This window comes from Streptomyces sp. NPDC085524 (genome assembly GCF_044541755.1).
Classification (GTDB): Bacteria; Actinomycetota; Actinomycetes; order Streptomycetales; family Streptomycetaceae; genus Streptomyces.
In genome coordinates, this window is the sequence record NZ_JBITTH010000022.1 from 1 (window position 1) to 110,759 (window position 110,759).

Consider the following 110,759-nt stretch of genomic DNA (forward strand, 5'->3'; position numbering starts at 1 on the left):
GGAAGCTAAGCCTTTCAGCGCCGATGGTACTGCAGGGGGGACCCTGTGGGAGAGTAGGACGCCGCCGAACAATCATTGTGGGAAAGCCCCGCACCTTCTGGTGCGGGGCTTTTCTGCGTTTGGGGCGCGTCCGATGCACATCGGGCAGCTCGACGTCATCCACACGATCGACCTCGACCACCCGGCCGCGCTTGGCGTGGCGCAGTTGTGCCGGGACGGCGTACCTGCCGGGATCGCCGCGGCGGTGCACGCCGTGCGGCACCTGCCCGACTGGGAAGAGGGTGCGCTGGTGGCGACGGTAGAGCCCGAGGCGTACCAGGGCCGGGGCGTGGCCGTGTTCGACCTGAACCGCTGAGCGTGGCCGGCTGCGGATTTTCCGATGTTCGTCCGTTCACCAGCATGCGGCTGCCGTGGACCCGAGCTGACGGCTCGTAGGCTGGGGGTATGGGCTACGACCTCGTCATCTTCGACAACGACGGCGTGCTGGTGGACAGCGAGCCGCTCGCCAACAGTGTTCTCGCCGAGTACCTGACCGAGCTGGGGCACCCGACCACGTACGAGGACTCGCTCCGCGACTACATGGGCGCGGCCGTGCACCGGATCCACGATCTCGTCCAGGAGCGGACCGGTGAGCCGCTGCCCGAGGACTTCGACCGGACGCTGGCCGCGCGGACCTCGGCCGCCTTCGAGCGGGAGCTGAAGCCGGTCGCCGGCATCGAGGACGTGCTCGGGGCGCTGACCGCGAGCGGGGTCGGGTACTGCCTGGCGTCGTCCGGCAGTCACGAGCGGATCCGGGTCGGGCACCTGGCGGCCGGGCTCGACGGGTGGTTCGAGGAGGAGTGGATCTTCAGCTCGGACGACGTGGGCGAGGGCAAGCCGTCTCCGGAGCTGTTCCTGCACGCCGCCCGGCAGATGGGGGTCGAGCCCTCGCGGTGCGTCGTCATCGAGGACAGCCCCCGCGGCATCGAGGCCGCCCGCGCGGCGGGCATGGACGTGTACGCCTACACCGCCATGCTGCCCGCCGACCAGCTGCCGGGCGCGACCGGGTACTTCGGGGACATGATGCAGCTCCCGGTGCTCCTCCAACTGCCTGTGTGATCTCTCTACCCACGAGTAGCCGCGGGGCCTACGCTGTGCCGCCATGACGGCAATGGCAGACGTGCGGCTGCGGCGCGGGCGCGGTGCGCTGGGGTTCAGCTTCTTCGCGCAAGGGGTCACCTTCGCGCTGCTCGTGACCCGTATCCCGGCCATCCAGGACCAGTACGGGATATCCGACGGGCTGCTGCCCGCGTTCCTGGCCGCCGTGCCGGTCCTGGCGGGCGCGTCGAGCGTCGCCACCGAGTACCTCGTGAAGCGGGTCGCGCCCAGCGTGGTGCTGCGGTGGGCGCAGCCGCTGGTGCTGCTGGCGCTGCTGGGGGTCGGGGCCGGCAGCCAGATGTGGCACGTGGCCGTGGCGCTGGGGGCGTTCGGGCTGTCGGTGGGTGCGCTGGACGCCTCCATGAACATGCTCGGGGTGAGCCTCCAGCGGGCGTACGGGCGCAGCATCATGCTCGGCTTCCACGCCGCCTACAGCCTGGGCGGGATCGTCGGGGCGTCGGCCGCCTGGGCGGGGGCGCACTGGCACCTGGGGCTGTTCGTGAGCTACTTGCCGGCCGTGGTCGTGCTCGTGCCGCTCGTGGCGGTGGGGAGCCGGTCCTACGTCGACCAGAGCGACCGCGGCGGTGACGCGGTGGCGGAGAAGGCGGCGGGATCCGGCGCGTTCAAGCTGCTGCTTCCGCTGTGCCTGGTGATGGCGTGCGCGTACATCGGGGACTCGACGGTCGCGAACTGGAGTGCCAAGTACCTCCAGGACGTGCTGGGGAGCTCGGAGCAGCTGGCCACCGTCCCCTACAACGTCTACATGGTGACCACGCTCCTCGGGCGGGCCGTCGGCGACCTGGGGGTGCGCAGGTTCGGGGCCGTGACGGTCGTGCGGTGCGGGACGGTGGTGGCCGCGGGCGGGTTCGCCGTCGTGGCGGTGGCGCCGGGGGCGTGGGTGGGGATGCTCGGTTTCACGCTGCTGGGGATCGGGCTGTGCGTGATCGTGCCGCAGACCTTCGCCGCGGCGGGCAGGCTGTTCCCGGGGGCGGCTTCCGACACGGCGATCGCCCGGCTGAACATTTTCAACTACGTGGGCTTCCTGATCGGGTCGCCGCTCGTCGGCGGGATCGGGGACGCCTGGAGCTACCGGGGCGCGATGCTCGTGCCGATGGTCCTGGTCCTGTTCACGCTGATCCACGCCCGCTCGTTCGGACCTGCGGAGGCCCGATACCGTGTCGGGCATGAGCGGGCGCGGGTTGTTGATGTGGGACGAGGCGGTAACGAAGTATGACTTCGGGCCCAGCCATCCGATGGATCCGGTGCGGCTGGCCCTGACCATGGGGCTGGTGCGCGCCTTCGGGCTGGACCGGGCGATGGAGGTACGGGCCGCCCGCGCGGCCGGGGACTCGACGCTGCGGCTCGTCCACCGGGAGGACTACGTCGCCGCGGTGCGCGAGGTGTCCGCGGACCCGGGGATCGCGGACGGGTCGTACGGGCTGGGGACCGTGGACGATCCGGCCTTCCACGGGATGCACGAGGCGTCCGCGCTGATCGCCGGGCAGTCCGTGGCGGGCGCGGAGGCGATCTGGCGGGGCGAGACCGAGCACGCCGTGAACTTCGCGGGCGGGCTGCACCACGCCATGCCGGGCGGGGCGGCCGGTTTCTGCGTCTACAACGACGCGTCGCTGGCCATCGCGCGGCTGCTGGAGCTCGGGGCCGAGCGGGTCGCGTACGTGGACGTCGACGTCCACCACGGGGACGGGGTGCAGGCGGCGTTCTGGGACGACCCGCGCGTGCTGACCGTCTCGATGCACGAGCACCCGCGGACCCTGTTCCCGCAGACCGGCTGGCCGGAGGAGACGGGCGGCGACGGGGCGGAGGGCAGCGCGGTGAACATCGCCCTGCCCGCGGGGACCGGCGACGAGGGGTGGCTGCGGGCCTTCCACGCGGTCGTACCGGAGCTGCTGGCGGACTTCCGGCCCCAGGTGCTGGTGACGCAGCACGGGGCCGACACGCACTTCGAGGACCCGCTCGCCCATCTCGCGGTGTCGCTGGACGCCCAGCGGGCCGTGCAGGAGGCCTGCCACGCCCTGGCGCACGAGTACGCCGACGGGCGGTGGCTGGCCCTGGGCGGCGGCGGGTACGCGGTGGTGGACGTCGTACCGCGGTCGTGGACGCACCTGGTGGGGATCGCCGCGCACCGTCCGGTGGATCCGGAGGCGGCGGTGCCGGCCTCCTGGCGGGACGAGGTGTACGCGCGGACGCGGCAGCTCGCGCCGGCCCGGATGACGGACGGCCGGGTCCCCGACTGGCGGGAATGGGAGGCCGGTTACGACCCGGCGGACCGTACGGATCAGGCCGTTCTGGCGACGCGGCGGGCGGTGTTCCCGCTGCGCGGGATGCTGACCTGATCCCGTCCGGCGCCGAGGGGCACAGGTGATGCATCGTTACGCCAACTGTGGGGCCATGACACGGAATTGATGCCCCGACAGCTGCGTTGGAGGCAGCATCGGAGGGTGTTGAGCACCGGCGCGCTGCGAGCGCATCTGCTGGCCGCCCGGTTGGCCGGGCCCGTCGCCACCTCCCGGGAGGAGAGCCTGCGCAGTTACCGGCTGTTCGCCGCGCGCGATCCGCGGGTGCTGCTGGGGCTGGATCCGGAGTGGGGCTGGGGCGAGGGCGATCTGCTGCGGCTGATGGCGGACAGGTGCGGGGTGTCGGCGGACCCCGCGCACGTCAGCGGCCCGGACGTGATCGATCCGGAGCTCACGGTGGCCGCGCTGGACGCCTTCGCGGAGCGGCTGCGGGCCGTCGCCGGGGCCGGGGCACCCGTGTTGTTCGGGACGGGTCACCCGCACCGTCTCCTGGGGTTCTACGCCTGTTTGGCGGAGGCGATGTCGGCGGCGGGATGTGTTGTCCTCACCCCGGCGCAGGGGGCGGGCGTCGACATCGCGTCCCGGTTCGGCGTACGCACGTACCACCTCGATTACGTACGGGGGGTCGCACTGGTGCGGGAACCCGGCGTGCGGCCGCCGGGGAGTGCGACCGGCGCGCACACGCATTCGCCGCTGCCGGTTCGGATGGCTCTGGGGGCCCTGGCGGAGGCCGGGGGGCCGCTGCCGGAGCTGGTGGTCGGCGATCACGGGTGGGTCTGCGGTGCAGGTCAGCTCGGTGTGGAGGCGATCGGGCTGGCTGACACGGATGATCCGGCGCTGTTCGTGGGGGAAGCGGAGGGGCAGGTGTCGGTGGCCGTTCCACTTGATGACGCGGTGCGTGCGGACTACTACCGGCCGCTTACTCGCTATGTGCTCAATCGGGCGGGTCTGCCGGTCCGGCAGGAGTGGCCGTAGCTCCTCTTCCCCACTCGTCACGCACGCCCCTACTCTGGGGAGTGAGCGTGCGACGACGAGGAGTAACCGGAGGGGAAGCCGGTGCCCGTCATGCGCGGAAGGTCAAAGGTGTGTCATGGCTGCTGGCGAGAGGCCTCTCAGTGAGGTTCAGTTCCTGACCGTGGCGGAGGTCGCCTCGGTGATGCGAGTGTCGAAGATGACCGTGTACCGCCTGGTGCACAACGGTCATCTGCCCGCGATCCGGGTGGGCCGGTCCTTCCGGGTCCCCGAGAACGCGGTCCACGAGTACCTCCGAGAGTCCTATGTGGGGGTGGAGTCGGCCTGATAGTGACGTCCCTTCGGATGCCCTCGTAACTCCTGGGAGCCACTCGGATTACAGGCTCAGAGCTCGGGCGGGTAGGCTAGGCCGACGTAGGTCGTGTGGGCCCAGACGCCCCGCACCAGTGAAGAAGAAGTGAGCGAGGGTAGTCGTGGGCTCTGTTATCAAGAAGCGGCGCAAGCGGATGGCGAAGAAGAAGCACCGCAAGCTGCTCAAGCGCACCCGCGTCCAGCGCCGTAACAAGAAGTAAACGGCAGCTGTACGTGTTCTCCGCAGCCCCTCCACCATTCTGGTGGGGGGGCTGCGGTGCAGCCGGAGACGGGTGTTCCGATCTAGGGAGGCGCTGAGCTCGTGGGGAAGGTCGTGCTCGTCACCGGGGCTGCCCGGCAGCTGGGGGGCCGCTTCGTGCGCCGCATCCAGCGTGACCCGGACGTCGAGCGGGTGATCGCCGTGGACGCCGTGGTGCCGCCGCACCGGCTCGGATCGGCCGAGTTCGTCCGTACGGACATCAGACAGTCCGCGATCGCCCGCGTGCTGGCCGAGCACGCCGTGGACACCGTCGTGCACCTCGCGGTCACCGGAGGCGGCGGGGGCAGTGGCGGCGGGCACAGCGCCGTCAAGGAAACGAACGTCATCGGGACGATGCAGCTCCTCGGGGCCTGCCAGAAGTCCCCGACGGTGCGGCGGCTCGTCGTGAAGTCCAGTACGAGCGTGTACGGGGGCACCTCCCGGGATCCCGCCGTCTTCACCGAGACCACGCAGCCCAAGTCGCTGCCGGCGGGCGGCTTCGCCAAGGACGCCACCGAGGTCGAGGGATACGTACGGGGCTTCGCGCGCAGGCGGCCGGACGTCGCGGTGTGCGTGCTGCGGTTCGCGAACATCCTGGGGCCGTTCGCCGATTCGGCGCTCGCCGAGTACTTCTCGATGCCGGTCATGCCGACCGTGCTGGGCTACGACCCGAGGCTGCAGTTCGTCCACGAGGACGACGTCCTCGACGTGCTGCGGCTGGCGGCCCAGGAGCCGCGGCGCGGCACGCTGAACAGCGGGACGTTCAACATCGCGGGCGACGGCGTGCTGCTGCTGTCGCAGTGCTCGCGGAGACTGGGGCGGCCGACGCTGCCGCTGCTGCTGCCCGCGGTGACCTGGGTCGGGCAGGCGCTGCGGGCGGTCGGGGTCACCGACTTCTCGCCGGAGCAGATCAGGCTCCTCACGCACGGCCGGGTCGTGGAGACCGCGCAGATGCGGGAGGTGCTCGGCTTCGAGCCGATGTACACGACCGCGGAGACCTTCGCGGACTTCGCGCGCAGCCGGGGCAGCGGGCTGCTGCCGCCGGAGCGGGTCGGCCGCGCCGTGGACCGGGTGGCGGCCATGCTGGATGCAGACGTCGAAGCGGTTGAAGGAGCGAAGCGATAGTGGCGGACGCCAAGGTCATCCCGTTCGACGAGGACAGGCCGCGCCGGCGGACCCCGGGCCGGCGGGTCCGGGCCGTGCCCGAGCCCGCGCACGAGCCCGAGGCGGTCCCCGTGGGCGAGCCTGCCGCTCCCGCGGCGGCCCCGGCGGGCGACGGCTGGGACAAGCGGATCGCCGGGGGGCTGGCGTTCCTGCGGCGCCGGATCACCGGGGACTACGAGGTCGACGAGTTCGGCTACGACAAGGAGCTCACGGACCAGGTCCTGATGTCCCTGATCCGGCCTCTGTACGACAAGTACTTCCGGGTCGAGGTCAAGGGCATCGAGAACATCCCCAAGGAGGGTGGTGCGCTGATCGTGGCGAACCACTCGGGGACCCTGCCGCTGGACGGGCTGATGATGCAGGTGGCCGTCCACGACCACCACCCGGCGCAGCGGCACCTGCGGCTGCTGGCGGCGGACCTGGTGTTCATGCTGCCGGTCGTGAACGAGCTGGCGCGGAAGGCCGGGCACACCCTGGCGTGCGCGGAGGACGCGCAGCGGCTGCTGGAGGCCGGGGAACTGGTCGGGGTCATGCCGGAGGGCTTCAAGGGGATAGGGAAGCCGTTCGGGGAGCGGTACAAGCTCCAGCGCTTCGGGCGCGGCGGGTTCGTGTCGACGGCGCTGCGGGCGGGCACGCCGATCGTGCCCTGCTCGATCGTGGGCGCGGAGGAGATCTACCCGATGGTCGGCAACGCGAAGACGCTCGCGCGGCTGCTGGGGATCCCGTACTTCCCGATCACTCCGACGTTCCCGTGGCTGGGGCCGCTGGGGGCGGTGCCGTTGCCGACGAAGTGGACGATCCAGTTCGGGGAGCCGATTCCCACTGCGGGTTATGCCGCCGAGGCCGCTGATGATCCGATGCTGATGTTCAATCTGACGGATCAGGTGCGGGAGCAGATCCAGCACACGTTGTACAAGCTGCTGGTGCAGCGGCGGTCTGTGTTCTTCTGACCGTCGAGTGCCGGGGCTCTGCCCCGGACCCCCGCGCCTCGAACGCCGGCGGGGCTGGATGCGCCCCGGCGGGGGCTGGGAGTGCCGAAGGCGGGGCCGCGGTTGCGGCCCCGCCTTTCTTGCTACTTCACGTCCTCCCCGGTGATCCCCAGGCCCGGGAGGATGCCCGGGAGGAGGGGCGGGAGGGTGATGTCCGGGTTCGTCTCGGACGGGGTGCCCGAGGAGGGGGGTGCGGACTGGCCCTGCGGCGGGTTGAGCAGGTTGCCCGTACCACCCAGCAGACCGCCGGCCGGGGGCGTGCTGCTGCCCGACGGGGACGGCGCGGGGCTGCCCGAAGGCGTGCCCGCCGCGGGGGCGGACTGCTGCTTCCCGCCGGGCGTGCCCTGTTTGGCGGGCGCACCGGACGGACCGGTGCCGCGCGTCTGCTCCGGGGGCTTGGGGAGCAGGCCCTGGAACGGCGCCACGTCTTCGTCTATGGCCTGGAAGACCGACTCGACGTCGCTGCCCACGTCGCCCAGCTGCGGCGGGAGCTTCTCCCGCAGCTTGCCCCACGCGTCGCGGTGGGCGCGGGAGAAGGACGACAGCGCCTGGATCGGGCCGAGCGAGCCGTCCCGGTCGTGGGCGGCCTGGAGGAGCCGGTGGCCCTCCTCCGCGTCGTGCTTCATGCCTGCGAGGGCCCGGCGGATCGCGCCCAGGGACTCGTGGTCCAGTACGCCCGTGCGGCCGCGCTCCATCAGCCTGCGGGCTTCCGACAGACGGCTCGAGGCCTGGTCGAGATAGAGCTCGCCCCGGTCCGAATCGTCGTCGGCCATCCCCAGCTTCAGGTCCTCCATGCCCCGCTTCACGGGGTACAGGTGGTCACCGGGCAGGGCGTCGGAACTCGCAGCGGCCACTCCGCTGAAGGCCCCTGCGGCCACACCCACGGTGAGGCCGCCCGCTGCGATGCCCTTGGACCAGCGGGAGCGGGGCCGCAATTTCCGGAGCGGGGTCGCCCGGTGGGCGCCGCGGCCGGTCCGCTGCTCGGGCAGTTGAGGGTCGGCGGCACCCCCTCCGGCCCTCTCCTCCAGCACCATTGCCTCCATGGCGGCAACGAGCTGGGCCCGCTGCACCACTTTGACCTCGGGGTCCAGCACCGGGCGCGGCATTCGTTCGCCGAGCACGCTCGCCAGGGCCAACAACCGGTCGTGGTCGGCAGGTTCGGCAGGCGCCTCGGACTGCTCGGCCGCCGGGTCCGGTTCCGAAAGGTCGGACGGGGTCCGCTCCTCAAGGGCCTGGGCGAAGGCGTTCGCCCGCCGGTGCGGAGTGACGTTCGCGATCACTGGCGGCACCTCCTCTCGTCATGACGATCGACTCCCCAAGGTGTCCGGAAGGTTGCCTTCCTTGAGCACATCCACACTTTCGAGTGAGCGGCTTCGGGCAGGGCGTGTCCACAGGGAGCCTGCATTCCGCACAACGAGCGTCGCGGCACTTGGGTTACGGACGAAGGATGATCGGACCACAGCGTCATCGAGGGGTCACCGAATGTGTTGTCAGTAAGAGTGTGAGAGTCAGCGGGCGTCGTCCGGGAGGAGGCGGGCCAGGGTGCGGACCGCCCGGTACTGGAGCGTCTTGATGGCGCCCTCGTTCTTCCCCATCACCCGGGCCGTTTCGGCTACCGAGAGGCCCTGCAGGAAGCGCAGTGTCACGCATTCCTGCTGCTGCGGATTGAGTTTCCGTACGGCCTCCAGCAGGGCCGCGTTGGAGAGGGACTCCAGGACGGAGTCCTCGGGACTGCGCTCGACCTCGTTCGCGTCGAGCATTTCGCCGGTGGTGACCTCAAGCCGGAACCGGCTGGACTTGAAGTGGTCGGCCACCAGGTTGCGCGCGATCGTCACGAGCCACGCACCGAAGTCGCGGCCCTGCCAGGTGAAGGTGGAGATGCGGCGCAGCGCGCGCAGGAAGGTCTCGCTGGTGAGATCCTCCGCGGTCGCCTTGCCGCCGACGCGGTAGTAGATGTAGCGGTACACCGTGTCGCTGTACTGGTCGTACAGGCGGCCGAAGGCCTCGGCCTCGCCCGCCTGGGCGCGCTCGACCAGGTCCATCATGCGGGCCTGGTCGCTGTCCGCGGTGGGGCGGCGGGGTGTGGGGGTGGTCTGGGTGCTCGTGGCGGCGGAGCCGCTCGCCCCTCCGGTCGCGCGGCCTCGTCTGCCCACCGTCGCTCCGCCGTCGGTCAGGGCGTAGCAAGGGCCGGCCGGGCCGAAGCCGGCAGGGACCGCGGCGGCGAAGGCGGGGACGGCGTACGCGGTGGGGACGAAGCCACGCAGGTGGTCGAGGACCGTTGCGCGCAGCGTAGCCAGGCCCGAGGCGTCAACCCCGACAGGTGGGTACACGGGACTCCCAGAGGCAGAGCTTCCATCACGTGCAGTGCGGGACCGTTCACCCGTCGTGGCGACAGATGGCCGGTGGCATGCGTTTGAGGAGAATAACGCTTCGTACAGGCAGCACTACACCCAGTTGCTCAAATCATCGATTCCGACACTTCCGTTGCGTGTCGAGGGCATATTCAGGCGCAGTTGGTGATCGATTCTTGATCACTTGCATGCGCGGAATGGGCGCTTCCAGGGGGTCCGCGACCGAGTCGGGCAGGCCGGAGTTCCCCGCCGGGGCCGGGGGTAGGGCTGGGGGAATGCCCGGGCCCGGCGGGCCCGAAACACGACGGAAGCCGCCCCGCGGGCGGCGGGACGGCTCCGTTGCTGGTGGCGGCCGGTTTCGGGCTGCCGGAGCGGTGGCGCGAGGGGCGCCGGGGCTACTTGCGGCGGCGGTGCAGGGCGATCGCGGCGGCCGCGCCACCGGCGATCGCGCCGACTCCCGCGGCTGCCGGGACGCCGACCTTCACGGCCTTGCGACCGGTCCGATAGTCGCGCAGCCGCCAGTCGTTGGTCCGGGCATGCTTGCGCAGTTTTGTGTCGGGATTGATCGCGTACGGATGTCCGACCAGCGACAGCATCGGGATGTCGTTGTGCGAATCGCTGTACGCGGCGCAGCGCGAGAGGTCCAGCCCCTCGGCGGCGGCCAGCGCGCGGACCGCCTCGGCCTTGGCGGGGCCGTGCAGCGGTTCGCCGACCAGGCGGCCGGTGTAGACGCCGTCGACGGACTCGGCGACGGTGCCCAGTGCCCCGGTCAGGCCGAGGCGGCGGGCGATGATCGTGGCCGTCTCCACGGGGGCGGCGGTGACCAGCCAGACCTTCTGGCCGGCGTCGAGGTGGGCCTGGGCGAGGGCGCGGGTGCCCGGCCAGATCCGCTCGGCCATGTACTCGTCGTAGATCTCCTCGCCGATGGACATCAGCTCGGAGACCTGGTGGCCCTTGACGATGGACAGGGCGCTGTCGCGGGCGTCCTGCATGTGCTCGGGGTCCTCGACGCCGGCGAGCCTGAACCAGGCCTGCTGCCAGGCGAAGCGGGCGAGCTCGCGGCGGCGGAAGAACTCGCGCTTGTAGAGGCCGCGGCCGAAGTGGAAGATCGCGGCGCCCTGCATGACGGTGTTGTCGAGGTCGAAGAAGGCGGCGGCGAGGTCGTCGCCGGCGACGGGGAACTCCGCCTCTTCCTCTTCTTCTCCGAGGGCTTCGAGATCGGTGTCGAGATCGAGGTCGGATTCCGTGAGGTGCGGGGATTCGCCGAGTGCGGACTTGCGGGCGGCCTCGGCCGAGGCCTCGCCTGCCAGCACGCTCCGCGCGGTTGCGGAGCGTCTACGGGGTGTGAGCCATCCGAGAGCGGCCATGTGGCGAGCATAGCCACTGTGTTCGGGGGTTCCCGAACCGATGGGAAACGGAGGCGTTAACAGTTCGCTTCGCGGCGGCCGAGAATGGGGGCATGAGCCCTTTGTTGCGCCGTAAAGAGAAGAAGCGTCCCGAGGAGCGGATGGTGACGCTCATCGGGAAGCCGGGGTGCCACCTGTGCGACGACGCCGAGGTGGTCGTGGCGAAGGTGTGTGCCGAGACGGGCGCGCAGTGGGAGAAGAAGGACATCTCGCAGGACGAGGAGCTCTACCGGCTGCACTGGGAGCAGATTCCGGTGGTTCTGGTGGACGGTGAGCAGCACACCTTCTGGCGGGTGAACCCGGACCGGCTGCGGCGGGCGTTGGGGGGCTGACGCCGTTCCCGGTTACCATCATGGGCGATTTGCGGGGTCTGGGGGCGTCTGTGTGAGGAGTGTGTACGGCTTTGCCCCCCTTTGTTTTTGAACGGGTTCGGCGCGCCTTTGACGCCACTCCTGTGCGCCGCGGTTGCGTGACCCCGGTCACTTTGGTCGGACAAATTGGACACAATCTTTGTGCACGCGTTCACAAAGGCATAGCCTGCTGTCGACGGGGCGGTCCTGGGACAAGTGACCGCCTGCAGCCCCGCTCATCCCGCAGGAGCATCGTGGCAACTGGCCGAACTCACCGACCGGCGACCCGCAGCCGAGGTATTCCCGAGGCCACTGTCGCCCGGCTTCCGCTGTACTTGCGTGCCCTCACCGCGCTCTCCGAGCGATCGGTGCCCACGGTGTCCTCCGAAGAGCTCGCGGCCGCCGCCGGAGTCAACTCCGCCAAGCTCCGCAAGGACTTCTCCTACCTGGGTTCCTACGGCACCCGCGGCGTCGGCTACGACGTCGAGTACCTCGTCTACCAGATCTCCCGCGAACTGGGCCTGACCCAGGACTGGCCGGTAGTGATCGTCGGCATCGGCAACCTCGGCGCCGCACTCGCCAACTACGGCGGCTTCTCCGCGCGCGGGTTCCGCGTGGCCGCCCTGATCGACGCCGACCCGGCGATGGCCGGCAAGCCGGTCGCCGGCATGTCCGTCCAGCACACCGACGACCTCGAGAAGATCATCGAGGAGAACGGCGTCTCGATCGGCGTCATCGCGACGCCGGCCGGTGCCGCCCAGCAGGTCAGCGAGCGGCTGATCGCCGCCGGCGTGACCTCCATCCTGAACTTCGCGCCCACCGTCCTGCAGGTGCCGGACGGCGTGGACGTGCGCAAGGTCGACCTCTCCATCGAGCTCCAGATCCTGGCGTTCCACGAGCAGCGCAAGGCCGGAGAGGAAGCGGCGGCCGCCGCGTCCACCGGCGGCTCCTCCGTGGGCGGCGCCGCACCCGCCGCGGCCGTGGTGCCGCCGGCCGGCCGGGCCGCCGCCGAGGCGCGCAAGGGCAACCCCGAGGGTGACGTCCCGGCGGTGATGCCGGCATGAGTCTGCTCGTCGTAGGGCTGAGCCACCGCAGCGCGCCCGTGAGCGTGCTGGAGCGCGCCTCCCTGTCTGCCGACGCCAAGGTGAAGCTGCTGCACGACACGCTGGCCGCGGAGCCGGCGGCGGAGGCGACGGTGCTCGCCACGTGCAACCGGATCGAGCTGTACGCCGACGTGGACAAGTTCCACGCCGGTGTCGCCGAGCTGTCCACGCTGCTGGCACAGCACAGCGGGGTCGCGCTGGAGGAGCTCACTCCGTACCTCTACGTGCACTACGAGGACCGGGCCGTCCACCACCTCTTCTCGGTGGCGTGCGGGCTGGACTCGATGGTCGTGGGCGAGGGGCAGATCCTCGGCCAGATCAAGGACGCACTGGCGCTCGGCCAGGAGCAGCACACCGCCGGGCGGCTGATCAACGACCTGTTCCAGCAGGCGCTGAGGGTCGGCAAGCGGGCGCACTCGGAGACCGGGATCGACCGGGCCGGGCAGTCGCTGGTCACCTTCGGGCTGGAGCAGCTCGCGGTGCACCTCCCGGTGGGGGAGTGGGCCGCGGGCAAGCGTGCGCTGGTGATCGGCGCCGGGTCGATGTCCTCGCTGGCGGCGGCGACGCTGGCGCGGGTGGGCGTCGCCGAGGTCGTGGTGGCGAACCGGACCGCCGAGCGGGCGGAGCGGCTGGCGGAGATTCTGGTTGCCTCGGGCACCGGGGTCGCGGCGCGGGCCATTCCGATGGCGGGTGTCACCGATGAGCTGACACGAGTCGACGTCGTGGTGTCCTGCACCGGGGCGACGGGGCTGGTGCTGACCGCCGATGACGTGCTGGCCGCCGTGTCCCGTGCGGGGCTGGATGTGGCCGATGCCGCCGGTTCGGTGCGGGTCACCGAACGGGGCTCCGCCCCGGACCCCGCTCCTCGAATGCCGGAGGGGCTGGGTTCGGCCCCCGCCGTCGGTTCCGTGGACCCCGAGGTCGTGGCGCGGCTCGTGGCTGCCGCCGAGGCCGGGGGGCGGATCGCCGATGCCGGGGCCGCGCGGACCATCGCCGCTGCGCCGGAGGCCGACGGGTGCCCCGTGGGACCCGACGGGCGGGCTGCTCTGACCGGGGTCGACGCCAGCTCCCTCGAGCTGCACGGGACCTGGGCCGACCAGGGTGAGGCCGCCGCGCAGCGCCAGCCGCGCAAGAGCGCGCGGAGCCAGACCGACGGGGCGGCGCCCGTACGGCTCGCGCTGCTCGACCTCGCCATGCCCAGGGACATCGACGCCGCCGTGCACCGGATCCCCGGCGTGCGGCTCGTCGACATCGAGAGCCTCGCCGAGGCGTCCGCCGACGCGCCCATGGCCGCCGACGTCGACGCCGTACGCGGCATCGTCGCCGAGGAAGTCGCCGCCTTCGGGGCGGCGCAGCGGGCCGCACACATCACGCCCACCGTCGTCGCCCTGCGCGCCATGGCGGCCGAAGTCGTCGCCATGGAAGTGGCACGGCTCGACGGGCGGCTCCCCGATCTCGACGAGCGGCAGCGGGCCGAGGTCACCCAGACCGTGCGCCGCGTGGTCGACAAGCTCCTCCACGCGCCGACCGTGCGCGTCAAGCAGCTCGCGAGCGAACCGGGCGGCGCCGGCTACGCCGACGCACTGCGCGAACTCTTCGACCTCGACCCTCAGACGGTGGCATCCGTCAGCCGGGCGGACGCGGCCGATCCGAAGAACGACGACGACCCAGGACGGGCATCATGAACACAAGTCCCGACCGGCCGCTGCGGCTCGGTACGCGGCGGAGCAAGCTGGCCATGTCGCAGTCGGGCCACGTCGCCGACGCGGTACGGGCGATCACCGGCCGTCCCGTGGAGCTCGTGGAGATCACGACGTACGGTGACGTGTCGCGCGAGCACCTCGCCCAGATCGGCGGGACCGGCGTGTTCGTCACCGCCCTGCGCGACGCGCTCCTGCGCGGCGAGGTCGACTTCGCCGTGCACTCGCTGAAGGACCTGCCGACCGCCCAGCCCGACGACCTCGTCATCGCGGCCATGCCGCTGCGCGAGGACCCCCGGGACGCGCTCGTCGCCCGCGACGGCCTGACCTTCGAGCAGCTGCCCGACGGAGCCCGGATCGGTACCGGTTCGCCGCGCCGCACGGCGCAGCTCAACGCCCTGGCGCTGTCGATGGGCAAGCGGATCGAGACGGTGCCGATCCGCGGCAACGTCGACACCCGCATCGGGTTCGTGCAGGCCGGCGAGCTCGACGCCGTCGTCCTCGCCGCCGCCGGGCTGAACCGGATCGGGCGCGGCGCCGAAGCGACCGACCTGCTGTCCGTCGACAGCATCCTGCCCGCCCCCGGCCAGGGAGCCCTGGCCGTGGAGTGCCCTGCGTCCGACACGGACCTCATCGCGGCGCTCGGCAAGCTCGACGACCCCCACACCCGGGCCGCCGTGACCGCCGAGCGTTCCCTGCTCGCCGCCCTGGAGGCCGGCTGCAGCGCGCCCGTGGGCGCGTACGCCGATCTGCTGGCCGACGGCCGGAATGTCAATGAAATGCGCCTGCGCGGCGTCGTCGGCACCCTCGACGGCTCGACGCTGGTGCAGCTGTCCACCACCGGTCCCGTGCCCCAGTCGTACGACGAGGCCATGGCGCTCGGCCGCGAACTCGCGGACGAGATGCTGGCCAAGGGCGCGGCCGGTCTGATGGGGGAGCGAGCGTGAGCCCCACAAGTCCGAACACCTCCGCCTTTCCGGCCTTCGCCGCACACGGGCACGTCACCTTCCTCGGTGCCGGCCCCGGCGACCCGGGTCTGCTGACGCTGCGCGCCGTGGAGGCGCTCGCGGCAGCGGACGTACTGATCGCGGAACCAGAGGTGCTCGACGTCGTACGGACGCATGCGCGCGCGGGAGTCGACACGCCGCAGCTGACGGTCGCTGACGAGGCGTCAGCAGCCGCCGGGCTCCCGGTGATCCGCGATGCCGCCAATCTTGTCATGGAGGCCGCGCGCTCCGGCAGGCGGGTCGTCCGTGCCGTCACGGGCGACCCCGGGCTCGACGGGAGCGCGGCCGAGGAGATGCTCGCCTGCGCCACCGAGGGCATCCCCTTCGAGGTGGTCCCGGGCGTCGCGACCGCGGTCGGCGTGCCCGCCTACGCGGGTGTGCCGCTGAGCGACAAGCAGGGCGCGGACGTCCGCTTCGTCGACGCCCGCAGCGCCTCGGCGCGCTGCTGGAGCGAGGTCGGCGCGAGCGACGGCATCCTCGTCGTCTCCGCGACCCTGGAGACGGTCTCCGCGGCCGCCGCGGAACTGGTGAGCGCCGGGCGCAAGCCCGACACCCCGCTGACCGTGACCGTCGCCGGTACGACCACGCGCCAGCGCACCTGGCGCGCGACCCTCGGCACGATCGCCCAGGTGTTCAAGCAGGGGAAGATCCTCCCCTCGCCCGAGGGCGCCCGGCCCGTCATAGCCGTGGTCGGTGAGCACGGCGCCGCCGCGCGGCGCGAGGAACTGGCCTGGTTCGAGTCGAAGCCGCTGTTCGGCTGGCGGGTCCTCGTACCGCGCACCAAGGAGCAGGCCGCCTCGCTCTCCGACCAGTTGCGTTCGTACGGCGCGGTGCCGCACGAGGTGCCGACCATCGCCGTGGAGCCGCCGCGCACCCCGCAGCAGATGGAGCGCGCGGTCAAGGGCCTGGTGACGGGCCGCTACGAGTGGATCGCCTTCACCTCGGTCAACGCCGTCAAGGCCGTCCGGGAGAAGTTCGAGGAGTACGGGCTCGACGCCCGCGCCTTCGCGGGCATCAAGGTCGCCGCGGTGGGCGAGCAGACCGCGGCCGCGCTCGTGGAGTTCGGCGTGAAGCCGGACCTGGTCCCGAGCGGCGAGCAGTCCGCGGCCGGACTGCTGGACGACTGGCCGCCGTACGACCCGGTCTTCGACCCGATCGACCGCGTGTTCCTGCCGCGCGCCGACATCGCGACGGAGACGCTGGTCGCGGGCCTCATCGAGCTGGGCTGGGAGGTCGACGACGTCACCGCCTACCGGACCGTGCGCGCGTCGCCGCCGCCGGCGGACACGCGCGAGGCGATCAAGGGCGGCGGCTTCGACGCCGTTCTCTTCACGTCCTCCTCGACCGTGCGCAACCTCGTCGGCATCGCCGGCAAGCCGCACAACGTCACCGTGATCGCGTGCATCGGCCCGGCGACGGCGAAGACGGCGGAGGAGCACGGCCTGCGGGTGGACGTCCTCTCCCCGGAGCCGAGCGTGAGCAAGCTCGCGGAGGCCCTCGCCGAGTACGGCGCGGCACGCCGCGAGGCGGCCAAGGAGGCCGGCGAAACGGTCTTCCGGCCGAGCGAGCGCAGGCCGGGCGCGCGGAGGCGTCGTACGACCTAGCGAGTGGTGCATGCCGAACGCCCGGCCGGGGCTCTCCCCGGCCGGGCGTTCGGCATGGGCGACTGGTGCTTCACCCGCTCACGACGTCGTTGCAGGGCGGGGCCGCGGGCGCGGCCGCGTGCTGCGCTTCCTGCCAGTGCGCGGCCTCACCGTCCACACCGCGCTTGGCCGGGACGACGTACCCGACCCATGGGCCCTGGCCGTCGCTGTCCATCGTCTCGACACCCACGACGTACCGGTGCCCGGGTTCGAGGACGGCGTACAGCTCGTCGTTCTCCGTCGAATACCGGCCCGGAGCGAACCCGTTCCCGATGCCCTGGGTGACCGTGAGCGTTTCGGGCAGGGTGCCCTTCAGGTCCTTGAGGACACGGACCCGACTGGACAGGAACGAGCTTCCGCCCGCCGTCCACGCCCGTGTGTTCTTCACCGTCTCGACCACGGCCATCGCCATGAACTCGTCGGCGACGACGGGATCCTTCGTCAGGTCCGGCCCGCAGACGGCGTGACTCGTGCTGTCGGCCGTTCCGGCGATCGTGTACCAGCTGCCCCCGGCAAGCAGGAGCCCTCCGGCCAGACCCGCCGCAGTCCACATCCGTGTGCCCATGATCAGCCCCACAGCTTCTTGTAGTTGGCCTTGTCCACGGCCTGCGGCACGTCGTGGTCCTCCTGGACCTGGGGCCACATCAGAGAGTCGGTCGTCGCGAAGTCCTTGTGGCACAGGCCGAGCGCGTGTCCCAGCTCGTGTGCGGCAACACTCCGGCGCCTCTTCGGCGAGTACGTCTTCATCTTCGCCTGGTTGAAGCGGATGTAGTCCGTCCATCCCGGCTCCGCGTTGTACTTCCACATGCCGGCCGCCGAGCTGTTGGCGTCGTTGAAGTCCTCGAAGTCGAGATCGTTGACCGTGGTCGCGGTGTCCCCGAGGATCTTGATCTTCGCGCCGGAGTACCGCCAGGCGGCGATGGCGTGCTTGATCTCGGCGTCGTACTGAGATGAGTCCGTGTACCGGATCTCGCCCTCGTCCACAGAGCTCCGGGACTTCGATTCGGACTCGCCCTTGACGCAGGGCGCCGGATCCACGGCGTGCGCGGGGGCGGGGGCGAGGAGCAGGAGGGCGGCGGCAGCCGATAAGGCCGCAAGGAGCCTGTTCATCCCCTTTACGGTAGGGCCCCGCCGCTCGGGGACGATCGTTTCCGCGCTCTCAGGGGATGAGTATCTGCGCGGATTCCCCGGTCGGGGCGGGCGCGGTTGAGTGTCCCCATGACTGATCACGACCGCGACCGCGACCGCGACCTTGACCGGGACCGGCAGGCATTCATCGCCCCGCTGGTCTCCACCCTGCTGACGCTGCCGCTGGCGTTGGCGTCGCTGTTCTTCGCGGGCATCTCGCCGATGGCGTGCGATTCCTGCGGGGAGCAGGCCGCCGACGCCTTTGACGCCAGCTTCGGCATCGCGTGGCCGGTGTTCATGGCGGGGCTGGTGATCGTGGCGGCCCTGCTGGTGTGGTGCTGGGCCCTCCCGTGGCGCAAGGCCAACGCCGCCCGCCGCGCCGGCATCGCGATCGCCGCGCCGGCGGTGGTGGTGCTGAACACGGTGGTGTTCTGGGCACTGCTGGACCTGCCGTAGGGGTCCTGGACGGGCGCAGGTGACGGGGATGCGGCGGATACTGGATCCATGTGCATCGCGCGGCGCTCCCCGGCCCGGTGGAGAACAGCCCTGGCGGTCGTCACGGCTGTCGCGGCCGTCGCCTGCGCCGCTCCGGCGGCGACGGCGGACGATACCGGCGACGAGGGGCGTACGGTCCCCCTCCCGGGAGGCCGCGTCGTCCATCTGGAATGCCGCGGGACCGGCTCCCCGACCGTGGTGCTGGTGTCCGGCACGGGAGGCGCGGCGGACGAGTGGACGCACGTGGCCGTACCGGGTGCCCCGGCGGGGACCCTGAAGCCGAGCGCGTCGGCGGTGCTGCCGAGGGTCGCCGGGTACACGCGGGTGTGCGCCTACGACCGGCCCGGCACGACCAGGGCCGACGACACGCCCACCACCTCGACTCCGGTGCCGCAGCCGACGTCGGCGCGGGACGGCGCGGACGACCTGGGGGCGGTGCTCGCCGCCGCCGGTGAGAAGGGGCCGTACGTGCTGGTCGGCGCCTCGTGGGGGGCGATGATCACCGGCCTGTACGCGCGCACCCACCCCGCGCAGGTCGCCGGGCTGGTCACGGTCGACGGCGCATCGCCTCACCTGCGCGACACCCTGACCACCGAGCAGTGGTCGGACTGGACGCGCGCGGTCGGGGCGATGACGAAGGAGAAGGGGCGGGAGGTCCCGGACTACACGGCGAGCATCGCCGAATTCCGCGCCGCGTCCCCGCTGGGGGCGCCCGTACCGGCGGTGGTCCTCACGTCCGACCACCCGTGGGACCTGAAGGTCGGCACGACCGGATCGACCTGGCCGGCCTGGCTCGCGGCGCAGCGGCGGCTGGCGGACGAACTCCACGCGCGGCACGTCACCCGTACCGACAGCGGTCACGGGATCGCGGTCGAGCAGCCGAGGCTGGTCTCGGACGCGATCCGCGAGGTCGTGGACCAGGCCCCGGCCGGGGTCCGGGCCCGGTAGCCTCCGACGGCCTCAGGCGGCGACCCAGGCGGTGAGACCGGTCCAGGCGGTGGGGGTGAGGGTGAGCTGGGGGCTGTCGGTGACCTTGGAGTCCCGGACGTGGACCTGGTCGGCGGGGCAGGTGGCGACCTCGACGCAGGCGTCGCCTTCGTCGGTGCTGTAAGAGGATTTCCGCCAAGTGATGGTTGCCTCCAGGCACTGGTCGCCCTGGTCGCTGCGGTAGCCGGACTTGAACCACTTCAGTGTGGTGCTCATGAGTCTCCTAGCAGTCGGTCCAACAGGGCTTTTGTATCAGTGATATTGAGGGCTTGAGATCGCAGCATCGAGTATTTCTGAGCGAGGATGCTGACCTCCTCGGGCGCATGAACGAGGATGCTGACGCGCTGGTTCTCCGAGTACGCGAGACGCTGGTGATCGGTCATTTCCAGCAGCACGAATGAACCTGTGAGACCTGCGTGAGCGGTGAGGCCAAGCGGGAGGACCTGGAGTGAGATCGCGGGACGGTCAGCGCAAGCGCGCAGGTGGCGCAGCTGCTCCTGCCGGACGTCGTCGCCGCCGAGACGGTCGCGTAGTGCTGCTTCCGAAATGACGAATCCCATGGTGGGCGGAATGCGGCGGTGCAGGATGCGCTGGCGTTTGAGGCGGCGTGCTGTCTGGTGCTCGATCTTCTCCTCGCCCGTATATGGGACGCGGCAGCTGAACACAGCTCGGGCGTACTCCTCGGTCTGGAGCAGGCCGGGCACGAGCGCGGCCTCGAAGCAGGACATGGCAACAGCCTCGGCCTCACTGGCGAAGTACTCCTCTGCCCACGGTGGGATCACGTCGACCACAGGCATGTTGTTCGCCGCGACGGTCAGCAGGCCCGGCAGGCCGAGGATCTGGTCCATCCCTTCGGCGACATCGGGCATGAGCGTCCGTCGACCCTGTTCGATCGAGGCGATGGACTGGACGTCCATGTGCAGTGCCTCTGCGAATTCGCGTTGGGTCAGTCCGATGGCGATGCGGGCGGCGGCGACCTGAGCGCCGACCATCCTCATCACGGTTTGGTTGGGTCGGGCCTTCTTACGTGGTGGCATACCTGTGAACTCCCCGAACGCCCCTGAGAGGTACCACTGTCGACCAGTACTCATGGAGGAGTACGAGTCACCGGTATGGCCCACGTTAGTAACACAGGGCAACGATCAACCCGTGAACGTGGAAATCCAACCCGCCCTGCTGCGCGAGCGGTTCTACCCCCGCAGCCGCCAAAGCGTCGCCTCTGCCAGGAAGTTCGCGCGCATGACACTGCACGCGTGGGATGTCACATCCCGCCACGACGACGTGTCGCTCTGCGTGAGCGAGCTGGCGACCAACGCCCTCCTGCACGGCGTGCCGCCCGGCCGCGGCTACCGGCTGCGGATGCTGCGCTTCGAGGGGGTCGTACGGGTCGAGGTGCACGACAGCGGCGGCGGGCGGCCCCGGATCGAGGACCGGGACACGGGAGCGGAGGGCGGCCGTGGGCTGCTGTTGGTCGCCGCGGTCGCGGACCGGTGGGGCGTCGGGGTGCGGGTGCCGGGGAAGGTGGTGTGGTGCGAGTTCGCCACGGACACGGGGCCTACGCTTGACCCGACTGCTGTCGAAGCTCGAAGAGGCGACTGAAGATGAGCGCGTACGGATCCTTCCCCGGCTCGCGGCCCCGCCGGCTGCGCACCACCCCTGCCATGCGGCGGATGGTCGCGGAGTACCGGCTGCACCCCTCCGACCTGATCCTCCCGGCCTTCGTACGGGAAGGCATCAGCGAGCCCCTGCCGATCTCGGCCATGCCGGGCGTCGTCCAGCACACGCGGGACACGCTGCGGAAGGCGGCCGTGGAGGCGGTCGAGGCGGGCGTCGCGGGGATCATGCTCTTCGGCGTCCCGGCGGACGAGAACAAGGACGCGCTGGGCACGGCGGGCACGGAGCCGGACGGCATCCTCCAGGTCGCCATCCGTGACGTGAAGGCCGAGGTCGGGGACGACCTGGTGATCATGTCCGACCTGTGTCTGGACGAGTACACCGACCACGGCCACTGTGGTGTCCTCGACGAGAACGGCCGCGTCGACAACGACGCGACGCTGGAGCGGTACGCCGAGATGGCGCAGGTCCAGGCCGACGCGGGTGTCCACGTGGTGGGCCCGAGCGGAATGATGGACGGCCAGGTCGGTGTCATCCGTGACGCGCTCGACGAGACCGGGCACGAGGACGTCTCGATCCTCGCGTACACGGCGAAGTACTCCTCCGCCTTCTACGGTCCCTTCCGCGAGGCCGTCGCCTCCTCCCTCCAGGGTGACCGCAAGACCTACCAGCAGGACCCGGCGAACGCGCGGGAGTCCCTGCGGGAGCTGGCCCTCGACCTGGAGGAGGGCGCCGACATGGTGATGGTCAAGCCGGCCGGGCCGTACCTCGACATCCTCTACCGGGTCGCGGAGTCCGTGGACGTGCCGGTGGCGGCGTACCAGATCAGCGGCGAGTTCGCGATGATCGAGGCGGCTGCGGAGAAGGGCTGGATCGAGCGCGACCGGGCGATCATGGAGACCCTCCTCGGCATCAAGCGGGCCGGCGCGGACACGATCCTCACGTACTGGGCGACCGAGGTCGCCCAGTGGCTGCGCGCGGAGCGGTGACGCCTCGCGGCTAGCCCGTGGCGGTGACGCGGTGACGCGGACTGGAGCGGGGTTCCGGGGGCGGGACCCGTACCGGGCGGAATCAGAGAGGTCTTGGGGGGTTCCCGGCTGTCCCATCGTCCTTCCGGTTCGGGCCGCCCTGTCAAGGGCGCTCCTTTGTCGCGTCGCTTCGCGATCGCCTTCGGCGACCCTTGACAGGCCGTCCCGCCCCGGAAAGACAAAGGACAGCCGGGAACCCCCCAAAAGGACGGGCCGGGCGGAAGACGGACAACCAGCCGTGTCAGCGCTGCACGGCCCGGCTTCGGCAGGGGCGCGTCAGATCGCTACGCGCTTCTCGATGACGGCGTCTGCGACCCGTCCGGGGCTGGTCCCGCCCCAGATCGCTACGCGCTTCTCGATGACGGCGTCCGCGGCCCGCCTGGGGCTGATCGGGCCGGTGGAGAGGTGACGGGGACGGAAACGGTCTGCCGGAGAGGCTGGAAGGCACGGAACCTCGGCCTATCCGAGCTGTATCCGGGTCAGAGCGAAAGCCTCACCACAAACCCACCCCCATATCCCCCTCATTAGGGCAATTCGACTCTCCTTTTCGGCTCCTCTGCTGCCTGACGTGAGTACAGCTCGATATAGCCGCTGTATGAAGCCCTTTTCCCCTCGCGACGACCGTCAGACGCGGTCATGGAGGAGAACTTGGGAGCCTGGGCGGCTTTTGACCAGCCCCGGACGGCCGTCGGACGCCGAGAGGGAGAAGCGCGTAGCGATCTGGGGCGGGACCAGCCCCGGACGGGCTGCAGACGCCGAGATCTGAGGAGCGCGTAGCGATTTGGTGCGCCCGACCTGCCCCGAGGGTCTTGTGGTCGAGGTGTGGGGGTGGCTGGCCGCCTGCCCGGTGCGGATGGCGGCCTGAAGGGCCCGGGGGCTGGCCCGGCCCCTGCCGGAGCGGGGCCGTGCATCGCTGATACGGCTGGTTGTTTGTCTTCCGCCCGGCCCGTTCTTTTGGGGGTTTCCCGGCAGTCCTTGTCTTTCCGTGGCGGGACGGTCTGTCAAGGGCGGCCGAAGGCCGTCGCGAAGCGACGCGACGACGAAGGAGGAGCGCCCTTGACAGGCCGGCCCGACACGGAAGGACCATGGGACTGACGGGAAATCCCCAAGACTTCTCTGATTCCGGGCGGCGCAACTCCCGCCAACCGCCCCACCCCGCCCGTCCGGGAAAGGGGTTCGCGGTCACGCCCCGGAGCGGGGCCCGAAAGGGCGAAGGCCCCTCCCGTCAAGGCGCCCGCCACACTCCACCCGCACCCAGGGGGTCGGTGGGCAAACACCGCCCCGGAGCAGGGCCCGAGGGGGTGAAGGCCCCGCCCCCCGCCCCCTCAGGCCCGACCCCGCCGCACAGGACCGTCCCGGCCCCGCGGACGCAACCGCTCACCCGTAGCGGGCCGTCATGGCCGCGAGGGTGGCCTTGATGCGGGCCCGCAGGCGCTGCGGGGACAGGACTTCGGCCTCCGCCGCCAGGGCCAGGAACTGGGCCTCCGCCTGGGACTCCGACTCGATCGGGAGCACCGCCCGCGTCCACCCCTCCAGCTCGGGGTCCGGCTCGCCCGTGGCTGCCAGGGCGCGGGCCTGGGGGCCCGTCAGCAGGCTTGCCGCGCGCGCGGAGAGGCGTACGACCGCCTCCTCCGGGTGGAGCCGCTCGTGGAAGTCGGCCTGGGCGCGGCGCCAGTGTTCGGCCAGGTCGAAGCCCTCCGGCAGCTCCGCCACCTCCTCGGTCTCCGCGACCCGGAGGATCTGGTCGACGCGGTAAGTGCGGGGACGCGAGTGCTCGACCGCCCCTGCCTGCTTCGCCCCCTCGGCCCTCTCCGCCCCCTCGGCCCCCTCCGCCCCCTCGGCCCCCTCCGCCCCCTCGACCGCCCCCGCCACCAGGTACCAGCGCCCCGCCTTGAGGACCAGCCCGTACGGGGCCAGGCGGCGGTCGACCTCGCGGGGTTCCTTCCAGCGCCGGTAGCGGACCTCGACGACCCGGCCCCGCCACACCGCGTCGGCCACCTGCGCCAGGTACGGGGTCTCCTCGTGCTCCGCGTACCAGCCCGGCGCGTCCAGGTGGAAGCGCAGCCGCATCCGGTCGGCCTGGGCGCGCAGTTCGGGCGGCAGGGCCGCGCGGAGTTTGAGCTGGGCCGCCGACAGGGCGCGGCCGAGGCCGAGTTCGGCCGCCGGGCCCGGCATGCCGGTCAGGAACAGGGCCTCCGCCTCGCCCGAGCTGAGGCCGGTGAGCCGGGTGCGGTAGCCGGCGAGCAGCTGGTAGCCCCCGCTGTGCCCGGCGTCGCCGTAGAGCGGTACGCCCGCGGCGGCCAGCGACTCGGCGTCGCGGTAGACGGTGCGGACGGACACCTCCAGCTCCTGGGCGAGCTCGGCGGCGGTCATCCGGCCGCGGGTCTGGAGGAGGAGCAGGATCGACAGCAGGCGGCTGGACTTCACTGACACATGATGTCAGTGAAGTCCTCCTACGGTCCTCGCATGAACGAATTCGACTTCCTGGTCGGCAGCTGGGACGTGACCAACCGCTGGCGCACCGACTTCCTCGATCCGGAGAGCGGGTGGGAGGAGTTCCCGGGCGTCTCCCGCGTCTCGCGGCACTTCGACGGCGGCTCCAGCTTCGACGAGATCGACTTCCCGACGAAGGGCTTCGGCGGTCTCACGCTGCGGCTGTTCGACCGGGAGCGCGAGGAGTGGTCGCTGTACTGGTCGAGCCGGCGGACGGGGACGCTGTTCCCGCCCGTGGTGGGGCGGTTCACCGACGGTCACGGCATCTTCGAGGGCGAGGACGCGTACGGCGGGAAGCCGGTGCGGGTGCGGTTCGTGTGGAGCGGCACGCGGTCCGGGTCCCCGCGCTGGGAGCAGTTCTTCTCGGTCGACGGCGGCGAGAGCTGGCTCCTCAACTGGACGATGGATTTCACGGGTCGGCCGTGAAACCGGAGAGGGCCCGCAGGCGTCCCTGAATCAGTACGCCCGCCCGGCCGGTTACGGGGGTCCGGCCGGACGGGCGTACGCAGTTGCCGCCGAGGACCCTCGCCCCGGGTCCTCGCCGACCGCTCTAGCCGAGCGGCAGGTCCAGGTACGACGGGGTCGCCTCGGGCGAGGTGAAGGCGAGGGTCGCGCGCGGCAGGTTGGCGTCGCCGTAGAAGGGGTCGCGGGCGTCGATCACCAGCAGCAGCCGGTGGTCGCGCGGCACGTCGTACGCCGTGGCCTGGAGGTCGATGTCCGCGCTGACCAGGCTGTCGGGCGCCGAGCCGAGGTCGGTGTACGGGGCGTGGGTGACGATGTGGGCCGTGCCGTCGGGGGCCGTGTCGAGCAGGTACGCGACGAAGGTGGACCCCGGGTTCGGGGCCCGGTACGTCACGCGCAGGCGCGGGGTGCCGCGCAGCCGGGTGGTCTCGCGGACGGGTTCGGAGGCCCAGACGGCCGCGACGGAACGGTCGATGGCCCCGGTCGGGTAGACCTTCGGGCGCCCGGCGATCTCCGCGTACCCGGACTCGACGACCTTGTCGGCGACGGTGGCGGGGGTGTCGACCCCGCACAGCACGGTCGCCGTCCAGCCGGCCTCGGGCTCCTCCGCGAGTTCCCCGCTGCCCGCCAGGTGCAGCCGGTGGACCCGCTCGGTGAGGGAGTGCCAGGTGGGGCGCGGTTCGAGGGTCTTGTTCCACATGACCTCGCTGATCACCTGGCCCTCGTCGGCGACGCCGTTGTCGATGTCCCTGAGGTGGTGGTCGAACCAGCGGTGGGCGTCCGTCCAGATCCGGTTGGGCAGGCCGAGCATGCCCGTCATCTCGGGCCCCGAGTGGTCTCCGATGGACAGGACGAGACGCTTGGGGCCGCTGAGTTCGTTGAACATCTTCAGCGTCTGGTTGGCCGGGAACAGCGTCTCGTGCCAGGCGTGCGCGAAGAAGACGGGCACCTGGCGGCGGTTGAGCTCCTTGATGTGGGTGAACGGCGAGCGCTGCTCCGCCCAGCGCAGGGTGCCCTCGATGTCCCGGTGGGCGAGGACGTTGTCGAAGACGCTCTGCGTCTGCGGGCTCAGCCGCGCCTTCGAGGCCGCGCCGAGCAGGGCCCGTACGGCCGCGACGTGGCGGGTGGAGTTCTCGTAGAACGCCTCCCCGAGATCGCCCCAGGTGCTGAGCGCGACCACGGCGCTCACGCGGGTGTCGTGGGCGGCGACGAGCTGGCTGATGCCGGAGCCGTACGAGTCCCCGAGGAAGCCGATCTTCGCGACGGGGCCGGTGGTGCGCTCGATCAGGTGGTCCAGGGCGCGGCTGCCGTCGGCGACGTCGAGGGGGCCCGCCACCTCGACCCGGCCCTCGGAGGCGGCGAAGCCGCGGGTGGTGTAGGCGAGGACGTTGTAGCCGCGGGCCGCGAAGAGGGTGGCCTGGACGGCGTAGAGGATCCAGCCGTGGCTCGTCCACGGCGACGGCATCACGATCAGCGGGCGCGGCAGGCTGCCGGTGTGCCGCCAGAGCCCGGCGTCGAGGAGGTCGCCGTCGGCGCCGGTCACCTTGGTGCGGGTGAAGACGGCGACGGAGCGCGCTTCGGCGACCTCGGCGGCGCGGGCGGGGGGAAGGCCGGTGACGTCGCCGCTCTCCAGGGCGGCGACGAAGGAGGCGAGGGCGGCGGCGTCGAGTTCGGGATAGAGGGAGCCGGGGGTGTCGGGGGTGCTGGAGGTGCCGGGTGCGTCGGGTGATCCGTGTGCGTCGGGCAGGCCGGGGGAATGGGCGGGTGGGGTCACGGCAGTACGTCCTTCTTCGTCGGGGTGTTCGGCGAGTGAGATGAACGTGGTGCGTGGATCGCCCGGGCCCGGGGCGGAACGTCCAGTATCGACGGGACATCCGTGACGTTTCGCGAGTTTCCGGATTGCGGCCGGAAGCCTCCCCCCGGTTGTGTGCTGCTAGCCGCTTCGTGGCCGGTGGGCAACGCGCCTTCGTTCGGCGGGGTTTGGGGCAGCTGGCGGGAAGGTGTCGGCACGTCCGAAAAACATGCAAGCATGCTTGATTGTTTTGATGAAGGCTGCCAGTCTTCCCCTCACGCCGAGAGGGGAGCACATCGTGCCCGAGCCGTCCGCCGACGCGGTTGCCGCCGTTTACGCCGATCTGCGCGAGGAGGGTCGTGAACTCGACGCTCTGGTAGGGGAGTTGAGTCCGGCCGAGTGGGCCCGGCCCACCCCCGCGCCCGGCTGGAGCATCGGCCACCAGATCGCCCACCTGCACTGGACCGACCGGGCCGCACTGCTCTCCCTCACCGACGCCGCGGCCTTCGGGCTCATGGTCGAGGAGGCGGTGAAGGCCCCCGACTCCTTCGTCGACGAGGGCGCGGAAGAGGGCGCGAAGCTGCCGCCCGGCGAGTTGCTGGCCCGCTGGCGCAGCACCCGTACCGCTCTCGACGAGGCGCTCGCCGCCGCATCGCCCGACACCCGCTTCCCCTGGTACGGGCCGCCGATGAAGGCCGCCTCGATGGCGAGCGCGCGGCTGATGGAGACCTGGGCGCACGGTCAGGACGTGGCGGACGCGCTCGGGGCGCGCCGCACCCCGACCGCGCGGCTGCGGCACGTGGCGCGGATCGGGGTACGGGCCCGCGACTACGCCCATGCCGTACGCGGACTGCCTGCGCCCGCCGAGGAGTTCCGGGTCGAACTGGAGGCCCCCGACGGCTCCGGGGTGTGGTCGTACGGGCCTGCGGACGCCGCGCAGCGGATCACGGGGCCGGCGCTCGACTTCTGCCTGCTCGTGACCCAGCGGGCCCACCGCGCCGACCTCGCGCTGACCGCCACCGGCTCCGACGCGGACCGCTGGCTGGACATCGCCCAGGCCTTCGCGGGGCCGGCGGGCGCCGGGCGCGAGCCGGGGGCCTCGCGATGACGGGCGGGGCAGAGCTCGGGCGGTCCGACCGAGGGCGGCCGGAGCGGTGGCGGCCGGAGCGGTGGCGGGCGGACCGGGGCCGGAGGCCGCTGCGGATCGGCAATGCCTCCGGCTTCTACGGGGACCGCTTCGAGGCCCTGCGCGAGATGCTGACCGGCGGCCCGCTCGACGTGCTGACCGGGGACTACCTGGCCGAGCTGACCATGCTGATCCTCGGCCGCGACCGGCTGAAGAACCCGGACCACGGCTACGCCAAGACCTTCCTGCGCCAGCTGGAGGAGGGGCTCGGCCTCGCGCACGAGCGGGGCGTACGGATCGTCGCGAACGCGGGCGGGCTCAACCCGGCCGGACTGGCCGAGGCGGTAAGGGCCCTGGCGGCCAAGGTGGGGGTGCCGGTGTCCGTGGCCCACGTCGAGGGCGACGACCTGATGCCTTACGCGGGGAGTGCGGAGGGGGCGCTCACCGCCAACGCGTACCTCGGCGGCGCCGGGATCACGGCCTGCCTGCGGGCCGGCGCGGACGTGGTCGTCACCGGCCGGGTCACGGACGCGGCGCTGGTCAGCGGCCCGGCGGCCTGGTGGTTCGGCTGGGCCCCGGACGACTACGACCGGCTGGCGGGGGCGGTGGTCGCGGGCCACGTCCTGGAGTGCGGAACCCAGGCCACCGGCGGCAACTACTCCTTCTTCACCGCGCACGACGTCCGCCGGCCCGGGTTCCCGCTGGCGGAGATCGCCGAGGACGGCTCCTCGGTCATCACCAAGCATCCGGGCACGGGCGGGGTTGTTTCGGCCGGCACCGTCACCGCGCAACTCCTGTACGAGACCCAGGGCGTGCGGTACCTGGGCCCGGACGTCACGGCCCGCCTGGACACGGTCCGGCTGAGCGGGGACGGCGACGACCGCGTGCGGATCTCGGGGGTGCGGGGGGAGGCGCCGCCGGCCTCGCTCAAGGTGGGCGTGACCCGGATCGGCGGCTGGCGCAACGAGGTGGTCTTCGTGCTGACCGGCCTCGACATCGAGGCCAAGGCGGCGCTGGTGCGGGCGCAGCTGTCCGAGGCGCTGGAGGGGGTGGCCGAAGCGGCCTGGACCCTGTCCCGCACGGACCACGAGGACGCGGCGACGGAGGAGACGGCGAGCGCGCTGCTGCGGCTGGTGGTGCGGGATCCTTCGGCGGAGCGGGTGGGGCGGGGGCTGACGTCGGCCGCCGTCGAGCTGGCGCTGGGCAGCTACCCGGGGTTCCACGTCACGGCTCCGCCGGGGGCTGCGCAGCCGTACGGGGTGTTCGCCTCTTCGCTGGTGCCGGTGGATTCGGTGCCGCACGTGGCGGTGCTGGCGGACGGCACCCGCCTGCCGGTGTCCGCTGCGCGGGGCCATTCCCCCACCCCGCCCCTTCCCGGAACCGGGGCTTGCGACCCCGGGCGCCGCTCCGGGGGCTCCGCCCCGGACCCGGGGGGGGCTCCGCCCCCGGACCCCCGCGCCTCGAACGCCGGCGAGGCTGAAGGTGGCCCCGGCAGGGCTGAATCTGCCGTGCGGGCAGACCGGCCGCGCCTGGCGACCGCCCGCGCACCCCTGGGGGCGGTGGCCGGGGCCCGGAGCGGGGACAAGGGGGGTGACGCCAACGTCGGGGTGTGGGTGGAGAGCGACGCCGCCTGGGAGTGGCTCGAGCGGACCCTGACCGTTGAGACGCTCCGCGGGCTGCTCCCCGAGGCCGCCGGCCTCCCCGTCACCCGGCACGTTCTGCCGAACCTCCGCGCACTGAACTTCACCATCGAGCGGATCCTCGGCGACGGCGTCGCCTCCGGGTACCGCTTCGACCCCCAGGCCAAGGCCCTCGGCGAATGGCTACGGGCCCGGCACCTCGACATCCCGACCCATCTCCTGCAGACACCCGCCCCGGAGGGGACCGGCTCATGACCCGCCTCGGTACCACCGTCGACCCGCACGCCCCCGAGCACGCACAGGCCCGTAACGCCGCCCTCGAACGGCTGGCCGCGCTCGACGCCGAGCACGCCAAGGCGCTCGCCGGCGGCGGGGAGAAGTACACCGCCCGCCACAAGGACCGCGGCAAGCTCCTGGCCCGCGAGCGCATCGAGCTGCTCCTCGACCCGGACACGCCGTTCCTGGAGCTGTCCCCGCTCGCCGCGTGGGGCAGCGACTACCCGGTGGGCGCGTCCATGGTGACCGGCATCGGCACCGTCGAGGGCGTCGAATGCCTCGTCACCGCCAACGACCCGACCGTCCGCGGCGGGGCCAGCAACCCCTGGACGCTGAAGAAGGCCCTGCGGGCCAACGAGATCGCCCTGCAGAACCGGCTGCCCGTCATCAGCCTCGTCGAGTCCGGCGGCGCCGATCTCCCCTCCCAGAAGGAGATCTTCATTCCCGGGGGTGCGATCTTCCGCGATCTGACCCGGCTCTCGGCCGCCGGTATCCCCACCGTCGCCGTGGTGTTCGGCAATTCCACCGCCGGAGGCGCGTACATCCCCGGGATGTCCGACCACACCGTCATGATCAAGGACCGCTCGAAGGTGTTCCTCGGGGGGCCGCCGCTGGTGAAGATGGCCACCGGCGAGGAGAGCGACGACGAGTCCCTCGGCGGCGCCGACATGCACGCCCGCACCTCCGGCCTCGCCGACTACTACGCCCTCGACGAGCAGGACGCGATCCGCCAGGCCCGCCGGGTCGTGGCCCGCCTCAACCACCGCAAGCCGCAGGCCGATCCGCCGCGGGCCGAGGAGCCGAAGTACGACCCGGAGGAGCTCCTCGGGATCGTCCCGGCCGACCTGAAGACCCCCTTCGACCCGCGCGAGGTCATCGCCCGGATCGTGGACGCCTCGGACTTCGACGAGTTCAAGCCGCTGTACGGGCCGAGCCTGGTCACCGGCTGGGCCACCCTCCACGGCTATCCGGTGGGCATCCTCGCCAACGCGCAGGGGGTGCTGTTCAGCGCCGAATCCCAGAAGGCCGCCCAGTTCATCCAGCTGGCCAACCAGCGCGACATCCCCCTCCTCTTCCTCCACAACACCACCGGCTACATGGTCGGCAAGGAGTACGAGCAGGGCGGCATCATCAAGCACGGCTCGATGATGATCAACGCGGTCTCCAACTCCCGCGTGCCGCACCTGTCCGTCCTCATCGGGGCCTCCTACGGCGCCGGGCACTACGGCATGTGCGGGCGGGCCTACGAGCCCCGGTTCCTCTTCGCCTGGCCGAGCGCCAAGTCCGCCGTCATGGGCCCGCAGCAGCTCGCCGGGGTGCTCTCCATCGTGTCCCGGCAGTCCGCCGCCGCGAAGGGACTGCCCTACGACGAGGAGGCCGACGCCGGGATGCGCGCCTTCGTGGAGGCGCAGATCGAGTCCGAGTCCCTCCCGATGTTCCTGTCCGGGCGGTTGTACGACGACGGGGTCATCGACCCGCGCGACACCCGCACCGTCCTCGGCCTGTGCCTGTCCGCCGTACACAACGCCCCCGTCGAGGGCGCCCGCGGCGGCTTCGGCGTCTTCCGGATGTGAGCCCGCAGATGACCACCACCACCGCCATCACCTCCCTCCTGGTCGCCAACCGGGGCGAGATCGCCGTACGGATCTTCCGCACGGCCCGCGCCCTCGGCCTGGACACCGTCGCCGTGCACTCCGACCCGGACGCCGACGCCCTGCACGTGCGCAGCGCGGACTCCGCCGTACGCCTGCCGGGCGCCGCTCCGGCCGAGACGTACCTGCGCGGCGACCTGATCATCAAGGCCGCCCTCGCCGCCGGCGCCGACGCCGTCCACCCCGGCTACGGCTTCCTCTCCGAGAACGCCGGCTTCGCCCGCGAGGTCCAGGCCGCCGGCCTGGTCTGGATCGGCCCGCCCCCCGAGGCCATCGAGGCCATGGCCTCCAAGACGCGGGCCAAGGAACTGATGCGCGCCGCCGGGGTCCCGCTCCTCGACCCCGTCGACCCGGCCGCCGCCACCCACACCGACCTGCCGCTCCTGCTCAAGGCCGCCGCGGGCGGCGGCGGACGCGGGATGCGCGTGGTCCGCGACCTCGACCAGCTCAAGGCCGAGCTGGACGCGGCATCCGCCGAGGCCCGCTCCGCCTTCGGGGACGGCGAGGTCTTCGCCGAGCCGTACGTCGAGCGCGGCCGCCACGTCGAGGTGCAGATCCTCGCCGACGCCCACGGCACCGTCTGGCCGCTCGGCACCCGCGACTGCTCCCTCCAGCGGCGCCACCAGAAGGTCATCGAGGAAGCCCCGGCGCCCGGGCTGCCCGAAGCCCTGCGCGAGAGCCTCCACCAGGCCGCCGTCGCCGCCGCCCGCGCCGTCTCCTACCGGGGCGCCGGCACGGTCGAGTTCCTGGTCACCGCCGACGGCCGCCCGTACTTCCTGGAGATGAACACCCGCCTCCAGGTGGAACACCCCGTCACCGAAGCCGTGTACGGGCTCGACCTCGTGGCCCTGCAATTGCGCGTCGCCGAAGGGGCGGCGCTGCCGCTGACACCGCCGGCGCCCGGCGGCCACGCCGTCGAGGCCCGCCTCTACGCCGAGGACCCCGCCCGGGACTGGCGCCCGCAGACCGGTGTCCTGCACACCCTCGCCGTGCCCGGCGAGGTCCGCGTGGACACCGGATTCGCCGACGGGGACACGGTCGGCATCCACTACGACCCCATGCTCGCCAAGGTCGTCGCCCACGCCCCCACCCGCGCCGAGGCCGTCCGCATCCTCGCCCACGCCCTGTCCCGGGCCCGGATCCACGGGCTCACCACCAACCGGGAGCTCCTCGTACGCTCCCTGCGCCACCCGGAGTTCGCCGCCGGACGGCTCGACACCGGGTTCTACGACCGCCACCTCACCGCCCTCACCGAGGAAGCCCCCGACGCCACCCTGGCCGCCCTCGCCGCCGCCCTCGCCGAGGCGGCCCCCGCCCCGGGAGCCTCGCTCGCCGCGCGCCTGGGCGGCTGGCGCAACGTCCGCTCGCAGCCGGGGACCCGCCGCTACACCTCGGCCGGCACCGAGTACGAGGTCGGCTACCGGCCGGTGAACCACCCCGGAGTACGGGTCCTGTCCGCCACCCCGGAGCTCGTCACGCTCGAAGTCGACGGAATCCGCCGCCTGTTCCACGTGAAACAAAATTCGAACAAGACGGAGGTCTACGTCGACTCCGCCCTCACCGGCGCCCACACCCTCACCCCCGTCCCCCGGTTCGCCGATCCCCAGGACCGCACCGAACCGGGCTCCCTGCTCGCCCCCATGCCCGGCACCGTCGTCCGCGTCGCCGAGGGCCTCGCCCCCGGCCAGGCCGTCACCACCGGGCAGCCCCTGCTCTGGCTGGAGGCCATGAAGATGGAGCACCGCATCCTCGCCCCCGCCTCCGGCACGCTCACCGCGCTCCACGCCGCCACCGGCCAACAGGTCGAGTTCGGCGCCCTGCTCGCCGTAGTCCAGGAGGAACCGCAAGCATGAGCCACACCATCGAATCCGAGGAGCACAAGGCCCTGCGCACGGCGGTCGCCGCGCTCGGGCAGAAGTACGGCCGCGAGTACCTCGCCCGCGTCGCCCGGGAAGGCGGCCACCCCGACGAGCTGTGGGCCGACGCCGCAAAGCTCGGCTACCTGGGCGTGAACCTCCCCGAGGAGTACGGCGGCGGAGGCGGCGGCATCGCCGAGCTCTCCATCGTCCTCGAGGAACTCGGGGCCGCCGGCAGTCCGCTGCTCATGATGGTCGTCTCGCCGGCCATCTGCGGCACGGTCATCTCCCGCTTCGGCACCGAGGAGCAGAAGCAGGCCTGGCTCCCCGGCCTCGCCGACGGCACCCGCACCATGGCCTTCGGCATCACCGAACCGGACGCCGGCTCCAACTCCCACCGCATCACCACCACGGCCCGGCGCGACGGCGACGACTGGATCCTGAGCGGGCGCAAGGTCTTCATCTCCGGCGTGGACATCGCCGACGCCACCCTCATCGTCGGCCGCACCGAGGACGCCCGCACCGGACGGCTCAAGCCCTGCCTGTTCATCGTGCCGCGCGAGGCCCCGGGCTTCACCCGGTCCGTGATCGACATGGAACTCCAGGCGGCGGAGAAGCAGTTCGAGCTGGTGCTGGACGAGGTGCGGCTGCCGTCCTCCGCGCTGGTCGGCGACGAGGACGCGGGCCTGCTGCAGCTCTTCGCCGGGCTCAACCCCGAGCGCATCATGACCGCCGCCTTCGCGATCGGCATGGGGCGGTACGCGCTGGCCAAGGGCGTGGACTACGCGAAGACCCGCCAGGTGTGGAAGGAACCCATCGGCGCCCACCAGGCCGTGTCCCACCCCCTCGCGGCGGCCCACATCGAGCTGGAACTGGCCCGCCTGATGATGCAGAAGGCGGCCGCGCTGTACGACGCGGGGGACGACATGGGCGCGGGCGAGGCCGCGAACATGGCGAAGTACGCGGCGGGGGAGGCGTGCGTGCGGGCGGTGGACCAGGCCGTGCACACCCTCGGCGGGAACGGGCTCACCCGTGAGTACGGGCTGGCCTCGCTGATCACGGCGGCGCGGGTGGCGCGGATCGCGCCGGTCAGCCGGGAGATGATCCTGAACTTCGTGTCCCACCAGACGCTGGGGCTGCCGAAGTCTTACTAGCGGGTGGGCGGGGGCGGGCGCGGTTGCCGCTCCGCGGAGCCCCTCCCCCGGACCCGCGCCTCAAAGATCGGGGCTCCGCCCCGGACCCAGGTCCTCAAACGCCGGACCGGCTGGATTTGCCCTGGCCGGCCCGGATGCCTGGGACGGGGTGGGGTGTCGTCCGGGACGCAGAACGTGATGTGTGGCGCACTCGCTGCTCGTACAGTCTGATCCGGCCGGGGCGCCATGAATCATGGGTCCCGGACGACACCCCACCCCGGCACCGGCCCCGCCGGACCACGCCAAGCCCCTGCCCGACCCGCCCGACCCGACGAGCCCCGCCAGACCCGACGAACCCCGCCGAACCCCCGGCAGGGAACCGACGAGCCCCCGGCAGGGAACCGCCGACCCCTCCGGAGGAGACATGACACCCGTCCACGCCGCGCGAGCGACCGGCGTCGCCACCATCACCCTCGACTCCCCGGCCAACCGCAACGCGCTCTCCGCCGACCTCGTCGCCGCCCTCCGCGCCGCGCTCGCCGACGCCGGGGCGGACCCGGCGGTGCGGGCCGTCGTGCTGACGCACACCGGCACCACCTTCTGCGCCGGCGCCGACCTCAAGTCGCCCTGCGACCCCGCCGACTTCCTCGCCCTGCTCCGCGAGATCGCCGAACTCCCCAAGCCGGTCGTGGCCCGCGTCACCGGCCACGTCCGCGCCGGCGGGCTCGGGCTGCTCGGCGTCTGCGACATCGCCGCCGCCGGACCGCAGTCCTCGTACGCCTTCACCGAGACCCACCTCGGCCTCGCCCCCGCCGTGATCTCCATCCCGCTGCTGCCGCGCCTCGACCCCCGCGCCGCCTCCCGCTACTTCCTCACCGCAGAGGCCTTCGACGCCGCCGAGGCGACCAGGATCGGGCTGCTCACCCTGCACGCGGACCCCGAGGGGGACGTCGATGCCGTGCTCGCACCCGTCCTCGACGGCCTGCGCAAGGCCTCCCCGCAGGGCCTCGCCGCCACCAAGTCGCTGACCGCCGCCGCCGTGCGCGAGGCCGTCGCCCGCGACGGCGCCCGGCTGACCGAGCTGTCCGCAGGACTCTTCGCCTCCGACGAGGCCCGCGAAGGCATCACCGCCCGCTTCGAACGCCGGAACCCGACGTGGGCCCTGTGAGCGTGATCCAGGGCCCCAAGCAGGCGCGCAGCCGCGTCACCCGCCGCCACCTCCTGGAGGCGGCCGTCTCCTGCCTCGCGGAACACGGCTGGGCCGGCTCCACCGTCTCCGTCGTCGCCGAGCGCGCCGGGGTCTCGCGGGGCGCCGCCCAGCACCACTTCCCGACCCGCGAGGACCTGTTCACCGCCGCGGTCGAGTACGTCGCCGAGGAACGCTCCACCGCCCTGCGCGAGCTCTTCCGGGCGGGCCCGGTCGCCCGCCCGGCGGCCGTCGAAGCCATCGTGGACCTGTACACCGGCACCCTCTTCCGGGCCGCCCTCCAGCTGTGGGTCGCCGCCTCCAACGAGGAGCAGCTGCGCCCCCGGGTCACCGAGCTGGAGGCCCGCGTCGGCCGCGAGACCCACCGCATCGCGGTCGGGCTCCTCGGCGCCGACGAGTCCGTCCCCGGCGTACGGGAGACCGTGCAGGGCCTCCTCGACATGGCCCGCGGCCTCGGCCTGGCCAACGTCCTCACCGACGACACGGCCCGCCGGGCCCGGGTCGTGACCCAGTGGTCCCGCATCATCGACGCCGCCCTGACGGAAACGGGATGAGAAACGCGAGGGCGCCGCACCCCGTTGCGGGGGGTGCGGCGCCCTGACGGCGAAGGGGCGGGTCAGGCCGTCTCGGCCATGTCCGCGTACCCCGAGATCTCCCGCGGGTCGCGGCGGCTCGGGCCGGTGTAGCGGGCCGACGGGCGGACCAGGCGGCCCGTGCGCTTCTGCTCGAGGATGTGCGCCGACCAGCCGGCGGTACGGGCGCACGTGAACATCGACGTGAACATGTGCGCCGGGACCTCCGCGAAGTCCAGCATGATCGCGGCCCAGAACTCCACGTTCGTGGCGAGCACCCGGTCGGGGCGGCGCGCGTGCAGCTCCTCCAGCGCGGCCTTCTCCAGCGCCGCGGCGATCTCGTAGCGCGGGGCGTCCAGCTCCTTGGCCGTACGGCGCAGCACGCGGGCGCGCGGGTCCTCGGCGCGGTAGACGCGGTGCCCGAAGCCCATCAGGCGCTCGCCCTTGTCCAGGGCCTTCTTCACGTACGCCACGGCGTCGCCGGTGCGCTCGATCTCCTCGATCATGCCGAGGACGCGGGACGGCGCACCGCCGTGCAGCGGACCGGACATCGCGCCGACCGCACCCGACAGCGCGGCCGCGACGTCGGCGCCGGTCGAGGCGATCACCCGCGCGGTGAACGTGGAGGCGTTCATGCCGTGCTCGGCGGCGGAGGTCCAGTACGCGTCGACGGCCTTGACGTGCTTCGGGTCGGGCTCGCCCCGCCAGCGGATCATGAACCGCTCGACCACGGACTCGGCCTTGTCGATCTCCTTCTGCGGCACCATCGGCAGGCCCTGGCCGCGCGCGGACTGGGCGACGTACGACAGGGCCATGACGGCGGCGCGCGCGAGGTCGTCGCGGGCGGTCTGCTCGTCGATGTCCAGCAGCGGTTTCAGACCCCACACGGGGGCGAGCATGGCGAGCGCGGACTGCACGTCGACACGGATGTCACCGGAGTGGACCGGGATGGGGAAGGGCTCGGCGGCGGGCAGGCCCGGGTTGAACGCACCGTCGACCAGCAGGCCCCAGACGTTCCCGAAGGAGACGTGGCCCACGAGGTCTTCGATGTCGACACCGCGGTAGCGGAGCGCACCGCCTTCCTTATCCGGTTCGGCGATCTCCGTTTCGAACGCGATGACTCCCTCGAGACCGGGTACGAAGTCGGACATCAGGCGGCTCCTCAGATAGTGCGAACACGCGCGGCTCCCGGCGTGATTCGCGGTCCGGCGCGGTCATCCCCGTTGATGCCCGGCACGGCCGATGGTCACCCGTGTGGGACCGTCGGACCGGCCCCAAGATTTTGTCCGCTCGCGATGCAGTGCGGAAGCGTGACATACGGCACACCGGTGACGGTCCCACTGCGGCAGGATGGCCGGGTGACCGACCAGGACCTTGATCCCGCCACCATGCGCAAGCAGTACCGCTCGGAGATCGTCGAGGAGGAGAGCCTCGCCGAGGACCCGATGCGGCAGTTCGCCCGGTGGTTCCAGCAGGCCGCCGACGCCCACGTCTTCGAACCGAACGCGATGGTCGTCTCGACGGCGACGGCCGACGGCCGCCCCAGCTCCCGCACGGTGCTGCTGAAGCAGTTCGACGACCGGGGCTTCGTCTTCTTCACCAACTACGCGTCGCGCAAGGGCCGGGAGATCGCCGAGAACCCGCACGTGGCGCTGCTCTTCCCCTGGCACCCCATCGCCCGCCAGGTCGTCGTCACCGGCACCGCGGCCCGTATCGGGCGGGACGAGACGGCGGCGTACTTCCGCTCCCGCCCGCACGGCTCGCAGCTGGGCGCCTGGGCGAGCGAGCAGTCCAGCGTGATCGGCTCCCGCGCGGAACTGGACCGCCGCTACGAGGAGCTCGCCGCCCGCTACCCGGAGGGCGAGCAGGTCCCGGTGCCGACGGAATGGGGCGGTTTCCGGGTGGTCCCGGAAGAGGTGGAGTTCTGGCAGGGCCACGAGAACCGGCTGCACGACCGGCTGCGGTACGTGCTGGAAGCGGACAAGTGGCGCATCGAACGGCTCTGCCCGTAGCCGTGCGGCGCTGACCGGGGCCGTGCCGCGCGGCCGTACGGCCCGGCGGCCGCCTGGATGCCGTCCACTCCGACGGGGCTCCGGCAGGCGCTCCGGCCACCGGCCGGGCCTGGACCGGGCCCCTCCGGCAGGCCCGTGCAGGCCACCGGCCCGGCCTCGGCGACCACGGCCTGCCCGGGCTCTTCGGCGGGCCGCGCCGGCCACCGGCCGGGGCCCTGGCCGACGGGCCCGGTCTCGTCGCCCCCGAGCGGGAGCGGAAAACGCAGACGACCCGCGGGCTCGGGTCTCTCCCCTGCAGTGGGAGAAGCCGGCCGGACGTACCGGCGAGCCCGCGGGTCGGGTGACTGCTGTGGATTGGCGCTCGGCGATCCCGCCGGGCACCGCACTGGGTGCGTGCGACGACGGGCGCTTAGCCCGCAGCCACCTCACGCGTCCGGTTTCCGTACATTTCGGGAACCACCTCCCTTCTCGTGTACGTCAGAGCCTAGGCAGGCGTCCCCGCGGCCACAACCGTTTATTTCCCGCAGCGTGGGGAGGGCGGCGCCGTCACGGAGCGCTGGTCGGAGGGGGAGAGATGCAAGAAGGTGCATTGCCGCGCGAGTACCGACACGGGCGGAGCGGTTCGGCCCTGGTCTGGGTCGCCCTGGGCGGGGGCGCCGTGACGCTGCTCGTCCCGCTCTGGACCTCGTCCTTCCCGGGCCAGGTGAAGGTGCTGGGCACCGGCCTGGTGCTGGTCCTCGGCGGCTGGGCCCTGGCGGCCAGGCGGCGGCAGTTCACGCGCGTCGACCTCAAAGGCATATCCCGGGCCAACGGGCTGCGCTCGCGCCGGCTCGCCTGGAACGACCTCCATGACATCCGCACCATGGCCGTCCCGCAAGGCGGTCCCGGACCCACGACTGTCACGTACGCCTACCGCACCGACGGCAGTCGGCTGCTGCTGCCGTGTGTGGACGATGTCGAGCTGCCGGCCGTCGAGCAGGAGGTACTCGTCCTCCGGTCGCTCCTCGTAGAGCTGCGCGGGACCGACTGGACGCCGGATCCGCGGGCGGGTCGGCGGATCGCCGGACAGGAGGCACGGTGGGAAGCGATCAGCCGGTGGTCGTCGGGGTGGCGGTTGTTCTTGGTGAGCGGCGGCATCACCGTCGTCATCCTGGCGGGGATCGTCGGCGGTGCGCTCCTCTTCGGCAGTCCCTGACCGGGTTTCCCGCACCCAATCCGCGGAAAGCCGTGTGTGCTGCGTCACGTTCGCGTTCAATGATCTGACGTGCCGCACACGCGAACACCTGCAGGGGGTGCCAGGTGAGTGCTTCCGGACGTAACGAGACCGCCGACGATCTGCTCGCAGCGCTGCTGGACGGGATGGACGCCGCCCTGTGCGCGTTCGACTCCGACGGCGTGATCACCCACTGGAACCGCGAAGCCGAGCGGATCCTGGGCTGGTCGGCGGCCGAGGCCGTGGGGCGCAAGGGGTTCGAGGGGTGGGCGGTACGGCCCGCCGACGCCCAGGACGTGCACGACAGACTCATGTCCGCCCAGGACGCGCCCGGCCGGCAGGTGCACGAGTTCGCCCTGCTGACCAAGGACGGCGGACGGGTCCTCGTACGGACCCAGTCCGCCGGGGTGCCGGGCGCGGACGGGAAACCCGCCGGGGTGTACTGCGCCTTCAGCGAGGTGCACGCGCAGATCGACCTGGAACGGTCCATCGCGCTCAGCGAGGCCCTGATGGAGGACGCGTCCTGGGGCGTCGTCCTCGTGGACGTCGACCTGCGGCCCGCCGTGGTCAACGCGCACGCCGCCCGCGCCTTCGGTACCGGCCGGACCGTGCTGCTCGGCAGGCCCCTCGGGGAGCTGCTGGCGCAGGGCGTGGAGGAGCTGGAGGGCGCCCTCCAGCACGTGCTCGCCGAGGGGGCGCCGCCCGCGCCCGTGGAGCTGTGGGTCGCGGTGCGCACGCCCGAGGGGGTGCGGCGCCGGTGCTGGCGGTGCGGGTTCCTGCGGCTCGCCTCGCCGCTCGCCGAGGAGCCGGTGCCGCTGGGGGTCGGCTGGCTGTTCCAGGACGTCACCGAGGCCCGGCAGGCGCAGCTCGACACCGCGCAGCTGCGTTTCCGATCCCACCAGCTGCACCGTGCGGGGCGGGCCGCCGCCGAGTGCGAGGACCCGGCGGAGGCGGCCGCCGTACGCCTGGACTTCGCCCTCGCGGGCTTCGCCGAGCACGCGCTGCTGGACGTGCTGGACGCCTCGGCCGGTCTGGAGCGGCGCAGGCTCGTACGGTCGGCGGCGGCGCCGCCCGAGCTGCCGGGGCCCGGATCGATCCCCGTGCGGTACGTGGCCGGTCACCCGGCGTTGCAGGCGCTGGACCGGATCGGGTCGGTGCGGGCCGGCTCCCCCCGCGGGGAGGCGGACCCGGAGTGGGCGAGGGCCCGCCAGTGGCCGGAGGGTGCGGCGCACGGGCTGTGCACGGTGCTGCGCAGCCGGGGGCGGACCCTGGGGGTGCTGACCTTCCTGCGGGGGCCTTCGCGGCCGGCGTTCGAGCGCGCGGACGCGTCGTACGCGGAGGAGGTGGCGGCCCGGGTCGCGGCGGACCTGGACCTGGCGGGGCGTGACCGGGGTTAGGGGGTGTCCGGCGGATCATGGCCGGGCCCTGATCCGCCGGACACCCCCTAGTGGGGCCCTCGCGGCGGCCTCGGCGCGACCTGGTTGCGGGCTCGCGGCGGCCTCAGACTTGTTTCGTGATGACGCACAGTCGATCTTGAGGTGGTGCAGGACGGCGACGGCGCGGGCGGGCAACCCCAGATGAGCCGCGCCCTGCGCGCGACCACGCTGGAGCGCCCGGCACCCGAACGGCGTGCAGTCCGCAGCTCACCCCCTGGTGAATTACGGGTCTCAGTGGCGGAAGAAGATCCGGTCGCCGTACTCCTGCATGACGCGGCCGTTCCACTCGTGGCCGCCGTCCACGTTGCCCGAGCGCAGCAGCGGCGGCTCCATGCCGCGGGCGACGAGTTCGCCGGCCGCCGCGGCCATGACCGCCTGCATGATCGCGCTGGTGACGACCGTGGAGGCGGGGGCGAAGGGGGCGTCGATGCCGTCGAGGCTCAGCTCGGCGTCGCCGACGGCGATCTTGCTGTCCAGGACGACGTCGCAGTGGTCCTTCAGGAAGGTGCCGGAGACGTGCCGCGACTTGGTCCCCGTCGCGTACGCCACCGAGGTCACGCCGATGACCTTGAGGCCGAGGGCGCGCGCGTTCATGGCCATCTCGACCGGCAGGGCGTTGCGCCCGGAGAGGGAGATGATCACGAGGACGTCGCCCTCGGAGGCGGGGCTGCTGTCCAGGACGGCGCCGGCCAGGCCGTCGACCCGTTCCAGGGCGCTGCCGAGGGTGGCGGGCATGACGTCGACGCCCGCGGTGCCCGGGACGGCGAGGAAGTTCATCAGGGCCAGGCCGCCGGCCCGGTAGACCACGTCCTGGGCGGGCAGCGAGGAGTGCCCGGCGCCGAAGGCGAAGAGCCGGTTCCCGGCGGCGACGGCGTCGGCGACGAGCGTGCCGGCCTCGGCGATGCGCGGTCCCTCCTCGTCCCGCACCCGCTCCAGCAGGCCGATGGCGGCGTCGAAGAACTGACCGGCCAGCTTGCTCTCGCTCATACGCCGATGGCCCTTCCGAGAGGTGGGTGGAGGTGGGTGCATCCGTGTTCGCCGCTCACCGTGCGGTCTGGACCAAGGGCGTGTCAATACGAACGTCAATCCGGGGCCCGGTATGTCGGGGACATGTCCGGGACGGGTCTTGACGCTCGATACGGGACGGTTGTCGGCCCGATGCGTCAGAATTGGGGGCAGGGCCAGCGCACGCAATCCGAGGGGCACGAATGTCCGGACTGATCGACACCACGGAGATGTATCTCCGCACCATCCTTGAGCTGGAAGAGGAAGGTGTGGTCCCCATGCGCGCCCGGATCGCCGAGCGGCTCGACCAGAGCGGACCGACGGTGAGCCAGACGGTGGCGCGGATGGAGCGCGACGGCCTGGTGGCCGTGGCCAGCGACCGGCACCTGGAGCTGACCGACGAGGGCCGGCGGCTGGCGACGCGCGTGATGCGCAAGCACCGGCTCGCCGAGTGCCTGCTGGTCGACGTGATCGGGCTGGAGTGGGAGCAGGTGCACGCCGAGGCCTGCCGCTGGGAGCACGTGATGAGCGAGGCGGTGGAGCGGCGGGTGCTGGAGCTGCTGCGCCACCCGACCGAGTCGCCGTACGGGAACCCGATCCCCGGGCTGGAGGAGCTGGGGGAGAAGGCCGAGGCGGACCCCTTCCTGGAGGACGGCATGGTGAGCCTGTCGGAGCTCGACCCGGGTACCGAGGGCAAGACCGTGGTCGTGCGCCGGATCGGCGAGCCGATCCAGACGGACGCCCAGCTGATGTACACGCTGCGGCGCGCGGGCGTGCAGCCCGGCTCGGTGGTCAGCGTGACGGCGTCCCCGGGCGGGGTGCTGGTCGGCAGTGGTGGCGAGGCCGCCGAGCTGGAGGCGGAGGTCGCCTCGCACGTGTTCGTGGCGAAGCGCTGACGCCCGTGCCGGGCGCTGCGTGCCGGGCGATGTGCACCGGCACTGCGCGCCGGGCCGGCGTCCACCGTGGCTGACGCCGATGTGGTGATGCCGAAGCGCTGACGCCGGCGGCTGGTGCATGGTGTGGTGTGCTGTGTGTGGACGGTCCCGGCGCCTCGCGGCGCCGGGACCGATCCTCCCCTGGTGACCTGGAGCCCCGAGCTCTCAAGGTCTTCCCCTTCGGACCGTCTTCCCCGAGCGGCCCGCCTCCCTGTTGAAAGGATCTCCATCGGCAGCGGCGGCCAATCCTTGAGCAAGGTCACTCGAAAGAGCGGTGTTGTCGGCGAGAAGTCCGTTTTCGAATGCGGGTTCGATAGTCTGGCCGGGAGCGAAGGGGGTGCATCTGCGGTGGTACAGCGCATCGATGTGACAGGGGCCGATGGCGTGCGCCTGGCCGCCTGGGAGTTCCGCGAACCGGCCGCCGAGGCTGACCCCCGGCCGGGCGTGCTGTTACTGCACGGCCTGATGGGCCGCGCCTTCCACTGGGCCTCCACCGCCCGCTGGCTCGGCGAACGCCGCCGCGTCGTGGCGCTGGACCAGCGGGGGCACGGCCAGAGCGAGCGCCCGCGCAGCGGCCCCGCGCCGCACACCTCCCTGGGGCGCGAGGCCTTCGTGGCCGACGCCGAGGCCGCCGTCGAGCAGCTCGGACTCGCGCCCGTCACCCTGATCGGCCACTCCATGGGCGCCCTCACCGCCTGGCAGCTCGCCGCCCGCCGCCCGGACCTGGTCGAAGCCCTGGTCATCTGCGACATGCGCGCCTCGGCCCTCGGCGAAGCCTCGCAGCGGGAGTGGGAGGACTGGTTCACCCGCTGGCCCCTGCCCTTCCCCACGCAGGATGCGGCCCGCCGCTGGTTCGGCGAGGACGACCCCCGAGTGGAACGCCCCGACCCCGGCCGCGGCGCCTTCTTCGCCGAGGTGATGCACGAGGCCCCGGACGGCTGGCGCCCCCTGTTCTCCCGCAGCCAGATGCTGACGGCCCGTGAGACGTGGGTCCACGACGCGCACTGGGAGGAGCTGGCCCAGGTCCGCTGCCCGACCCTGGTGGTCCGCGGCCTCGACGGCGAGCTCGGCCGCGCGGAGGCCCAGGAAATGGTCCGTGTCCTCCCGGCCGGCCAGTACGCCGAGATCCCCGACGCGGGCCACTACCTCCACTACGACCAGCCGGCCGCCTGGCGCGCTGCCCTGGAGCCCTTCCTGGAGGGAATCAGGGCCGACGCCTCCTGACGGAGCGCGAAGGGCCGGTCTCCGTTCCCCGGGGGGAGCGGAGACCGGCCCTGAGCGTCGTCGGGCGGCGGGTCAGCCCTTGCTGACCGCCTGGAGGATCTCCGGAAGCTTCCGGGCCACCGTCGGGGCCGAGATGCGCAGGCCCGCCCAGGTGGCCAGGGTGCCCCAGGCGACGCCCACCGGGAGCAGGAGCCAGCCGAGGGACTGCTGGTCCGTGACGGCGGCCCAGACCGTCAGGGCGATCACCGGGGAGCTGATCAGCGCCGAGGCGAGCAGTCCGCCGAAGATGCCGCTCCAGGCGAGTCCCGCCTGGCCCGGGGCGACGTTCTTGAAGGCGCCGTCCGACGGGATCGAGTACGGGAAGCGCGCCGAGGCCAGGGCGCCCGTGCAGAGCATCGAGCCCAGCAGGCCCAGGGACAGGCCGAGCGCGGCCGGGAAGCCGGCCCAGTTGCCGACCAGGGCGGCCGTGACCGCCGCGACCACGATCGTGTAGGGGACGGTGACCAGGGCCATCGCGCCGGCGCGGGCGCGCAGCTCCACGTACGCGTCGCGCGGGGTGGAGATGGTCTGGGCGACCATCCAGAACGCGGAGGTGTCCTGCCCGAACTGGTTGTACATCTGCACGCCCAGCATGCCCGCGCCGAAGCAGGAGAGGTAGACGGAGCCGGTGCCCTGGAGGGCGTTGAAGACCGGGACGATCACGCCGATCGCCAGTGCCGTCACCCAGGCCGACTTCGTCTTGGGGTCGCGTACGACGTAGCGCAGCGTGCGCTGCATCGCCGCACCCGTGCGCCCGCCCGGGAGGAGGGACCAGAACCCGCGGCCGGTGCCGCGGTCCTTCTCGGGCTTGGCGGCCGCGATGGTCGAGCCGTCCGGGGTGACCATCAGCTTGGTCAGGCTGCGCTCCCAGAACCACAGCAGCCCGGCGAGCGCCGCCAGGGTCAGGGCGAGCTGGGCCGCGGCGATGCCGTACGAGCCCTCGCTCGCGGAGTCCACCATGCCGACGGCCGTCGCGGGAGGCAGCCACCGCACGACCGCCTCCGCCGGCTCCAGCTGGACGAGCCCGCCCGACTGGAACAGGCGCTGGCTGGCGAAGTTGACCAGCTGCCCGCCCAGCGCGATGAGCAGACCGCTGAGCAGGGCCAGGTCGCGCCCCTTGCGGCTGGTCAGCAGCCGCACGTTCGCCGTGGCCACCGCGCGGGCCAGGGCCACGCAGCCGAGGATCAGGAGGGGGACGGCGAGGACGGCGGCGGCGAATCCCGCGCCGCCCCGTGCGACCGCCGCGACCGAGCCGATGGCCAGGCACAGCGTGAACAGGGGGCCGATACCGATCAGGGAGGAGGCGAGGAGGGCCCGTACGAGCGGCCGCGGGCGCAGCGGCAGCATGACCAACCGGCTCGGGTCGAGGGTCTCGTCGCCGGTCGGGAAGAACAGCGGCATGAAGGCCCAGCCGAGCGCGATGATCGCGGAGAGCAGGACCACGACCGTGCCCGCGTGGGCGTTGCCGCGCAGCAGGGCCAGGCCGAGGGTGACGAAGAAGCCGACCACGAGGGTGAAGGCCAGGGTGCCGAACCAGGCGGCCTTGCGCTTCGAGTTGCCCTTCAGGCCGTTGCGCAGCAGGGACAGCTTGATCCGGATGAAGATCGGCGTCAGCGGTACCGGTGCGCTGGGAGAGCCGGGAGTCCCGGGAGAGGCGGATGTGGCGGATGCGGTGGCGGCGGTCATCGCGAGGCCGTCCCCGAGCCGGAGGCCGATCCGGAGCCCGCCCCCGAGCCGGAGCCGGGAGCCAGGCCGGAGCCGACGGCCGGGCCCGCGCCGCCGCCGAGCCAGTCCAGCGCATCCCCGGCCGCGTCGCGCCCGTGCGCGCCGACCAGTTCGAGGAACGCGGCCTGCAGGGAGGGCGCGGAGCCCCGTACGTCGGCCAGCGTGCCCGAGGCGCGGATCCGGCCGGCGGCCATCACGGCCACCCAGTCGCACAGCGACTCGACGAGCTCCATCACGTGGGAGGAGAAGACGACGGTGGCGCCGGACGAGGTGTAACGTTCCAGCACCCCGCGGATGGTCTGCGCGGACACCGGGTCCACGCCCTCGAACGGCTCGTCCAGGAACAGCACTTCGGGGTTGTGCAGCAGCGCGGCCGCCAGGCCGATCTTCTTGCGCATGCCCGTCGAGTAGTCCACGACCAGCTTGTGCTGCGAGCCCGCGAGGTCGAGGACCTCCAGCAGCTGCGTCGCCCGCTTGTCGGTCTCCTCGCCCGGCAGCCCCCGCAGCCGGCCCATGTAGCCGAGCAGTTCCCACCCCGACAGCCGCTCGAAGAGGCGCAGCCCCTCCGGCAGGACGCCGATCCGCGACTTCACCTCGGCCGGGTCCGCCCACACGTCGTGGCCGGCGACGAAGACCCGCCCCATGTCCGGGCGCAGCAGGCCCGTCACCATCGACAGCGTCGTCGTCTTGCCCGCGCCGTTGGGGCCGACGAGGCCGATGAACTTGCCTGCGGGCAGCTCCAGGTCGATGCCGGAGACGGCCACCTGGTCCCCGAAGCGCTTCCACAGACCTTCCACCCGCACGGCGGACGGCGCGGATCGCGCACCGTCCGTCCCGTACGTCCCGCCCGTCGCATCTGCCTGGTCCGGCATGTGCGCCTGCCTCTCTCCGCGTCCCCGTTTGGTCGTACTGGTCGTACTGGTCGTTCGTTCCTCACCATAGGAGGAGGGGGAGGGGGCTGAGCAGTTACTTATGTCATGAGTTCCCCGGGCGGAATCGCAGGTGCTGCGCCGCCGGGAGACGTCACCCCTGGCGGCGCCTGCGCTCCGCGGCCGCCTCGCTGCCGCAGGCGTACGCCAGCGCGTCGATCAGCTCCTCGGTGTCCGGCAGCCACCGGTTCGCCGGCGTGGGCCGCCGCGCCCACTGCACCGAGCCCCGGCCGCCGAAGCGGGTGGGCGGCGCGGCCACGTACTCGCCCTCGCCCCGTGCGACCAGGTCCAGCCCGGACGGCGACCAGCCCGACTTGCGCACCAGGTCGGCGACCTTCGCCCCGGCCCCCGGCAGCACGAAGAACAGCATCCGGTGGTCGGGCGTCAGGGTGACCGGCCCGATCGTGCGCTGCATCCGCTCCAGCCGTGCCAGCGCCAGGAACCCGGCCGAGTCCGGCACGTCCAGCGCGTCGAAGGTGCGGCCGGTCGGCATCAGGATCGAGGCCTCCGGCTGCCGCGCCCAGATCCGCCGGACCTGCACCGCGCTTCCGGTGGCGTGCGACGCCCAGTCCTTCACCGCGGGGTGCGCGCCGGGCGCCTCGCAGTCCGCCGCCCCGCAGGAGCACAGCTCCCGGCCGTCCGCGGGCTCCAGCCAGGTGCCGGCGAAGACGTCCCAGTGCCGTTCTTCCGCGTACCGCACGGCATGGTCCAGCAGCAGTTCGCCCCGCTGCTTGGGGATGGGCGCGGTCTCCGTGACTCCGATGGTCTCTTCCACGCCCATCACAACTCCCCGGGTCACCCGGGGTTACGGGCGTAAACCGGCCTGCGGGCGGAGCATCGATCCTGCATGCGGGGCGCATCGGTGCACGCGTGGGGGCGCGTAGGAGCCCGGGGCGCCGGAGTTGGGTAGCGACACGACGCAGAGCGGAAGATTCTCCGCACATCAGGCGGGAAGTGATCATTCCAACGATCACCCGCGGCCTCAGGGGGTTTTCATGGCAGCCAGGCCTCTCGTCGCCCGCCAGCCGAACGAACGGCTGCAGGCGCTCATCCAGGAAGCCGGGTGCTCGAACGCCGGGCTCGCCCGGCGCGTCAACATGTGCGGGGCCGAACACGGTCTCGACCTCCGCTACGACAAGACCTCCGTGGCCCGCTGGCTGCGCGGCCAGCAGCCGCGCGGCCGGGCCCCCGGGATCATCGCCGAGGCCCTCGGGCGCAAACTCGGCCGCACCGTCACCATCGACGAGATCGGCATGGCCAACGGCAAGAACCTCGCCTCGGGCGTCGGCCTGCAGTTCTCCCCGACCGTCATCGGAGCGATCGAGCAGGTCTGCGAGCTGTGGCGCAGCGACGTCGGCCGCCGCGACTTCCTCGCCGGCTCCAGCGTGGCCGCCTCCGCACTGGTCGAGCCCAGCCGCGACTGGCTGATCACCGGCGCCGATTCGCAGGTGGCCCGCAGCGGCGGCTCGCGCGTCGGGATGTCCGACGTCGAGGCCGTACGGGCGACCACCGAGGCCCTCAAGGACCTCGACCACCGCTTCGGCAGCGGGCACGTGCGGCCGGTGGTGGTGCACTACCTGAACTCGGTGGTGTCCGGGCTGATCGGCGGCTCCTACCGGGAGCCGGTGGGCCGGGCGCTGTTCGCGGCGGTGGCCCGGCTGACGGAGCTGGCCGGCTACATGGCGGTCGACACCGGCCAGCCGGGGCTCGCGCAGCGCTACTACATCCAGGCGCTGCGCCTCGCCCAGGCCGCCGGGGACCGCGCGTACGGGGGCTACGTACTGGCGGCGTCGATGAGCCACCTCGCCGCCGAACTGGGCAACCCGCGGGAGATCGCACAGCTCGCGCGGGCCGCGCAGGAGGGGACGCGCGGGCAGGTCACCCCGCGGGTGGAGGCCATGTTCTACGCCGCCGAGGCGCGCGGGCACGCGCTGCTGGGGGACTCCCGGGCGACCGCCGTGCTGTCCTCGCGGGCGGTGACCGCGCTGGAGCGGGCCGAGCCGGAGTCGGGCGACGACCCGCTGTGGATCGGCCACTTCGACCAGGCGTACCTCGCGGACGAGCTCGCGCACTGCCACCGGGACCTGGGGCACGGGGACGCGGCGGCCAAGCGCGCCGAGGAGGCGCTGCGGGGGCTCCCCGCGGGCAAGGCGCGGCGCCGGGCCATCGGGATGCTGCTGCTGGCGGCGGCGCGGGTGCAGCAGCGCGAGGTGGAGCAGGCCTGCCAGACGGCCGCGCAGGCGGCGGAGCTGCTGGCGGGGCTCCGCTCGAACCGCGGCGCGGAGTACCTGGAGGACTTCCGGATGCGGGTGGACCCCTACCGGGACGAGGCGGCGGTACGGGAGTTCACGGCGCGGCTGGACTCCGCGGCGCGGGTTGCCTAGGGGTGCCAGGCGGGCCGGGCCCGGCCATGATCCGCCGGGCACCCCCTAGGGGCAGACGGGAGTTTGACGACAGGCCCGAGGCGCCGCCCGGGCGCCACGGCACGCGCGGCAGGTGCCCACAGGATGTATGGACCACGCATATCCGGGCGGCCATGACTCCTGTGGGCCGGCCCGTTGGAAATTATGATCAAGCAATGTCTGACATGACTGAAACCGCGTCCGGCTGGCTGTCCGCGGACGAGCTGGAAACAGCCAGGGCCCGGATGCCGATCCTGTACGTCGAGGCCGTACCCGTGCGCGTGGACGCCAGCGGCGAAGTCACCGATATCGGGCTGTTGCTGCGCATCGGCCCGGACGGAACGGTCAGCCGGACCCTGGTGTCCGGCCGCGTCCTGCACCACGAGCGGATCCGTGACGCGCTGCTGCGCAACCTGGAGAAGGACCTCGGACCGGTGGCGCTGCCGCGCGTCCCGGCCTCCCTCCAGCCCTTCACGGTCGCCGAGTACTTCCCCACGGCGGGCATCACCCAGTACCACGACCCGCGCCAGCACGCCGTGTCCCTGGCCTACATCGTGCCGGTGACCGGGGACTGCCGCCCCCGGCAGGACGCGCTGGACCTGGTCTGGTTCAGCCCGCAGGAGGCCGGCTCCGCGGCCCTGCAGGGCGAGATGCCGGGCGGGCAGGGGGTGCTGCTCAAGCAGGCGCTCGCACACGTGGGCCACGTGTACTGATCCCCGCCCGCCGCGGCCTCCCCTCACGGACCCGAGGCCCCGCCGGTGACCCGGCCGCCGACGGCCCGGTCACCGGCGGGCTCGTCCAGGGGCGGGTCCAGGGCGTCGACCGTGCTCTGCAGACCGGTCGGCGAGCTGCCACCCGTGGCGTACACGCACGTGGCGCCCTGCCCGGGCGGACACTGCATGGCCGCGGCCGCCAGGTGCGAACGCGCCGTCGGAAGCGCGGGCAGCGTCGTCCAGGCGTTGGTGACGGGGTTGTACGACTCCACCGCGCCCGTGGTGTTGAAGCCGGGGCCGCTCCGGCCGCCGACCGTGTACACACACGTGCCGGTCTGGCCCGGCGGGCAGGGCGCGGCCGCCGCCGCGAGCAGGTACCGGCCGGTGGGCAGGGGCTCCACCGGACTCCACGCGTTGGTGGCCGGGTTGTAGGAGCGGACGGTCGCCTGGATGGTGCCGGTGCCGTCGACCCCGCCCATGGCGTACACGCAGAAGCCGGTCTGGCCCGGCGGGCACGTCGAGGCCGCCGCGGCGAGGCCGAGCCGGGGGGTGGGCAGCGGAGCGGGCTGGCTCCAGGCGTTGGTGACGGGGTTGTACGAGTGGACCTGCCCCAGCGGGGTGCCGGTGCCGTCGGCGCCGCCCACGGCGTACACGCAGGTGCCGGTCTGGCCCGGCGGGCAGGGTGCGGCCGCCGCCGCGAGCGATCCCCGCGGTGCGGGCAGCGCGGCGACCGTGCTCCAGGCGTTGGTGACGGGGTTGTACGACTCCACTGTGGCGACGGGGACGTCCGGCCCCGTGAGGGCGAAGGCCGTGTATCCGCCGACGGTGTACACGCAGGTGCCCGTCTGGCCCGGCGGACAGGGAGCGCTCGCCGTCCCGAAGCCCCAGCGGGGCGTGGGCATCGGGCGGACGGTCGACCATGCATTGGTGAGCCGGTTGAACGACTCCGCCCTGCCCGAGACCGAGCTGGGGGTCGTGGCGTTGCCGAGGGCATCACGGCCGCCCATGGCGTAGACGCAGGTGCCGGTCTGGCCCGGCGGGCAGGGTGCGGCCGCCGCCCCCAGGAAGTCCCGGGCCGCGGGCAGCGGAGCCAGGGTCGTCCACACCGTCCCGTTGGTGGCCGCCGCCGGAAGTACGCAGGTCAGGACGGCTGTGACGGCCGGCAGGAGTGCCTGTCGCAGGCGGTTCCACGGGTTCCGTCGCCTCCTGCGGCTGCTCGTGCTCAGCGGTCCTTCACTGACTCGTGGTCGTGACAACGCGGCCTCCTTGCCGGACGGGTACGGGCGATGTCTGCCCGGCCCGCCGCGGGCCGCACGGGGAATGGGCCGGACGGCCTTCCGCTTCGACCGTGCCGGATGACGTGCCGTCCCCCGACCGGGCCCGTCGGGCACGTGTGGCCGGATGGGGCTGCCGGGGGTGAGGGGGGACCGGGTAGCGTGGGCGGCCGGTTGATCGGGTTCGGGCGAGTCGGAGAAGGAGTCCCCGTGACGCAGAACGGACAGGGGGGTGCCCCCCAGTCGGGTGCCCCGTGGGGTCCGGACCAGGCGTCCGGTCATCCGGCCTACCCGCCGCAGGAGCCGGGCGGGCCGGCGTACGGCTATCCGCAGGCCTACCCCGAGCCGCAGGCAGCGGCGCCCGGCCACGTCGTGGGGCCCGGGTACGAGGGGCCGGGCGACCCGCACGGCTACGGCTATCCGCCGCTGCCGGAGGCCCAGACCCAGTACATCCCGCCCGTACCGGGGGCCCCGGCGGCTGCCGCTGCCCCCGGGCATCACGAGGCGGCGACGCAGTACATGGCTCCGGTGCCGGGAGGCGGCCCGGGGCCCGGTGGGGCGGCGGCGCCGTACGTCCCGCCGGTGCCGGGGGCCCCGGCGGCTCCCGCGGCCCCGGCGGCTCCCGGGCATCACGAGGCGGCGACGCAGTACATGGCTCCGGTGCCGGGAGGCGGCCCGGGGCCCGGTGGGGCGGCCGCGCCGGCGCCCGCGCATCACGAGGCCGCCACGCAGTACGTGGCTCCGGTGCCGACAGGGCCCGGCCCCGTCCCGCCCGCGCACGACGAAGCCGCGACGCAGTACATCCCGCCCGTGCCGGCCGGCCCCGTGGGGCCCGGCCCCGTCGCGCCCGCGCACGACGAGGCCGCCACCCAGTACATCCCGCCCGTGCCCGCCGGCCCCGCCGACGGGTTCGACGGGCTGTTCCGCGGCGAGGAGGCCGGGAACACCCAGCAGCTCCCGCCCATCCAGGAGCCGGTGCTGCGCCGGCCGCCGCCGCGGCCCCACCCGCCGCGTGCGCAGGGCCCCGTGCCGCCGCACGCGCATCAGCAGCAGTACCAGTACCAGCCGCAGCAGCAGTACGCCCCGCCCCCGCAGGAGGAGCCGGCCCGCAGGATCTCGCCCGGGATCATCGCCGCGGTGGTCATCGGCCTGGTCGTCGTCGGGCTCGGCGTCGGCTCGCTGCTCGGCGACGGCAAGCCGCAGAACAACGACCCCGGCGCGGTGGCGCCGGCGCCCACCGCCTCCGGCGGCAAGGCGGGGGCCGCCGAGGCCCCCGTCGACCCGGGCAAGCCGCAGGCGATCCAGCTGGACAAGCTCCTCGCGGACAGCAACGACAGCAGGGCCTCGGTGATCAAGGCCGTGGACGACATCAAGGGCTGCAAGAACCTCGACCAGGCCGCCTCCGACCTGCGCGACGCGGCCCGCCAGCGCGAGGAGCTGATCACCCGCCTCCAGGAGCTGAAGGTGGACCAGCTCCCGGACAACGCCCGCCTGACCGCCGCCCTCACCAAGGCCTGGCAGGCCTCCGCCGACGCCGACAACAGCTACGCCGCCTGGGCGGACGACGTCGACGACGACAAGTGCAAGGACGGCAAGGCCAAGAACTCGTCCCACGCCTCCGACGGCAACAAGTCGAGCGGCGAGGCGACGAAGGCCAAGGAACAGGCCGCGACCCTGTGGAACAACATCGCGGCCAAGTACGGACTCACCAAGCGGGACAAGTCGCAGCTGTGAGCCGGATATCGCTGTGGCACCGGCTGTTCGGCGGCAAACCGCAGCAGCCGGCCACGGAGGACGGCCCGGCGCCGCTCACCGTCGCGGAGATCACCGGGACCCTGAGCCGGAACATGGAGGCCGTCGAGGGCGACTTCAGCATGGAGGGCATCCAGAAGCTGGAGAACCCCGTCCCGATGCCGGTCCTGAACAGCGGGACGGAGCTCCTGGAACTCTGGCTGGAGCCGTTCGGCCAGGACTACTGGCTGCAGCCCGGCGAGAGCTTCGTCGTGACCTCGTACGGCTCCTGGAGCGGCCACCCCTTCGAGGTGGCCCACGAACCCGGCCGCATCGAGATCTGGGCCACCTCGTGGTTCGCCACGGTCACCTTCCCCGACGGCACCGAGGTGCCCGGCGGGCACCAGCGGCCGGACGGGACGTACTAGAGGCGGCCCGAGGGGACGTACTACGCGACCCGGGGTGCCTGTTCCAGGGTCGGGGTCATGTCCAGGGACTGCTCGCCCGGCTGCGCCACGAGGCGGCCGGACTGGACGAGCTGGAAGGTGACCCGGCCGTTGACGATGCGGGGGAAGCCGGCGACGGCGCGCATGTCCTGGTAGCGCCAGCTCAGGTCGGGGGTGAGGCCGCCGGTCTTGACCGCCTGTGCCTGGTTCAGCGCGCGGGCGACCTTGCGGGCGTTGACGTCCTCGTCCTTCTTGAAGCCCTTGATGATCTCCTCCAGGACCGTGTACGCGATCCAGGTGGTCTGCGCACCGCTGTCGTCGGCGTCGACGGTGTCGTCGCCGAAGGCGAAGTCGGCGATGACCTTCTTCATCGGCGCCCAGAGCGGATCGGCGGCCACCGGGTACCAGCTGGTGATGTACGCGCCCTCGAAGGGGCTCTCCTTGCCGCCGGTGCGGTCGACCAGGGACTGGCTGACGCTGCCCAGGACCGAGGCGATCTGCGGCTTCTTGCGCTGCGGTTCGGTGCGGCGGAAGGCGTCGAAGAAGGTCTCGGTGCGCTCGCCGAGGACCGCCGTGACGCAGCCGTTGTTCTTGTCCTTGTCCTTGGCACCGCCGCCCCCGGCGGTGTTGGCGAGGGCCTCGCGGGCCTGCGGGGTGAAGTCGGCGGAGTCCTCGGCGGCCCGGATGTCGGAGGCGTCGGCCATCTGGTTGGCCCGCAGGCCGGCGTTGAGCAGCACCGGCAGGGTGTCGCCGACGAGGGTGTCGGGCCGGACCAGCGCGACCTTCTCGCAGGCGCGGCCCAGCTGGTGCCCGGCCCCGGCGATGAGGACGGGCTGGCCGCCGTTGACGGGGTAGGAGAGGGTGGACTGGAACTCCTCGGAGGAGACCCCGTATCCGCCGATGAAGGGGATGCCCTCCACCTCCAGCGGCGCCATGAAGGCGCGCCCGTGCTGGCTGTAGGAGCCGACTACGGCCACGACCTTTTCCGCGATGGCCTTGCGGGCGCACTCGGCGGCGCCGTTGGCGGTGTTCTTCTCGTTGCAGGTCAGGACGCGGAGCTTGCGCCCGTTGATGCCGCCCTTGGAGTTCACCCAGCGTTCGTACGCCTTGGCCATGCCGGTCATTCCGGGCATGTTGGTCGCGTTCGTGCCTTCCGGCGCGAAGGTCATGACGGTGAGGGTGTCCCCGGAGCCCCCCGAGCCCCCGGGGAGCGTCCCGCATCCCGCGACGAGCCAGGCAACCGTCGCCATGGCCACCAAGGTGCGGGAGAAGGATCCAGCGCGTCGAGAGTTGGTCATGTCCATGCACCATTCCGCCCCGGAGGTAACTCACGAGTGAGATGGACACAACACCGGGTGACACCAAGGTGAATTACAGGGGTGTGGTCCCGTATGGGCGCTTCAAGATCGCGCTTTACAGGAACGTACGATCGAAAGCGTGACATTCGCCCAAGGTCCGAAGACCCCTTCCCGCCGGGGCAGCCGCTCCTCCACCATGGGCGGCATGCCCCTCAACGACATGCCGTGGTGGCGCTGGCGCAGCAACGTGCGCTCGGCGCTGCACATGCTCTCCGATCCGGCCTTCCACGAGGACACCTGGCTGGTCGGCGCCGAAGGGTACGGGGACGTCACCGACGCCGTGTACCGGCTCGTCGAGGACACCTGGCTCGACAGCTGGTCCGCCGAGAAGTACGTCGGCACGATCTTCCGCGACTCGCAGGAGGCGACCCTGGTCGACCTCGCCGTGCTGCGCGTGCTCCGGATCATGCACCAGGTCGGCCCCGACGCACCCGTCTCCGCCTACCTCGAGCACCACGCGTGGCCCGAGGCCGTGCGCGCCGCGCGCGAGGCCCACGTACGCATGGCCACGGCGGACGGGGACGAGCCGGACGTGCGCCCGACCTCGCTCGAAGTACTGAGGATCCTCACGCGCGCGGTGTGACAGCGCGGTGTGAAAGGCTGTGCGGTCATGAGCGACCCGCACACCGAGCACCAGGCCCAGGCCGCAGCCGAGCCCCTGCCCCAGTACGTTCTGACCGTGTCCTGCCCCGACAAGCAGGGCATCGTGCACGCCGTGTCCAGCTACCTGTTCATGACCGGCTGCAACATCGTGGACAGCCAGCAGTTCGGAGACCGGGAGACCGGCCTCTTCTTCATGCGGGTGCACTTCGAGGCCGAGCCCGAGGTGACGGTCGAGAAGCTGCGCGCGAGCTTCGCCGCGATCGGCGACTCGTTCCGGATGGACTGGCAGATCCACCGCGCCGACGAGCGCATGCGGATCATCCTCATGGTCTCGAAGTTCGGCCACTGCCTGAACGACCTGCTCTTCCGTGCGCGGATCGGGGCGCTCCCGGTCGAGATCGCGGCCGTGGTCTCCAACCACACCGACTTCGCCGAGCTGGTGGGCTCGTACGACGTGCCGTTCGTGCACATCCCGGTGACCAAGGACACGAAGGCGGCGGCGGAGGCGGAGCTGCTGGAACTCGTCCGCGCCGAGAACGTGCAGCTGGTGGTGCTCGCGCGGTACATGCAGGTGCTGTCGGACACCCTGTGCAAGGAACTGAGCGGGCGGATCATCAACATCCACCACTCGTTCCTGCCGAGCTTCAAGGGCGCGAAGCCGTACCACCAGGCACACGCGCGGGGCGTGAAGCTGATCGGCGCGACCGCGCACTACGTGACGGCCGACCTCGACGAGGGGCCGATCATCGAGCAGGAGGTCGAGCGGGTGGGCCACGAGGTGACCCCGGACCAGCTGGTGGCGGTCGGGCGCGACGTGGAGTGCCAGGCGCTCGCGCGCGCGGTGAAGTGGCACAGCGAGCACCGCGTCCTGCTGAACGGCGCCCGCACGGTGGTCTTCGCGTAGCGGTTGCCGGGGGTGGGCGCGGTGGCCCCTACGGGGCCGGCTGCCGGGGCACTGCCCCGGCAGCCGCGCCTCGGCGATCCAGCCCCTCCGGCGTTTGAGGAGCGGGTCTGGGCGGAGCCCAGGGTGCCGCGCAGCGGCAGCTTCGGCTTCCGCCCCCCGTCGGCGCGCAAGCCGCGGCGGAGCCCCCGCCCAGCCCCGACCCGCCGTCAGGCGTCCGGCGCTTCCACGCCGCAGTACGCCGCGAACGCCGTCAGGACGTCGTCCTCCGCGAGGCGGCCGTCGCCGTCCGGGTCCAGGGCCGCGGCCACCTGGGCCGCCAGGTCCGGCGCGGTGCCGAGCACGCGCAGCACCCGCGCGGCCGCAGCCGGCGTCGCGCCCGCACCGTCTTCGTCCGCCACCGCGATCACCGCCCGCAGGAACGGCCGCGCGATCTCCGCGAACCGCTGCGGGTTGTCCCGCAGCCGCTTCGCCGCGCCGGTGATGAACTCCTCGCGGGACACCCGCTGGTCCCCGTCGACGTCGGCGATCCCGGCCATTCCCTGCCAGAACGCCTCGGCGCCCGCGAAGACGGCCTGGCCCTTGTCCGACCGGGCGGTGGTACCGAATTCGGCCAGGACGGCCTTCGCGGCAGTGCTGAAGTCCTCCCGGTCGATATAGCCGGACCCATCCTGGTCGAAGGTGGCGAATCGGGCGGCGATCTTGCGCTCGTATTCTGCGCTGTCCATATTCGGCGTTCCGCCTTCACATGTGCGGTGGGGTACAGATCAAGACAGGACAGGAGCGTAAGGCCTATGTGGCCTGCGCGTTAAGCGAAGCGGTCAAGCAGGTGGCCGCATCGAACCCGCGCACGGGGAGCGCGGTGGGGCGCGTACATCTGTGCCATGTGCCGCCGCCCGCAACACCGTTCGCACCACCGCTCACACAGGTGCACACGGGTTCGCTCCGCGCTCACAACGAGCCACGGCTCTATCACGGAGGGCGTCCTTCCAGGGTGAGCTTCTCCCAAAACGGGCACGGGACGCTCCGTGCCCACTACATTCGATGAGTCGACACACGGCCCACGGCTGGGGGCACTTATGGCGAAGGACGTACCACCGCGCTGGGACCGCCGCATGCAGCAGCGCCTCGCGCGCGGCGAGGCGGCCGCACTCGGTGAGCTCTACGACCGTTTCGCCTCGCTCGTGCACAGCCTGGCGCACCGCGTCCTGGGCGACGAGAAGGCGGCGGACCGGATCACCCGCGAGGTGTTCGGCTACATCTGGGAGAACCCGGACGCCTACGACCCCAAGCAGGGCTCGATGCGTTCCTGGGTCGCCAGGATCACCCAGGGACAGGCCGTGGCCCGGCTGCGCCAGGCCGAACTGGGCCGGGGATCGCGCGAGGAGCTGGAGCAGAAGGTGCGCAGTGCCAACGCCGCCGCCCGCGCGGACTACATCGTGACCTCCATGCCCGCACCGCTGCGCGCCGCGCTCGAACTCGCCTACTTCAAGCGGCGCGACTACCGGCAGGCCGCCGCCGACCTCCAGATCAGCGAGGACGAGGCGCGCCGCCGGCTGCGGCTCGGCCTCCAGCTGCTGTCGACCGCCAACGCCCTCCCGCAGGAGGACACGGCCCGGCCGCCCGGATACGGCCCGAGCGAATATGGAACGTCCCGATGAACGGCCCCGCCGAATCGCCCGACGACGGATACGACGGCTACGTCGGCCCTGGCGGCCACGGAGGCCGTGACGGTCACGGGGGCCGCGGTGGCCATGACCGCCCGGGCGGCCCCGGCGGCCCGGGCGGGGATTCCGGATCGCCGCGCCCCGCCGGGGGTTCGCGCATACCGGGTCCCCGCGGAGCCGCCGACGACCTCGACCCACGGCACGCGCCCGAGCCCCTGCCCCAGCCGCCGCCCTCGCACGCCGTACTGAAGTCCCTGCTCGGCGCGTGGGCGCTGGCCGCGTGTTCCTCCGAGGAGACGCAGGCCGTCGAGGACCACCTCACCGAATGCGCGGCCTGCGCGGACGAGGCGCTGCGGCTGCGCGACGCGGTCGGGCTGCTGCACCCGGAGGAGAGCCTCGACCTCAAGCCGCTGCTGCGCTCGCGGGTGCTGGAGGACTGCCTGGGCAAACGGCCGGCCCGCATCCCGGTGCCGGTGTGGGCGAGCCCGTACGACACCGAGACCGCCCGGCTCGACGCCCTGCTCCAGGACTTCGGCGAGTCGGAATGGCACACCCCGGTACGGCTCAAGTGGTTCGAGGAGGAGCGCCGCCGGACCCGCCGCACCACCGTGGCCGGGGTCATCGGGCACCTGATGACGGACGACGGGCTGGTCGCGGGCGCGCTGGGTCTCGACGACCCGCTCGGGCCGGACGCGCCGAAGGGCGACCCGGCCGCCCGCACGGAGCACTTCTGGAGCGCGTCGTCGTACCCGACGACGCGGCAGGTCCGCGAGCCGTGGCGGGACCAGGGGCACACCCTGGTGCGCACCGTGTCGTTCGCGGGGAGGGGCGTGGCCGAACTGTCCGTGGACTACGGGCCCTTCGCGCTGCCCCTCGGGGACGCGTTCCTGGAGCGGGCCTTCGAGTGCTGGGTGCACGCGTGGGACATCGCGGAGGCCGTGGACTACCCGTACGAGCCGCCGTCCGGCCCCCACCTGCACCGCATGATCGACCTGGCGGCGCGCCTGCTCCCCGCGGCCCTGGCCCAGCGCCGCCGCGCGGGCCTGGCGGCCCCGGCGCGGGGCCTGGTCGCGGCGGGCGCACCGGGCCGCACGCTGCACCTGGAGATCGAGGGCGCGGGCGGAGGCGGCTGGGATATCGCCCTGGACTCGCCGGGCGCGAAGCCGTCGGCGGAGCGGACGGTGGCGGAGATCGCGCTGGACGGCATGGAGTTCTGCCAGCTGGCCGCGGGCCACATCTCCCCGGAGGAGGCGGCGGTAGGCCAGCACGGCGACCGCGAGGCCATCAGGGACGTCCTGTTCGCGGCGGCGTCGCTGAGCCGGTTGTAGGGGTGGGGTGCGGGGGACTTCTCCCCCTGCAACCCCCGCCCGCATGCCGCGTTCGCCCACCCACCGCGAGCGGGGGTGACGGCGGGCCGGAGCGGTCCTGTAGGGCGGGGTGGGGGTGATGGCGGGGTCCGAGCCGGCCGGCATCAGAGAGGGGTTGGGGCTTTCCCGTCAGTCCCATAGTCCTTCCGTGTCGAAACGGCCTGTCAAGGGCGCTCCTACGTCGCGTCGCTTCGCGATGGCCTTCGGCCACCCTTGACAGGCCGTCCCGCCACGGAAAGACAAGGACTGCCGGGAAACCCCCAAAAGAACGGGCCGGGGGAGACATTCAAGGATGGGCCCATCAGCGATGTCCGACCCCGCTCCGGCAGGAGCCGCGCCCGCCCTCGGGCCCTCCCGGGCAGCGGCCCGTCTGGGGCTGGTCTCGCCCCAGATCGCTACGCGCTTCTCCGTCTCGGCGTCTGCGGCCCGTCTGGGGCTGGTCATAAGCCGCCATCGATCGCTACGCGCTCCTCGATCATGGCGGCTGACCCCCGTCCGGGGCTGAGAGACCGCGAAATGGCGCCGATCAGGGGCCCAAAGGGGCACATGCTCGCCCTGGCCGAGGTGTAGTCGTGTCAGGACGAGACCGTCCCCACCAACCCACACCCATAACAGCCCAATTAGGGCATAGCGCCAGCTGTTTTGGTCGCCGACCGGCTCTGACGTGAGTACACCTCGGCATAGCCGCTGTCTGGTCGCTTTTCTCCTCTCGACGGCCGTCGGACGCGGTCATGGAGAAGGAAACCGGGCCCTTGGGCGGCCTATGACCAGCCCCGGACGGCCGTCGGACGCCGTCATCGAGGAGCGCGTAGCGATCTGGGGCGATACCAGCCCCGGACGGGCCGCAGACGCCGAGAAATGAGGAGCGCGTAGCGATTTGACGCGCCCGATCTCCCCCGACGGTCTTGTGGTCGAGGTTTGGGGGTGGGTGGCCGACTGCCCGGTGCGGATGGCGGCCTGTGAGGGCCCGAGGGGAGGGTGGGGGCCGAAGCGGGGCCGGACATCGCTGATCGACCCGGTTTTCCTTCTTCCGCCCGGCCCGTTCTTTTGGGGGTTTCCCGGCAGTCCTTGTCTTTCCGGGGCGGGACGGCCTGTCAAGGGTCGCCGTAGGCGATCGCGAAGCGACGCGACGAAGGAGCGCCCTTGACAGGCCGGCCCGACACGGAAGGACTATGGGACTGACGGGAAATCCCCAAGACCTCTCTGATTCCGGCCAGCCGACGTCCCGCCACCACCCCCACCCCGCCCATCAGGGAAAGGGGTTCATGGCAACCGCCCCAGAGCAGCGCCCGAAAAGGCGAAGCCCCCTCCCTCCAGGCCGCCGGCCCCCACCCCCACCCCCACCCCCACCCACCCGCACCCAGCGGGCGGGTGGGCAAACGCCGCCCCGGAGCGGGGGCCGCGGGGGGAGAAGTCCCGCGCGCGTGAGCCCGTACCCCCGCCCCTCAGGCGAACCGCTCGCGCAGTTGGTACTTCAGGACCTTGCGCAAGGCGTCGTTGCGGGGGAGGGAGTCCAGGAGTTCCAGTTGCTCGGGGAGTTTGTGGGGGGACAGGCCCTGGGCGCGGAGGTAGGACGTGAGCCGGGGGAGGGTCAGGGGGGTGGCGCCCGGGGGTTGTTCGACGACGGCGCAGACGCGTTCGCCGCGGGTGGGGTCGGGGAGGCCGATGACGGCCACGTCCGCCACCTCCGGGAGCTGGTGGAGGAGGTCCTCGATCTCCTTCGCCGAGATGTTCTCGCCCTTGCGGATGATGACGTCCTTGCTGCGGCCGGTGAGGACCAGGTAGCCGTCCTGGGTGAGGTGGCCCAGGTCGCCCGTGATCAGGTAGCCGTCCTGGTCGAAGACCTCCGCGGACCGGTCGGTGTTCAGGTAGCCCCGGCAGACCGCTTCGCCGCGCAGCCGCACCTCCCCGTCCGTGTTCGGGGGGAGCGGCGTGCCGTCCGGGGTGGTGATGCGGATGGACATGCCCTCCGGGGGGCGGCCCTCGGTGGTGGCGAGGTTTTCGGGGGTGTCGTCCGGGGCGCCCATGGTGATCATCGGGACCTCGGTCATGCCGTAGCCGTGGGTGAGCTGGCAGCCCAGTTCGCGTACGACGGCGTGGTAGATCTCCGGCGGTTTGGGGGCGCCGCCGCCCGCAAGGAGGCGGAGGGTGGGGATGAGGGGGGCGGAGGGGGCTTTGCGCTGTTCCGCGAGGAACATCGAGTAGAAGGCCGTGGAGCCGCCCGCGACGGTGACGCCATGGCGGCGGTAGCCGTCCAGGGCGTCCGGCATGGCGAACTTCTCGAAGAGGACGGCCGGGAAGCCGTACAGCAGGAGCATCACGGTGTAGTCCGGCCCGGCTATGTGCGCGAAGGGGAAGGCCATCGAGCCGACGTCCGACGGGGTCAGGTGCAGGGCGTGGGCCAGGCAGGAGCCGCCGGCGATCAGGGAGCGGTCGGTGTGCAGTACGCCCTTGGGGTCGGAGGTGGTGCCGGAGGTCCAGTAGATCCACCGGACGTCGGTGCCGGAGGTGGGCGGCGGGGGGAGTAGGTCCGGGTCGCCGTCCGGGAGGCTCTCGTACGCCTCGAAGACGCCGCGGGCGCCGAGCCGGGCGGCCATCGCGGTGTGGTCGTACCCCCGCCAGGTGCCGGGTACGGCGAAGAACTCGGCCTTGGACTCGCGCAGCGCGAAGCCGACCTCCCGGTCCCGGTAGAAGGGGATGACGGGGGACTGGACGGCGCCGATGCGGGCGAGGGCGATCGAGAGGAGCACCGTTTCGATGCGGGTGGGCAGCTGCCAGGCGACGACGGTGCCGCGGCGTACGCCCATGTCGTAGAGGCCGGCGGCGACGCGTTCGGCGCGGTCGCGGAGCTCGCCGAAGGTGAGCGTGCGGTCGGCGGCGGGGTCCTCGGCGGCCTCGATGAGGACGGTGGTGTCGGGGCTCAGCGCGGCCCGGCGGGCGACGAGCTCCCAGAGGGTGGCGCTGCGGCTCAGTTCCGTCGCGGTGGCCGTGTCGCCGGTGACTGCCGCAGTGACTCCTCCGGCGACCGCCTCGGTGATCGCGGTGCCGGTGGTCGTACCCCCCGCGCCCGTCCGCCCCGTCGTCTCCGTCATCCCAGACCTCCCCATAGCTGACGGATAGTCAGATCAAGCGCAGAGCGTAGAGCGCTGGCGCTTGTCGGTCCAGGGGTGGCGGGGCTAGCTTGTTTCTGACGATCCATCAGATTGATGGGATGCGTGTACGGGAATGGGGAGACGGCCAATGGGACTGGAACTGCCTCGGATCATCAGCGTCGACGACCACGTGATCGAACCCGCCCACCTCTTCGACGTCTGGCTGCCGGCCAAGTACCGCGACCGAGGCCCCAAGGCGCTCACCGCCGGCATCGGCGAGCTGGAGTACACCGGCGGCAAGTACGTGATCACCATGGACCCCGACGGCCCGCCGACCGACTGGTGGATCTACGAGGACCTGAAGTTCCCGTACAAGCGCAACATCGCCGCCGTCGGCTTCGACCGCGACGACATGACGCTGGAGGGGATCACCCGCGAGGAGATGCGGCGCGGCTGCTGGGACCCCAAGGCCCGGCTCGCCGACATGGACCTCAACCACGTGGAGGCCTCCCTGTGCTTCCCGACCTTCCCGCGCTTCTGCGGGCAGACCTTCGCCGAGGCCCACGACAAGGAGGTCGCGCTCGCCTGCGTGCGCGCGTACAACGACTGGATGGTCGAGGAGTGGTGCGGTGACAGCGGCGGCCGGCTGATCCCGCTCTGCATCATCCCGCTGTGGGACATCGACCTCGCGGTCGCGGAGATCCGGCGCAACGCCGCCCGCGGCGTGCGCGCGGTGACCTTCTCCGAGATCCCGACGTACCTCGGACTGCCGTCCATCCACTCCGGCTACTGGGACCCCTTCTTCGCCGTCTGCCAGGAGACCGGCACGGTGGTCAACATGCACATCGGGTCCAGCTCCCAGATGCCCGCCGCCTCCCCCGACGCGCCGCCCGCCGTGCAGGCCTCGCTCAGCTTCAACAACGCCATGGCCTCGATGATGGACTTCCTGTTCAGCGGGGTGCTGGTGAAGTTCCCGACGCTGAAGCTGGCGTACAGCGAGGGCCAGATGGGCTGGATCCCGTACGCCCTGGAGCGCGCGGACGACGTCTGGCAGGAGCACCGGGCGTGGGGCGGGGTGCGGGACCTGATCCCCGAGCCGCCGTCCACGTACTACTACCGGCAGATGTTCTGCTGCTTCTTCCGCGACAAGCACGGCATCGCCTCGCTGGACGTGGTGGGCCGCGACAACGCCACCTTCGAGACCGACTACCCGCACGTGGACTCGACCTTCCCGCACACCAAGGACGTCGCCCTCGACCACGTGAAGGGCCTCGACGACGAGACGGTCTACAAGCTGATGCGCGGCAACGCCATCCGCATGCTCGGCCTCGACCTCGACAAGGACCGGCGGCGGGACGCCTAGTGGACCTGACCTACACGGAGGAGGAGCAGGAGTTCCGGGCGCGGCTGCGCGAATGGCTCGCCAAGGTGCTGCCCGAGCTGCCCCCCAAGCCGTCCCCCGACGACTGGCCGGGCCGGCGCGAGTACGACATGGGCTGGCAGCGCAGGCTGTACGAGGCCGGGTACGCGGGACTGCACTGGCCCGTGGACGCGGGCGGCCGCGGGGCCACCCCCACCCAGCACCTGATCTACCTGGAGGAGACCGAGCGCGCGGGAGCCCCGTACGTCGGCGCGAACTTCGTCGGGCTGCTGCACGCCGGCCCGACCATCGCCGCCGAGGGCACGGCGGAGCAGCGGGCGCGCTGGCTGCCGCCCGTGCTGCGCGGCGACGAGGTGTGGTGCCAGGGCTTCAGCGAGCCGGACGCGGGCTCGGACCTGGCCTCGCTGCGCACCCGCGCGGTCCGCGACGGCGACGAGTACGTGATCACGGGGTCGAAGATCTGGACCTCGCACGCGGAGGTCGCCGACTGGTGCGAGCTGCTCGTGCGGACCGATCCGGCGGCCCCGAAGCACCGGGGGATCTCCTGGCTGGCCATGCCGATGGACGCGCCGGGGGTGACGGTGCGGCCGCTGCGCACGCTCGCCGGGTCGACGGAGTTCGCGGAGGTGTTCCTGGACGAGGTACGGGTCCCGGTCGCGAACCGCGTCGGCGCGGAGAACGACGGCTGGCGGGTCACCATGGTGACGCTGTCCTTCGAGCGGGGCACCGCCTTCGTCGGCGAGGTCGTCGCCTGCCGCCGCACGCTCGGCGAACTGGCCCGCACGGCCAGGGCGAACGGCCGCTGGGACGATCCGGTGCTGCGGCGCAGGCTGGGGCGGCTGTACGGGGAGTTCGGCGCGCTGTGGCGGCTCACGCAGTGGAACGTGAGCGAGGCGCAGCGGGCCGGTGGGGTCCCCGGGATCGGCGGGTCGGTCTTCAAGCTGGCGTACTCGCACGCGCGGCAGGAGCTGTACGAGGTGGCGGCGGAGGTGCTGGGGGCGTCGTCCCTGGTGCTGGAGGAGGAGTGGACCCTGGACCGGCTCTCCTCCCTCTCCTACACGATCGCGGCAGGCACGTCGCAGATCCAGCAGAACATCGTCGCCGAGCGGATCCTCGGCCTCCCGAAGGGCCGGTGAGGGGCGTGGACTTCCAGCCGACGGAGGAGCAGAGGGATCTGCGGGCGGGCGTACGGGACCTGCTGGAGGGCCGGTACGGGCGGGAGGCGCTGCGGGGGTCGGTGGACGGCGCGGGCGGCGGCGCCCCTGTCGTCGACCGTGCCCTGTGGCGGGAGCTGGGCGAGGCGGGCTTCTTCGCGCTGCGGCTCCCGGAGTCCGCGGGAGGTGTCGGCCTCGGGCTCGCGGAGGCGGTGCTGGTCTTCGAGGAGGCCGGGCGGGTCCTGCTGCCGGGGCCGCTGGTGGCCACGCACCTGGCCGCCGGGGTGGTCCCGGGGGCGGCCGAGGGGACCGCGGTGGTGACGGCCTGCGACCTGGGCGGGGGCCTGGTGGCGTACCTGGGGGAGGCGGACGCGGTGCTGGCGGCTCCGGGGCCGCCAGCCGGCTCTCCCGTGCGCTCGGCGGACCCGCTGACACCGCTGCACCGCATCTCTTCGTCCGCGGACGTGTCGTCGTACCGCTCCGAAGGAGCCCTGCTCACGGCGGCGCTCCAGGTCGGCAGCGCGCTGCGGACGGTGGAGCTGGCGGTGCGGTACGCGGGGGAACGCGAGCAGTTCGGGCAGCCGATCGGGGCGTTCCAGGCGGTGAAGCACCTGTGCGCGCAGATGCTGGTGCGGGCGGAGGTGGCCCGTACGGCGGTCTACGCGGCGGCGGTGACGGCCGACGGCGGTGAGATCGCGGCGGCGAAGCTGCTGGCGGACGAGGCGGCGGTACTGGGCGCCCGGGACTGCCTGCAGGTGCACGGCGGCATGGGCTTCACGTGGGAGGCGGACGTGCACCTGCACCTGAAGCGGGCGTGGGTGCGGGCGGAGCAGTGGCGGACGGCGGGGGAGGCGGAGGAGCTCCTGGCCGCCGAACTCCTGCTGTCCGCCTCCTCTTCGTCACCGTCGTAGCTGGCTGTCACGGAAGGCACGGGTGGGACGGCGGGGGACGCATGTCCGATTACGGAGAGTTGATATCGGTTTGTGTCCTTCGCCCGCCCGCCAACGGCCCGGAGATGCCGGTCTGCCACGGTACGCTCCCACGATGCGGGCGGTTGAGCGGCGCGGGAGCCGCACAGTATGCACCACATCCACTCCATCGCGCGGGAATATGCCCGAAGCGCTTGTTGTGGTGACTGTATGTCAACCATGCTGCTCGACAAGGGGATCACGCTGGGTGATTCCATCTCGTCGCGAGGCGAAGTGTCCGCCGGTTCGGATGGTGTGAGCGGTGCAGGTGCTTCAGGTTCAGCTGGAGGTAGGACCGGACCCCGCCGAGGTCGGCCGGGCCCGCCGGTGGGCGCGCTCGCGGCTGGCGGGGTCGGACATAGGGGACGACGAGCCGCTCGCCGAGACGCTGATCCTGCTGATCTCCGAGCTGGTCACGAACGCGGTGGTGCACACGGGCTGTCCGGCCGTGCTGCGGATGCTGTTCCGGGGGCCGGGCGTACGGGTGGAGGTCGCGGACGCCAGCGACCGCGCGCCGAGCCGCCGACAGGCCGCGGGGGACGACACCAACGGCCGCGGCCTGGAGCTGGTCGACGGCCTGGCGGACCGCTGGGGCTGGCAGCGCGAGGGCGCGGGCAAGCGGATCTGGTGCGAGGTCGACCGCGCGGAGAAGGCGGCGTCGGACGGGGCCACCAGCAGCCCGTCGGGTTCGTCGAAAATTCACCCTTCCGGTCGGGAACCACACGTGTACCTCTAACGAGATATTGACGATCCGTCACATCTTGATCACCCTGGTGTGGAGCGATTCGACGCGAGGGGACGCCAAGGGCCTGCCTTGACGAGTGCGGGTCGCGGGGTGGCGGCCGCCGTGCCGCGCTCGGGGCGTGCATGCGCGCCGCCGCCACCCGCAGTAGCTCTGTTGGGGCCTGGGTCGCGGGCGCGAGGGGCTCGGCTCGGCCGCTGTGGTGAATCGCGGCGGACTTGGGTGGCTCACCAGTGGGGCTGTTCTTCCCATCCTTCGAACTGTCCCGCGAGGGTGGAGGCGAAGTTCCTGTCGCAGGACAGGACGACGGAGAGTTTCGTGAGCGTCACGCCTTCAGGGTGCTTGGTGTAGGACCACCGTCTGCCGGCGCGCCACAGCGATTCGAACAGGAGCCTGCGGGCGTCGCTGTCCTCGGCAAGGGCGCTTTCGGCGGATTCGATGATCAGGATGCGGTTCTCCGCCGAGAGCCACTCGAGATCGCGCACGCAGTCATAGAAGGCGTGCCAGTTCCATCCGAAGTAATCGGGGAACTTGAGCACTTCCGAGAAGTGCTGGAACGCCGAGACCTCGTCCGGCATTTCCCGGCCGTTGAGGCGCGCCACGTACACGCTGCCCGACGCGGGCAGGAGTTCGTCCAGTGGCAGGCCGCCGCCCGGTGTGATGACGTGCATCCACGGAGCGACGCGGATCGTCGGCCTCTCATCCTCCATTGACCCGCCCAACTGCCCTTCTTCAGGTTTCCTTTTGCCGCTCTCCAGTGTTTCACCCAGGGTGGATGCCGGGCAGGCTGCCGGCCCCATGGGGGGGCGAGCCACTCGGCCGGTTCCGGTGCGGCGGGGGATTGGGCAACACGTCGCAAGTAGGACAGGTCCTGGCCTAGTCGGTGGCTACAGTCGGGATCGGCCGCGGTGAGGGTGTGCGGTCGGGAACCGGGTTTCGTGGCGGCGGAGGAGTGGGCGGACGTGTTGCGAGGGCTTACGACGGTCAGCTTCTGGGCCGATGATCTGGACGCGGCCAAGCGCTGGTATTCCGAACTGCTCGGGGTCGAGCCGTACTTCGAGCGACCCGGGTACGCCGAATTCCGGCTGGGGGACTACCAGCACGAGCTGGGGCTGATCGACCGGCGGTACGCGCCCGGCGGGGCGGCGGGCGGGGTCGGCGGGGCCGTCGTGTACTGGCACGTCGATGACGTGCAGGTTGCCTTCGAGAGGCTGCTGGCCATGGGGGCGACGGAGTACGAGGGCCCGGTGGAGCGCGGGCCGGGGTTCGTCACGGCTTCGGTGACCGACCCCTTCGGGAACGTCCTGGGGATCATGTACAACGCGCACTATCTGGAAATGCTCGGCGAGACGGGCGCGGCGGACGCGTAGGCGTCCGGTGGTCGGTGGTAGGTGGTCGGTGTGGATGTGGAGGGCGGCGTGGACGGTTCGCGGGACGGCTTTCGCCTCGAGAAGGGGGCGACGGGATTCTGGCACGTGAGCGAGGCGCCGCTGCGCGAGGTCGAGGTCGGGAGGTGCCGAGCCGCCTGGTACGCCGTCGCTCTCGCCGCCGACGGGCGGCCGGGGGATTTCGCGGAGCGGGTGTACCCGTACAACTTCCACAGTGCGACGGTCGTCGACGGGGACGGCGGGCAGCACGTGGTGCTGTTCCATGCCCATCAGCCGCTGGTGGCCTTCGTCGCCGAGCGGCGGTACGGGTACGCCGACGAGTTCCTGGAGCCCCCGGCCTGGGCCGTTGCCGCACTTGGTGACGCGGGGTTCGTGGTGCTGAGCGCGGCGCAGCTCCTGTCGTCGGCCGGGGAGTGGGACGCCTCGGTGCTGTCGCCTTCCGAGCACAAGCAGATCTCGTACTGGGAGCCGGAGACTCTAGGAGCCATGCTGTTCAATGCCTGGGATTGACGGTCGGGGCGAGAACAATGGTCCTCGTGGAGCTTTTCGAGGAGGCCGTGGCCGCACTGTCCGCCGAGCATCCCGGCGACGAGCGGGGCCGCATGCTGCGCTCGATGGGGGTGAAGACGGGCGGGAAGTTCTACACCTTCGCCACCGAGGCGGACGTCGTGATCGCGGCCGCCGCACGCCGCCCCGGCAATCCGGTGCGGCGCGCGGTGGGCGCGGCGCCGGCGGGGTCTAGCCCTCCGCGCAGATGACGTCGTACGGGCGGCCGACCGCCATCGTGAGCTGCATCGGCTCCGTGGTTCCCGACGGGCACTCGCTCTTCGTCTTGACGAGGCCGAGGACCTTGTACGTGCCCTTGGCGGCGCCCGCGCAGGGGACTTCCTGGGCCTGGTCGGTCACGCAGTCGCCCTTCACCAGCTGGCCGCCGCCGGCGCCCGCGTCGCCGGGGTGGTCGCCGGAGAGGTTGCGGCCGCAGACGGTGTTGGTGGGGATGCCGCTGCTCTTGCCGCCGTTGTAGGAGATGCTCACCTCGATCATCAGGTCGGTGCCGGCCGGGCACTGGATCGCCCCGGGGAGGATGCTGGCTTCCTTGATGTCGATGGCCTTGAAGGTGGCGCCGGCGGCGCTGCACTTCTGGGGCCGGTAGCCGTCGGGCTTGTTGGCCGGGTCCGGGCCACCGCAGTCGCCGACCTTCCAGGAGCTGGAGGTGTCCGAGGAAGACTCCGGGTTGCCGGGGTCGGAGGACTTGGCGGGGGAGCCCGGGGTGGAGGCCGAAGACGAGGGCTTGCCATCGGTCTTGGAGCCGTCCGCGAGCAGCACTCGGGAGACGCCGTAGAGGGCGGCGATGACGACGAACACGACCACGAGGATCGCGGCGGTGTTGTTCTGGCGGCGCGGCGGGGGCGGGGGCGGCGGTACCTGGTACGGGTTTGCCATCGCTCTTCCTGGGGGTTGTGGTGGGGTACGGGGTGTGACGCGCGAACGGTGACGCGTCATGGACACCTCATGGTTCCAGGTGCGGGCCCCCGCCTGATCGGTGGCTCCTGAACGCATGGCGTACGTCCCGGATGTGCGGCCGACCGGCCGGCCTGGCCGGCCGCACGGCCGGGATGATCCATTTCCGTGCGCATCGGGTGGATGCACCCGGAATAAGTCCTACTACCACCGTTTTCAGCCGCTTCGGAGGCTCGCTCCTGGCTGCCCCGACAGGTGCGTGGTTACGGTCGGCAGCCTGCCGCCACACCTCGGGCGCACGGCTCGTAGCGACTAGCGGCAGGCATAGAGGTGAACTTTGTTCAAGCGCATCTCGATCGCGGCCGGGGCGCTCGCCCTGGCCGGTGTCTCGCTGGCGGGAGTGGCATCGCTCGCGTCGGCGTCGCCCACTGCGGGGCAGGGGGCGGTGGCGGGAAAGCCCGCGCCGGTCTGGCCCGAGTACCTGCCCAAATCCCAGCAGCCGATGAACATCAACCCGGAAAAGTCACCGGACTTGACCCCGCCGAAGGGCGGGGAGCGGCGGGCCGCGGCGGCCCGGCCCTCGGAGGCGCAGAAGCTCGCAGACGCGCAGGCGTTCGCGGCGAAGCATCCGAACGAGGCGGTGGTCTGCTTCAAGGACGACGGCACCGTCGCGGGGGTCGCCGTGGCCGACCGCGTGAACAAGGACCAGCCGATCAGCGAGGCCGAAAAGGCGTCGATCTGCACGGTCGGCAAAGCCGGCAAGCCCGGCGGTAAGGGGGCCGGCCGGTGAGGATCCGCAGCATCCGCAAGGCCATGGCCCTGCCCGCCGTGGTCATGGCGCTGTTCACGGCCCTGGTGACGACCGCTCCGGCAGCTCAGGCCGGGCCACTGCTCGGGGGGCACTGGTCCCGGGACGGCACGGCGCGGGCCCAGATCTACTTCGTGGACCACACGGGGTCCTTCTGGCCGGTCGGGTCCACGGTCAGCCAGTGGAACAAGGCGAGCGGGGTCGACTCGTACTACGTCACCTCGTGCCCGGGGTCGTGGCTGCACTGCGTCGATGTCAACGAGTACAACACCGCCGACGGCAACTACGGCGTGACCTACTACAACATCGGCTCCGACGGCCACTTCACCTCCGCGGACGTGTGGTTGAACAACAACACGGTGCGGAACTCCACGCAGGCCCGCAAGACGTCGTGCCACGAGGAGGGGCACGTGCTGGGGCTGGACCACCAGTTCACGCCGTCCAGCTGCATGATGTCGGGCAATGCCGTGACCAACGGCATCTCGACGTATCCGAGCCAGGACGATCTGAACACCCTGCACAACCTCTACGACCACTGACCGGTCCCGGCAGTCGCAGGCCTCCGCACCCCTCCGGTACCGGTCGGGTGCGGGGGCCTTCGTGGCGTGGAACCGGATGGGGCCGGGCCGCGTCGGACCGTCGCGCGACACACCGGACCAGGGGAGCCGAGATGCGACGTTGCACGACAGTACTGATGGCGGGAATGGCGGCGGCGGTGCTCGCCGGGTGCGGTTCGGCGCCGGGTGCGGGGGGCGGGGCCGGGGGCGCGGGGCCGACACCGTCGGCCCCGCCCTCCCTGTCCTCGGCGTCACCCGGCGGGCAGCCGACCGCAGCCGCGACCGGGGACACCGAGAAGATCACCTGCTACGCGAAGGACGGTTCGGTGGCCGGTCACGTGCAGCTCGACCGGGCCGATCCGGGTGCGCCGGTGGCCGACGCCGAGAAGCAGAAGCTGTGCGCGGCGAAGGGGTGGAGCGCCACCCGCTGACGGGCGGCGCTGCTCAGAGGACGGCCACCGGGGCGACCGGGGTGCCCACCGCGCCGACGAAGGGTTCCGGCATCGCCGAGAGGAGGAAGGCGTAGCGGCCTTCTTCTGCACAGGCTGTGGACAACTTTTCGAGGTTCCAGTTCTGGCCCTGGTGCATGCCCATCTCGACGAGGTCGAGGGCGTGCACCGGGAGCCAGAGGTTCTCGATCTCCGGCGGGAAGATCTCGAAGGTGAGGGTGTCGTTGGCGACCGCCGCGACGTCCCGGGCGTGGAACCACTCGGGGGTGCGCACGGAGAGGCCGGGGGACGGGAAGCCGTAGCCGTGCTTGTCGCCCGCCAGGTAGACCTGGATCTGGCCGGTGCGTACCAGGACGATGTCGCCCGCGCGGACCGTGACCCCGCCGAACTCCTCGGCCTCCGCCAGGTCCTCGGGGGTGACGGCGTGGCCGCCCGGGAGGCGGTCGAGGCCCTTGGCGCGGGCCACGTCGAGGAGGACCCCGCGCGAGACGATGTGGCCGGCCTTGTCGATGCCGCTGAACTCGGCGCGGCCGTGCGCCGTGATCGTGGACGCCGGGCGGCCGTTGTAGATCCGGCCCGAGTGCGAGACGTGGGTCAGGGCGTCCCAGTGGGTGGCGGCCTGGAGCCCCATCGTCACGGCGTCGTCGCTGCACGCCACCGTGCCCGGGCCGAAGAGCTCCTGGTTGATCTGCACCATCGTGTGCAGCGGGTTGATCCGGCCGGGGATCATGCCGGCCTGGACCCCGTCCTCCTTCAGGGGCAGGGCGAGCGGTATCCGGCGGCCGCTGCGGATCTCCGCCGCGGCGGCGCGGACGACCTCGTCGGTGACGAGGTTGAGGGTGCCGATCTCGTCTTCGGCTCCCCAGCGTCCCCAGTTGTTGACGCGCTTGGCGATGTCGTGGAACTCGGCGGGCATGGTCATGGGCGTCGACAGCTCCTTGCGTGGAGAACGTGGAGAACGTGGCGGACGTGTCGGACGTGGCGGACGGAGAGAAGGCAACGGGGGCTTGTGCTCCGGCATCGGCGTGCCCATAGAATCTAACGGTCCGTCAGAAAACGTGGGAAGGGGCCGGACGTGGGGAACTTCTTGGCAGGCAAAGTCGTCGCCGTCACCGGCGCCGGCCGGGGCATCGGGCGGGCCGTGGCACTCGCCGCGGCCGCCGAGGGGGCCAAGGTCGTCGTCAACGACTACGGGGTGGGGATCGAGGGCGGCGAGCCGACGAGCGAGATCGCCGAAGGCGTGGTGAAGGAGATCCTCGCCGCGGGCGGCGAGGCCGTCGCCGTCGCGGACGACATCTCCACCATGGCGGGCGGCCAGCGCATCGTCGACACCGCGCTCGCGCAGTACGGACGCATCGACGGGGTCGTGTGCGTCGCCGGCATCCTGCGCGAGCGGATGCTGTTCAACATGTCCGAGGAGGAGTGGGACCCCGTCGTCGCCACCCACCTCAAGGGCACGTTCACCGTGTTCCGCGCCGCCTCCGCCGTCATGCGCAAGCAGGGCACCGGCACGCTCATCGGCTTCACCAGCGGCAACCACCAGGGCTCCGTCGCCCAGGCCAACTACAGCGCCGCCAAGGGCGGGATCATCTCGCTGGTACGGAGCGCCGCCCTCGGGCTCGCCAAGTACGGGGTCACCGCCAACGCCGTCGCACCCGTCGCCCGCACCCGCATGTCGGCCAACGTCCCCATGGAGCTCAAGGAGATCGGCGAGCCCGAGGACGTGGCCGCGCTCGTCACCTACCTGCTCAGCGACCGCGCCAGGGCCGAGGACATCACCGGTCAGGTCTACACGATCGCCGGCCCCAAGATCGCCGTCTGGGCGCAGCCGCGCGAACTGCGCGCCGGGTACGCAGAGGGCACCTGGACCCCGGAGAAGATCGCCGACTTCCTCCCCGGGACCGTCGGCAAGGACCCGATGCCGATGCTGGCCCAGCTGGAGGCCATGGCCAAGGCGGCGGCCGCCAAGGACCGCCCCAACGCCTGACGGGGGGAGCGGCGTGGATTTCGGCTTCGGGGCCGAGGACGAGGAGCTGCGCGGCCGCGCCCGGGCGTGGCTGGCGGAGCACCTCGTGGGCCCGTACGCGCAGGCGGTCGGCCTCGGCGGACCGGGCAGCGAGCACGAGGAGGTCGACGCCCGGCGTGCGTGGGAGCGCGAGCTGGGCCGCGGGGGCTGGATCGGGCAGGGCTGGGACGTGCCGGAGGGGGTGTACGGGCAGCGGCGGCTCTCGCTGACCGGGCAGGTGGTGTGGGCCGAGGAGTACGCGGCGCTGCGCGCGCCCGGCCGGGTCGGCCACATCGGGGAGAACCTCCTCGCGCCGACGCTCATCGCCTACGGGTCCCCCGAGCAGCAGGGCCGCTTCCTCCCCGGGATCGCCGCGGGCGAGGAGTTGTGGTGCCAGGGCTACAGCGAGCCCGGCGCCGGCTCCGACCTCGCCGCGATCCGTACGGCGGCGGTCCGGGACCCGGCGGACGGGCTGTACCGGGTCACCGGCCAGAAGATCTGGACCTCGCTCGCCCGGGACGCCGACTGGTGCTTCGTCCTGGCCCGCACCGAGCCGGGCTCGCGCCGCCACCGGGGGCTGTCCTTCCTCCTCGTACGGATGGACCAGCCGGGGCGGGTCGAGGTCCGGCCCATCCGCCAGATGTCGGGCACCTCCGAGTTCAACGAGGTGTTCTTCGACGGGGCGGTCGCGGCGGAGGCCGTCGGCGCCGAGGGCGAGGGCTGGACCGTGGCCATGGGGCTGCTCGCCCTGGAGCGGGGCGTCTCGACGCTGGTCCAGCAGATCGGCTTCGCGGCGGAGATGGAGCGCGTACTGGCCTCGTACGCCGCTTCCGGTACGGCGGCGGGCGCGGACGATCCCGTGCTGCGGGAGCGGCTCGTGCGCCAGTGGGCGGAGCTGCGCACCATGCGGTGGAACGCCCTGCGCACCCTGGGCGGCGAGGGGGATCCGGGGGCTCCGAGCGTGGCCAAGCTGCTGTGGGGCGGCTGGCACAAGCGGCTCGGCGAGCTCGCGGTCGAGGTCCGCGGCGCCGCGGCGACGGCCGGGCCGGCTGCGACGGCCTGGGCGCCCGGGCTCCCGTACGAGCTCGGGCTCGACGAGGCGCAGCGGCTGTTCCTGTTCACCCGTGCCGACACGATCTACGGCGGTTCGGACGAGATCCAGCGGAACATCATCGCCGAGCGCGTGCTCGGCCTGCCTAAGGAGTCGCGGTGAGAGGCGTCGTATTCGACGGCAAGCAGGCGCAGGTGGTCGACGACCTGGAGATCCGGGACCCGGGGCCGGGGGAGGTGCTGGTCGCGATAGCGGCGGCCGGGCTGTGCCACAGCGACCTCTCGGTGATCGACGGGACGATCCCCTTCCCGCCGCCGGTCGTACTGGGTCACGAGGGCGCTGGGGTCGTCGAGGCGGTCGGCTCGGGCGTCACGCACGTGGCGCCGGGGGACCACGTGGCCCTGTCCACGCTGGCCAACTGCGGGGCGTGCGCGGACTGCGACCGGGGGCGGCCCACGATGTGCCGCAAGGCGATCGGGATGCCGGGGCAGCCCTTCTCGCGGGGCGGGAAGCCGCTGTTCCAGTTCGCGTCGAACTCGGCGTTCGCGGAGCGCACGATCGTCAAGGCCGTGCAGGCGGTGAAGATCCCGGCGGACATCCCGCTGACCTCGGCGGCGCTGATCGGCTGCGGGGTGCTGACGGGGGTGGGCGCGGTCCTGAACCGGGCCCGGGTGGACCGGGGCGAGTCGGTGGTCGTCATCGGCACCGGCGGCATCGGGCTGAACGTGCTCCAGGGCGCGCGGATCGCTGGCGCCACCACCATCGTGGCGGTCGACGCGAACCCGGCGAAGGAGGCGGTGGCCCGCCGGTTCGGGGCCACGCACTTCATCGACGCGTCCGCGGTCCCGGACTCCTCGGCCGCGGTGAAGGAGATCCTTCCGACGGGCGCGGACCACGCCTTCGAGTGCGTGGGCAACGTCAAGCTGATCCGCCAGGCCGTCGACCTCCTGGACCGGCACGGGCAGGCGATCCTGCTCGGGGTGCCCGGCTTCAAGGAGGAGGCGTCGTTCCAGGTCTCCTCGATGTACCTCGACAAGACGATCATGGGCTGCCGGTACGGCTCCTCGCGCCCCCAGCGCGACATCGCCCTGTACGCCGAGCTCTACCGGCAGGGCGGGCTGCTGCTGGACGAGCTGGTCACGGAGGTCTACCCGGTCGAGGACTTCGCGAAGGCCGTCGACGACGCCCACCACGGGCGGGTGGCGCGGGGCGTGCTCACCTTCTGACCGGAGCGGAGTGGGCCGGACCGGGCCGCACTGGGCCGGGCCGGGCCGCACTGGGCCGGGCCGGGCCGCACTGGGCCGGGCCGGGCCGGAAACGACGAGGCTCCTCCGCCGGCGGGTGGTCGTTCCCGCCGGCGGAGGAGCCGTGGCCGTGCCCGCGGACTACGCGGACGTCAGCGTCAGTCGAGGACGTCGGGGATCGGCTCGGTGTTGCTGCGCTGCAGCGCAGCCCCGGAGCCGGCGCTCGCGCCGAGCGCCCAGTCCATGAGCTTCATCGCGTCCGCGTAGCGCTCCTCGTCGTTCAGCACGACGCCGATGACGGTCTTGCCGTTGCGGGTCGCGGAGAAGACGAGGCACTTGCCCGCGGCGGTGCCGGTGCCGGTCTTGACGCCGATCGCACCCGGGTAGGCGTAGCCGGTGGGACGCTCGCGGATGAGCAGGTTGCTGTTGTACCAGGTGGCGTCGGTGGAGGTGCCACCGCTGCTGTACGACGTGGCCTGCACGAGCTTCGGGAACGTGGTGCCCGCCATCGCGTACTTGGTCAGCTTCGCCAGGTCGCGCGGGGTCGTGAGGTTGTTGCCGGTCGGCGAGATGCCGTCGAAGGAGTCGTAGACGGTCTTCGTCATGCCCAGGGCCTTCGCCTTGGCGTTCATCTGCGCGACGAAGTCCTTCGTGCGCTCCGCCGAGGTCGCGCCCTTGCCGAAGGTGTCCGCGAGGGCGTACGCCGCGTCGCAGCCCGACGGGAGCATCAGCCCGTAGAGGAGCTGGCGGACGGTCGGCGTGGAGCCGGCCTTCAGGTGCGCGGTGCTCGCACCCTCCCGGACGACGTAGTCCAGGTACTCCTGCTTGATGGTGACCTTCTTGTTGAGGTCCACACCGGACGTACGCAGGACCACCGTGGCGGTCATGATCTTCGTGGTGCTCGCGCCCTGACGCTTGGTGTCGGCGTCCTTGCTGGTGAGCGTGGCCCCCGAGGTGCCGTCGATCAGGATCGCGCCGGCGGCGGTGGTCGGAGGTGCGGCGACCGGTGCGGCCGAGGCGGCCGGCACGGCGGCGGCGAGCAGGGCTCCCGTGGTGACCGTGACGGCGACTGCGCCGCGCGCACGGCGCATCAAATTCAGAATCAACCCAAATCCCCCTGGAATGGTGAACATTGCGGGGTGCCGGACGACGGTCGAGTCCCTCGGCCCCCAGGGGGAGCTTACGCATCGGTAGCTTGATCTGCCGCGCCGGACCCGCAAACCGGCCACGGGCGGGCGGGTCGTGGCGGGCCGTGGCGGGTCGCGGCGGGCCGTGGCGGGCCGTGGCGGGCCGCCGCCGGGCTCAGTCGGCGAACCGCCCGAACCTGCCCTTGTGGAACAGCAGCGGACCGTCCTCGCCGGCCGCGCCCATGGCCTCGACCCGGCCCACGACGATGAGGTGGTCCCCGCCCGTGTGGACGGCGTGGATCCGGCAGTCGATCCAGGCGGGCACGTCGTCGAGCTGCGGCGACCCGGTGGCGGGGGCGGGGCTGTGGCCCACCCCGGCGAACTTGTCGGCGCCGCTGACGGCGAAGGCCCGGCACAGCCGCCCCTGTTCGGCGCCGAGGATGTTCACGCAGAACACCCCGGCGCGGGCGATGCGGGGCCAGGTGGTCGACGTACGGGCCACCATGAAGGTGACCAGCGGCGGGTCGAGGGAGAGCGAGGCGAACGACTGGCAGGCGAAGCCGGCCGGTCCGTCCTCCCCCTCGCCGGGCGGGGCCGTGATGATGGTGACCCCGCTGGCGAAGTTCCCGAGTACGGCGCGGAACTCGGCGGGGCTCACGGGCGCGCGTTCGTCCTCCCCGACGGCCCGCAGGTCGGGGCGCGGCAGAACGTCCACGGACTCCGCTTCCGCCGCGGTGGAGGTGGGGGAGCCGACTGACCTGAGGTATCGGACGACGGTGGCCGCCATCCCTGCATGTCCCATCACATCCACGATTAGACCTGACGGAGCGTCAGATGTGAAGGTGTGGGACCCCGCGGCTGCCGCGGGCATCGTGGTCTCGATCGTCGACACCCTCGGCTGGCTCGACAGGCCGGCCCCCGGAGGCGTCACCAGGCTCATCCACTCGGGTGAAGCCGCCGTCCCCCGGGCGGCGGGTGCGTCCTTGCGCGCGCGGGGTTCGGCATCGTGTCGGGCGCACCTGAATCCTCACCCCCTTGGGAGGGCCGCCCATGCTCGGCACCGACTTCCGCACCGGATCACCCAACTGGCTCGACCTCGGCAGCCCCGACGTCGGGGCCGCCGCCGCGTTCTACCGGTCCGTCTTCGGCTGGGACTTCGTCTCGGCCGGGCCCGAAGCCGGCGGGTACGGGTTCTTCCAGGTGGCGGGGAAGACCGTGGCCGCGATCGGCCCCCTCAGCGAGGAGGGCGCGTCCTCCGCGTGGATGACCTACTTCATGGCCCCCGACATCCGGGCCACGGCCGAGGCCGTCAGGAGCGTGGGCGGGGTGGTGCGCGCGGAGCCCATGGACGTGATGGGCGAGGGCTGGCTGGCCCAGTTCACCGACCCGCAGGGCGCGCAGTTCGCGTGCTGGCAGCCGGGGAAGACGGCAGGGCTGGAGCTGACGTCCGCCGTGAACAGCCTGGTGTGGGTGGAGCTGCACGTCCCCGACCCCGCGTCGGCCATCGCCTTCTACCACGGGCTCTTCGGCTGGCGGCACGAGGATATGCAGACGCCCGGCATGACCTACCGGGTACTCAGCACCGCCGACGGCGACAAGCAGCAGACGTCCTTCGGGGGGATCGCGCCGCAGGGCGAGGGCGCGGGCGGCGCGTCGACGATGCTGCCGCGCTGGGTGCCGTACTTCAACGCGGCCGACGTCGACGCCGCCGCCGTGGCGATCGAGGGCAACGGCGGTGAGGTGCTGATGCCCGCGGTCGACGTGCCGGGTGTCGGCCGCATCGCGTGGGGCTCGGACCCGGCGGGGGCGGTGTTCGCGCTGCTGAAGCCGGACCCGCGGATGTAGGGGGCGGGGGCCTTCACCGGCCCAGGTACTTGGGCGTGCGGCGTTCCACGAAGCTCGCCACGCCCTCGTTCGCGTCGGCGGTGGTCATGTTGATCTCCTGAGCGGTGGCCTCGGCGGCCAGTGCGGTCGCCCGGTCACCGTCCAGGGAGGCGTTCACGAGCTGCTTGGTCATCGCGATGGCCCGGGTCGGGCCCTGGGCGAGGCGCTCGGCCCACTCGCGTGCGGCGGCCTCCAGGTCCTGGCCCGGCACCACCTTGTTGACCAGGCCGAGCTGCTCCGCCTCCGCGGCGGGGAGGGCGTCGCCGAAGAACATCAGCTCCTTCGCCTTCTGCGGGCCGACGAGGCGGGGGAGGAGGTACGCGCCGCCGCCGTCGGGGACGAGTCCGCGGCGGACGAACACTTCGATGAAGCGGGCGGTGTCGGCGGCGATGACGAGGTCGCAGGCGAGGGCGAGGTGCGCGCCGATGCCGGCGGCCGTGCCGTTGACCGCGGCGATGACCGGCTTCTCGCAGTCGAGGACCGCGGTGATCAGGCGTTGGGCGCCGAGGCGGATCATGCGGGCGACGTCGCCGGCCACGCGGTCGGCGGCGCGGTCGGCTCCGCGGTCGGTGGTGGCGGGCGCGCCGCGGAGGTCGGCGCCGGCGCAGAAGCCCTTGCCGGTGGCGGTGATGACGACGGCGCGGACGGCGGGGTCGGCGGAGGCGTCCGCGAGCAGGGCGATGACGCGTTCGCGCTGGTCCCAGGTGAGGGCGTTCATGGCGTCGGGGCGGTTGAGGGTGATCCAGGAGACGCCGTTGTCGGTGCGGTGGAGGATGGTCGTGTCCGGGGCCTCGGTCATGGCTGAACTCCCGTTCGGGGTGGGCGGGTGGGCGGGTGGGCGGCTGGGTGGGCGTCGGCGCCGGCGGCGGTGCGTGTGCGTGTGCCGGGGCGGGTGGGTTGCCGCTGCGCGGAGCCTCTCCCCGCCCCGCCCTTCCTCCGTTCCCCGGGCTCTGCCCGGACCCGGTCCTCAAACGCCGGACGGCTGAAAGACCCGGGGCGGAGCCCCGGGGGTGGCGTGCAGCGGCACTTCAGGCGCCGGGCGGGCGCAGCGTCAGCGGCAGATGGCCAGGGCGTCCAGGGCCACCGCCCCCTGCCCCCGGGGGAGGACCATCAGGGGGTTGATGTCGAGCTCGGAGAGTTCGTCGCCCAGTTCCAGGGCCATCCGCTGGATGCGGAGGATGACCTCCACCAGCGCGTCCACGTCCGCCGCAGGCGCCCCGCGGACCCCCTCCAGCAGCGCGTGCCCGCGGAGTTCGCCGAGCATCGCCCGCGCCTGGTCCTCGCCGAACGGCGGCACGCGGACCGCCGCGTCCCGCAGGACCTCGACGAGGACCCCGCCGAGCCCGACGGTGACGGTGGGGCCGAAGAGTTCGTCCTGGGTCACGCCCACGACCATCTCCACACCCCGCTCGACCATCTGGCAGACGAGGATGCCGTCCAGCGGGACGTTCTCGTAGCGGGCGATGTCCGTGAGCTCGCGGTACGCGTCGCGGATCTGGCTGGCCGAGGTCAGGCCGATCTTGACCAGGCCCAGTTCCGTCTTGTGGGCCAGCTGGGGTCCCGAGGCCTTCATGACCACCGGGTAGCCGACCAGGCCCGCCGCCCGGACCGCCGCCGCCGCGCTCGTCACGAGCTGCTCGCGCGGGACCCGTATCCCGTACGCCCGCAGCAGCTGCTTCGCCGCGTGCTCGCTGAGCTGCTGGCCTGGGCGCATCAGCGCCTGCGCCTTGCGGTACGAGGGGGACGGCGTGCGGGGTGCGTCCTCGAAGGGGGAGCGGTACCCGGCGGTGAAGCGGTGGTGGCCGAGGTAGGCCCGTACGGCGGTGATGCAGTTGCCGAACGTACGGAAGGTGGCCACGCGGGAGGAGCCCAGGAGGGTGGTGCGGTAGGCGTCCTCGGTGCCGACGGGGGAGCCCCAGATCACGCAGATCAGCTTGTCCGTGGCCTCGGCGGCGTCCACGAGGTCCTGGGCGAGCTTGTCGCTCATCGGGGGGAAGGGGCCGGTGATCGGGCAGATCAGGACGCCGACGGACGGGTCGGCCAGGATGGCGTCGATGATCTTGCGGCCGCGCCAGTCGCCGACCGGGTGGCCGCCGTTGTCGACGGGGTTGGCGACGTTCAGGTACTCCGGGATCCACTGGTGGAGCTCGGCCTGCTTGGCCTCCGAGAGGGTGGGGAGGGTGAGGCCCGCCTCCGTGGCCAGGTCCGAGAAGTGGGCGCCGGTGCCGCCGGAGATGGAGTACACGACGACCCCGTCGGCCTTCGGCTTCCGGGCCCGGGCGAGGAGGGCGGCCGTGTCCTGGAGCTCGTCCAGGCCGTCCACCCGGATCACGCCGAACTGGCGCATGGCGGCGTCGACGACGGTGTCCGCGCCGGTCAGCTTCCCGGTGTGGGAGGCGGCCATGCGGGCGCCGGTCTCGGTGCGGCCGACCTTGACGGCGACGACGGGGACCCCGTTGCGGGCGGCCCGGTCGGCGGCGAGCAGGAAGGAGCGGCCGTCCTTGAGGCCCTCGACGTAGCAGGCGATGGCGCCGACCTCGGGCTGCTCGGCGAAGTAGGAGATGAAGTCGGAGGTTTCGAGGTCCGCCTCGTTGCCCGTCGGCGCCCAGTGGGAGAGGCGGATGCCCAGCTCCTGGAGGGTGTAGACGGGCCGGCCCTGGTGGCCGGACTGGGTGATCAGCGCGATCGCCGGTCCGTCGAGGTCGTCGCGGAACTCCTCGAAGGCGTTGAGGTTGGTGTTGGGGCCGAGGAGGCGCAGGCCCGAGCGCTGGACGGCGGAGGCGAGGCGGGCCTGGGCCGCGGCGCCCGCGTCGCCGGTCTCGGCGAAGCCGGAGGCGAAGGCGACGGCGAACTTGACCTTCGTCTCGGCGAGTTCCTCGATGACGGGGAGGGGGTCGCCGACCAGGAGGACGGCGAGGTCCACCTGTTCGGGCAGGTCGGCCACGGAGGCGTGGCAGGGCAGTCCGAAGACGGTGGTGCGGGTGGGGTGCACGGGATGGATCCGGGCGCCCACGCGTTCCGCCCACGCGATCAGCTGGCGGGTGATGCCGGTGTTCGGTTTGCCCTCGGCGTCGGAGGCGCCGACGACGGCCACCGACTCGGGCCGGAAGAACCGGTCCAGGTCGGGCACGTCGGCGTGCAGCGGCCGTCCGCTGACGTCCACCGCGACCGTGTCCTCGGCGGACGGTGCGGCCGTCGAGTGGACGGCCTTTCTGGGGGACTCCCCGCAGGCCTCGACACGTGCGCGGAAGTCGGTGGTGAGGGTGCCGTGAGTAGATCCAAGCATCGTTCCGCCCGCTCCTGCTCGATGAACATCGATGGAACCTCAAATAACTGACGCGTAGTCAGATTACTGAACTGACGTGCCGTCAGGAACAGGGTTGCGCAGGAAAGCTGGTGGAGGTGATGTGTGGAACGGTCGCAGACCGGTCCGGGGAGGGTCCAGACCCCTTTCGGTCTGCGTCCGGGAGGGCCGGCCTAGGCGCCGAGGAGCCGCTGCACCGCCTTCGCGATCCGCTCGGCGTCCAGGGCCATCTCCCGGAACATCCCGCTGATGGGGTTGGAGAAGCCGGTGAAGTACAGGCCGGGCACCCGGTCCGGGGTGCGGGCGCCGTGCACGAGGGGGCGTCCGCGCCCGTCCAGGACGTCGAGGTGTCCCACCAGCCCCTCCAGGGCGCGCCGGTACCCGGTGGCCGCGATCACCGCGTCCGGGCTGATCCGCGTGCCGTCCGCCAGGACCACCGCGGCGCCGTCGAGGGAGTCGACCGCGGCCACCGGCTCGACCCGGCCGCCCCGGACCGCATCGATCAGGCCGACGTCCTGGACCGGGATCGCGCCCTCCTTGACCCTGCTGTACAGGCCGGTGGCGGGGCGCGGAAGCCCGTACGCCGACAGGTCGGGGACGGACGCCTTGGCGACGAGCCGGCCCAGCCGGTCCACGAGCCCCACCGGCAGCCGCCGTACGAGGATCCCCGTGCGCTGGGCCGGCCAGCCGGCGGTGGAGCGGCGCACGATGTGCGGGGCGGTGCGCACGGCGAGCCGCACGCGCGCGGCCCCGCCCTCGACCAGGTCGACGGCTATTTCGGCGCCGGTGTTGCCGACGCCGACGACCAGTACGTCCCGGCCCGCGTACGGCCCGGCGTTGCGGTAGTCGGCGGCGTGCACCAGCTCGCCGGTGTACGAGTCCCGGCCCGGCCAGTCGGGGAGTGCGGGCGTGTGGTTGTACCCGGTGGCGACGACCACGGCCGAGGCCGACAGCACCCGACCGCCGGTGGCGTGCAGGGTGAAGCCGCCGTTGCCGCCGTTGCCGTCGGTGCTGCCGTCGGCGGCTGCGCGCTCGATGCGGGTCACCTCGACGCCGGTGACGACCTCCAGCTCGTGGAACTCGGCGTACTTCTCCAGGTACCGCACCACGTCGTCGCGGGAGACCCAGCGCCCGAAGCGGCGCGGCATGGCCAGGCCCGGCAGGGCGGAGAGGCGGCGCGTGGTGTGCAGGTGGAGCCGCTCGTAGTGGCGGCGCCACGAGGCGCCGACCTCGTCGGACTTCTCGACGACCACGGCGCGCACCCCGCGGGCCCGCAGCGCGGCGGCCGCGGCGAGCCCGCCGGGACCGCCCCCGATGACGTACACGGGGCGGGGCTGGGTGGTCATGTCGGGTGGTGTGGGGACTCCGGGCATGAGGTGTGAGCGTATCGCCACGCAGCGTTGATGGGTCGCGGACAGGGAGGGAATCGATTGCGGATCGGTTACGGGCCGTTTGGTGCGGCGGGGTGCCATGGCCCGCCCATCGCCCCGCCGGGGCCATGCCGGAGTGGCCCCGACCCCGCCGGACCCTTGCGGGATCGCCCCGGATCCGCTGAACTGACGTACCGTCAGATCAATCGAGGGGTGGGAGCTGCGATGCAGACCATCTGGCTCAGCGGCGCCGAATGGCTAGCCGTGCTCCGGATAGGCCTCGGCCTGTGGTGGCTGGAGAGCTGGCGGCACAAGGACAAGAAGGGCTGGTTCGAGCGCGGCACCGGCATCGCCTGGGCCGCCGACGTCGCGGGCAAGCACCGCTGGGCCTTCGTGAAGGGCGGCTTCGAGAGTGTCGTCGCGCCGCGCCCGAAGCTGATGGCGTACATCGTCGTCTACGCGGAACTCGCCCTCGGGCTCGGCCTCGTCCTCGGCTTCCTCACCCCGATCGCACTGGTCGGCGGCCTGCTGCTCAACCTGCTCTACCTCGTGCTGATGATCCACGACTGGGCCGAGCAGGGGCAGAACGCGATGATGGCGCTCATCTCGCTCGTCGCCCTCTTCGCCATGGCCTGGCAGACCTGGTCCCTCGACTCGGCGATCGGACTCTTCTCGTGAGCACCGTGCGGTACGACCTCCCCGAGGCGGACGAGTTCACCCGGCCCTACTGGGACGCGGCGGCGGACGGCCGCCTGCTGCTGCGGCGCTGCGCCGACTGCGGGCGGGCGCACCACTACCCGCGCGAGTTCTGCCCGTTCTGCTGGGCCGGCGAGGACCGCGTCTCCTGGGAGGCGGCGAGCGGCAGCGCGACCCTCTACACCTGGTCGGTGATCCACCGGAACGACCTCCCGCCCTTCGGTACCCGCGTCCCCTACACGGCCGCCGTCGTCGACCTGGCGGAAGGCCCGCGGATGATGACCGAGGTGGTGGACTGCGAGGCGGCGGACCTCCGCATCGGGATGCCGCTGACCGTCACCTTCCGCGAGGCGGCGGAGGGGCTGGCGGTACCGGTGTTCCGCCCGTCGGCCTGACCGGGACCGGCTTCCGGCTCACTCCACGCCGAGGTCCTCGCGCATGGCGTGCCGCATGGCCCGGAGGTGGTCCCACACCTCCTGCTGGGCCCGGGCCGCGCTCTCCATCGTCTCGCCCGGCTCGGGCTCGCCGCGCTCGAGGCGCTTGACCTGCCCGTAGAGCCGGGTCAGGGCATGGTTGGCCTCGCTCGCCGGGGTGAGCACCGAGTCCGGGGCGATCATCTGCGCCTCGGAGTACCGGTCGCGCTGGGCGTCGCGCGCCTCGTCGAGCGCCACGCGGTCGGCGTCCTCCACGGTGCGCTCCCGCATGATGTGCAGGTGCTTGTTGAGCGCCGTGGTCAACTGCCGTGCGTCCCTGTTGAGTTCCATGTAGCAGGTGCGCCGCAGCACGAGCTGCTCGCGTACCTGCTCGTGGCCGCGCAGGAGCTCTATCTCGCGGCGTTTGACACGCTCGGAGCCCCGCTGGGTGAGGATCGCGCCCCCCAGGGTCCCCGCAACGCCCACCACCGCGATCACCACCGAACCGATCTCCATCAACTCAGCCTACGGCCAAAGCAATTCGCGCTCCCAGGAGCCCTCGGCCGTACGCCGGTACCGCAGCCGGACGTGCCTGCGCGCGGCGTCCCCCTGGAAGAACTCCACCTCGGCGGGGTCCAGTACGTACCGCGTCCACGTCGGAGCCGGCGCGTCCGGCTCGGCCCCGGCCCGCTCCCACGCGGCCTGCGCCACCCGCGCCAGCTCCTCCACCGACCCGAGCACCTCGCTCTGCCGGCCCGTGAGCGCGGCGGCGAGCGCCCCGCGCGAGCGCACCGCCAGGTCCGCCCGGCTCTCCTGCGGCCCGCACGCCGTCACCCGGCCCCGGATGCGCACCTGCCGCGCCACGGCCGGCCAGTAGAACCCGAGCGCGGCCTCCGGCTGCGCGGCCAGCTGCCGCCCCTTCGCGCTGGTGGCGTGCGAGGCGAAGTGCCAGCCCCGCGCGTCGGCGTCGTGCAGCATCAGCGTCCGCACGTCGGGCCGGCCCTGCGCGTCCACGGTCGCCAGACTCATGGTGTGCGGCTCGGGCTGCCCCGCCTTCGCGGCCGCCACGAACCATTCCCGGAACAACGGCAGCGGCTCGGCGGGCGCGGCGCCGGTGTCGAACCCGGGGAGCGGGGAGTCCCACACGCGCAGGGAGTGCAGGGTCTCCCGGAACTCGTCGGCGGTCGTCTCGCTGGTCGTCTCGCTCGTCATGCGGCCAGGCTACGGTCCGGCCGCAGCCGACCCTGCTCCGCTATGTTGCGTTTCTTTCGAATTGTGGGAACCTGGGAGCAGCCTAGAAAGGATGTGGCATGCGTGCTACTGCCGAGGACAGAACGCTGCTGCCCGAGCACCGGGCGGAGATTGCCGACCTGCGCGCTTTCCTGGATCGCGTGGGGCACGCGTCCGAGCCGGCGATCTTGCAGGGACCCGACGGCACGACGGAGGTCCTGCCCACCGAGGTGTACGAGGCGCTGCTCGTCGTCGTGAGGGCGCTGTCCGAGGGCAAGGCGGTCACCGTCGCCCCCGTCCACACCACGCTCACGACCCAGGAGGCGGCGGACCTCCTGGGGGTGAGCAGGCCCACTTTCGTCAAAATCCTGGAACGCCGCGAGATCCCCCACACGCGCCCCGGCCGACATCGGCGCGTGCTGCTCACCGACGTCCTCGAGTACCAGTCGCTACGCCGCGAGAAGCGGCGCACGGGCCTGGACGACCTTGTGTATCTGACCGAGGAATCCGGTCTCTACGACGCCTGACTGGGGGCTTTGTGCAGCGCGTTGTGCTCGACACGTGCGTCCTGTATCCCAACTACCTGAGGGACACGCTCCTCCGACTGGCCGAGGCGGAGGTGTACGAGCCGCTCTGGTCGGACGGCATTCTTGAGGAACTCCGCAGGAACATCGCGGAGAGGACGGACGAGGTGACGGCAAAGCGGTTGGTCGATGTCCTGGGATCGGCCTTCCCGGACAGTGCGGTGACGGGTTACGAGTCCCTGATCCCGGTGATGGGCAACGATCCGAAGGATCGTCACGTGCTCGCCGCAGCAGTGCGTGGCCATGCGCACGCCCTCGTCACACTGAATCTGCGTGACTTTCCGGCCGAAGCGGTGGGGCCGTACGAAATTGACGTCCTGAGCCCCGACGACTTCTTGCTGGACGCGCTCGATCTGAGACCGACGGAGACGCTCGCCGTACTTCGGAGGCAGGTGGCGGGCTACCGCCGGGACCCCAGGGACCTGCACGGCCTGATGGACCGCCTGTCCGTAGGCGGAGCCGCCCAGTTCGCCGCTGAGGTCCGGCGCCGCATCTGACGGCGCCGGGCGAAGTCACGATTCGGCTGAAAGCCGCCGGAGACGGACGCCTGTTCGTAAGACGTGCCTCCTTTTGATGACTTCAGGTGGGAGCACGGATGCGCAGCGCCAACGGCAAGAGCGACGGAAGCGGCAGACGTACGCGGGGCCCGATCAGGCGGGCGCTGGTCGCCCTGTTGGTGGCGGGCGTTGCCGTTGCCTGCGGCCCGGGGGAGGGCGGCGGCCCCGCGGTCTCGCTGCCGCCGACAACGTCGTCAGCGTCCCCGTCGACCACATCCGCCGCCCCGATACCCTCCCTGGCCCCGACGACGGTCACCCCCTCAGCCGCCCCGACCACGGCGGCTCCGCAGCCCCCCACGCGCAGCGTGACGCCCGCCGACCCGAAGCCCGCCGCCACCACCCAGGCGCCCCGACCCACCGCGAAGGTCCCGACCCAGCCGACGACCGCCGAGTGCGAGATCGTCTCCAACGCCGGGAACTGCTACAAGGCGGGCCAGTTCTGCCGCAAGGCGGACCTCGGCAGGCCCACCCACGCCGCGAACGGCCGGTTGATCTACTGCCGCATGGACGGCACCCAACCGCGCTGGCAGTACTGACGGCCCCCCCCGCCCCGGCGGTGGGCAGCGCCCGGGCCGTCCTGTGCGGCGGCTGGGCAAACACCGGCGGAACCACGACGGCGCGGGCTGGCGTCGTGGTTCCGCCGGTGGGCGGAGCTGGAGGAGGCGGCGGTCACGCTCGATACGTAGGAGTGCCGCTCCATTCCGGGCCTGCTCCAGCCGGAGTCCTACGCCCGCGCCCTCGTCGGCGACGTGCTTCCGCCACCCACACCGGAAGAGGCCGAGGCCCGCATCGCGGCCCGCTTGGAACGGCAGCAACTCCTGACCCGCACTCCGTACACGGTCTTCAGCTTCATCATCGACGAGGCGGTGTTCCTCCGGCAGACGGGAGGCCCGGAAGTGACCCGCCGGCTCATCGACCACCTGCTGGAGTGCGCCCGGCTGCCCAACGTCGACCTGCAGATCATGCCGCTGGTCAGCCCGGGGCACGCAGGGCTCGGAGGCCCTTTCTGCCTCCTCGAAACCGAGGAGCACGAATGGGTGGGCTACAGCGAAGGGCAACAGTCCGGGCGGGTACTGACTGACCCGAAAGACCTCAGCCTGCTTCACCAGCGGTATGCCAATCTTCGCATCCAGGCCCTCAATCCTGCGGACAGCGTGGGCCTGTTGATGCGAATGCGAGGTTCGTTGTGAACAGCTCCCGACTGCGGTGGGTCAAGAGCAGTTACAGCAGCGGCGACGGGGACAACTGCGTCGAGGTAGCCGCCTGTACGGAAGCCATCCACATCCGGGACTCCAAGGTGACGGCGGGCCCCGAGCCGGCCGTCACCCCCGCGGCCTGGACCGAGTTCCTCGGCGGCGTCACGAGCACCCGGCGGTAAGGGGCAGCCATCCCCAAGACCTCTCTGATTCCGGCCAGCCGACGTCCCGCCACCACCCCCACCCCGCCCATCAGGGCAAGGGGTTCGTGACAATCGCCCGAGAGCCGCGCCCGAACAGGCAAGGCCCCTCCCGTGCAGGCGCCGGCCCCGACCCCAGCCGCACCCGGGGGTGGGTGGGCGAACACCCCCCGGGGCGGGGCCCGAGGGGGTGGAAGTCCCGCCCCCGCCCCCGCCCCTCACCCCCGCCCCAGCACCACCGTCCCCGACGAGCAGAACCAGCCGCCCGTGCCGGAGGCTACGGCGACTTCCGGGAGGCGGCCGCCCGGTTTCGTCACCTGGCCCGCGCCCGCTTCGCCGCGGAGCTGGCGGACCGCTTCGACCAGCAGGAAGAGGCCGCGCATGCCCGGGTGGCAGGCGGAGAGGCCGCCGCCGTCCGTGTTGACCGGGAGTTCGCCGTCCCGCAGCAGGCGGCCCTTCTCCACGAACGCGCCGCCTTCGCCCTTCGCGCAGAAGCCGAGGTCCTCCAGGGTCACCAGGGTCATGTACGTGAAGGCGTCGTAGATCTCCGCCAGGTCCACGTCGGCCGGCGTCAGGCCCGCCCGCTCGAAGGCGAGGCGGCCGGATACGGCTGCCGGGGAGACCGTGAAGTCCTCCCACTCCGACATGGTGGTGTGGGAGACGGAGGTGCCGGAACCCAGGATCCAGACCGGGGCCTTGGCGGTGTCCGGTACGTAGTCCTCCGCGGCCAGGAGGACCGCGCAGCCGCCGTCCGAGCGGATGCAGCAGTTCAGCTTCGTGAAGGGGTCCGCGATCATCTCGGAGGACAGGACCTCGTCGACCGTCAGCGGATCGCGGAACATCGCGTCCGGGTTCGTGGCCGCGTTCGCCCGGGCCTGCACCGCCACCGAGGCGAGCTGCTCCAGCGTGGTCCCGTACTCGTGCATGTGGCGGCGGGCGGCCATGGCGTACTTGGAGATCAGCGTGTGACCGTACGGGACCTCGAACTGCAGCGGTCCCCGCGCCCCGAAAGACAGGTTCGAGGTCCGGCGGCGGGCCTTGATGTCGGCCCGGGCCGTGGATCCGTAGACCAGCAGCACGGCGTTGGCGTGTCCCGCGGCGATCGCGTCCGCCGCGTGGGCCGCCATGACCTCCCAGGTGGAGCCGCCCACCGACGTGGAGTCGACCCAGGTGGGGCGCAGGCCCAGGTATTCGGCGACCTCCACCGGCGCGAGCGTGCCGAGGCCGGCCGAGGCGAAGCCGTCGATGACGGAGCGGTCGAGCCCCGAGTCGGCCAGGGCGCGGCGGGCCGCCTGCGCGTGCAGGGCGTAGGGGGTCGGGCCGTCCACCCGGCCGCAGTCCGAGAGGGCGACGCCGACCACCGCGACCCTGCGGCGAGGTCGGGATCCGGGGCGGGATCCGGGGCGGGATTCTGGTCCAGGTGTGAGTCCAGGCATGAAGGGAAGGTACATCTGACGTAGTGTCAGTTTCTAGGGCTCCCCCGCGGTTCAACACGCGGCCCCCGCCCCCTGTGCATCTGACTCCGCCCGCCCTAATATGACGGCCCGTCAGATACGGGGAGGAGCCCGACGATGGATGCCGCCTTCACCGCGGAGCAGGACGAGATACGCCGTACCCTGCGCGAGATCCTGGGCAAACGCTGCGGCCCCGACGAGGTCAAGGCCGCCGTCCGCACCGCCGCCGGGTACGACCCCGAGCTGTGGCAGCAGCTCGCCCAGCAGCTCGGGCTGCCCGGCGTCGCGGTCGCCGAGGAGTACGGCGGGGTCGGCTGCACCCCCGCCGACCTGGCCCTGGCCTGCGAGGAGACCGGGCGGGCGCTGCTGCCCTCCCCGCTGCTGGCCACGGCCGCGCTCTGCGTGCCGCTGATCACCGCCCTCGGCACGCCCGCCCAGCGCTCCGCGCTGCTCCCGCCCCTGGCGGCCGGCACCCTCACCGCAGCCCTCGCCGTCCCCGGCCCGGCACTGGCCACCGCCCTCGCGCTGACCGGCGACAACGCCGCCGGGCCCTGGTCCGGCGGCGGCCGGGCCGGCGGGGTGCAGGCCCGCGCCGTCACGGAAGGCGGCGAGGCCGCCGAGGGCGGCGGGTGGCGGCTGTACGGGGAGGTCGCCCAGGTGCTCGACGGGCACAGCGCGGGCCTGCTGCTGGTCGCCGCGCACACCGGCGGGTTCGCCCGCAGCCGCACGCTGCTCTTCCTCGTCCGGGAGGGCGCGCCCGGCCTCGTGCGGTCGCGGCAGACCACCCTCGACGAGACCCGCTCGCAGGCCCGGATCCAACTTCGGGACGTGTCGGCCGAGTTGCTGGGCGACCTCGGGGACGGGGACGGCTCCGAGGTGCTCGGCGCCCTCGCCGCCACCGGCCGCACGGCCGCCGCGGTGCTCGCCGCCGAGGCGGTCGGCGCGGCGGCGCAGGCGCTGGCCCGCACCGTGGACTACGTGCAGCAGCGCGAGCAGTTCGGGCGGGCCGTCGGGTCCTTCCAGGCGGTCAAGCACCGGCTCGCCGACCTCTACGTACGCGTGCAGGCGGCCCGTTCGGCGGCCTACTACGCGGCCTGGGACCCGGAGCAGGGCGGCCTCGCCCTCGCCCAGGCGCTGGAGACCCTGCGGGTGACCGCCGGCGAGGCCATCCAGCTCCACGGCGGCATCGGCTTCACCTGGGAGCACGACGCGCACCTCTACTTCAAGCGGGCCGCCGCCGACGAGCTGCTGTTCGGCCCCGTCCACCGGCTGCGGGCGCACGCCGCGGACCGCGCCGACCTGTTCACCCCCCAGCCACGGAAGGTGGCCGTCTGATGGCTACGGCTCTCGGCGTCAAGGTGATGCAGAAGGTCTCCTCGACCATGCTGTTCGCCAAGATCGCACCGCACTTCATCCCGGCCATGGACAAGGCCGTGCACAAGCTCACCCGCGGCAAGGTGATGCTCAGCGCCCAGATGCTGCCGGGCGTGATCCTCACCGCCAAGGGCGCCAGGACCGGCGAGCCCCGCACGACCCCCCTCGCCTGCATGCCGGAGGCCGACGGCGTCAGCTGGCTGCTGATCGGGTCGAACTTCGGCAGGCCCGGACACCCGGCGTGGACCGGGAACCTGCTCAAGCACCCGGACGCGGACGTGAGCTGGCGGGGCCAGGACATCGCCGTACGGGCCCGGCTGCTGGAGGGGGAGGAGCGCGCGGCGGCATGGCAGGCGGTGCTGAAGTTCTGGCCGCCGTACGCGACGTACCAGGCGCGCATCGAGCGCGAGATCCGGCTGTTCCGCCTGGAGCGTCGCTGATCTCAGGCGGGCGGCACGGTCAGCGGCCGGGCGTTGCGGCGCGGGCGGTGGGCCCGGCAGCGCCACCGCACCCGACGGTGCCACCGCGGCCGGCCGGGGCGGCGGACCCTCGCGCAGGGTCCGCCGTCACTTGGTCGGCTTCTTGCCGGTGATGCCGAGGTGGACCAGCAGGGCCAGGTTCGGCTTGAGTTCGGCCTGCTTGACGCCCCAGGTCTGGAAGCCCTTCTGGTGCGAGGCGACCGCGGCGAGCATGGCGACCAGGGAACCGGCCATCGCGGCGGGGCTGACGTCCTTGTCGACCTTGCCCTTGGCCTGGAGCTCCTTGACCGACTCCGTCAGGGAGTTGGTGACGGAATTGAGGATCTTCATGCGGATCTTGTAGAAGCGCTTGTCGCCCTCGGCCGCGCCGAGGTCGACGACCCTCAGGATCGCGTCGTTGCGCCGCCAGAAGTCCAGGAAGCCCTCGACGAGCTCCTCGGCGGCCGCCCACCCGGACTTGCCGACCCAGGTGCGGCCCTCGACCAGTGAGGTCAACTGCGCGCCTTCGGTCGCCATTTGCTCGGCGATCTCCAGGACGGCTCCTTCGACGTCCGGGAAGTACTGGTAGAAGGTCGCGGGGGAGGTACCGGCCTTGCGGGCGACGTCGATCACTTTGACGTCGCGGTACGGCGAGGAGCTGAGCATCTCGCTGAGGCAGTCGAGCAGTTTCTGCCGCGTCGCTTGGCCGCGCCGGCCGGCGACACGCCCGTCGACGGTGCGTACTTGTCCTGTCATGCCGTCAGCTTACCGAGGGGTGATCGGCGCGCTATTCGGCCGCCTGCAAATGGGGTTACGGGGTCCCTGGCCTGGCCGGAAAGCGGATTTGAGAGGCTTTGACGGTGGATTCCGGCCGCGCACGAGCCGTACACGGGCCGCGCACGAACCCTGCACGAGGCGGGCGCGGGCCGGGTGCGGGCCGGGTGCGGGCCGGGTCCGAGCCGGGGGACGCGCGCTTACGGTGGGTCGCCCGGTTGCTCATTGTTTCCCCCGAATAGTCTTATCAACAGGCTGTGGACAAGTTTTCGGGCAGATCATGGCCGTGAGAAGTGGGACAGGTGGGAGAGGTGGGACGGTACGCACCACCGCACAACGGAAGGAACCGGGCTCATGGCCGCATTCGCGGAAGGCGCACCCTGCTGGGTGGACGCCTCGCTGCCGGACGTCGAGGCGGGCAAGCGCTTCTACGGTGAGCTCTTCGGGTGGACCTTCGGCGACAGCGCGGGAGCCGAGTACGGCCACTACACCCAGGCCTACAGCCGCGGCCGCAACGTCGCCGCCCTCGCCCCCAAACCCGACGGGCGGATGCCCACCGTATGGGGGATCTACCTCTACACCACCGACGCCTACGCCTGCGCCCAGCGCATCCGGGCCGCCGGGGGCCAGATGGTCATGGACCCGATGCCCGTGGGCCCGTACGGGACCGCCGCGATGGCCGCCGACCCCGGCGGGGCCGTCTTCGGCCTGTGGCAGGCCGGTACGCACCACGGCTTCGAGGCGCAGAACGAGCCCTACACGTACTGCTGGAGCGAGGTCTACACGCGGGCCCGCGACGCCGTCGACGTCTTCTACGCGAAGGTCTTCGGCTACGTCCCCGAGGACCAGAACGACGACGAGGCCGGCATCGAGTACCGCGTCTGGTCCCCGCCCGGCAAGGCGCCCGGCAGCGACACCGCCGTGCTGGGCCGCAGCCTGATCACCGACGCCTTCCCGGACATCATGCCCGCGCACTTCCTCGCCTACTTCGCCGTCCCGGACTGCGACCAGTCCGTGGCGACGGTCCGGCGGCTCGGCGGCCGGGTCACCGCCGATCCCGTCGACACCCCGTACGGCCGCATCGCCGTCGTCGCCGACAATCAGGGGGCGGTCTTCGGGCTCCTCTCGGAACCCCGGACGCGACTGGGTTCGTGACGAGTGGGCCATCCCACCCCGTCCGGCACGCCGTGCCGGGGCCGGACCAGGCGCGGGCCTGACAGAATCGGGGTTGCGCGACCCGGGCGGCGCCCGGAGTGAGACGCTGCACGGGGCACGGCCCCGTACCGGTGGAAGCGGGCCCGGAGCGTGGGTCCGTACGGGGATGTGAAGGGGCGAGTGGTGGAGCAGCTGACGCAGCACGACCCGAGACGGATCGGCCCCTTCGAGGTGCTGGGACGGCTCGGCGCCGGCGGCATGGGGCTGGTCTATCTCGCGCGGTCGGCGTCCGGACGGCGGGTCGCGATCAAGACGGTGCGCACCGAGCTCGCCGAGGACCAGCTCTTCCGCGTGCGGTTCACCCGCGAGGTCGAGGCGGCGCGCGCCGTGTCCGGCTTCTACACCGCGGCCGTGGTCGACGCCGACCCGCGGGCGGCGGTGCCGTGGCTGGCGACCGCGTACGTGCCGGCGCCCTCCCTCGAGGAGATCGTCAACGAGTGCGGGCCCATGCCCGCCCAGGCCGTACGGTGGCTCGCGGCCGGCATCGCCGAGGCGCTGCAGTCCATCCACGGGGCGGGCCTGGTCCACCGCGACCTGAAGCCGTCCAACGTGCTCGTTGTCGAAGACGGGCCGCGCGTGATCGACTTCGGTATCGCCAGCGGTGTCTCCAACACCCGCCTGACCATGACGAACGTCGCCGTCGGCACGCCCGCCTACATGTCGCCGGAGCAGGCGAAGGACTCGCGCAGCGTCAAGGGCGCCAGCGACGTCTTCTCCCTCGGCTCCACGCTCGTCTTCGCCGCCACCGGGCACCCGCCCTACCACGGGGCGAACCCGGTGGAGACGGTGTTCATGCTGCTGCGCGAGGGGCCGAACCTGGAGGGGCTCCCCGACGAGCTGCGGCCGCTGATCGACTCCTGCATGCAGATGGACGCCACGCAGCGCCCGACCCCGGCCGACCTGCAGGCGCAGCTCGCCCCGCACCTCTTCGAGGGCGACGACGAGAGCGGCACCGCCTCGGCGTGGCTGCCCGGGCGTGCCGTGGCGATGATCGAGGCCCGGCGGGCGGGGAACCGCACGGCTCCGACCACGTCCCTGAACCCGCCCGGCCCGCGCGGCGCGGACCGCCGTCCCGGTGCGGACCCGCGTCCCGGTGCGGACCCGCGTCCCGGCGCAGGTTCGGGTCCGCGTTCCGACGAGGCCACGCACCGCCGCCCGCGCGGCGCCGACTCGTGGGTGGACCCGCGTACCGGGCAGGCCCTGCCGCAGCGCCCGGACCGCCCGCCGATGAACCCGGTGTCCTCGGGCGAGCCCGTCCGCCTCGGCGGCTCCCCGGTGCCGATCGGGCCCGGGCCGCGGGCGACCGCGTCGGCCCCGGCCGCGCACGCCTCCGCCGCGGACTCCGCGACCGGCTGGGTCCGCCCGCCGGGCGGCTCGGCGGCGGCCGCGCCCTCGGGCGTGGTGGTGCCGACCCCGAGCGCGGCTCCGGACAGCGGCCGCTGGCGGCCGTGGCGCTTCCGCATGTCGAACGAGGTGTGGGGCACCCCGACCGTCGCGGGCGACCTGCTCTACGTCACCTCCTTCGAGGTGCACGCCCTGGACGTGGCGAGCGGCCGGCGCCAGTTCAAGACCCGGGACGTGGCCTGGGCCATGGCCGTCGCCGACGGCCGCATCCACGCCTCCGACGGGCCCTCGCTCTACGCGCTCGACGCCACCGACGGCTCGGAGCGGTGGCGGCTGTCCACCGAGTCCTGGGCGTACGCCGTGCGCGCCGAGCGGGGCACGGTCGTCACCGCCACGCGCGGCGGCGGCGTACAGGGCTGGGAGGCCTCCACCGGCCAGCAGCTGTGGCAGCTGAGCGGCGCGCAGACCGACTTCGAGACCCCGGAGGCGGCGCCCGTCCTGCACGACGGCACCGTGTACGTGTGGCAGGACGCCCGGCTGCGCGCGCTGGACGCCCGCAGCGGCCGCGAGTCGTGGTCGTACCCGGTGGGCGACGCGGGCTCCTGCGGGAACGTCCCGGTGCGGGTCACGCCCGGCCCCGACGGCAACGTCTACGTGGCGGCCGGCACCCGCGTGCTGTCCGTCGACCGGGCCTCGGGCCGGGTCCGCTGGCACTTCGAGGCCCCTGCGGTCTTCCTGGCGCCCCCGGCGTTCGCGCCGGGCGCGGCGGTCACGGGCGGCGGGGTCTACCTCGTCGACTACCTCGGCACGGTGTACGCCCTGGACGCGGCCACGGGCCAGGACCGCTGGCGCATCGCGACGGAGGCGCGCTCGTCGTCCGATCCGGTCGTGGTCGAGGCGGGCAACATCCACCTGGGTGCGGGCAGTGCGCTGTACACGCTCGACGCGGTCACCGGCACCCCGAAGTGGCGGTTCGCGGCGGGCGGCGAGATCACCGGCATGCCGGCGGTCGCGGACGGCCGGGTGCACTTCGGTTCGGCCGACCACTGCCTGTACACCCTGGACGCGGCGGGCGGCCAGCTCCGCTGGAAGCTGGCCACGGGGGGCGAGATCACGGGCGCGCCGGTGGCCGAGGCGGGCGTGGTCTACGCGTGCAGCAAGGACCGCTGCGTGTACGCCCTGGACGCGGCGAAGGGGACGGGTACGCGGACGTCCGGATGACGGGCTTCCGGCCCCGCCGGGTAGCGCACGGCACCGGGAGTGACAGGATGGACCCCATGAGCAACGTTTACTTCGACATCAGCATCGACGGCGCCCCCGCCGGCCGCATCGTCTTCAACCTCTTCGACGAGGTCGTCCCGAAGACGGCTCGCAACTTCCGCGAGCTGGCCACCGGCCAGAACGGCTACGGCTACGCGGGCTCCGGCTTCCACCGCGTCATCCCGCAGTTCATGCTGCAGGGCGGTGACTTCACCAACCACAACGGCACCGGTGGCAAGTCCATCTACGGCGAGAAGTTCGAGGACGAGAACTTCCAGCTGAAGCACGACCGCAAGTACCTCCTGTCGATGGCGAACGCCGGCCGCAACACCAACGGCTCGCAGTTCTTCATCACCACCGTCCTGACCCCGTGGCTGGACGGCAAGCACGTCGTCTTCGGCGAGGTCGTCGAGGGCTCGGAGATCGTGGACCAGATCGAGAAGCTGGGCTCCCCGTCGGGCGCCACCCGCGCCAAGATCGAGATCGCCGCTTCGGGCGTCGTCGAGGCCTGATCCACCCCGGCCTGACCGGCCTGCCGGCCCCTGCCCCCGCACCGGGGGCCGGGGCCGCAGCCGTTTCGGGGGCCTTGCGGCCGCCCGGCCCGTCAGCCCGCCGCGGTGCCGGCCTGCGGCGGCTCCGCCACCGACCAGAACGGGTCGAACTGGTCCGGCTCCGGGACCTCCTCGTGGCGCCGGTCGGGGCCCTGGGGCGGGGTCGTGGGCGGGGCCACTGCGGACGGTTCGGCGGGCGGAGTGGTGACCCGGAAGTGGGGCTGCCCCTTCCAACCGACGACGACGCTCAGCTGGAACCCGTCCGGGGTCGCGAAATAGGCGGCCCGCCCGTCGCGGCTGGTCGTGCGCAGCGCGTAGCCGCGGCCCGTCCAGTGCCGTTCCACCAGGCCGAGGAAGCCGCCGAGCCGTTCCTCCGCGATGATCGTGGTGACGGCCCTGCGCCGGTCGGTGCCGTGCGTCCCCGCCTGGCTGTCGCGGTGGGTCCAGCACACCGGGGGCCGGACGGCGGCGAAGGTGGCGTCGAGGATCGCGTCGGCGCGCTCGGCGGCCTGCTGCATGGTCATCGGCCGGTCCCGCTCGCCGGCGGGCCTCACTGGCGGATCCCCGGCCCGGGCACGAGGACGGAGTGTGCGCCCCGGGGTATCTCGTAGGAGACCTTGCCGGGCTGGTCGGCGACGATCGCTGAGATGCTGTCGACCGATACCTGGTTGGTCTCCGGGTCGAAGTAGCTGCCGTGGGCTTCCGTATTGGGCTTGATCTTGGGGTCGGTCCACTTCCACTCGTCCGGGCCCGCTTCGCTCTGGATGCGGTTCGCCCCGAAGCCCTTGCTCGCCGGGTCCTGGCCGTAGATGAGGCGGTCGTTGGGCTCGTCGCTTCCGAACACCTCGTCCAGGACGCCCCGGATCACCGGGCGGAACGGTCCGCCGGTGGCGATGTCCTGCACCACTTCGCCGGCTTTCCAGCCGACCCCGCTCTTGGACGGCAGGTGGGTGACGATGTCGTTCTCGGCCGCCCCGACCCACACACGCCCCTTGGGTACGCCCAGGTCCTCGGCCCTGTCCACGCCCACGCCCGGGCTGCCCAGCAGGACGATGTCGTCGGCCCCGGGGATGCGGCCGGGCTGCTGCGAGGCGACGCCGACCACCAAAGAGCCGTAGGAGTGGCCGATGACCGTGAGGTGCGGGTCACCGTGCTGGTTGGTGGCCACCAGGCCGTTCATGAAGCCGTTGAGCCCCGGGGCCGCTTTCTGCGCGTAGGACGGAGCGGCGGCTTCCAGCTCGCTCTGCGGAGCGTCGTATCCCAGCCACACGATCGAGGTGCTGGACGGGTCGAGGACCCGGGCTCCGGACGCGACGTCGAAGGCGCCCTTCAGGTCCTTCTTGGCGAAGTCCTCGTCCAGCGCGGTGTTCATGCCGAGGACCGTGGTCGACACGTTCTTCGCGGTGTCGGGGTCCTGCCCGAACGCCACGATCGCCCGCCCGTTGCCCTGGTCACCGATCCCGATCAGGAACATCGGCGGCACGTCACCGGACTTGAGCTTGCGGTCGATCTCCCGGAGCGCGAGCAACTGGGCTTGTGCCTTGCTGTCGCCGGCGGCCTTCGCCTCCACTTTGGCCATCAGGATCGGCAGGTACTCGCGGTTGGCCTGATCTCGTACGGCCGTGGGAATGCCGTCCATGTTCCCGATCACATCCGGGTATGCGGCGAGCAACCGGGTCCTCGCCTCCGCGTCGAGGCCGTTCCACCACTCCAGCCGCTCGGCGGGCGGCTTGTCCAGGGGGATCTGGGACTTCATGGCGTCGTCGGCGGCCTGATGCACGGCCGTCATGTCGCCGCTGACGTCGGCCCAGGTACTGGAGTCGATCTTGAGACCTTGTTCTGCCTTCAGTTTCTCGATGGCTCGCTTGTACTGGTCGTTGATCTCGCCCGCCTCTTTCAGGGCGCTCCAGATGGTGTCGGCGAACGCGCGGGCCCGCTTCTCGTTCGGGTTGTCGCCACTGCCGTAGTCACCCCCGGGGCCGCGGAACGGGTCCTTGAGCTGGCGCCCCCGTACGACTCCGCCCTCGGGCAAGGTGCCGTCGGCGTCCGGCGTGCCCGCGGCCGGATAGCCCACTCCGCCGTCGTCGAGGACGGTGAAGCCGGCCTGCTGGGCGTCCTCCAGGGCGCGGGTCAGCTTGAGCTTGGGGCCTTCGAGCTCTGTGGCCAGTCCGCTGAGCGCGGTCTCGATCAGGGCGCACTCGGTGTACACGTACTGGAAGTTCTCCTTGACCAGGCGCAGCCGGTGGTAGGCGGCCGTGGCCGCCTCGCTCACCTGGGTGTCCTTGAGCGGTTTCATCATCTCGGACTCGATGCGCTGCCGTGCGGCGTGGGCCCGGCCGCTCACCTTCCGCCAGCCGTCGGCCGCCTCGGTGAGCTCGGTCAGTCTGAGGTCGCGCAGGGCGGGCAGGGAAAGCACGCCGTCACCCCTCCGTCGTGAGCCGGTCGCGGACCGCGTTCTGCAGGGTACGGCCTATCTGCCCGTCGATTTCGCCCTGCTGGACGGCGGCCAGCCACAGGGCGTCCACCATGTCGGCGCACTCCTGCCGGATGGTCTTGAGGCGCTCCTCCCATGAGAACCTGACGCTGCTCAGGGCTGTCACGGCGGAGAGGCCGACCGTTCCCGCGGTCAGCCCCTCGTGGGTGGCCGTGAGGTAGGACAGGTCGTCGGTGATGCCCCGCGCCAGGTGTCCGGACGTCCGGGACGCTGTGATCCACGGGCCCCGGGAGACCTCTAAGCTGCCCAGCAGGTTCTGCTCCGGCTCCCTCGGGAGTCCCGTCAACCCCCGCCAACGGTCGGATGCTTGACTGTTCGACGTCACTTCGCCCGCCCTCCCCTGTCGCGCCCGGATGTGCTCGTCGAGTGAGCAGAAGCTAGCGCACCCGTCACGATATGGACACAGGGCGGGGTGCCCCCCGGACGGCGCCGGCCGGCGTGGGTCGCCCGCTCAGCGCAGCCGGAACTCCGTCCCCGGGCGCCGGGTGGCGAAGAGTTCCGCCTGCCGCTGCGGTGCCAGGTTCCCCAGCGCGATCAGCCCCGGTGCCTGGGAGAGGGCCTGCTGGAGGGCGGCCTGCTTCGCCGACCACAGGGCGCGTACGGTGCCCTGCACGGCCTCCGTCGGGAAGCCGGCCAGGGTTTCCGCCGCCCGCAGGGCCGCCGGGAGGAGCTCCCCGGGCTCGGCCAGCTCCGAGACGAGCCCGATCTCGTACGCCCGCTGCGCCGAGAGCCGTTCGGCCGTGCCCATCAGGGACATCCGGGCGGCCTCGCCGAAGGGCATGCGCTGCGCCATGTACACGGCCTCGTAGGCGCTGACCATCCCGTACGTGGTGTGCGGGTCGAAGAAGCTCGCCGAGGAGGACGCGATCAGGAACTCCGACTCGCCCAGCAGGTAGAACGCCCCGCCGCACGCCATGCCGTTGACGGCGGCGACCACCGGCTTCCACAGGTCGCCCGCCTTGGGGCCGATCCCGGCCAGCGGATCGTCGACCGAGTACGGGGAGCCGGGCTGCGGCACCTCGGCGCCCCGGTCGATGCCCGTGCAGAAGGCGGCCGTCCCCGCGCCCGTCAGCACCACCGCCCGCACGTCCCCGTCGAAGCGGAACTCCCGCCACACCTCGGTCAGTTCGGCGGCCGTCTCCAGGTCGACGGCGTTGTGCCGGCGCTCCCGGTCCAGGGTGACGACCGCGACCCCGGTCGTCTTGTCCCGCTCCACCCGCAGCGTCAAGACTTCTCCAGGATCCAGCGCGGCACGGCCATCCCGCCGATGGTCGTGAAGGTCACCTGGACCCGGGCGCCGATGCGCAGCCTGGCCGGGTCCATGGAGTCGAGGGGGGCGTCGGCGGAGGTCACCAGGTTTCCGGCGAGCCGGATCCGGGGGGCATCGGCGAGCTCCACGAGGATCACGTTGTACGGGGCCTGCGCCGCGTACGCGGGCAGCAGCGGCGGGTGCGGCTGGACGTAGGACCAGATCCGGCCGCGGCCGCTCATCAGCCGCCACTCGCTGTCGAAGGACCGGCAGTGCGGGCAGCAGGGCCGGGGCGGGAAGCGGAGCTCTCCGCAGGCCGTGCAGGCCTGGACGCGGAGTTCGCCCCGGGCGGCGTACTCCCAGAAGGGCGCCCCGTCCTCGTCGGGGACGGGGAGCAGCAGGCCCTCCGCCGAGGAGGGCGTGGGGGCGTGCGTGGGTACGGATGCGGTCATGGCCGGCTCAGCTCCTCAGCAGGATCGCGGACGTCGGGACACCTTCGCCCGCCGTCACCAGGCAGGTCGCGGCGTCCGGCACCTGGGCGGTGGAGATGCCGCGCAGCTGCTTGACGCCCTCGTTGATCAGGTTGAAGCCGTGCACGTAGGCCTCGGACAGGCCGCCGCCCCCGGTGTTGATGGGCAGCCGGCCGCCGATCTCCAGGGCCCCGCCCTCGGTGAAGGCGGCGCCCTCGCCGCGCCCGCAGAAGCCGTAGCCCTCCAGGGAGAGCGGGATCAGCGGGGTGAAGGCGTCGTAGATCTGGGCGACGTCCACGTCCTGGGGGCCGAAGTCGGCCTGCTTCCACAGGTGGCGGGCGGCCGTCCAGGCGGGGCCGCTCAGCGGGTCGTCGTTCCAGTAGTTGACCATGCCGTGGTGCTGCGAGGGCAGGCCCTGGGCGGCGGAGTGCACGTAGACGGGCTTCTGGCGGCAGTCCCGGGCGCGTTCGGCGGAGACGATCACGCAGGCGAGGGCTCCGTCGGTCTCCAGGCAGTTGTCGAAGAGGCAGAGCGGGTCGCTGATCATGCGGGAGGTCATGTACATCTCGCGGGTCAGCGGGCGTTCGTACATCATCGCGGCCGGGTTCTCGTTGGCCCGGTTGCGGCAGGCCATGGCCACGTTGAAGAGGTGGTCGCGGGTGGCCCCGTACTCGTGCATGTAGCGGCGGGCCAGCATGCCGATCTCGTCGGCCGGGCGCAGCAGCCCGAACGGGCGGGTCCACTGGCCGGGGGTGGGCAGCTGGACGGCGGTGTTCTTCCAGGGCCGGGGGCCCGAGCCGCGCTTGCGGGAGCGCCAGGCGACGCCGACGGTGGCCTGGCCGGTGGCGATGGCCGCGGCGAGGTGTCCGACGGTGGCGCAGGAACCGCCGCCGCCGTAGCCGATCTTGGAGAAGAAGGTGACGTCGCCGGCGCCGATGGCCTTGGCGACCTCGACCTCGTCGGTCTCCTCCATGGTGTACGAGGAGAAGGCGTCGACCTCGGACGGGTCGATGCCGGCGTCGTCGAGGGCCGCCAGGATGGCCCGGCAGGCCAGTTCCTTCTCGGTCTGCGGCAGTTGTCTGGCGAAGGGCGTCTGGCCGATGCCGACTATCGCCGTAGCGTCCTTGAGCGTTGCCGCCATCGCCACCTCCGTGGGTGAGGGGTGCACCGGTACTGCTGACAGCCGCGAAGGCTACAGCTAATCTGACGGATAGTCAGCTACTGGGTTCGCGGGAGGGTGGCACGGATGGGCGACGACGGGCGCGACGACCGGCTCGAGGACGTGACAGCAGACCTGCGCCGGCGCAGCATCGCCGGGCTCGTCCGGGAGGCAGCCGTACGGTACGCCGACCGCGAGGCCGTCGTCGACGGCCGCGTCAGGATCGACTACGCGCAGCTCGGCGAGCGCGTCGAGCGCGCCGCGGCCGCCTGCATGGCCGCCGGGGTGGAACCGGGCGACCGGGTCGCCGTCTGGGCCCCCAACACCCTGGACTGGATCGTCTCCGCACTCGGGGCCGTCTCGGCCGGAGCGGTACTCGTCCCGCTCAACACCCGTTTCAAGGGCGCGGAAGCGGCGTACGTCCTGCAGCGCAGCCGCGCGAAGCTGCTGTTCGTCACCGGGACCTTCCTCGGCACCTCGTACGTCGCCTCGCTGCGCCGCGCCGCCGCCGAGGGCCCCGGCGGCGGCCCGCTGCCCGGGCTGCCGCACCTCGAGCAGGTCGTCGTCCTCGCCGAGGACGCGCCCGAGTCCTTCCGCACCTGGAAGGACTTCCTCGCCGGCGGGGACGCCGTCCCGGCCGCGGCGGTCCGCGAGCGCGCGGAATCGATTCCCCCCGGCGCGCCCTCCGACATCATCTTCACCTCGGGCACCACCGGCAGCCCCAAGGGCGCCGTCATCACCCACGCCCAGTCCCTGCGCTGCTACGAGGTGTGGAGCGAGCTCGCCGGACTGCGCGAGGGCGACCGCTACCTGATCGTGAACCCCTTCTTCCACACCTTCGGCTACAAGGCGGGGATCATCGCCTGCCTGATGCGCGGGGCCACGATGGTCCCGCAGCCCGTCTTCAACGTGGACACCGTCCTCGCCAACGTCGCCGCCGAGCGGATCTCCGTGCTCCCCGGGCCGCCCACCCTGCACCAGTCGCTCCTCGACCACCCCCAGCGCGACCACCACGACCTCTCGGCCCTGCGCCTGGTCGTCACCGGCGCGGCCGTGGTCCCGCTCCAGCTCGTGGAGCGGCTCCGCAGCGAGCTGCGCATCGCCACCGTCCTGACCGCGTACGGGCTCTCCGAGGCCAGCGGCATCGTCACGATGTGCCGGCAGGGGGATCCGGCGCAGGTCATCGCGGAGACCTCCGGACGGGCCATCCCCGACACCGAGGTGGTGATCGCGGGCCCCGACGGCCGACCGCAGCCGGCCGGCCGGGTCGGCGAGATCCTGGTGCGCGGCCACAACGTCATGCAGGGGTACTTCGAGGACCCCGAGGAGACCGCGAAGACGATCGACGGCGAGGGCTGGCTGCACACCGGCGACGTCGGGTTCAAGGACGCGCACGGCAACCTGCGCATCACCGACCGGATCAAGGACATGTTCATCGTCGGCGGGTTCAACGCCTACCCCGCCGAGATCGAGCAGCTCATCGGCCTGCACCCGGACATCGCCGACGTCGCCGTCGTCGGCATCCCGGACCCCCGGCTCGGCGAGGTCGGCAAGGCGTACGCCGTGCGGCGCCCCGGGTCCACCCTCACCGCCGACGACCTGATCGCCTGGTCCCGGCGGGAGATGGCCAACTACAAGGTGCCGCGCGAGGTGGAGTTCGTCGGCGAACTGCCGCGCAACGCGAGCGGCAAGGTCCTCAAACGCGAACTCCGCACCCGCTGAGTCAGGGGACGAGCCTGCCCAGGTCGATGGCTGCGGGGAACGGCACCGACACCTTCGGCCACTCGCGGTGGATCCCGGTGGCGACGTAGGCCCGTGTGACCGTGTCCAGCTCGGGGCGGGAACATCCATTCGGGGAGCCCGGGGAGCCCGGCGCCATGGTTTCCTCCAGGGGGTCCTGGGCCGGCCTACTCAGCCGGGACCCTCGGTACCGGCGTTCGGCCCGCCCGGCCCCTCCCGGCGCCGGGCCAGGACCAGCCTCCACCGCGGGGCGCCGCCCGGCTGCCGCCCGAAGTGCTCCAGCGGCACGGTCTCCACCGTGAAGCCGGCCGCCCGCAGGTCCTCCCGGACCCCGCTCAGCGGGAAGGTCCGGTAGTACATGACGAAGGGCGGACGCCACACCGCGTTGCGCACCCGCATCGCCGCGTCGAACCCCGCCACCGCCCACCACAGCGGCGAGCTCGGCGGGACCGGCGCGCCGATCGGGAAGGCGAAGACCCCGCCGGGGCGCAGCGACCGGTGCACCCCGGAGAAGAGCGCGGGACGCTCGGCCGGCAGGAAGTGGCCGAAGGCGCCGAAGCTGACGGCCAGGTCGTACGAGTCCCCGAGCGCGGGCGGCAGCGCCCGCGCGTCGGCCCGTACGAAGTCCACGCGCCCGTCCGCGCTCCCGTCCGCGTACGCACGGGAGGCCTCGGCCAGCATGCCCGCGCTGACGTCCACCCCGGTCACCCGCCCCCGGCACAGCCGCCGCAGCATGCCGATCGCGGCGCCCGTGCCGCAGCAGACGTCCAGCCCGGCGCCGAAGGAGCCCTCCCGCTGGGCGAGGGTCTCCTCCACGGCGTCCAGCATCCGGTCCGGGGTGCGGAAGGGGGTGTGGTCGAACTTCGGCGCGAGCAGGTCGTAGCCCCGCTCGACCGAGGTGAGGGCCTGCGCGGCGAGTTCGCGGACGCTCGGCCCGTGGGAGGAGAACACCGTCCCCAGGGTAGTGATCGCGAGCCCCTTGGCGGGGATTCCGGGACCTTCGTCCTTCCCCGCGCCCGGCAAAGACCGACGTACGCCGAAGGGAACATTCCGGGTCAACCATGGGGGAACGAGTGGTGGGAGCGGCACACACCAGCCTGGCCGCCGGAGCCTCGCTGACCGCGCGGGAGGAACCGGAGCGGTTCGCACCGGCACTGCTGGAGGCCGCACGCGGAGGGGAACGGCTCCTCCCGCGGGGCTGATCCCGCCGTCCCCGGACGTGGAAATGCGGCGGCCGCGGTGGCTCCCCCTCCGGGCCACCGCGGCCGCCGTTCCCCCGTTCCCCCGTACCCCTGGGTCCCCGGTACCCCCGTACCCCCGTGGGTCCCCCGTGGTCCGCGCCGTCGTTACGGCAGGGTGCCGGTCGCGTGGTTGTCGAGCGTCACGATCTCCTCGTCGGCCGGAGCCGTCGTGAGCGGTTCGCCGGTGGCGTGGTTGTCGAGCGGCTTGATCTCGATGCCCGTGGCGTGGTTGTCCATCGGCTTGATGTCGCCGTCGCCCGGCAGGATGTTCTCGTTCGTCGTCATCGCGCACTCCTGATGGTGGGTCGGGACCCGTTCGGCGATTCCCCCGCGGACCGCCGAACGGGTTGTCCAGCCGACCCGCGTGCCCCCCGACGCGACGAGTCGATGTACCTACGATGACGCGAGGCGATAAACGAACGATGAACGTCTCATTCAGCGCCTGATCGTGCAGGTCAGGACAGCTCAGGACAGTCCCGGTCGGCTCAGGCCGCGATCTCGGCCGCCAACAGCGCTCGCACCTCGGCCAGTTCGGACGAGCCCAGCTGCGCGAAGACCGCCTCCGCGTCCCGCCAGCACGCCCGCGCCCGGTCCCGCTGCCCCAGCCGCCGCAGTGCCCGTCCGAGCACCATCAGGACGCACGCCCGGCGCCACTCGCCGCCCATCACGCGTAAGGCGACGGCCTGTTCGGCGTGCGCGGCCGCCTGCGTCGCCCGCCCGGCCGACAGGTGCACCTCCGCCAGCCTGAAGTGGGTGATGCCCTCCCACAGCGGCTGGCGGTTGTCGTGGAACAGCGCGAGCGCCTCGTTGAGCTGGGTCAGGGCCTCGGCGTGCCGCCCCGCCTGGGTGAGGGCGATGCCCAGCGCGTAGCGGCCGTTGGCCAGGCGCAGGGTGAGGCCCATCTGGTCGTAGATGGCGATGCCCTGCTGGGCGAGGTCGATGGCGCTGGTGAGCCGGCCGAGCTCCACGTGGATCCGGGAGAGGTTGCACAGGGCGCTGGCCTCGCCGACGTAGTTGGCGTCCGCGCGGAAGTTCGAGATGGCCTCCAGCAGGTAGCGCTCGCCGTCCGCGTGCCGCCCCTGGTAGAGCGCGATGATCCCGCGGTCGTTGGGCGCCCAGCAGCTGGGCAGCGGGTCGCCGGCCTCCCGGGCGAGGGCCGTGGCCTGGCGGGCCTCGTCGTCGGCCTCCGCGAAGCGGCCCGCGACGAGATGGGCGTTGGTGAGGGTGGTGCGGGCCCGGCCCTCGGCGTACGGGTCCTTCGCGGCCCGGGCGGCGTCGCGCAGGGCGATGGCGGCGGACTCGTACTGCCGGGAGTTGGCCCCGGACTCGGCCAGGTCCTTCGCCGCCCACAGCAGGTCGACGGCCCGCCGCAGCACCGGCGTCCCGCCGCCCCGTACGGAGGCCTGCCGTACGCATCCGAGCAGCGGGTCGGCCTCCTGGTAGAGCCAGTCCATGGCGGCGCGGGAGTCGGGGAAGACCAGGCCGGGGTAGTGGGTGTCGGAGAGGTGCGCGGGGAGCCGGTCCCCCGGGCGTTCCAGGGCGTAGACCCCGGAGGCGGTGGCGAGGTAGAAGTCCAGCAGCCGGTCCAGGGCGGCGTCCCGGCTGCTGGGCGGCTGCTCGTCGCGTTCCGCGCACGCACGCGCGTAGAGGCGTACGAGGTCGTGGAAGCGGTAGCGGCCGGCGGCGGCGGATTCCAGCAGGGAGCAGTCGACCAGGGCCTCGAGGAGGTCCTCGGTGTCGTACTCGGGCAGGTCCAGTACGGCGGCCGCCGCCGAGAGGGAGATGTCGGGCCCGTCGGCGAGGCCGAGCAGCCGGAAGGCGCGCTGCTGGGCGGGCTCCAGCTGGCCGTAGCCCAGTTCGAAGGTGGCCTTGACGGCGAGGTCGCCGGCCTGGAGCTCGTCGAGGCGGCGGCGTTCGTCGGCGAGCTTCGCCGCGAGGACGGACACGGTCCAGGTGCGGCGGGCCGCGAGGCGGGAGGCGGCGATGCGGATGGCCAGTGGCAGGAACCCGCAGGCGCCGACCACGTCGAGGGCGGCCTGGCGTTCGGCCCCGACCCGTTCCGCACCCACGATCCGGGTGAACAGCTGGAGGGCCTCCTCGGGGCTCATCACGTCGAGGTCGACGAGATGGGCCCCGGCGAGGCCCGCCATGCGGACCCGGCTGGTGACGAGGGCGGCGCAGCCGGCGGTGCCGGGCAGCAGCGGGCGCACCTGGGCGGCGTCACGGGCGTTGTCGAGCAGGACCAGGATGCGGCGGCCGTCCAGGGTGGAGCGGTAGAGCGCGGCCCGTTCGTCGGCGGTGTCCGGCATGGCGGAGTCGGGGGTGCCGAGGGCGCGCAGGAAGGAGCCGAGGACGGCGACGGGCTCGGCCGGCCGGGGCTCGGTGCCCTGGAGGTCGACGTAGAGCTGGCCGTCGGGGAAGTGCGAGCGGGCGGTGTGGGCGACGTGCACGGCGAGGGTGGTCTTGCCGACGCCGCCGATGCCGGCGAGCGCTGAGACGGCCATGACCTGGTCCTGGGAGCCGCCGGCCAGGATGGCGCCGAGCTCCTCGACGAAGCCGGTGCGGCCGGTGAAGTCGGGCACCGTCGCCGGGAGTTGGGCGGGCCGCACGTGGACGGGCGCGGCGGCCGGCGCCGGGTCCTCGGCGCGGGCCAGGTCGGCGTCGGCGTTCAGGATGCGCTGCTGGAGGGCGGACAGCTCGGGGCGCGGGTCGACGCCGAGCTCGCCGGCGAGGAGGCGGCGGGTGTCGGCGTAGACGGCGAGGGCCTCGGCCTGCCGGCCGCTGCGGTAGAGGGCGAGCATCAGCAGCTCGCGCAGGCGCTCGCGCAGCGGGTGGGCGGCGGTGAGGGCGGTGAGCTCGGAGACGGCCTCCGCGTGGTGGCCCACCTCGAGGTCCAGGTCGAGCCGGGTCTCCAGCAGCTGCAGGCGCCACTCCTCCAGCCGGGTGCGCTCCGTTTCGGCGTGCGGGCCCGGGACTCCGGCGAGGGGTTCGCCGTCCCACAGGTCGAGGGCGCGGGCCAGGAGCGTACGGGCGAGGGCGCGGTCGCCGGCTTCGCGGGCCGCCTCGGCGTCGTCGGCGAGGCTGCGGGCCACGCCGAGGTCGAGGGTGGCGGCGGAGCGCAGGCGGATGGCGTAGCCGCCGGACTCGGAGACGAGCAGCCCGGGGTCGAGGACCTTGCGCAGCCGGGAGGCGTACGTGCGGATGGTGGCGAGGGCCTGCTGCGGCGGGTCTTCGCCCCAGATGGCGTCGATGAGTTCGGGCGCGGTGGCGGTGCGTCCGCCGCGCAGCAGCAGCGCGGCGAGCAGGGCGCGCTGCTGGGGCGTCCCGGAGGGCAGCACGTCGCCGCCCCGCCAGGCGCGGATGGGCCCGAGCACGGAGAACCGGGACTCCCGGGCGGCCGGATCGCCGGCGGCGCCCGGGGTGACGGCGGGCCCGGGGTGCGGCGCGGTGCGGGCCCGCGGCGCGGTGCGGGCCCGCGGCGCGGTGCCGGTGGGGGTGGTGCCCGTCTGCGGCGCGGTGCCGGTCTGCGGCGCGGTGCCGGTCTGCGGCGGTGGGCCTGCGGCCGTGCCTCGGGCGGGGCCGGGGCCCGAGGTGCCGGGGGTGGCCGCCCGGCCGGAGGGCGTGGTGCCCGCGGCCGCCGGCACCGGCCTCGGTGTCCCCGGGGCGGGGGCCGCAGGGCCTGCGAGGGGTGCGGTGGTGCCGGCGGGGACGGCGGCCGACGGAGGGGTTCCCGGTCCGGGCGCGGTGGTGGCCGCAGGGGCCGTCTCGGGAGGGCCTCCCGGACCTGCTTCGGGTGCGGCTGTAGCCGCAGGGGCGCGCCGGGCCGTACCGGGGTGCCGCCGTGGGCTCGGGATGGCCGGTACGCCGTCCATCTGTCCTCCCCCTGCCTTCCGTCGGTGTAAGGGTCAGTCTGCCCTGTCTTGCGCGTACACGTCAGCCCGTCCCGGAGCGATCGGCCCCCAACTAGCTGACGGTTCGTCAGATCAGCGCTACCGTAGGGGCCATGGAGACCTTCCCGAAGATCATCTCGGTGGACGACCACACGGTGGAGCCCCCCCATGTCTGGCGGGACCGGCTCCCGTCCAAGTACAAGGACACCGGCCCCCGCATCGTCCGCGCGCCCCTGAAGGAAATGACCTTCCTCGGCGGCAAGTTCGCCCCCGTCATGGGAGCCAAGGGAGACGACGGCCCGATCGGCGACTGGTGGGTGTACGAGGACCTGCACCGGCCGCTCACCCGCCTCGACACGGCCGTCGGATACGACCGCGACGAGATCAAACTGGAAGTCATCACCTACGAGCAGATGCGCCCGGGATCGTTTTCGGTTCCCGACCGCCTCGCGGACATGGACGTCAACCACGTCCAGTCGGCGCTCTGTTTCCCGACCTTCCCGCGCTTCTGCGGCCAGACCTTCACCGAGGCCAAGGACCGCGAGCTGGGACTGCTCGGCGTCCGCGCGTACAACGACTGGATGGTGGAGGAGTGGTGCGGCCCCGAAGCGCAGGGCCGTCTGATCCCCCTCACCCTGATCCCCCTGTGGGACGCCCGCCTCGCCGCCGCCGAGGTCCGCCGCAACGCCGCCCGCGGCGTGCGCGCCGTCGCCTTCTCCGAGATACCCCCGCACCTCGGCCTCCCGTCCGTCCACACGGACGAGTGGGACCCGTTCCTCGAGGCCTGCGACGAGACCGGCACGGTCATCGCCATGCACATCGGCTCCTCCTCGCGGATGCCGTCGACCTCCGCGGACGCCCCGCCGGCGGTCGGCTCCACCATCACCTTCGCCAACTGCTGCTTCTCGATGGTCGACTGGCTGATGAGCGGCAAGTTCGAGCGCTTCCCGAACCTGAAGATCATGTACGCGGAGGGCCAGATCGGCTGGATCCCGTACATCCTGGAGCGCGCGAACGTGGTCTGGGAGGAGAACCGCGGCTGGGGCGGCGTCGCGGACAAGGTCCACCGGCCGCCGTCGGAACTCTTCGCCGAGCACGTCTTCGGCTGCTTCTTCGACGACGCCTTCGGGCTCAAGAACCTCGACTCCATCGGCGTCGCCAACGTCCTCTACGAGACGGACTACCCCCACTCGGACTCCACCTGGCCGAAGTCCCGCGAGGTCGGCGAGGCGCAGATGGGCCACCTGGCCCCGGACGTAGTGGACCGCATCGTGCGCGGCAACGCGATCGACCTGCTCGGCCTGACCCCGGACGGCCTCTGGGCCGGTTCGTAGACCCCGTCGTATCCCCGCCCGGCCCGTGCCTCCGGCGGGGGAGAACCAGCCCCGCCGGGGTTTGAGACGCGGGGTCCGGGGCGGAGCCCCGATCGGTGAGCCGCACCCGCCCACGTGGCCGGACTCAGCGCCGGGCGGGTGAAACCGGCCCCTCCGGCGTTCGAGCGGCCGGGTGCGGCCGCCGGGCCACGAGCAGCGGCGTCGCCACCGCCAGGCCCGCCACGGCGAGCAGCGGCAGCAGGACCCGTACGTCCATGAACGCCACCAGTCCCGCGCCCAGCGCCAGCGCCACCGCGTTCGGTACGAAGAGCACCGTGTTGGCCGTGGCGGCGGCACGGCCCAGGACGGCGTCCGGGACCTCCCGCTGCACCGCCGTCAGCGCGGCGATCAGCACGCACGGCAGCCCCATGCCGATCGCCGCGCTGCCCGCCAGCACCACCGCGTCGTACGGCACCGCCCTGACCCCGGCGCCCAGTGCGAACAGGCCCGTCCCCGCGGCCGCGAACACCCGCCCCGGCAGCCGCCGCAGCAGCGGTCCCGCGGCGAGCCCGGCCAGTACGGAACCCGCACCCTGCACCGCGTACAGCAGCCCCACGTAGGCCGGAGCGCGCCCCAGCACGCCGTCGGCGACCGCGTAGACGGCGGCGCCGTTCAGCCCGGCCAGGAACATCACCGCCCCGCCCGCCAGGACCAGCGGCCGCAG

At 72.4% G+C, this 110,759-nt stretch carries 109 protein-coding genes (1 of these 109 running past the window's edge); 68 read left to right on the top strand and 41 right to left on the bottom strand.

The window, feature by feature from the left end; genetic code table 11:
* Positions 1–133 precede the first annotated feature (133 nt).
* The 9 genes from ACIGFK_RS29135 (at position 134) to ACIGFK_RS29175 (ending at position 7,148) form a co-directional block, all read left to right on the top strand.
* Complete coding sequence (locus ACIGFK_RS29135; protein ID WP_400054202.1) at positions 134–355, top strand: hypothetical protein; 222 nt, start codon at positions 134–136, stop codon at positions 353–355.
* Between the two features lie 89 nt (positions 356–444).
* Positions 445–1,098, top strand: a complete 654-nt coding sequence (locus tag ACIGFK_RS29140) for an HAD family hydrolase (protein ID WP_376659624.1) — start codon at positions 445–447, stop codon at positions 1,096–1,098.
* Positions 1,099–1,150: 52 nt separating this feature from the next.
* A complete protein-coding gene (locus ACIGFK_RS29145) occupies positions 1,151–2,371 on the top strand; it encodes an MFS transporter (protein WP_400054310.1) in 1,221 nt (406 codons plus the stop codon).
* Complete coding sequence (locus ACIGFK_RS29150) at positions 2,322–3,491, top strand: acetoin utilization protein AcuC (protein ID WP_376659623.1); 1,170 nt, start codon at positions 2,322–2,324, stop codon at positions 3,489–3,491. The genes ACIGFK_RS29145 and ACIGFK_RS29150 overlap by 50 nt, the downstream gene beginning before the upstream one ends.
* A 105-nt stretch (positions 3,492–3,596) precedes the next feature.
* Positions 3,597–4,427, top strand: coding sequence for a phosphatase (locus ACIGFK_RS29155; RefSeq protein ID WP_376659622.1), 831 nt, complete (start codon positions 3,597–3,599; stop codon positions 4,425–4,427).
* Between the two features lie 115 nt (positions 4,428–4,542).
* A complete protein-coding gene (locus ACIGFK_RS29160; RefSeq protein ID WP_008738568.1) occupies positions 4,543–4,752 on the top strand; it encodes a helix-turn-helix domain-containing protein in 210 nt (69 codons plus the stop codon).
* Positions 4,753–4,897: 145 nt separating this feature from the next.
* Positions 4,898–4,996 (top strand): 30S ribosomal protein bS22, encoded by a 99-nt coding sequence (locus ACIGFK_RS29165; RefSeq protein ID WP_003948845.1) that lies wholly within the window; start codon positions 4,898–4,900, stop codon positions 4,994–4,996.
* Between the two features lie 101 nt (positions 4,997–5,097).
* The gene (locus ACIGFK_RS29170; protein ID WP_386471160.1) at positions 5,098–6,159 is read left to right on the top strand and encodes an NAD-dependent epimerase/dehydratase family protein; all 1,062 of its coding nucleotides are present in this window, start codon (positions 5,098–5,100) and stop codon (positions 6,157–6,159) included.
* Complete coding sequence (locus ACIGFK_RS29175; protein ID WP_376659620.1) at positions 6,159–7,148, top strand: lysophospholipid acyltransferase family protein; 990 nt, start codon at positions 6,159–6,161, stop codon at positions 7,146–7,148. The genes ACIGFK_RS29170 and ACIGFK_RS29175 overlap by 1 nt, the downstream gene beginning before the upstream one ends.
* A gap of 122 nt (positions 7,149–7,270) precedes the next feature.
* On the opposite strand, the gene ACIGFK_RS29180 is transcribed toward ACIGFK_RS29175, so the two are convergent.
* The 3 genes from ACIGFK_RS29180 to ACIGFK_RS29190 all read right to left on the bottom strand — a co-directional run bounded on the left by ACIGFK_RS29180 (position 7,271) and on the right by ACIGFK_RS29190 (position 10,905).
* Complete coding sequence (locus tag ACIGFK_RS29180; protein WP_376659619.1) at positions 7,271–8,467, bottom strand: DUF5667 domain-containing protein; 1,197 nt, start codon at positions 8,465–8,467, stop codon at positions 7,271–7,273.
* Positions 8,468–8,695: 228 nt separating this feature from the next.
* Positions 8,696–9,517, bottom strand: a complete 822-nt coding sequence (locus ACIGFK_RS29185; RefSeq protein ID WP_400054205.1) for an ECF subfamily RNA polymerase sigma factor, BldN family — start codon at positions 9,515–9,517, stop codon at positions 8,696–8,698.
* A gap of 416 nt (positions 9,518–9,933) precedes the next feature.
* A complete protein-coding gene (locus ACIGFK_RS29190) occupies positions 9,934–10,905 on the bottom strand; it encodes an HAD family hydrolase (protein WP_376659617.1) in 972 nt (323 codons plus the stop codon).
* A gap of 92 nt (positions 10,906–10,997) precedes the next feature.
* Here ACIGFK_RS29190 and ACIGFK_RS29195 point away from each other — a divergent pair, with 92 nt between their 5' ends.
* The 5 genes from ACIGFK_RS29195 (at position 10,998) to ACIGFK_RS29215 (ending at position 16,708) form a co-directional block, all read left to right on the top strand.
* Positions 10,998–11,276: a glutaredoxin family protein gene (locus ACIGFK_RS29195; protein ID WP_376659616.1), complete on the top strand. Its 279-nt coding sequence runs from the start codon at positions 10,998–11,000 to the stop codon at positions 11,274–11,276.
* A 272-nt stretch (positions 11,277–11,548) separates the two neighbouring features.
* Positions 11,549–12,358, top strand: coding sequence for a redox-sensing transcriptional repressor Rex (locus ACIGFK_RS29200; RefSeq protein WP_376659615.1), 810 nt, complete (start codon positions 11,549–11,551; stop codon positions 12,356–12,358).
* Entirely contained in the window at positions 12,355–14,082 is a 1,728-nt protein-coding gene (locus tag ACIGFK_RS29205) for a glutamyl-tRNA reductase (protein WP_376659614.1), read from the top strand. The genes ACIGFK_RS29200 and ACIGFK_RS29205 overlap by 4 nt, the downstream gene beginning before the upstream one ends.
* Positions 14,079–15,044 (top strand): hydroxymethylbilane synthase, encoded by a 966-nt coding sequence (gene hemC, locus ACIGFK_RS29210; RefSeq protein WP_376659613.1) that lies wholly within the window; start codon positions 14,079–14,081, stop codon positions 15,042–15,044. The genes ACIGFK_RS29205 and hemC overlap by 4 nt, the downstream gene beginning before the upstream one ends.
* Positions 15,041–16,708 carry a uroporphyrinogen-III synthase gene (locus ACIGFK_RS29215; protein ID WP_376659612.1) on the top strand — a complete coding sequence of 556 codons (1,668 nt, stop codon included), beginning with the start codon at positions 15,041–15,043 and terminating at the stop codon, positions 16,706–16,708. Before hemC ends, ACIGFK_RS29215 begins: the two co-directional genes overlap by 4 nt.
* A 70-nt stretch (positions 16,709–16,778) precedes the next feature.
* Here the strand turns inward: ACIGFK_RS29215 and ACIGFK_RS29220 are convergent, their stop codons facing one another.
* Positions 16,779–17,312 (bottom strand): hypothetical protein, encoded by a 534-nt coding sequence (locus ACIGFK_RS29220; protein WP_400054210.1) that lies wholly within the window; start codon positions 17,310–17,312, stop codon positions 16,779–16,781.
* Positions 17,313–17,314: 2 nt separating this feature from the next.
* Positions 17,315–17,857, bottom strand: coding sequence for a matrixin family metalloprotease (locus ACIGFK_RS29225; protein WP_400054212.1), 543 nt, complete (start codon positions 17,855–17,857; stop codon positions 17,315–17,317).
* A gap of 108 nt (positions 17,858–17,965) precedes the next feature.
* Here ACIGFK_RS29225 and ACIGFK_RS29230 point away from each other — a divergent pair, with 108 nt between their 5' ends.
* Entirely contained in the window at positions 17,966–18,331 is a 366-nt protein-coding gene (locus ACIGFK_RS29230) for a hypothetical protein (protein ID WP_400054214.1), read from the top strand.
* 48 nt (positions 18,332–18,379) lie between these two features.
* Positions 18,380–19,318 (top strand): alpha/beta fold hydrolase, encoded by a 939-nt coding sequence (locus ACIGFK_RS29235; protein ID WP_400054216.1) that lies wholly within the window; start codon positions 18,380–18,382, stop codon positions 19,316–19,318.
* Between the two features lie 12 nt (positions 19,319–19,330).
* Here ACIGFK_RS29235 and ACIGFK_RS29240 read toward each other — a convergent pair whose 3' ends face one another.
* Positions 19,331–19,573: a DUF397 domain-containing protein gene (locus tag ACIGFK_RS29240; RefSeq protein ID WP_400054218.1), complete on the bottom strand. Its 243-nt coding sequence runs from the start codon at positions 19,571–19,573 to the stop codon at positions 19,331–19,333.
* Positions 19,570–20,349 (bottom strand): Scr1 family TA system antitoxin-like transcriptional regulator, encoded by a 780-nt coding sequence (locus ACIGFK_RS29245; protein ID WP_400054219.1) that lies wholly within the window; start codon positions 20,347–20,349, stop codon positions 19,570–19,572. The genes ACIGFK_RS29240 and ACIGFK_RS29245 overlap by 4 nt, the downstream gene beginning before the upstream one ends.
* Positions 20,350–20,506: 157 nt before the next feature.
* Here ACIGFK_RS29245 and ACIGFK_RS29250 point away from each other — a divergent pair, with 157 nt between their 5' ends.
* Positions 20,507–20,956 (top strand): ATP-binding protein, encoded by a 450-nt coding sequence (locus ACIGFK_RS29250; protein WP_400054221.1) that lies wholly within the window; start codon positions 20,507–20,509, stop codon positions 20,954–20,956.
* Positions 20,957–20,958: 2 nt separating this feature from the next.
* Positions 20,959–21,960: a porphobilinogen synthase gene (gene hemB / locus ACIGFK_RS29255; protein WP_384750706.1), complete on the top strand. Its 1,002-nt coding sequence runs from the start codon at positions 20,959–20,961 to the stop codon at positions 21,958–21,960.
* Between the two features lie 1,416 nt (positions 21,961–23,376).
* On the opposite strand, the gene ACIGFK_RS29260 is transcribed toward hemB, so the two are convergent.
* Complete coding sequence (locus ACIGFK_RS29260; protein WP_400054224.1) at positions 23,377–24,426, bottom strand: helix-turn-helix transcriptional regulator; 1,050 nt, start codon at positions 24,424–24,426, stop codon at positions 23,377–23,379.
* A gap of 39 nt (positions 24,427–24,465) precedes the next feature.
* On the opposite strand from ACIGFK_RS29260, the gene ACIGFK_RS29265 reads away from it, so the two are divergent.
* Positions 24,466–24,918: a hypothetical protein gene (locus tag ACIGFK_RS29265; protein ID WP_376660506.1), complete on the top strand. Its 453-nt coding sequence runs from the start codon at positions 24,466–24,468 to the stop codon at positions 24,916–24,918.
* A 124-nt stretch (positions 24,919–25,042) separates the two neighbouring features.
* Here ACIGFK_RS29265 and ACIGFK_RS29270 read toward each other — a convergent pair whose 3' ends face one another.
* The gene (locus tag ACIGFK_RS29270; protein ID WP_400054226.1) at positions 25,043–26,728 is read right to left on the bottom strand and encodes a CocE/NonD family hydrolase; all 1,686 of its coding nucleotides are present in this window, start codon (positions 26,726–26,728) and stop codon (positions 25,043–25,045) included.
* A 316-nt stretch (positions 26,729–27,044) separates the two neighbouring features.
* Between ACIGFK_RS29270 and ACIGFK_RS29275 the strand changes: the two genes are divergently transcribed.
* The 7 genes from ACIGFK_RS29275 to ACIGFK_RS29305 all read left to right on the top strand — a co-directional run bounded on the left by ACIGFK_RS29275 (position 27,045) and on the right by ACIGFK_RS29305 (position 36,190).
* Positions 27,045–27,854 (top strand): TIGR03084 family metal-binding protein, encoded by an 810-nt coding sequence (locus ACIGFK_RS29275; protein WP_400054228.1) that lies wholly within the window; start codon positions 27,045–27,047, stop codon positions 27,852–27,854.
* Positions 27,855–28,000: 146 nt separating this feature from the next.
* Positions 28,001–29,767 (top strand): acyclic terpene utilization AtuA family protein, encoded by a 1,767-nt coding sequence (locus ACIGFK_RS29280; RefSeq protein WP_400054312.1) that lies wholly within the window; start codon positions 28,001–28,003, stop codon positions 29,765–29,767.
* Positions 29,764–31,362 carry an acyl-CoA carboxylase subunit beta gene (locus tag ACIGFK_RS29285; RefSeq protein WP_386471201.1) on the top strand — a complete coding sequence of 533 codons (1,599 nt, stop codon included), beginning with the start codon at positions 29,764–29,766 and terminating at the stop codon, positions 31,360–31,362. The genes ACIGFK_RS29280 and ACIGFK_RS29285 overlap by 4 nt, the downstream gene beginning before the upstream one ends.
* 8 nt (positions 31,363–31,370) lie before the next feature.
* Positions 31,371–33,293: an acetyl/propionyl/methylcrotonyl-CoA carboxylase subunit alpha gene (locus ACIGFK_RS29290; protein WP_400054229.1), complete on the top strand. Its 1,923-nt coding sequence runs from the start codon at positions 31,371–31,373 to the stop codon at positions 33,291–33,293.
* A complete protein-coding gene (locus tag ACIGFK_RS29295; protein ID WP_376660501.1) occupies positions 33,290–34,450 on the top strand; it encodes an acyl-CoA dehydrogenase family protein in 1,161 nt (386 codons plus the stop codon). Before ACIGFK_RS29290 ends, ACIGFK_RS29295 begins: the two co-directional genes overlap by 4 nt.
* 403 nt (positions 34,451–34,853) lie before the next feature.
* Positions 34,854–35,597 carry an enoyl-CoA hydratase family protein gene (locus ACIGFK_RS29300; RefSeq protein ID WP_376660500.1) on the top strand — a complete coding sequence of 248 codons (744 nt, stop codon included), beginning with the start codon at positions 34,854–34,856 and terminating at the stop codon, positions 35,595–35,597.
* Positions 35,594–36,190 carry a TetR/AcrR family transcriptional regulator gene (locus tag ACIGFK_RS29305; RefSeq protein ID WP_386471211.1) on the top strand — a complete coding sequence of 199 codons (597 nt, stop codon included), beginning with the start codon at positions 35,594–35,596 and terminating at the stop codon, positions 36,188–36,190. Before ACIGFK_RS29300 ends, ACIGFK_RS29305 begins: the two co-directional genes overlap by 4 nt.
* Before the next feature lie 62 nt (positions 36,191–36,252).
* Here the strand turns inward: ACIGFK_RS29305 and ACIGFK_RS29310 are convergent, their stop codons facing one another.
* Positions 36,253–37,359: a citrate synthase 2 gene (locus tag ACIGFK_RS29310; RefSeq protein ID WP_376660498.1), complete on the bottom strand. Its 1,107-nt coding sequence runs from the start codon at positions 37,357–37,359 to the stop codon at positions 36,253–36,255.
* A gap of 237 nt (positions 37,360–37,596) precedes the next feature.
* On the opposite strand from ACIGFK_RS29310, the gene pdxH reads away from it, so the two are divergent.
* From pdxH to ACIGFK_RS29325, 3 genes are all read left to right on the top strand, one after another.
* Positions 37,597–38,220 (top strand): pyridoxamine 5'-phosphate oxidase, encoded by a 624-nt coding sequence (gene pdxH, locus ACIGFK_RS29315; RefSeq protein ID WP_376660508.1) that lies wholly within the window; start codon positions 37,597–37,599, stop codon positions 38,218–38,220.
* Between the two features lie 574 nt (positions 38,221–38,794).
* Positions 38,795–39,415, top strand: coding sequence for a hypothetical protein (locus ACIGFK_RS29320; protein WP_376660497.1), 621 nt, complete (start codon positions 38,795–38,797; stop codon positions 39,413–39,415).
* A gap of 104 nt (positions 39,416–39,519) precedes the next feature.
* Positions 39,520–40,830, top strand: a complete 1,311-nt coding sequence (locus ACIGFK_RS29325) for a PAS domain-containing protein (RefSeq protein WP_376660496.1) — start codon at positions 39,520–39,522, stop codon at positions 40,828–40,830.
* 270 nt (positions 40,831–41,100) lie between these two features.
* On the opposite strand, the gene ACIGFK_RS29330 is transcribed toward ACIGFK_RS29325, so the two are convergent.
* A complete protein-coding gene (locus tag ACIGFK_RS29330) occupies positions 41,101–41,856 on the bottom strand; it encodes an SIS domain-containing protein (RefSeq protein ID WP_376662473.1) in 756 nt (251 codons plus the stop codon).
* Positions 41,857–42,077: 221 nt separating this feature from the next.
* Here ACIGFK_RS29330 and ACIGFK_RS29335 point away from each other — a divergent pair, with 221 nt between their 5' ends.
* Complete coding sequence (locus ACIGFK_RS29335) at positions 42,078–42,770, top strand: metal-dependent transcriptional regulator (RefSeq protein ID WP_376662474.1); 693 nt, start codon at positions 42,078–42,080, stop codon at positions 42,768–42,770.
* Positions 42,771–43,157: 387 nt separating this feature from the next.
* On the top strand, positions 43,158–44,033 hold the full coding sequence (locus ACIGFK_RS29340) for an alpha/beta fold hydrolase (protein WP_376661161.1): 876 nt from the start codon (positions 43,158–43,160) through the stop codon (positions 44,031–44,033).
* 72 nt (positions 44,034–44,105) lie between these two features.
* Here ACIGFK_RS29340 and ACIGFK_RS29345 read toward each other — a convergent pair whose 3' ends face one another.
* The 3 genes from ACIGFK_RS29345 to ACIGFK_RS29355 all read right to left on the bottom strand — a co-directional run bounded on the left by ACIGFK_RS29345 (position 44,106) and on the right by ACIGFK_RS29355 (position 47,507).
* Positions 44,106–45,758, bottom strand: a complete 1,653-nt coding sequence (locus tag ACIGFK_RS29345) for a transporter (RefSeq protein ID WP_386471220.1) — start codon at positions 45,756–45,758, stop codon at positions 44,106–44,108.
* Positions 45,755–46,669 carry an ABC transporter ATP-binding protein gene (locus ACIGFK_RS29350; protein WP_400054233.1) on the bottom strand — a complete coding sequence of 305 codons (915 nt, stop codon included), beginning with the start codon at positions 46,667–46,669 and terminating at the stop codon, positions 45,755–45,757. The genes ACIGFK_RS29345 and ACIGFK_RS29350 overlap by 4 nt, the downstream gene beginning before the upstream one ends.
* Before the next feature lie 151 nt (positions 46,670–46,820).
* Entirely contained in the window at positions 46,821–47,507 is a 687-nt protein-coding gene (locus ACIGFK_RS29355) for a bifunctional DNA primase/polymerase (protein ID WP_376661158.1), read from the bottom strand.
* Positions 47,508–47,721: 214 nt separating this feature from the next.
* On the opposite strand from ACIGFK_RS29355, the gene ACIGFK_RS29360 reads away from it, so the two are divergent.
* Together ACIGFK_RS29360 and ACIGFK_RS29365 are read left to right on the top strand one after the other, a co-directional pair.
* Positions 47,722–49,110, top strand: coding sequence for a transcriptional regulator (locus ACIGFK_RS29360; protein WP_376661157.1), 1,389 nt, complete (start codon positions 47,722–47,724; stop codon positions 49,108–49,110).
* Positions 49,111–49,313: 203 nt separating this feature from the next.
* Positions 49,314–49,841: an NUDIX hydrolase family protein gene (locus ACIGFK_RS29365; protein ID WP_376661163.1), complete on the top strand. Its 528-nt coding sequence runs from the start codon at positions 49,314–49,316 to the stop codon at positions 49,839–49,841.
* Positions 49,842–49,864: 23 nt separating this feature from the next.
* Here the strand turns inward: ACIGFK_RS29365 and ACIGFK_RS29370 are convergent, their stop codons facing one another.
* A complete protein-coding gene (locus ACIGFK_RS29370) occupies positions 49,865–51,097 on the bottom strand; it encodes a Kelch repeat-containing protein (RefSeq protein ID WP_400054236.1) in 1,233 nt (410 codons plus the stop codon).
* Between the two features lie 228 nt (positions 51,098–51,325).
* Between ACIGFK_RS29370 and ACIGFK_RS29375 the strand changes: the two genes are divergently transcribed.
* Positions 51,326–52,849 (top strand): hypothetical protein, encoded by a 1,524-nt coding sequence (locus tag ACIGFK_RS29375; protein WP_400054237.1) that lies wholly within the window; start codon positions 51,326–51,328, stop codon positions 52,847–52,849.
* Positions 52,846–53,274: a hypothetical protein gene (locus ACIGFK_RS29380; RefSeq protein WP_376661154.1), complete on the top strand. Its 429-nt coding sequence runs from the start codon at positions 52,846–52,848 to the stop codon at positions 53,272–53,274. The genes ACIGFK_RS29375 and ACIGFK_RS29380 overlap by 4 nt, the downstream gene beginning before the upstream one ends.
* Before the next feature lie 20 nt (positions 53,275–53,294).
* Here the strand turns inward: ACIGFK_RS29380 and ACIGFK_RS29385 are convergent, their stop codons facing one another.
* Positions 53,295–54,590 carry an ABC transporter substrate-binding protein gene (locus tag ACIGFK_RS29385; RefSeq protein ID WP_376661153.1) on the bottom strand — a complete coding sequence of 432 codons (1,296 nt, stop codon included), beginning with the start codon at positions 54,588–54,590 and terminating at the stop codon, positions 53,295–53,297.
* 196 nt (positions 54,591–54,786) lie between these two features.
* On the opposite strand from ACIGFK_RS29385, the gene ACIGFK_RS29390 reads away from it, so the two are divergent.
* A complete protein-coding gene (locus ACIGFK_RS29390; RefSeq protein ID WP_376661162.1) occupies positions 54,787–55,233 on the top strand; it encodes a hypothetical protein in 447 nt (148 codons plus the stop codon).
* Between the two features lie 27 nt (positions 55,234–55,260).
* Entirely contained in the window at positions 55,261–56,157 is an 897-nt protein-coding gene (gene purU, locus ACIGFK_RS29395) for a formyltetrahydrofolate deformylase (protein ID WP_376661152.1), read from the top strand.
* A gap of 206 nt (positions 56,158–56,363) precedes the next feature.
* On the opposite strand, the gene ACIGFK_RS29400 is transcribed toward purU, so the two are convergent.
* Positions 56,364–56,882 carry an EF-hand domain-containing protein gene (locus ACIGFK_RS29400; protein WP_386471235.1) on the bottom strand — a complete coding sequence of 173 codons (519 nt, stop codon included), beginning with the start codon at positions 56,880–56,882 and terminating at the stop codon, positions 56,364–56,366.
* Between the two features lie 351 nt (positions 56,883–57,233).
* On the opposite strand from ACIGFK_RS29400, the gene ACIGFK_RS29405 reads away from it, so the two are divergent.
* Positions 57,234–57,815, top strand: a complete 582-nt coding sequence (locus ACIGFK_RS29405; protein ID WP_376662395.1) for a sigma-70 family RNA polymerase sigma factor — start codon at positions 57,234–57,236, stop codon at positions 57,813–57,815.
* Positions 57,812–59,149 (top strand): maleylpyruvate isomerase N-terminal domain-containing protein, encoded by a 1,338-nt coding sequence (locus ACIGFK_RS29410; protein ID WP_376662396.1) that lies wholly within the window; start codon positions 57,812–57,814, stop codon positions 59,147–59,149. The genes ACIGFK_RS29405 and ACIGFK_RS29410 overlap by 4 nt, the downstream gene beginning before the upstream one ends.
* Before the next feature lie 1,484 nt (positions 59,150–60,633).
* On the opposite strand, the gene ACIGFK_RS29415 is transcribed toward ACIGFK_RS29410, so the two are convergent.
* Positions 60,634–62,280: a class I adenylate-forming enzyme family protein gene (locus ACIGFK_RS29415; RefSeq protein WP_400054241.1), complete on the bottom strand. Its 1,647-nt coding sequence runs from the start codon at positions 62,278–62,280 to the stop codon at positions 60,634–60,636.
* 148 nt (positions 62,281–62,428) lie between these two features.
* Here ACIGFK_RS29415 and ACIGFK_RS29420 point away from each other — a divergent pair, with 148 nt between their 5' ends.
* The 4 genes from ACIGFK_RS29420 to ACIGFK_RS29435 all read left to right on the top strand — a co-directional run bounded on the left by ACIGFK_RS29420 (position 62,429) and on the right by ACIGFK_RS29435 (position 66,519).
* The gene (locus tag ACIGFK_RS29420; RefSeq protein WP_376660863.1) at positions 62,429–63,643 is read left to right on the top strand and encodes an amidohydrolase family protein; all 1,215 of its coding nucleotides are present in this window, start codon (positions 62,429–62,431) and stop codon (positions 63,641–63,643) included.
* Positions 63,643–64,797 (top strand): acyl-CoA dehydrogenase, encoded by a 1,155-nt coding sequence (locus ACIGFK_RS29425; RefSeq protein WP_376660862.1) that lies wholly within the window; start codon positions 63,643–63,645, stop codon positions 64,795–64,797. Before ACIGFK_RS29420 ends, ACIGFK_RS29425 begins: the two co-directional genes overlap by 1 nt.
* 5 nt (positions 64,798–64,802) lie before the next feature.
* Positions 64,803–65,726 carry an acyl-CoA dehydrogenase family protein gene (locus tag ACIGFK_RS29430; protein WP_386470745.1) on the top strand — a complete coding sequence of 308 codons (924 nt, stop codon included), beginning with the start codon at positions 64,803–64,805 and terminating at the stop codon, positions 65,724–65,726.
* A 319-nt stretch (positions 65,727–66,045) separates the two neighbouring features.
* Positions 66,046–66,519: an ATP-binding protein gene (locus ACIGFK_RS29435; RefSeq protein WP_376660860.1), complete on the top strand. Its 474-nt coding sequence runs from the start codon at positions 66,046–66,048 to the stop codon at positions 66,517–66,519.
* Between the two features lie 233 nt (positions 66,520–66,752).
* On the opposite strand, the gene ACIGFK_RS29440 is transcribed toward ACIGFK_RS29435, so the two are convergent.
* A complete protein-coding gene (locus ACIGFK_RS29440; RefSeq protein WP_376660859.1) occupies positions 66,753–67,325 on the bottom strand; it encodes a barstar family protein in 573 nt (190 codons plus the stop codon).
* 162 nt (positions 67,326–67,487) lie between these two features.
* On the opposite strand from ACIGFK_RS29440, the gene ACIGFK_RS29445 reads away from it, so the two are divergent.
* From ACIGFK_RS29445 to ACIGFK_RS29455, 3 genes are all read left to right on the top strand, one after another.
* Positions 67,488–67,895 carry a VOC family protein gene (locus ACIGFK_RS29445; protein WP_376660858.1) on the top strand — a complete coding sequence of 136 codons (408 nt, stop codon included), beginning with the start codon at positions 67,488–67,490 and terminating at the stop codon, positions 67,893–67,895.
* A 105-nt stretch (positions 67,896–68,000) separates the two neighbouring features.
* The gene (locus ACIGFK_RS29450; RefSeq protein WP_376660857.1) at positions 68,001–68,423 is read left to right on the top strand and encodes a hypothetical protein; all 423 of its coding nucleotides are present in this window, start codon (positions 68,001–68,003) and stop codon (positions 68,421–68,423) included.
* A gap of 26 nt (positions 68,424–68,449) precedes the next feature.
* On the top strand, positions 68,450–68,671 hold the full coding sequence (locus ACIGFK_RS29455; protein WP_400054245.1) for a hypothetical protein: 222 nt from the start codon (positions 68,450–68,452) through the stop codon (positions 68,669–68,671).
* Here ACIGFK_RS29455 and ACIGFK_RS29460 read toward each other — a convergent pair.
* Positions 68,652–69,356, bottom strand: coding sequence for a hypothetical protein (locus ACIGFK_RS29460; RefSeq protein ID WP_376660855.1), 705 nt, complete (start codon positions 69,354–69,356; stop codon positions 68,652–68,654). The two genes, ACIGFK_RS29455 and ACIGFK_RS29460, sit on opposite strands and share 20 nt — an antisense overlap.
* A gap of 355 nt (positions 69,357–69,711) precedes the next feature.
* Between ACIGFK_RS29460 and ACIGFK_RS29465 the strand changes: the two genes are divergently transcribed.
* The 3 genes from ACIGFK_RS29465 (at position 69,712) to ACIGFK_RS29475 (ending at position 71,170) form a co-directional block, all read left to right on the top strand.
* Entirely contained in the window at positions 69,712–70,164 is a 453-nt protein-coding gene (locus ACIGFK_RS29465; RefSeq protein WP_400054247.1) for a hypothetical protein, read from the top strand.
* Positions 70,161–70,721, top strand: coding sequence for a matrixin family metalloprotease (locus ACIGFK_RS29470; RefSeq protein ID WP_376660853.1), 561 nt, complete (start codon positions 70,161–70,163; stop codon positions 70,719–70,721). The genes ACIGFK_RS29465 and ACIGFK_RS29470 overlap by 4 nt, the downstream gene beginning before the upstream one ends.
* A gap of 155 nt (positions 70,722–70,876) precedes the next feature.
* Positions 70,877–71,170, top strand: a complete 294-nt coding sequence (locus ACIGFK_RS29475; RefSeq protein WP_386470758.1) for a hypothetical protein — start codon at positions 70,877–70,879, stop codon at positions 71,168–71,170.
* Between the two features lie 13 nt (positions 71,171–71,183).
* Here ACIGFK_RS29475 and ACIGFK_RS29480 read toward each other — a convergent pair whose 3' ends face one another.
* Entirely contained in the window at positions 71,184–72,110 is a 927-nt protein-coding gene (locus ACIGFK_RS29480; protein WP_386470761.1) for a cyclase family protein, read from the bottom strand.
* Between the two features lie 153 nt (positions 72,111–72,263).
* Between ACIGFK_RS29480 and ACIGFK_RS29485 the strand changes: the two genes are divergently transcribed.
* The 3 genes from ACIGFK_RS29485 to ACIGFK_RS29495 are packed head-to-tail and all read left to right on the top strand — an operon-like array spanning position 72,264 to position 75,470.
* Positions 72,264–73,175 carry an SDR family oxidoreductase gene (locus tag ACIGFK_RS29485; RefSeq protein WP_376660851.1) on the top strand — a complete coding sequence of 304 codons (912 nt, stop codon included), beginning with the start codon at positions 72,264–72,266 and terminating at the stop codon, positions 73,173–73,175.
* 13 nt (positions 73,176–73,188) lie between these two features.
* The gene (locus ACIGFK_RS29490) at positions 73,189–74,406 is read left to right on the top strand and encodes an acyl-CoA dehydrogenase family protein (protein ID WP_376660850.1); all 1,218 of its coding nucleotides are present in this window, start codon (positions 73,189–73,191) and stop codon (positions 74,404–74,406) included.
* Positions 74,403–75,470: a Zn-dependent alcohol dehydrogenase gene (locus ACIGFK_RS29495; protein ID WP_376660849.1), complete on the top strand. Its 1,068-nt coding sequence runs from the start codon at positions 74,403–74,405 to the stop codon at positions 75,468–75,470. The genes ACIGFK_RS29490 and ACIGFK_RS29495 overlap by 4 nt, the downstream gene beginning before the upstream one ends.
* A gap of 176 nt (positions 75,471–75,646) precedes the next feature.
* Here ACIGFK_RS29495 and ACIGFK_RS29500 read toward each other — a convergent pair whose 3' ends face one another.
* On the bottom strand, positions 75,647–76,579 hold the full coding sequence (locus tag ACIGFK_RS29500; protein ID WP_376661244.1) for a D-alanyl-D-alanine carboxypeptidase family protein: 933 nt from the start codon (positions 76,577–76,579) through the stop codon (positions 75,647–75,649).
* A 211-nt stretch (positions 76,580–76,790) separates the two neighbouring features.
* The gene (locus tag ACIGFK_RS29505; protein WP_376661245.1) at positions 76,791–77,417 is read right to left on the bottom strand and encodes a flavin reductase family protein; all 627 of its coding nucleotides are present in this window, start codon (positions 77,415–77,417) and stop codon (positions 76,791–76,793) included.
* Positions 77,418–77,665: 248 nt separating this feature from the next.
* Between ACIGFK_RS29505 and ACIGFK_RS29510 the strand changes: the two genes are divergently transcribed.
* Positions 77,666–78,460 (top strand): VOC family protein, encoded by a 795-nt coding sequence (locus ACIGFK_RS29510; RefSeq protein WP_376661246.1) that lies wholly within the window; start codon positions 77,666–77,668, stop codon positions 78,458–78,460.
* Positions 78,461–78,473: 13 nt separating this feature from the next.
* Here the strand turns inward: ACIGFK_RS29510 and ACIGFK_RS29515 are convergent, their stop codons facing one another.
* The 3 genes from ACIGFK_RS29515 to ACIGFK_RS29525 all read right to left on the bottom strand — a co-directional run bounded on the left by ACIGFK_RS29515 (position 78,474) and on the right by ACIGFK_RS29525 (position 83,149).
* Positions 78,474–79,298, bottom strand: coding sequence for an enoyl-CoA hydratase/isomerase family protein (locus ACIGFK_RS29515; protein WP_400054252.1), 825 nt, complete (start codon positions 79,296–79,298; stop codon positions 78,474–78,476).
* A gap of 252 nt (positions 79,299–79,550) precedes the next feature.
* The gene (locus ACIGFK_RS29520) at positions 79,551–81,785 is read right to left on the bottom strand and encodes an acetate--CoA ligase family protein (RefSeq protein WP_376661248.1); all 2,235 of its coding nucleotides are present in this window, start codon (positions 81,783–81,785) and stop codon (positions 79,551–79,553) included.
* A gap of 191 nt (positions 81,786–81,976) precedes the next feature.
* Positions 81,977–83,149 (bottom strand): flavin-containing monooxygenase, encoded by a 1,173-nt coding sequence (locus ACIGFK_RS29525; RefSeq protein WP_376661249.1) that lies wholly within the window; start codon positions 83,147–83,149, stop codon positions 81,977–81,979.
* A gap of 249 nt (positions 83,150–83,398) precedes the next feature.
* On the opposite strand from ACIGFK_RS29525, the gene ACIGFK_RS29530 reads away from it, so the two are divergent.
* A complete protein-coding gene (locus tag ACIGFK_RS29530) occupies positions 83,399–83,851 on the top strand; it encodes a DoxX family membrane protein (protein ID WP_376661250.1) in 453 nt (150 codons plus the stop codon).
* Positions 83,848–84,264: a Zn-ribbon domain-containing OB-fold protein gene (locus ACIGFK_RS29535; protein WP_400054255.1), complete on the top strand. Its 417-nt coding sequence runs from the start codon at positions 83,848–83,850 to the stop codon at positions 84,262–84,264. Before ACIGFK_RS29530 ends, ACIGFK_RS29535 begins: the two co-directional genes overlap by 4 nt.
* Before the next feature lie 18 nt (positions 84,265–84,282).
* Here the strand turns inward: ACIGFK_RS29535 and ACIGFK_RS29540 are convergent, their stop codons facing one another.
* Together ACIGFK_RS29540 and ACIGFK_RS29545 are read right to left on the bottom strand one after the other, a co-directional pair.
* Positions 84,283–84,798: a hypothetical protein gene (locus ACIGFK_RS29540; protein WP_376661252.1), complete on the bottom strand. Its 516-nt coding sequence runs from the start codon at positions 84,796–84,798 to the stop codon at positions 84,283–84,285.
* Between the two features lie 9 nt (positions 84,799–84,807).
* Positions 84,808–85,494 carry a pyridoxal 5'-phosphate synthase gene (locus ACIGFK_RS29545; RefSeq protein WP_376661253.1) on the bottom strand — a complete coding sequence of 229 codons (687 nt, stop codon included), beginning with the start codon at positions 85,492–85,494 and terminating at the stop codon, positions 84,808–84,810.
* Between the two features lie 98 nt (positions 85,495–85,592).
* On the opposite strand from ACIGFK_RS29545, the gene ACIGFK_RS29550 reads away from it, so the two are divergent.
* The 5 genes from ACIGFK_RS29550 (at position 85,593) to ACIGFK_RS29570 (ending at position 88,031) form a co-directional block, all read left to right on the top strand.
* A complete protein-coding gene (locus ACIGFK_RS29550) occupies positions 85,593–86,039 on the top strand; it encodes a helix-turn-helix domain-containing protein (RefSeq protein WP_376661254.1) in 447 nt (148 codons plus the stop codon).
* 11 nt (positions 86,040–86,050) lie between these two features.
* Entirely contained in the window at positions 86,051–86,593 is a 543-nt protein-coding gene (locus tag ACIGFK_RS29555) for a putative toxin-antitoxin system toxin component, PIN family (RefSeq protein WP_376661255.1), read from the top strand.
* A gap of 98 nt (positions 86,594–86,691) precedes the next feature.
* Positions 86,692–87,189: a hypothetical protein gene (locus ACIGFK_RS29560; RefSeq protein ID WP_400054258.1), complete on the top strand. Its 498-nt coding sequence runs from the start codon at positions 86,692–86,694 to the stop codon at positions 87,187–87,189.
* Positions 87,190–87,351: 162 nt separating this feature from the next.
* A complete protein-coding gene (locus tag ACIGFK_RS29565; protein ID WP_400054315.1) occupies positions 87,352–87,843 on the top strand; it encodes a DUF5753 domain-containing protein in 492 nt (163 codons plus the stop codon).
* On the top strand, positions 87,840–88,031 hold the full coding sequence (locus tag ACIGFK_RS29570) for a DUF397 domain-containing protein (RefSeq protein ID WP_386470787.1): 192 nt from the start codon (positions 87,840–87,842) through the stop codon (positions 88,029–88,031). The genes ACIGFK_RS29565 and ACIGFK_RS29570 overlap by 4 nt, the downstream gene beginning before the upstream one ends.
* A 236-nt stretch (positions 88,032–88,267) precedes the next feature.
* On the opposite strand, the gene ACIGFK_RS29575 is transcribed toward ACIGFK_RS29570, so the two are convergent.
* The gene (locus ACIGFK_RS29575) at positions 88,268–89,485 is read right to left on the bottom strand and encodes an acetyl-CoA acetyltransferase (RefSeq protein WP_376660653.1); all 1,218 of its coding nucleotides are present in this window, start codon (positions 89,483–89,485) and stop codon (positions 88,268–88,270) included.
* 135 nt (positions 89,486–89,620) lie between these two features.
* Here ACIGFK_RS29575 and ACIGFK_RS29580 point away from each other — a divergent pair, with 135 nt between their 5' ends.
* Positions 89,621–90,838, top strand: coding sequence for an acyl-CoA dehydrogenase family protein (locus tag ACIGFK_RS29580; RefSeq protein WP_386470790.1), 1,218 nt, complete (start codon positions 89,621–89,623; stop codon positions 90,836–90,838).
* Positions 90,838–91,317 carry a nitroreductase family deazaflavin-dependent oxidoreductase gene (locus ACIGFK_RS29585; RefSeq protein WP_376660655.1) on the top strand — a complete coding sequence of 160 codons (480 nt, stop codon included), beginning with the start codon at positions 90,838–90,840 and terminating at the stop codon, positions 91,315–91,317. Before ACIGFK_RS29580 ends, ACIGFK_RS29585 begins: the two co-directional genes overlap by 1 nt.
* A 126-nt stretch (positions 91,318–91,443) precedes the next feature.
* On the opposite strand, the gene ACIGFK_RS29590 is transcribed toward ACIGFK_RS29585, so the two are convergent.
* Entirely contained in the window at positions 91,444–92,091 is a 648-nt protein-coding gene (locus ACIGFK_RS29590) for a TetR family transcriptional regulator (RefSeq protein ID WP_376660656.1), read from the bottom strand.
* Between the two features lie 372 nt (positions 92,092–92,463).
* Here ACIGFK_RS29590 and ACIGFK_RS29595 point away from each other — a divergent pair, with 372 nt between their 5' ends.
* The 3 genes from ACIGFK_RS29595 (at position 92,464) to ACIGFK_RS29605 (ending at position 96,440) form a co-directional block, all read left to right on the top strand.
* Positions 92,464–93,264: a VOC family protein gene (locus tag ACIGFK_RS29595; protein WP_376660657.1), complete on the top strand. Its 801-nt coding sequence runs from the start codon at positions 92,464–92,466 to the stop codon at positions 93,262–93,264.
* 180 nt (positions 93,265–93,444) lie between these two features.
* Positions 93,445–95,889, top strand: coding sequence for a PQQ-binding-like beta-propeller repeat protein (locus ACIGFK_RS29600; RefSeq protein ID WP_376660658.1), 2,445 nt, complete (start codon positions 93,445–93,447; stop codon positions 95,887–95,889).
* A 56-nt stretch (positions 95,890–95,945) separates the two neighbouring features.
* Positions 95,946–96,440: a peptidylprolyl isomerase gene (locus ACIGFK_RS29605; RefSeq protein WP_376660659.1), complete on the top strand. Its 495-nt coding sequence runs from the start codon at positions 95,946–95,948 to the stop codon at positions 96,438–96,440.
* Positions 96,441–96,532: 92 nt separating this feature from the next.
* On the opposite strand, the gene ACIGFK_RS29610 is transcribed toward ACIGFK_RS29605, so the two are convergent.
* The 6 genes from ACIGFK_RS29610 to ACIGFK_RS29635 all read right to left on the bottom strand — a co-directional run bounded on the left by ACIGFK_RS29610 (position 96,533) and on the right by ACIGFK_RS29635 (position 101,833).
* Positions 96,533–97,003 (bottom strand): hypothetical protein, encoded by a 471-nt coding sequence (locus ACIGFK_RS29610; protein WP_376660660.1) that lies wholly within the window; start codon positions 97,001–97,003, stop codon positions 96,533–96,535.
* A gap of 26 nt (positions 97,004–97,029) precedes the next feature.
* The gene (locus tag ACIGFK_RS29615) at positions 97,030–98,895 is read right to left on the bottom strand and encodes an alpha/beta hydrolase (RefSeq protein ID WP_376660661.1); all 1,866 of its coding nucleotides are present in this window, start codon (positions 98,893–98,895) and stop codon (positions 97,030–97,032) included.
* 4 nt (positions 98,896–98,899) lie between these two features.
* Positions 98,900–99,259, bottom strand: coding sequence for a hypothetical protein (locus ACIGFK_RS29620; protein WP_386470797.1), 360 nt, complete (start codon positions 99,257–99,259; stop codon positions 98,900–98,902).
* 165 nt (positions 99,260–99,424) lie between these two features.
* Positions 99,425–100,201, bottom strand: coding sequence for an enoyl-CoA hydratase/isomerase family protein (locus tag ACIGFK_RS29625; RefSeq protein WP_400054262.1), 777 nt, complete (start codon positions 100,199–100,201; stop codon positions 99,425–99,427).
* A complete protein-coding gene (locus ACIGFK_RS29630; RefSeq protein ID WP_376660664.1) occupies positions 100,198–100,674 on the bottom strand; it encodes a Zn-ribbon domain-containing OB-fold protein in 477 nt (158 codons plus the stop codon). The genes ACIGFK_RS29625 and ACIGFK_RS29630 overlap by 4 nt, the downstream gene beginning before the upstream one ends.
* A 7-nt stretch (positions 100,675–100,681) precedes the next feature.
* A complete protein-coding gene (locus ACIGFK_RS29635) occupies positions 100,682–101,833 on the bottom strand; it encodes a lipid-transfer protein (RefSeq protein ID WP_376660665.1) in 1,152 nt (383 codons plus the stop codon).
* A gap of 105 nt (positions 101,834–101,938) precedes the next feature.
* Between ACIGFK_RS29635 and ACIGFK_RS29640 the strand changes: the two genes are divergently transcribed.
* Positions 101,939–103,573 (top strand): FadD3 family acyl-CoA ligase, encoded by a 1,635-nt coding sequence (locus ACIGFK_RS29640; RefSeq protein WP_376660666.1) that lies wholly within the window; start codon positions 101,939–101,941, stop codon positions 103,571–103,573.
* Position 103,574: 1 nt separating this feature from the next.
* Here the strand turns inward: ACIGFK_RS29640 and ACIGFK_RS29645 are convergent, their stop codons facing one another.
* Together ACIGFK_RS29645 and ACIGFK_RS29650 are read right to left on the bottom strand one after the other, a co-directional pair.
* The gene (locus ACIGFK_RS29645; protein WP_376660667.1) at positions 103,575–103,730 is read right to left on the bottom strand and encodes a hypothetical protein; all 156 of its coding nucleotides are present in this window, start codon (positions 103,728–103,730) and stop codon (positions 103,575–103,577) included.
* A 32-nt stretch (positions 103,731–103,762) separates the two neighbouring features.
* Positions 103,763–104,542, bottom strand: coding sequence for a class I SAM-dependent methyltransferase (locus ACIGFK_RS29650; RefSeq protein ID WP_376660668.1), 780 nt, complete (start codon positions 104,540–104,542; stop codon positions 103,763–103,765).
* A 125-nt stretch (positions 104,543–104,667) separates the two neighbouring features.
* Here ACIGFK_RS29650 and ACIGFK_RS29655 point away from each other — a divergent pair, with 125 nt between their 5' ends.
* Positions 104,668–104,793: a hypothetical protein gene (locus ACIGFK_RS29655; RefSeq protein ID WP_376660669.1), complete on the top strand. Its 126-nt coding sequence runs from the start codon at positions 104,668–104,670 to the stop codon at positions 104,791–104,793.
* 144 nt (positions 104,794–104,937) lie between these two features.
* Here ACIGFK_RS29655 and ACIGFK_RS29660 read toward each other — a convergent pair whose 3' ends face one another.
* Positions 104,938–105,117 (bottom strand): hypothetical protein, encoded by a 180-nt coding sequence (locus ACIGFK_RS29660; RefSeq protein WP_376662378.1) that lies wholly within the window; start codon positions 105,115–105,117, stop codon positions 104,938–104,940.
* A 200-nt stretch (positions 105,118–105,317) separates the two neighbouring features.
* Positions 105,318–108,476 carry a BTAD domain-containing putative transcriptional regulator gene (locus tag ACIGFK_RS29665; RefSeq protein WP_400054266.1) on the bottom strand — a complete coding sequence of 1,053 codons (3,159 nt, stop codon included), beginning with the start codon at positions 108,474–108,476 and terminating at the stop codon, positions 105,318–105,320.
* 359 nt (positions 108,477–108,835) lie between these two features.
* Here ACIGFK_RS29665 and ACIGFK_RS29670 point away from each other — a divergent pair, with 359 nt between their 5' ends.
* A complete protein-coding gene (locus tag ACIGFK_RS29670; protein WP_376660406.1) occupies positions 108,836–110,056 on the top strand; it encodes an amidohydrolase family protein in 1,221 nt (406 codons plus the stop codon).
* 124 nt (positions 110,057–110,180) lie between these two features.
* On the opposite strand, the gene ACIGFK_RS29675 is transcribed toward ACIGFK_RS29670, so the two are convergent.
* On the bottom strand, positions 110,181–110,759 hold the final stretch of the coding sequence (locus tag ACIGFK_RS29675; protein WP_386470813.1) for an MFS transporter. 651 nt of this gene lie beyond the right edge of the window; 579 of the gene's 1,230 nt are visible here — the last part of the coding sequence; its start codon lies beyond the right edge, outside the window — the gene reads right to left on this strand; it ends in the stop codon at positions 110,181–110,183.

Excerpts from the sequence above, each read along its gene's own strand:
- ACIGFK_RS29360 (WP_376661157.1), top strand. The coding sequence starts at position 47,722 with ATGGCAGCCAGGCCTCTCGTCGCCCGCCAGCCGAACGAACGGCTGCAG.
- ACIGFK_RS29610 (WP_376660660.1), bottom strand. The coding sequence starts at position 97,003 with ATGACCATGCAGCAGGCCGCCGAGCGCGCCGACGCGATCCTCGACGCC.
- ACIGFK_RS29265 (WP_376660506.1), top strand. The coding sequence starts at position 24,466 with ATGAACGAATTCGACTTCCTGGTCGGCAGCTGGGACGTGACCAACCGC.
- ACIGFK_RS29335 (WP_376662474.1), top strand. The coding sequence starts at position 42,078 with ATGTCCGGACTGATCGACACCACGGAGATGTATCTCCGCACCATCCTT.
- ACIGFK_RS29475 (WP_386470758.1), top strand. The coding sequence starts at position 70,877 with ATGGCGGGAATGGCGGCGGCGGTGCTCGCCGGGTGCGGTTCGGCGCCG.
- ACIGFK_RS29225 (WP_400054212.1), bottom strand. The coding sequence starts at position 17,857 with ATGAACAGGCTCCTTGCGGCCTTATCGGCTGCCGCCGCCCTCCTGCTC.
- ACIGFK_RS29585 (WP_376660655.1), top strand. The coding sequence starts at position 90,838 with ATGGCTACGGCTCTCGGCGTCAAGGTGATGCAGAAGGTCTCCTCGACC.
- ACIGFK_RS29330 (WP_376662473.1), bottom strand. The coding sequence starts at position 41,856 with ATGAGCGAGAGCAAGCTGGCCGGTCAGTTCTTCGACGCCGCCATCGGC.
- hemB (WP_384750706.1), top strand. The coding sequence starts at position 20,959 with ATGAGCGCGTACGGATCCTTCCCCGGCTCGCGGCCCCGCCGGCTGCGC.
- ACIGFK_RS29240 (WP_400054218.1), bottom strand. The coding sequence starts at position 19,573 with ATGAGCACCACACTGAAGTGGTTCAAGTCCGGCTACCGCAGCGACCAG.
- ACIGFK_RS29300 (WP_376660500.1), top strand. The coding sequence starts at position 34,854 with ATGACACCCGTCCACGCCGCGCGAGCGACCGGCGTCGCCACCATCACC.
- ACIGFK_RS29540 (WP_376661252.1), bottom strand. The coding sequence starts at position 84,798 with ATGGAGATCGGTTCGGTGGTGATCGCGGTGGTGGGCGTTGCGGGGACC.
- ACIGFK_RS29580 (WP_386470790.1), top strand. The coding sequence starts at position 89,621 with ATGGATGCCGCCTTCACCGCGGAGCAGGACGAGATACGCCGTACCCTG.
- ACIGFK_RS29295 (WP_376660501.1), top strand. The coding sequence starts at position 33,290 with ATGAGCCACACCATCGAATCCGAGGAGCACAAGGCCCTGCGCACGGCG.
- ACIGFK_RS29140 (WP_376659624.1), top strand. The coding sequence starts at position 445 with ATGGGCTACGACCTCGTCATCTTCGACAACGACGGCGTGCTGGTGGAC.
- ACIGFK_RS29355 (WP_376661158.1), bottom strand. The coding sequence starts at position 47,507 with ATGGGCGTGGAAGAGACCATCGGAGTCACGGAGACCGCGCCCATCCCC.
- ACIGFK_RS29205 (WP_376659614.1), top strand. The coding sequence starts at position 12,355 with ATGAGTCTGCTCGTCGTAGGGCTGAGCCACCGCAGCGCGCCCGTGAGC.
- ACIGFK_RS29635 (WP_376660665.1), bottom strand. The coding sequence starts at position 101,833 with ATGGCGGCAACGCTCAAGGACGCTACGGCGATAGTCGGCATCGGCCAG.
- ACIGFK_RS29605 (WP_376660659.1), top strand. The coding sequence starts at position 95,946 with ATGAGCAACGTTTACTTCGACATCAGCATCGACGGCGCCCCCGCCGGC.
- ACIGFK_RS29520 (WP_376661248.1), bottom strand. The coding sequence starts at position 81,785 with ATGCTTGGATCTACTCACGGCACCCTCACCACCGACTTCCGCGCACGT.
- ACIGFK_RS29245 (WP_400054219.1), bottom strand. The coding sequence starts at position 20,349 with ATGGTCGGCGCTCAGGTCGCCGCCGCCCGCATCGCCATCGGACTGACC.
- purU (WP_376661152.1), top strand. The coding sequence starts at position 55,261 with ATGAGCGACCCGCACACCGAGCACCAGGCCCAGGCCGCAGCCGAGCCC.
- ACIGFK_RS29480 (WP_386470761.1), bottom strand. The coding sequence starts at position 72,110 with ATGACCATGCCCGCCGAGTTCCACGACATCGCCAAGCGCGTCAACAAC.
- ACIGFK_RS29350 (WP_400054233.1), bottom strand. The coding sequence starts at position 46,669 with ATGCCGGACCAGGCAGATGCGACGGGCGGGACGTACGGGACGGACGGT.
- ACIGFK_RS29525 (WP_376661249.1), bottom strand. The coding sequence starts at position 83,149 with ATGACCACCCAGCCCCGCCCCGTGTACGTCATCGGGGGCGGTCCCGGC.
- ACIGFK_RS29190 (WP_376659617.1), bottom strand. The coding sequence starts at position 10,905 with ATGGCCGCTCTCGGATGGCTCACACCCCGTAGACGCTCCGCAACCGCG.
- ACIGFK_RS29410 (WP_376662396.1), top strand. The coding sequence starts at position 57,812 with ATGAACGGCCCCGCCGAATCGCCCGACGACGGATACGACGGCTACGTC.
- ACIGFK_RS29345 (WP_386471220.1), bottom strand. The coding sequence starts at position 45,758 with ATGACCGCCGCCACCGCATCCGCCACATCCGCCTCTCCCGGGACTCCC.
- ACIGFK_RS29510 (WP_376661246.1), top strand. The coding sequence starts at position 77,666 with ATGCTCGGCACCGACTTCCGCACCGGATCACCCAACTGGCTCGACCTC.
- ACIGFK_RS29670 (WP_376660406.1), top strand. The coding sequence starts at position 108,836 with ATGGAGACCTTCCCGAAGATCATCTCGGTGGACGACCACACGGTGGAG.
- ACIGFK_RS29135 (WP_400054202.1), top strand. The coding sequence starts at position 134 with ATGCACATCGGGCAGCTCGACGTCATCCACACGATCGACCTCGACCAC.
- ACIGFK_RS29645 (WP_376660667.1), bottom strand. The coding sequence starts at position 103,730 with ATGGCGCCGGGCTCCCCGGGCTCCCCGAATGGATGTTCCCGCCCCGAG.
- ACIGFK_RS29545 (WP_376661253.1), bottom strand. The coding sequence starts at position 85,494 with ATGACGAGCGAGACGACCAGCGAGACGACCGCCGACGAGTTCCGGGAG.
- ACIGFK_RS29460 (WP_376660855.1), bottom strand. The coding sequence starts at position 69,356 with ATGGCAAACCCGTACCAGGTACCGCCGCCCCCGCCCCCGCCGCGCCGC.
- ACIGFK_RS29145 (WP_400054310.1), top strand. The coding sequence starts at position 1,151 with ATGGCAGACGTGCGGCTGCGGCGCGGGCGCGGTGCGCTGGGGTTCAGC.
- ACIGFK_RS29590 (WP_376660656.1), bottom strand. The coding sequence starts at position 92,091 with ATGACAGGACAAGTACGCACCGTCGACGGGCGTGTCGCCGGCCGGCGC.
- ACIGFK_RS29195 (WP_376659616.1), top strand. The coding sequence starts at position 10,998 with ATGAGCCCTTTGTTGCGCCGTAAAGAGAAGAAGCGTCCCGAGGAGCGG.
- hemC (WP_376659613.1), top strand. The coding sequence starts at position 14,079 with ATGAACACAAGTCCCGACCGGCCGCTGCGGCTCGGTACGCGGCGGAGC.
- ACIGFK_RS29160 (WP_008738568.1), top strand. The coding sequence starts at position 4,543 with ATGGCTGCTGGCGAGAGGCCTCTCAGTGAGGTTCAGTTCCTGACCGTG.
- ACIGFK_RS29310 (WP_376660498.1), bottom strand. The coding sequence starts at position 37,359 with ATGTCCGACTTCGTACCCGGTCTCGAGGGAGTCATCGCGTTCGAAACG.
- ACIGFK_RS29640 (WP_376660666.1), top strand. The coding sequence starts at position 101,939 with ATGGGCGACGACGGGCGCGACGACCGGCTCGAGGACGTGACAGCAGAC.
- ACIGFK_RS29660 (WP_376662378.1), bottom strand. The coding sequence starts at position 105,117 with ATGACGACGAACGAGAACATCCTGCCGGGCGACGGCGACATCAAGCCG.
- ACIGFK_RS29320 (WP_376660497.1), top strand. The coding sequence starts at position 38,795 with ATGCAAGAAGGTGCATTGCCGCGCGAGTACCGACACGGGCGGAGCGGT.
- ACIGFK_RS29420 (WP_376660863.1), top strand. The coding sequence starts at position 62,429 with ATGGGACTGGAACTGCCTCGGATCATCAGCGTCGACGACCACGTGATC.
- ACIGFK_RS29530 (WP_376661250.1), top strand. The coding sequence starts at position 83,399 with ATGCAGACCATCTGGCTCAGCGGCGCCGAATGGCTAGCCGTGCTCCGG.
- ACIGFK_RS29440 (WP_376660859.1), bottom strand. The coding sequence starts at position 67,325 with ATGGGGCCGGCAGCCTGCCCGGCATCCACCCTGGGTGAAACACTGGAG.
- ACIGFK_RS29230 (WP_400054214.1), top strand. The coding sequence starts at position 17,966 with ATGACTGATCACGACCGCGACCGCGACCGCGACCTTGACCGGGACCGG.
- ACIGFK_RS29575 (WP_376660653.1), bottom strand. The coding sequence starts at position 89,485 with ATGCCTGGACTCACACCTGGACCAGAATCCCGCCCCGGATCCCGCCCC.
- ACIGFK_RS29550 (WP_376661254.1), top strand. The coding sequence starts at position 85,593 with ATGCGTGCTACTGCCGAGGACAGAACGCTGCTGCCCGAGCACCGGGCG.
- ACIGFK_RS29560 (WP_400054258.1), top strand. The coding sequence starts at position 86,692 with ATGCGCAGCGCCAACGGCAAGAGCGACGGAAGCGGCAGACGTACGCGG.
- ACIGFK_RS29515 (WP_400054252.1), bottom strand. The coding sequence starts at position 79,298 with ATGACCGAGGCCCCGGACACGACCATCCTCCACCGCACCGACAACGGC.
- ACIGFK_RS29365 (WP_376661163.1), top strand. The coding sequence starts at position 49,314 with ATGACTGAAACCGCGTCCGGCTGGCTGTCCGCGGACGAGCTGGAAACA.
- ACIGFK_RS29220 (WP_400054210.1), bottom strand. The coding sequence starts at position 17,312 with ATGGGCACACGGATGTGGACTGCGGCGGGTCTGGCCGGAGGGCTCCTG.
- ACIGFK_RS29505 (WP_376661245.1), bottom strand. The coding sequence starts at position 77,417 with ATGGGACATGCAGGGATGGCGGCCACCGTCGTCCGATACCTCAGGTCA.
- ACIGFK_RS29235 (WP_400054216.1), top strand. The coding sequence starts at position 18,380 with ATGTGCATCGCGCGGCGCTCCCCGGCCCGGTGGAGAACAGCCCTGGCG.
- ACIGFK_RS29630 (WP_376660664.1), bottom strand. The coding sequence starts at position 100,674 with ATGACCGCATCCGTACCCACGCACGCCCCCACGCCCTCCTCGGCGGAG.
- ACIGFK_RS29280 (WP_400054312.1), top strand. The coding sequence starts at position 28,001 with ATGCTGACCGGCGGCCCGCTCGACGTGCTGACCGGGGACTACCTGGCC.
- ACIGFK_RS29385 (WP_376661153.1), bottom strand. The coding sequence starts at position 54,590 with ATGACCAACTCTCGACGCGCTGGATCCTTCTCCCGCACCTTGGTGGCC.
- pdxH (WP_376660508.1), top strand. The coding sequence starts at position 37,597 with ATGCGCAAGCAGTACCGCTCGGAGATCGTCGAGGAGGAGAGCCTCGCC.
- ACIGFK_RS29290 (WP_400054229.1), top strand. The coding sequence starts at position 31,371 with ATGACCACCACCACCGCCATCACCTCCCTCCTGGTCGCCAACCGGGGC.
- ACIGFK_RS29285 (WP_386471201.1), top strand. The coding sequence starts at position 29,764 with ATGACCCGCCTCGGTACCACCGTCGACCCGCACGCCCCCGAGCACGCA.
- ACIGFK_RS29400 (WP_386471235.1), bottom strand. The coding sequence starts at position 56,882 with ATGGACAGCGCAGAATACGAGCGCAAGATCGCCGCCCGATTCGCCACC.
- ACIGFK_RS29415 (WP_400054241.1), bottom strand. The coding sequence starts at position 62,280 with ATGACGGAGACGACGGGGCGGACGGGCGCGGGGGGTACGACCACCGGC.
- ACIGFK_RS29595 (WP_376660657.1), top strand. The coding sequence starts at position 92,464 with ATGGCCGCATTCGCGGAAGGCGCACCCTGCTGGGTGGACGCCTCGCTG.
- ACIGFK_RS29390 (WP_376661162.1), top strand. The coding sequence starts at position 54,787 with ATGGGCGGCATGCCCCTCAACGACATGCCGTGGTGGCGCTGGCGCAGC.
- ACIGFK_RS29500 (WP_376661244.1), bottom strand. The coding sequence starts at position 76,579 with ATGCGCCGTGCGCGCGGCGCAGTCGCCGTCACGGTCACCACGGGAGCC.
- ACIGFK_RS29150 (WP_376659623.1), top strand. The coding sequence starts at position 2,322 with ATGAGCGGGCGCGGGTTGTTGATGTGGGACGAGGCGGTAACGAAGTAT.
- ACIGFK_RS29405 (WP_376662395.1), top strand. The coding sequence starts at position 57,234 with ATGGCGAAGGACGTACCACCGCGCTGGGACCGCCGCATGCAGCAGCGC.